Origin of the sequence: Neisseria arctica, assembly GCF_022870905.1 — a bacterium.
Lineage (GTDB): Bacteria > Pseudomonadota > Gammaproteobacteria > Burkholderiales > Neisseriaceae > Neisseria > Neisseria arctica.
Window position 1 is genome coordinate 2,249,187 of record NZ_CP091510.1, and the last position, 115,343, is coordinate 2,364,529.

General features: G+C 48.3%; 112 protein-coding genes, 1 pseudogene and 2 CRISPR repeat arrays (2 of these 115 cut by a window edge). Of the genes and pseudogenes, 53 read left to right on the forward strand and 60 right to left on the reverse strand.

Annotated elements, in window-relative coordinates; genetic code table 11:
- The 4 genes from bioH to LVJ86_RS10440 all read left to right on the forward strand — a co-directional run.
- Positions 1 to 170, forward strand: the 3' portion of a protein-coding gene (bioH, locus tag LVJ86_RS10425) for a pimeloyl-ACP methyl ester esterase BioH (protein WP_047761041.1). Its footprint begins 574 nt before the window's first position; only the last 170 of its 744 coding nucleotides appear in the window; the start codon falls outside the window, past its left edge; its stop codon occupies positions 168 to 170.
- A gap of 213 nt (positions 171 to 383) precedes the next feature.
- Positions 384 to 1,181 (forward strand): methyltransferase domain-containing protein, encoded by a 798-nt coding sequence (locus LVJ86_RS10430; RefSeq protein ID WP_047761042.1) that lies wholly within the window; start codon positions 384 to 386, stop codon positions 1,179 to 1,181.
- A 298-nt stretch (positions 1,182 to 1,479) separates the two neighbouring features.
- Complete coding sequence (gene moaA / locus LVJ86_RS10435) at positions 1,480 to 2,454, forward strand: GTP 3',8-cyclase MoaA (RefSeq protein WP_047761043.1); 975 nt, start codon at positions 1,480 to 1,482, stop codon at positions 2,452 to 2,454.
- A 314-nt stretch (positions 2,455 to 2,768) separates the two neighbouring features.
- Positions 2,769 to 4,436 (forward strand): bifunctional metallophosphatase/5'-nucleotidase, encoded by a 1,668-nt coding sequence (locus tag LVJ86_RS10440; RefSeq protein WP_047761044.1) that lies wholly within the window; start codon positions 2,769 to 2,771, stop codon positions 4,434 to 4,436.
- A gap of 206 nt (positions 4,437 to 4,642) precedes the next feature.
- On the opposite strand, the gene LVJ86_RS10445 is transcribed toward LVJ86_RS10440, so the two are convergent.
- From LVJ86_RS10445 to pyrH, 12 genes are all read right to left on the reverse strand, one after another.
- On the reverse strand, positions 4,643 to 6,043 hold the full coding sequence (locus tag LVJ86_RS10445; protein ID WP_047761045.1) for an L-serine ammonia-lyase: 1,401 nt from the start codon (positions 6,041 to 6,043) through the stop codon (positions 4,643 to 4,645).
- Between the two features lie 154 nt (positions 6,044 to 6,197).
- The gene (gene lpxA / locus LVJ86_RS10450) at positions 6,198 to 6,974 is read right to left on the reverse strand and encodes an acyl-ACP--UDP-N-acetylglucosamine O-acyltransferase (RefSeq protein WP_047761046.1); all 777 of its coding nucleotides are present in this window, start codon (positions 6,972 to 6,974) and stop codon (positions 6,198 to 6,200) included.
- Positions 6,975 to 7,028: 54 nt separating this feature from the next.
- Positions 7,029 to 7,484 carry a 3-hydroxyacyl-ACP dehydratase FabZ gene (gene fabZ, locus LVJ86_RS10455; protein ID WP_047761047.1) on the reverse strand — a complete coding sequence of 152 codons (456 nt, stop codon included), beginning with the start codon at positions 7,482 to 7,484 and terminating at the stop codon, positions 7,029 to 7,031.
- A gap of 13 nt (positions 7,485 to 7,497) precedes the next feature.
- A complete protein-coding gene (lpxD, locus tag LVJ86_RS10460; RefSeq protein ID WP_047761048.1) occupies positions 7,498 to 8,541 on the reverse strand; it encodes a UDP-3-O-(3-hydroxymyristoyl)glucosamine N-acyltransferase in 1,044 nt (347 codons plus the stop codon).
- 98 nt (positions 8,542 to 8,639) lie between these two features.
- Positions 8,640 to 9,152, reverse strand: coding sequence for an OmpH/Skp family outer membrane protein (locus LVJ86_RS10465; RefSeq protein ID WP_053008336.1), 513 nt, complete (start codon positions 9,150 to 9,152; stop codon positions 8,640 to 8,642).
- Positions 9,153 to 9,190: 38 nt separating this feature from the next.
- Positions 9,191 to 11,599: an outer membrane protein assembly factor BamA gene (bamA, locus tag LVJ86_RS10470; protein WP_047761083.1), complete on the reverse strand. Its 2,409-nt coding sequence runs from the start codon at positions 11,597 to 11,599 to the stop codon at positions 9,191 to 9,193.
- Between the two features lie 8 nt (positions 11,600 to 11,607).
- Complete coding sequence (rseP, locus tag LVJ86_RS10475) at positions 11,608 to 12,945, reverse strand: RIP metalloprotease RseP (protein WP_047761050.1); 1,338 nt, start codon at positions 12,943 to 12,945, stop codon at positions 11,608 to 11,610.
- A gap of 9 nt (positions 12,946 to 12,954) precedes the next feature.
- Positions 12,955 to 14,142: a 1-deoxy-D-xylulose-5-phosphate reductoisomerase gene (gene ispC / locus LVJ86_RS10480; protein ID WP_047761051.1), complete on the reverse strand. Its 1,188-nt coding sequence runs from the start codon at positions 14,140 to 14,142 to the stop codon at positions 12,955 to 12,957.
- Between the two features lie 120 nt (positions 14,143 to 14,262).
- On the reverse strand, positions 14,263 to 15,060 hold the full coding sequence (locus LVJ86_RS10485) for a phosphatidate cytidylyltransferase (protein ID WP_047761052.1): 798 nt from the start codon (positions 15,058 to 15,060) through the stop codon (positions 14,263 to 14,265).
- A gap of 6 nt (positions 15,061 to 15,066) precedes the next feature.
- On the reverse strand, positions 15,067 to 15,819 hold the full coding sequence (locus LVJ86_RS10490; RefSeq protein WP_047761053.1) for an undecaprenyl pyrophosphate synthase: 753 nt from the start codon (positions 15,817 to 15,819) through the stop codon (positions 15,067 to 15,069).
- Positions 15,820 to 15,835: 16 nt separating this feature from the next.
- A complete protein-coding gene (gene frr / locus LVJ86_RS10495) occupies positions 15,836 to 16,393 on the reverse strand; it encodes a ribosome recycling factor (protein ID WP_047761054.1) in 558 nt (185 codons plus the stop codon).
- Positions 16,394 to 16,575: 182 nt separating this feature from the next.
- A complete protein-coding gene (gene pyrH / locus LVJ86_RS10500; RefSeq protein ID WP_047761055.1) occupies positions 16,576 to 17,295 on the reverse strand; it encodes a UMP kinase in 720 nt (239 codons plus the stop codon).
- A 66-nt stretch (positions 17,296 to 17,361) separates the two neighbouring features.
- On the opposite strand from pyrH, the gene LVJ86_RS10505 reads away from it, so the two are divergent.
- On the forward strand, positions 17,362 to 17,562 hold the full coding sequence (locus LVJ86_RS10505; RefSeq protein ID WP_152667048.1) for a hypothetical protein: 201 nt from the start codon (positions 17,362 to 17,364) through the stop codon (positions 17,560 to 17,562).
- 136 nt (positions 17,563 to 17,698) lie between these two features.
- Here the strand turns inward: LVJ86_RS10505 and tsf are convergent, their stop codons facing one another.
- The 3 genes from tsf to LVJ86_RS10520 all read right to left on the reverse strand — a co-directional run bounded on the left by tsf (position 17,699) and on the right by LVJ86_RS10520 (position 19,781).
- On the reverse strand, positions 17,699 to 18,553 hold the full coding sequence (gene tsf, locus LVJ86_RS10510; protein WP_047761056.1) for a translation elongation factor Ts: 855 nt from the start codon (positions 18,551 to 18,553) through the stop codon (positions 17,699 to 17,701).
- A 134-nt stretch (positions 18,554 to 18,687) separates the two neighbouring features.
- The gene (rpsB, locus tag LVJ86_RS10515; protein ID WP_047761057.1) at positions 18,688 to 19,425 is read right to left on the reverse strand and encodes a 30S ribosomal protein S2; all 738 of its coding nucleotides are present in this window, start codon (positions 19,423 to 19,425) and stop codon (positions 18,688 to 18,690) included.
- Positions 19,426 to 19,586: 161 nt separating this feature from the next.
- Positions 19,587 to 19,781: a hypothetical protein gene (locus LVJ86_RS10520; protein ID WP_047761058.1), complete on the reverse strand. Its 195-nt coding sequence runs from the start codon at positions 19,779 to 19,781 to the stop codon at positions 19,587 to 19,589.
- 314 nt (positions 19,782 to 20,095) lie between these two features.
- Between LVJ86_RS10520 and LVJ86_RS10525 the strand changes: the two genes are divergently transcribed.
- The 3 genes from LVJ86_RS10525 (at position 20,096) to LVJ86_RS10535 (ending at position 22,618) form a co-directional block, all read left to right on the forward strand.
- Positions 20,096 to 21,430, forward strand: coding sequence for a D-serine ammonia-lyase (locus LVJ86_RS10525; protein ID WP_047761059.1), 1,335 nt, complete (start codon positions 20,096 to 20,098; stop codon positions 21,428 to 21,430).
- A gap of 228 nt (positions 21,431 to 21,658) precedes the next feature.
- Positions 21,659 to 22,273 carry a 5-formyltetrahydrofolate cyclo-ligase gene (locus LVJ86_RS10530; protein WP_047761060.1) on the forward strand — a complete coding sequence of 205 codons (615 nt, stop codon included), beginning with the start codon at positions 21,659 to 21,661 and terminating at the stop codon, positions 22,271 to 22,273.
- 108 nt (positions 22,274 to 22,381) lie between these two features.
- Positions 22,382 to 22,618 (forward strand): TM2 domain-containing protein, encoded by a 237-nt coding sequence (locus LVJ86_RS10535; protein ID WP_047761061.1) that lies wholly within the window; start codon positions 22,382 to 22,384, stop codon positions 22,616 to 22,618.
- A gap of 73 nt (positions 22,619 to 22,691) precedes the next feature.
- Here LVJ86_RS10535 and LVJ86_RS10540 read toward each other — a convergent pair whose 3' ends face one another.
- Complete coding sequence (locus tag LVJ86_RS10540) at positions 22,692 to 23,492, reverse strand: mechanosensitive ion channel family protein (protein WP_047761062.1); 801 nt, start codon at positions 23,490 to 23,492, stop codon at positions 22,692 to 22,694.
- A 62-nt stretch (positions 23,493 to 23,554) separates the two neighbouring features.
- Between LVJ86_RS10540 and LVJ86_RS10545 the strand changes: the two genes are divergently transcribed.
- A complete protein-coding gene (locus LVJ86_RS10545; RefSeq protein WP_047761063.1) occupies positions 23,555 to 24,508 on the forward strand; it encodes a YheT family hydrolase in 954 nt (317 codons plus the stop codon).
- Positions 24,509 to 24,637: 129 nt separating this feature from the next.
- Here the strand turns inward: LVJ86_RS10545 and dinG are convergent, their stop codons facing one another.
- Both dinG and metK read right to left on the reverse strand, forming a co-directional pair.
- The gene (gene dinG / locus LVJ86_RS10550) at positions 24,638 to 26,770 is read right to left on the reverse strand and encodes an ATP-dependent DNA helicase DinG (protein ID WP_047761064.1); all 2,133 of its coding nucleotides are present in this window, start codon (positions 26,768 to 26,770) and stop codon (positions 24,638 to 24,640) included.
- A 345-nt stretch (positions 26,771 to 27,115) separates the two neighbouring features.
- Positions 27,116 to 28,285: a methionine adenosyltransferase gene (gene metK, locus LVJ86_RS10555; protein WP_047761084.1), complete on the reverse strand. Its 1,170-nt coding sequence runs from the start codon at positions 28,283 to 28,285 to the stop codon at positions 27,116 to 27,118.
- A 70-nt stretch (positions 28,286 to 28,355) separates the two neighbouring features.
- Between metK and LVJ86_RS10560 the strand changes: the two genes are divergently transcribed.
- The 3 genes from LVJ86_RS10560 (at position 28,356) to LVJ86_RS10570 (ending at position 31,451) form a co-directional block, all read left to right on the forward strand.
- The gene (locus tag LVJ86_RS10560) at positions 28,356 to 29,240 is read left to right on the forward strand and encodes a lysophospholipid acyltransferase family protein (protein ID WP_047761065.1); all 885 of its coding nucleotides are present in this window, start codon (positions 28,356 to 28,358) and stop codon (positions 29,238 to 29,240) included.
- 279 nt (positions 29,241 to 29,519) lie between these two features.
- A complete protein-coding gene (locus LVJ86_RS10565) occupies positions 29,520 to 30,905 on the forward strand; it encodes a GntP family permease (RefSeq protein WP_047761066.1) in 1,386 nt (461 codons plus the stop codon).
- A gap of 21 nt (positions 30,906 to 30,926) precedes the next feature.
- Positions 30,927 to 31,451, forward strand: coding sequence for a gluconokinase (locus LVJ86_RS10570; protein WP_047761067.1), 525 nt, complete (start codon positions 30,927 to 30,929; stop codon positions 31,449 to 31,451).
- Positions 31,452 to 31,567: 116 nt separating this feature from the next.
- Here LVJ86_RS10570 and rsmI read toward each other — a convergent pair whose 3' ends face one another.
- On the reverse strand, positions 31,568 to 32,440 hold the full coding sequence (gene rsmI, locus LVJ86_RS10575) for a 16S rRNA (cytidine(1402)-2'-O)-methyltransferase (RefSeq protein WP_047761068.1): 873 nt from the start codon (positions 32,438 to 32,440) through the stop codon (positions 31,568 to 31,570).
- 48 nt (positions 32,441 to 32,488) lie between these two features.
- On the opposite strand from rsmI, the gene LVJ86_RS10580 reads away from it, so the two are divergent.
- The 4 genes from LVJ86_RS10580 (at position 32,489) to LVJ86_RS10595 (ending at position 34,768) form a co-directional block, all read left to right on the forward strand.
- On the forward strand, positions 32,489 to 32,836 hold the full coding sequence (locus LVJ86_RS10580; protein ID WP_047761069.1) for a YraN family protein: 348 nt from the start codon (positions 32,489 to 32,491) through the stop codon (positions 32,834 to 32,836).
- 8 nt (positions 32,837 to 32,844) lie between these two features.
- Entirely contained in the window at positions 32,845 to 33,432 is a 588-nt protein-coding gene (locus tag LVJ86_RS10585; protein WP_047761070.1) for a phosphoheptose isomerase, read from the forward strand.
- 119 nt (positions 33,433 to 33,551) lie between these two features.
- Complete coding sequence (locus tag LVJ86_RS10590; RefSeq protein WP_047761071.1) at positions 33,552 to 34,157, forward strand: BON domain-containing protein; 606 nt, start codon at positions 33,552 to 33,554, stop codon at positions 34,155 to 34,157.
- A gap of 56 nt (positions 34,158 to 34,213) precedes the next feature.
- Positions 34,214 to 34,768, forward strand: coding sequence for a hypothetical protein (locus tag LVJ86_RS10595; RefSeq protein ID WP_047761072.1), 555 nt, complete (start codon positions 34,214 to 34,216; stop codon positions 34,766 to 34,768).
- Positions 34,769 to 34,931: 163 nt separating this feature from the next.
- On the opposite strand, the gene LVJ86_RS10600 is transcribed toward LVJ86_RS10595, so the two are convergent.
- Both LVJ86_RS10600 and LVJ86_RS10605 read right to left on the reverse strand, forming a co-directional pair.
- Entirely contained in the window at positions 34,932 to 35,825 is an 894-nt protein-coding gene (locus LVJ86_RS10600; protein WP_047761073.1) for a polyprenyl synthetase family protein, read from the reverse strand.
- Positions 35,812 to 36,036, reverse strand: coding sequence for an exodeoxyribonuclease VII small subunit (locus LVJ86_RS10605; RefSeq protein WP_047761085.1), 225 nt, complete (start codon positions 36,034 to 36,036; stop codon positions 35,812 to 35,814). The genes LVJ86_RS10600 and LVJ86_RS10605 overlap by 14 nt, the downstream gene beginning before the upstream one ends.
- 134 nt (positions 36,037 to 36,170) lie before the next feature.
- Between LVJ86_RS10605 and gltX the strand changes: the two genes are divergently transcribed.
- The 4 genes from gltX to prfB all read left to right on the forward strand — a co-directional run bounded on the left by gltX (position 36,171) and on the right by prfB (position 40,417).
- Positions 36,171 to 37,568, forward strand: a complete 1,398-nt coding sequence (gene gltX, locus LVJ86_RS10610) for a glutamate--tRNA ligase (protein WP_047761074.1) — start codon at positions 36,171 to 36,173, stop codon at positions 37,566 to 37,568.
- A gap of 83 nt (positions 37,569 to 37,651) precedes the next feature.
- Positions 37,652 to 38,065, forward strand: a complete 414-nt coding sequence (locus LVJ86_RS10615; RefSeq protein WP_047761075.1) for a DUF3617 family protein — start codon at positions 37,652 to 37,654, stop codon at positions 38,063 to 38,065.
- Between the two features lie 235 nt (positions 38,066 to 38,300).
- Positions 38,301 to 39,185 carry a patatin-like phospholipase family protein gene (locus LVJ86_RS10620; protein ID WP_152667049.1) on the forward strand — a complete coding sequence of 295 codons (885 nt, stop codon included), beginning with the start codon at positions 38,301 to 38,303 and terminating at the stop codon, positions 39,183 to 39,185.
- Positions 39,186 to 39,313: 128 nt separating this feature from the next.
- A complete protein-coding gene (gene prfB / locus LVJ86_RS10625) occupies positions 39,314 to 40,417 on the forward strand; it encodes a peptide chain release factor 2 (RefSeq protein ID WP_047761076.1) in 1,104 nt (367 codons plus the stop codon).
- A 74-nt stretch (positions 40,418 to 40,491) separates the two neighbouring features.
- On the opposite strand, the gene apbC is transcribed toward prfB, so the two are convergent.
- On the reverse strand, positions 40,492 to 41,571 hold the full coding sequence (gene apbC, locus LVJ86_RS10630; RefSeq protein ID WP_047761077.1) for an iron-sulfur cluster carrier protein ApbC: 1,080 nt from the start codon (positions 41,569 to 41,571) through the stop codon (positions 40,492 to 40,494).
- Positions 41,572 to 41,725: 154 nt separating this feature from the next.
- On the opposite strand from apbC, the pseudogene LVJ86_RS10635 reads away from it, so the two are divergent.
- The 3 genes and pseudogenes from LVJ86_RS10635 to LVJ86_RS10645 all read left to right on the forward strand — a co-directional run bounded on the left by LVJ86_RS10635 (position 41,726) and on the right by LVJ86_RS10645 (position 44,004).
- Positions 41,726 to 42,378, forward strand: a pseudogene (locus LVJ86_RS10635) (IS1595 family transposase).
- 158 nt (positions 42,379 to 42,536) lie between these two features.
- Entirely contained in the window at positions 42,537 to 43,496 is a 960-nt protein-coding gene (locus LVJ86_RS10640) for an L-lactate dehydrogenase (protein WP_047761929.1), read from the forward strand.
- Between the two features lie 25 nt (positions 43,497 to 43,521).
- Positions 43,522 to 44,004 (forward strand): CinA family protein, encoded by a 483-nt coding sequence (locus tag LVJ86_RS10645; RefSeq protein ID WP_047761928.1) that lies wholly within the window; start codon positions 43,522 to 43,524, stop codon positions 44,002 to 44,004.
- Between the two features lie 203 nt (positions 44,005 to 44,207).
- Here LVJ86_RS10645 and rpsJ read toward each other — a convergent pair whose 3' ends face one another.
- The 5 genes from rpsJ to rpsL form a co-directional block, all read right to left on the reverse strand.
- On the reverse strand, positions 44,208 to 44,519 hold the full coding sequence (gene rpsJ, locus LVJ86_RS10650) for a 30S ribosomal protein S10 (protein ID WP_002642322.1): 312 nt from the start codon (positions 44,517 to 44,519) through the stop codon (positions 44,208 to 44,210).
- Positions 44,520 to 44,537: 18 nt separating this feature from the next.
- A complete protein-coding gene (tuf, locus tag LVJ86_RS10655; protein WP_047761939.1) occupies positions 44,538 to 45,722 on the reverse strand; it encodes an elongation factor Tu in 1,185 nt (394 codons plus the stop codon).
- An 80-nt stretch (positions 45,723 to 45,802) separates the two neighbouring features.
- Complete coding sequence (gene fusA, locus LVJ86_RS10660) at positions 45,803 to 47,905, reverse strand: elongation factor G (protein ID WP_047761616.1); 2,103 nt, start codon at positions 47,903 to 47,905, stop codon at positions 45,803 to 45,805.
- A gap of 21 nt (positions 47,906 to 47,926) precedes the next feature.
- Positions 47,927 to 48,397, reverse strand: a complete 471-nt coding sequence (gene rpsG / locus LVJ86_RS10665; RefSeq protein WP_047761615.1) for a 30S ribosomal protein S7 — start codon at positions 48,395 to 48,397, stop codon at positions 47,927 to 47,929.
- Positions 48,398 to 48,537: 140 nt separating this feature from the next.
- Positions 48,538 to 48,909 carry a 30S ribosomal protein S12 gene (gene rpsL / locus LVJ86_RS10670; protein WP_002218431.1) on the reverse strand — a complete coding sequence of 124 codons (372 nt, stop codon included), beginning with the start codon at positions 48,907 to 48,909 and terminating at the stop codon, positions 48,538 to 48,540.
- A 384-nt stretch (positions 48,910 to 49,293) separates the two neighbouring features.
- On the opposite strand from rpsL, the gene minC reads away from it, so the two are divergent.
- Genes minC through LVJ86_RS10690 form a run of 4 tightly spaced genes read left to right on the forward strand, consistent with a single transcriptional unit; the run spans position 49,294 to position 52,072 of the window.
- Positions 49,294 to 50,016, forward strand: coding sequence for a septum site-determining protein MinC (minC, locus tag LVJ86_RS10675; protein WP_047761614.1), 723 nt, complete (start codon positions 49,294 to 49,296; stop codon positions 50,014 to 50,016).
- A gap of 52 nt (positions 50,017 to 50,068) precedes the next feature.
- Positions 50,069 to 50,881 (forward strand): septum site-determining protein MinD, encoded by an 813-nt coding sequence (gene minD / locus LVJ86_RS10680; protein WP_047761613.1) that lies wholly within the window; start codon positions 50,069 to 50,071, stop codon positions 50,879 to 50,881.
- A 3-nt stretch (positions 50,882 to 50,884) separates the two neighbouring features.
- On the forward strand, positions 50,885 to 51,148 hold the full coding sequence (gene minE / locus LVJ86_RS10685) for a cell division topological specificity factor MinE (protein WP_047761612.1): 264 nt from the start codon (positions 50,885 to 50,887) through the stop codon (positions 51,146 to 51,148).
- Between the two features lie 3 nt (positions 51,149 to 51,151).
- Entirely contained in the window at positions 51,152 to 52,072 is a 921-nt protein-coding gene (locus tag LVJ86_RS10690; protein WP_047761611.1) for a hydrogen peroxide-inducible genes activator, read from the forward strand.
- Between the two features lie 343 nt (positions 52,073 to 52,415).
- On the opposite strand, the gene metE is transcribed toward LVJ86_RS10690, so the two are convergent.
- On the reverse strand, positions 52,416 to 54,695 hold the full coding sequence (metE, locus tag LVJ86_RS10695) for a 5-methyltetrahydropteroyltriglutamate--homocysteine S-methyltransferase (RefSeq protein ID WP_047761610.1): 2,280 nt from the start codon (positions 54,693 to 54,695) through the stop codon (positions 52,416 to 52,418).
- A gap of 581 nt (positions 54,696 to 55,276) precedes the next feature.
- Here metE and LVJ86_RS10700 point away from each other — a divergent pair.
- Complete coding sequence (locus LVJ86_RS10700; protein ID WP_047761609.1) at positions 55,277 to 56,206, forward strand: LysR family transcriptional regulator; 930 nt, start codon at positions 55,277 to 55,279, stop codon at positions 56,204 to 56,206.
- Between the two features lie 154 nt (positions 56,207 to 56,360).
- On the opposite strand, the gene ruvC is transcribed toward LVJ86_RS10700, so the two are convergent.
- On the reverse strand, positions 56,361 to 56,903 hold the full coding sequence (ruvC, locus tag LVJ86_RS10705; protein WP_047761608.1) for a crossover junction endodeoxyribonuclease RuvC: 543 nt from the start codon (positions 56,901 to 56,903) through the stop codon (positions 56,361 to 56,363).
- 282 nt (positions 56,904 to 57,185) lie between these two features.
- On the opposite strand from ruvC, the gene LVJ86_RS10710 reads away from it, so the two are divergent.
- The 4 genes from LVJ86_RS10710 to LVJ86_RS10725 all read left to right on the forward strand — a co-directional run bounded on the left by LVJ86_RS10710 (position 57,186) and on the right by LVJ86_RS10725 (position 60,665).
- Positions 57,186 to 57,716 carry a phosphatase PAP2 family protein gene (locus LVJ86_RS10710; RefSeq protein WP_047761606.1) on the forward strand — a complete coding sequence of 177 codons (531 nt, stop codon included), beginning with the start codon at positions 57,186 to 57,188 and terminating at the stop codon, positions 57,714 to 57,716.
- Positions 57,717 to 57,718: 2 nt separating this feature from the next.
- Complete coding sequence (locus LVJ86_RS10715; RefSeq protein ID WP_047761605.1) at positions 57,719 to 58,747, forward strand: MJ1255/VC2487 family glycosyltransferase; 1,029 nt, start codon at positions 57,719 to 57,721, stop codon at positions 58,745 to 58,747.
- A 361-nt stretch (positions 58,748 to 59,108) separates the two neighbouring features.
- Positions 59,109 to 60,446 carry a Na+/H+ antiporter family protein gene (locus LVJ86_RS10720; protein WP_047761604.1) on the forward strand — a complete coding sequence of 446 codons (1,338 nt, stop codon included), beginning with the start codon at positions 59,109 to 59,111 and terminating at the stop codon, positions 60,444 to 60,446.
- Positions 60,447 to 60,665 (forward strand): SlyX family protein, encoded by a 219-nt coding sequence (locus tag LVJ86_RS10725; protein ID WP_047761603.1) that lies wholly within the window; start codon positions 60,447 to 60,449, stop codon positions 60,663 to 60,665.
- 128 nt (positions 60,666 to 60,793) lie between these two features.
- On the opposite strand, the gene LVJ86_RS10730 is transcribed toward LVJ86_RS10725, so the two are convergent.
- Together LVJ86_RS10730 and purD are read right to left on the reverse strand one after the other, a co-directional pair.
- Positions 60,794 to 61,357 carry an L-threonylcarbamoyladenylate synthase gene (locus LVJ86_RS10730; protein ID WP_047761602.1) on the reverse strand — a complete coding sequence of 188 codons (564 nt, stop codon included), beginning with the start codon at positions 61,355 to 61,357 and terminating at the stop codon, positions 60,794 to 60,796.
- 207 nt (positions 61,358 to 61,564) lie between these two features.
- A complete protein-coding gene (gene purD, locus LVJ86_RS10735; protein WP_047761601.1) occupies positions 61,565 to 62,839 on the reverse strand; it encodes a phosphoribosylamine--glycine ligase in 1,275 nt (424 codons plus the stop codon).
- A 245-nt stretch (positions 62,840 to 63,084) separates the two neighbouring features.
- On the opposite strand from purD, the gene lysS reads away from it, so the two are divergent.
- Complete coding sequence (gene lysS, locus LVJ86_RS10740; protein ID WP_047761600.1) at positions 63,085 to 64,596, forward strand: lysine--tRNA ligase; 1,512 nt, start codon at positions 63,085 to 63,087, stop codon at positions 64,594 to 64,596.
- A gap of 110 nt (positions 64,597 to 64,706) precedes the next feature.
- Here lysS and LVJ86_RS10745 read toward each other — a convergent pair whose 3' ends face one another.
- Entirely contained in the window at positions 64,707 to 64,853 is a 147-nt protein-coding gene (locus LVJ86_RS10745; protein WP_161796062.1) for a hypothetical protein, read from the reverse strand.
- Positions 64,828 to 65,874: a 3-deoxy-7-phosphoheptulonate synthase AroG gene (aroG, locus tag LVJ86_RS10750; RefSeq protein ID WP_047761599.1), complete on the reverse strand. Its 1,047-nt coding sequence runs from the start codon at positions 65,872 to 65,874 to the stop codon at positions 64,828 to 64,830. Before aroG ends, LVJ86_RS10745 begins: the two co-directional genes overlap by 26 nt.
- A 295-nt stretch (positions 65,875 to 66,169) precedes the next feature.
- Here aroG and orn point away from each other — a divergent pair, with 295 nt between their 5' ends.
- Both orn and pgi read left to right on the forward strand, forming a co-directional pair.
- A complete protein-coding gene (gene orn / locus LVJ86_RS10755) occupies positions 66,170 to 66,721 on the forward strand; it encodes an oligoribonuclease (RefSeq protein WP_047761598.1) in 552 nt (183 codons plus the stop codon).
- A 165-nt stretch (positions 66,722 to 66,886) separates the two neighbouring features.
- A complete protein-coding gene (pgi, locus tag LVJ86_RS10760) occupies positions 66,887 to 68,524 on the forward strand; it encodes a glucose-6-phosphate isomerase (protein ID WP_047761597.1) in 1,638 nt (545 codons plus the stop codon).
- A gap of 134 nt (positions 68,525 to 68,658) precedes the next feature.
- On the opposite strand, the gene cyaY is transcribed toward pgi, so the two are convergent.
- On the reverse strand, positions 68,659 to 68,982 hold the full coding sequence (gene cyaY / locus LVJ86_RS10765; RefSeq protein WP_047761622.1) for an iron donor protein CyaY: 324 nt from the start codon (positions 68,980 to 68,982) through the stop codon (positions 68,659 to 68,661).
- A gap of 93 nt (positions 68,983 to 69,075) precedes the next feature.
- Between cyaY and lptM the strand changes: the two genes are divergently transcribed.
- Both lptM and lysA read left to right on the forward strand, forming a co-directional pair.
- Positions 69,076 to 69,237, forward strand: coding sequence for an LPS translocon maturation chaperone LptM (gene lptM / locus LVJ86_RS10770; protein ID WP_152667071.1), 162 nt, complete (start codon positions 69,076 to 69,078; stop codon positions 69,235 to 69,237).
- A 6-nt stretch (positions 69,238 to 69,243) separates the two neighbouring features.
- Entirely contained in the window at positions 69,244 to 70,476 is a 1,233-nt protein-coding gene (gene lysA / locus LVJ86_RS10775; protein ID WP_047761596.1) for a diaminopimelate decarboxylase, read from the forward strand.
- Positions 70,477 to 70,582: 106 nt separating this feature from the next.
- Here the strand turns inward: lysA and mnmG are convergent, their stop codons facing one another.
- Positions 70,583 to 72,469: a tRNA uridine-5-carboxymethylaminomethyl(34) synthesis enzyme MnmG gene (gene mnmG / locus LVJ86_RS10780; protein ID WP_047761621.1), complete on the reverse strand. Its 1,887-nt coding sequence runs from the start codon at positions 72,467 to 72,469 to the stop codon at positions 70,583 to 70,585.
- Between the two features lie 230 nt (positions 72,470 to 72,699).
- Positions 72,700 to 73,704, reverse strand: coding sequence for an N-acetylmuramate/N-acetylglucosamine kinase AmgK (gene amgK, locus LVJ86_RS10785; protein WP_047761595.1), 1,005 nt, complete (start codon positions 73,702 to 73,704; stop codon positions 72,700 to 72,702).
- A 61-nt stretch (positions 73,705 to 73,765) separates the two neighbouring features.
- Between amgK and LVJ86_RS10790 the strand changes: the two genes are divergently transcribed.
- The 3 genes from LVJ86_RS10790 (at position 73,766) to LVJ86_RS11095 (ending at position 77,315) form a co-directional block, all read left to right on the forward strand.
- Positions 73,766 to 76,096 (forward strand): LPS-assembly protein LptD, encoded by a 2,331-nt coding sequence (locus tag LVJ86_RS10790; RefSeq protein WP_047761594.1) that lies wholly within the window; start codon positions 73,766 to 73,768, stop codon positions 76,094 to 76,096.
- Positions 76,093 to 77,061, forward strand: a complete 969-nt coding sequence (locus tag LVJ86_RS10795; protein ID WP_047761593.1) for a peptidylprolyl isomerase — start codon at positions 76,093 to 76,095, stop codon at positions 77,059 to 77,061. The genes LVJ86_RS10790 and LVJ86_RS10795 overlap by 4 nt, the downstream gene beginning before the upstream one ends.
- Before the next feature lie 119 nt (positions 77,062 to 77,180).
- Positions 77,181 to 77,315, forward strand: coding sequence for a hypothetical protein (locus tag LVJ86_RS11095; protein WP_414629266.1), 135 nt, complete (start codon positions 77,181 to 77,183; stop codon positions 77,313 to 77,315).
- A 321-nt stretch (positions 77,316 to 77,636) separates the two neighbouring features.
- On the opposite strand, the gene cas2 is transcribed toward LVJ86_RS11095, so the two are convergent.
- From cas2 to LVJ86_RS10875, 16 genes are all read right to left on the reverse strand, one after another.
- On the reverse strand, positions 77,637 to 77,930 hold the full coding sequence (gene cas2, locus LVJ86_RS10800) for a CRISPR-associated endonuclease Cas2 (RefSeq protein WP_047761592.1): 294 nt from the start codon (positions 77,928 to 77,930) through the stop codon (positions 77,637 to 77,639).
- 33 nt (positions 77,931 to 77,963) lie between these two features.
- The gene (gene cas1c / locus LVJ86_RS10805; protein WP_047761591.1) at positions 77,964 to 78,977 is read right to left on the reverse strand and encodes a type I-C CRISPR-associated endonuclease Cas1c; all 1,014 of its coding nucleotides are present in this window, start codon (positions 78,975 to 78,977) and stop codon (positions 77,964 to 77,966) included.
- Between the two features lie 83 nt (positions 78,978 to 79,060).
- The gene (locus LVJ86_RS10810) at positions 79,061 to 80,746 is read right to left on the reverse strand and encodes an AlwI family type II restriction endonuclease (protein ID WP_047761590.1); all 1,686 of its coding nucleotides are present in this window, start codon (positions 80,744 to 80,746) and stop codon (positions 79,061 to 79,063) included.
- Positions 80,730 to 81,596 (reverse strand): DNA adenine methylase, encoded by an 867-nt coding sequence (locus LVJ86_RS10815; protein ID WP_152667070.1) that lies wholly within the window; start codon positions 81,594 to 81,596, stop codon positions 80,730 to 80,732. Before LVJ86_RS10815 ends, LVJ86_RS10810 begins: the two co-directional genes overlap by 17 nt.
- An 86-nt stretch (positions 81,597 to 81,682) precedes the next feature.
- Entirely contained in the window at positions 81,683 to 82,291 is a 609-nt protein-coding gene (cas4, locus tag LVJ86_RS10820) for a CRISPR-associated protein Cas4 (RefSeq protein WP_047761619.1), read from the reverse strand.
- Between the two features lie 56 nt (positions 82,292 to 82,347).
- A complete protein-coding gene (gene cas7c, locus LVJ86_RS10825; protein ID WP_047761589.1) occupies positions 82,348 to 83,211 on the reverse strand; it encodes a type I-C CRISPR-associated protein Cas7/Csd2 in 864 nt (287 codons plus the stop codon).
- Between the two features lie 2 nt (positions 83,212 to 83,213).
- On the reverse strand, positions 83,214 to 85,004 hold the full coding sequence (gene cas8c / locus LVJ86_RS10830) for a type I-C CRISPR-associated protein Cas8c/Csd1 (protein ID WP_047761588.1): 1,791 nt from the start codon (positions 85,002 to 85,004) through the stop codon (positions 83,214 to 83,216).
- Positions 85,001 to 85,678 carry a type I-C CRISPR-associated protein Cas5c gene (gene cas5c / locus LVJ86_RS10835; protein ID WP_047761618.1) on the reverse strand — a complete coding sequence of 226 codons (678 nt, stop codon included), beginning with the start codon at positions 85,676 to 85,678 and terminating at the stop codon, positions 85,001 to 85,003. The genes cas8c and cas5c overlap by 4 nt, the downstream gene beginning before the upstream one ends.
- A 128-nt stretch (positions 85,679 to 85,806) precedes the next feature.
- Positions 85,807 to 87,546: a DUF262 domain-containing protein gene (locus tag LVJ86_RS10840; RefSeq protein ID WP_200900176.1), complete on the reverse strand. Its 1,740-nt coding sequence runs from the start codon at positions 87,544 to 87,546 to the stop codon at positions 85,807 to 85,809.
- Positions 87,547 to 87,716: 170 nt separating this feature from the next.
- Positions 87,717 to 89,996 carry a CRISPR-associated helicase Cas3' gene (gene cas3 / locus LVJ86_RS10845; RefSeq protein ID WP_235284620.1) on the reverse strand — a complete coding sequence of 760 codons (2,280 nt, stop codon included), beginning with the start codon at positions 89,994 to 89,996 and terminating at the stop codon, positions 87,717 to 87,719.
- Positions 89,997 to 90,298: 302 nt separating this feature from the next.
- Positions 90,299 to 91,624 carry a M16 family metallopeptidase gene (locus LVJ86_RS10850; RefSeq protein WP_047761586.1) on the reverse strand — a complete coding sequence of 442 codons (1,326 nt, stop codon included), beginning with the start codon at positions 91,622 to 91,624 and terminating at the stop codon, positions 90,299 to 90,301.
- Positions 91,625 to 91,734: 110 nt separating this feature from the next.
- Positions 91,735 to 93,045 (reverse strand): M16 family metallopeptidase, encoded by a 1,311-nt coding sequence (locus tag LVJ86_RS10855; protein WP_047761617.1) that lies wholly within the window; start codon positions 93,043 to 93,045, stop codon positions 91,735 to 91,737.
- 173 nt (positions 93,046 to 93,218) lie between these two features.
- Positions 93,219 to 93,635, reverse strand: coding sequence for an RNA polymerase-binding protein DksA (gene dksA / locus LVJ86_RS10860; protein ID WP_047761585.1), 417 nt, complete (start codon positions 93,633 to 93,635; stop codon positions 93,219 to 93,221).
- Positions 93,636 to 93,837: 202 nt separating this feature from the next.
- Complete coding sequence (locus tag LVJ86_RS10865) at positions 93,838 to 94,398, reverse strand: YggT family protein (RefSeq protein WP_047761584.1); 561 nt, start codon at positions 94,396 to 94,398, stop codon at positions 93,838 to 93,840.
- A gap of 24 nt (positions 94,399 to 94,422) precedes the next feature.
- The gene (gene proC / locus LVJ86_RS10870) at positions 94,423 to 95,226 is read right to left on the reverse strand and encodes a pyrroline-5-carboxylate reductase (RefSeq protein ID WP_047761583.1); all 804 of its coding nucleotides are present in this window, start codon (positions 95,224 to 95,226) and stop codon (positions 94,423 to 94,425) included.
- 62 nt (positions 95,227 to 95,288) lie between these two features.
- Complete coding sequence (locus tag LVJ86_RS10875) at positions 95,289 to 95,984, reverse strand: YggS family pyridoxal phosphate-dependent enzyme (protein ID WP_047761582.1); 696 nt, start codon at positions 95,982 to 95,984, stop codon at positions 95,289 to 95,291.
- A gap of 135 nt (positions 95,985 to 96,119) precedes the next feature.
- Between LVJ86_RS10875 and LVJ86_RS10880 the strand changes: the two genes are divergently transcribed.
- From LVJ86_RS10880 to LVJ86_RS10890, 3 genes are all read left to right on the forward strand, one after another.
- The gene (locus LVJ86_RS10880; protein ID WP_047761581.1) at positions 96,120 to 97,157 is read left to right on the forward strand and encodes a type IV pilus twitching motility protein PilT; all 1,038 of its coding nucleotides are present in this window, start codon (positions 96,120 to 96,122) and stop codon (positions 97,155 to 97,157) included.
- Positions 97,158 to 97,179: 22 nt separating this feature from the next.
- A complete protein-coding gene (locus tag LVJ86_RS10885) occupies positions 97,180 to 98,409 on the forward strand; it encodes a PilT/PilU family type 4a pilus ATPase (protein ID WP_047761580.1) in 1,230 nt (409 codons plus the stop codon).
- A gap of 367 nt (positions 98,410 to 98,776) precedes the next feature.
- A CRISPR array of direct repeats spans positions 98,777 to 99,074; the repeat unit is 32 nt; unit sequence TCAGCTACCTTCAGGTAGCTGTGTGTTGAAAC.
- 62 nt (positions 99,075 to 99,136) lie between these two features.
- A complete protein-coding gene (locus LVJ86_RS10890; RefSeq protein WP_244702549.1) occupies positions 99,137 to 99,790 on the forward strand; it encodes an IS1595 family transposase in 654 nt (217 codons plus the stop codon).
- Between the two features lie 38 nt (positions 99,791 to 99,828).
- A CRISPR array of direct repeats spans positions 99,829 to 100,597; the repeat unit is 32 nt; unit sequence TCAGCTACCTTCAGGTAGCTGTGTGTTGAAAC.
- 50 nt (positions 100,598 to 100,647) lie between these two features.
- Here LVJ86_RS10890 and LVJ86_RS10895 read toward each other — a convergent pair.
- Together LVJ86_RS10895 and LVJ86_RS10900 are read right to left on the reverse strand one after the other, a co-directional pair.
- Positions 100,648 to 102,024 (reverse strand): MFS transporter, encoded by a 1,377-nt coding sequence (locus LVJ86_RS10895; RefSeq protein ID WP_047761662.1) that lies wholly within the window; start codon positions 102,022 to 102,024, stop codon positions 100,648 to 100,650.
- Positions 102,025 to 102,189: 165 nt separating this feature from the next.
- The gene (locus tag LVJ86_RS10900; protein ID WP_047761663.1) at positions 102,190 to 103,050 is read right to left on the reverse strand and encodes a LysR family transcriptional regulator; all 861 of its coding nucleotides are present in this window, start codon (positions 103,048 to 103,050) and stop codon (positions 102,190 to 102,192) included.
- Positions 103,051 to 103,356: 306 nt separating this feature from the next.
- Between LVJ86_RS10900 and LVJ86_RS10905 the strand changes: the two genes are divergently transcribed.
- Both LVJ86_RS10905 and LVJ86_RS10910 read left to right on the forward strand, forming a co-directional pair.
- Entirely contained in the window at positions 103,357 to 103,977 is a 621-nt protein-coding gene (locus LVJ86_RS10905; protein ID WP_047761665.1) for a LysE family translocator, read from the forward strand.
- Positions 103,978 to 104,037: 60 nt separating this feature from the next.
- Entirely contained in the window at positions 104,038 to 104,364 is a 327-nt protein-coding gene (locus LVJ86_RS10910) for a zinc ribbon domain-containing protein YjdM (protein WP_047761666.1), read from the forward strand.
- 106 nt (positions 104,365 to 104,470) lie between these two features.
- On the opposite strand, the gene LVJ86_RS10915 is transcribed toward LVJ86_RS10910, so the two are convergent.
- A complete protein-coding gene (locus LVJ86_RS10915; RefSeq protein WP_047761667.1) occupies positions 104,471 to 105,421 on the reverse strand; it encodes a D-2-hydroxyacid dehydrogenase in 951 nt (316 codons plus the stop codon).
- 153 nt (positions 105,422 to 105,574) lie between these two features.
- Between LVJ86_RS10915 and LVJ86_RS10920 the strand changes: the two genes are divergently transcribed.
- Together LVJ86_RS10920 and LVJ86_RS10925 are read left to right on the forward strand one after the other, a co-directional pair.
- Complete coding sequence (locus LVJ86_RS10920) at positions 105,575 to 105,808, forward strand: DUF2061 domain-containing protein (protein WP_047761668.1); 234 nt, start codon at positions 105,575 to 105,577, stop codon at positions 105,806 to 105,808.
- A gap of 75 nt (positions 105,809 to 105,883) precedes the next feature.
- A complete protein-coding gene (locus LVJ86_RS10925; RefSeq protein ID WP_047761669.1) occupies positions 105,884 to 106,210 on the forward strand; it encodes an FKBP-type peptidyl-prolyl cis-trans isomerase in 327 nt (108 codons plus the stop codon).
- A gap of 65 nt (positions 106,211 to 106,275) precedes the next feature.
- On the opposite strand, the gene LVJ86_RS10930 is transcribed toward LVJ86_RS10925, so the two are convergent.
- The gene (locus LVJ86_RS10930) at positions 106,276 to 106,527 is read right to left on the reverse strand and encodes a BolA family protein (protein WP_047761670.1); all 252 of its coding nucleotides are present in this window, start codon (positions 106,525 to 106,527) and stop codon (positions 106,276 to 106,278) included.
- 217 nt (positions 106,528 to 106,744) lie between these two features.
- Here LVJ86_RS10930 and ftsE point away from each other — a divergent pair, with 217 nt between their 5' ends.
- From ftsE to LVJ86_RS10945, 3 genes are read left to right on the forward strand one after another with little or no spacing between them, the layout of a single operon-like run.
- On the forward strand, positions 106,745 to 107,398 hold the full coding sequence (gene ftsE, locus LVJ86_RS10935; protein WP_047761671.1) for a cell division ATP-binding protein FtsE: 654 nt from the start codon (positions 106,745 to 106,747) through the stop codon (positions 107,396 to 107,398).
- Entirely contained in the window at positions 107,395 to 108,309 is a 915-nt protein-coding gene (gene ftsX, locus LVJ86_RS10940) for a permease-like cell division protein FtsX (protein ID WP_047761672.1), read from the forward strand. Before ftsE ends, ftsX begins: the two co-directional genes overlap by 4 nt.
- 41 nt (positions 108,310 to 108,350) lie before the next feature.
- Entirely contained in the window at positions 108,351 to 108,968 is a 618-nt protein-coding gene (locus LVJ86_RS10945) for a Type 1 glutamine amidotransferase-like domain-containing protein (protein ID WP_047761673.1), read from the forward strand.
- 176 nt (positions 108,969 to 109,144) lie between these two features.
- On the opposite strand, the gene yccS is transcribed toward LVJ86_RS10945, so the two are convergent.
- Complete coding sequence (gene yccS, locus LVJ86_RS10950; RefSeq protein ID WP_047761674.1) at positions 109,145 to 111,313, reverse strand: YccS family putative transporter; 2,169 nt, start codon at positions 111,311 to 111,313, stop codon at positions 109,145 to 109,147.
- Between the two features lie 467 nt (positions 111,314 to 111,780).
- Here yccS and LVJ86_RS10955 point away from each other — a divergent pair, with 467 nt between their 5' ends.
- Entirely contained in the window at positions 111,781 to 112,065 is a 285-nt protein-coding gene (locus LVJ86_RS10955; protein WP_047761690.1) for a DUF3079 domain-containing protein, read from the forward strand.
- A 131-nt stretch (positions 112,066 to 112,196) separates the two neighbouring features.
- Positions 112,197 to 112,328, forward strand: a complete 132-nt coding sequence (locus LVJ86_RS11065) for a hypothetical protein (RefSeq protein ID WP_268777908.1) — start codon at positions 112,197 to 112,199, stop codon at positions 112,326 to 112,328.
- Positions 112,329 to 112,397: 69 nt separating this feature from the next.
- On the opposite strand, the gene LVJ86_RS10960 is transcribed toward LVJ86_RS11065, so the two are convergent.
- The 3 genes from LVJ86_RS10960 to LVJ86_RS10970 form a co-directional block, all read right to left on the reverse strand.
- The gene (locus LVJ86_RS10960) at positions 112,398 to 112,745 is read right to left on the reverse strand and encodes a winged helix-turn-helix transcriptional regulator (RefSeq protein WP_047761675.1); all 348 of its coding nucleotides are present in this window, start codon (positions 112,743 to 112,745) and stop codon (positions 112,398 to 112,400) included.
- Between the two features lie 268 nt (positions 112,746 to 113,013).
- Positions 113,014 to 113,508, reverse strand: coding sequence for a DUF4442 domain-containing protein (locus LVJ86_RS10965; protein ID WP_053008358.1), 495 nt, complete (start codon positions 113,506 to 113,508; stop codon positions 113,014 to 113,016).
- A 234-nt stretch (positions 113,509 to 113,742) separates the two neighbouring features.
- Positions 113,743 to 114,300, reverse strand: a complete 558-nt coding sequence (locus LVJ86_RS10970; protein WP_047761676.1) for a porin family protein — start codon at positions 114,298 to 114,300, stop codon at positions 113,743 to 113,745.
- A 427-nt stretch (positions 114,301 to 114,727) separates the two neighbouring features.
- Here LVJ86_RS10970 and metG point away from each other — a divergent pair, with 427 nt between their 5' ends.
- A protein-coding gene (gene metG, locus LVJ86_RS10975) for a methionine--tRNA ligase (protein WP_047761677.1) crosses the window boundary here: on the forward strand, positions 114,728 to 115,343 show its beginning. 1,457 nt of this gene lie beyond the right edge of the window; the window shows 616 of its 2,073 coding nt (coding positions 1-616); the start codon lies at positions 114,728 to 114,730; the stop codon falls past the right edge of the window.

The following is a 115,343-nucleotide window of genomic DNA, read 5'->3' on the forward strand; positions in this document are numbered from 1 at the left end:
TAATTTTCGGCGGCAAAGACAGCATTACACCGGTGCGCATGGGCGAATACTTGCATAAGTACTTACCCTACAGTGAGCTGCATATTATTGAAAAAGCCGCACATGCGCCCTTTCTAACCCATGCCGAACAATTTGCAAATTTATTACAAGCATTTTTCGAAAGGCATTAAACATCATGTAACCAGGCAAACTCAAAGCCATATTTTCAGACGGTATCACTTTTAAATATCCTAAATAATCACGGCAACAGGCCGTCTGAAATATTAAAGTACATATCAGCCGATTAAAAACACATTTAGGCCACCGCCAACTATCCAATGTCATGACTATTTAGTTAAGTGCTCCGAATCCATACAAATTAATATATTTACCGCCAAACCATTATGAATACATCCGACCACTGGCAAATCCACCGTCATCTTGCGCAAAACTTCAACGAACGGTTACAAATCATCCGCAGTGAACCGCAAAATATTACGCTTGTGGGTGCGGATGCCGATATCAGCCACAGCCTGTTGGCAGTCCGTTACCCAAAAGCTGTTTTTACGGAGTACGATCCCCGCCCCGACTTTCTAAGTGCGTCGGAAGCCGCCCGCAAGCCCAACTTATGGCAAAAACTAATCGGTAAGAAAATTCCGCAACATCAACAGATATTAACAGAGCCCCTGCCCGAAGCAGCAGCCGATATGTTGTGGGCCAACTTAAGCCTGATTACCGCGACCGAGCCAACAGCTGTGTTTGATAATTGGGCACGCCATCTGAAAACCGACGGACTATTGTTTTTTACCCATTTCGGCATTGATACCTTGCGCGACCTCATCAGCCGCCTCAACGCACGTGGTATCAACTGTAGCACCCCCACTCTGCTCGATATGCACGATCTGGGGGATATGCTGTTTCACCACGGTTTCTATGATCCCGTTATGGACACCGCCCAAATCGAACTCAACTACCGCACAGCCGAAGCATTCTGGCAAGATATGAATACCCTTGGGCTATGGCAAGCATTACAGTTTGACGATGAAACGGCAGCCCGCCATGCCGTAGACCATATGTGGCACAGTGGCGAACTACATAGCATCACACTAGAAACCGTATACGGCCATGCCCTCAAAAAACTACTGCTGCCCGAGGGAGAAAGCCCTGTACAGTTTTTTCCACGCAATGCCACCGACAAATAAGGACAACCGGCTTATTTTGCATGACATAAAAATATAAATTGCTGATTAGCCGTAATATTTCACTCAAATCCGGTGTTGGGTTTGTTATAATCGCAAAATACGCAAGTCATCGGATAGGGTGTTCTTTTGAAGCAGCCGGACTTCACGCCTGCCCCGAACAAACAATCCTCCGAAAGAACTAGCGACTAAATACAATGCAGCATCAACAAAGACTGTAAACAAACATAAAATAAGCGCAAGGAATACCTTTTAAAACAACGCGCTGCTAAAACACAGCACACACCAGAACGAGAAAACCATGTTAACCGACGCATTTGGCCGAACCGTAGACTACCTGCGCATTTCCGTAACAGACCGTTGCGATTTGCGTTGCACCTATTGTCTGCCCAAAGGCTTTAAAGGTTTTTCCATCCCCAAAGAATGGCTCACCATCGAAGAGCTTGGGCGCGTAGCCTCCGCATTTGCCCGATTGGGAACCAAACGCTTCCGGCTCACCGGCGGAGAACCGCTTTTACGCAAAGGCTTAGCCGAATTAGCTGCGGAAATCAACCGCCAACCCGGTGTAGAAGATATTTCACTCACAACAAACGGTACGCAATTAGGCAAACATGCCCACAGCTTGCGGGAAGCAGGTGTACGCCGTCTGAACATCAGCCTTGATTCACTGCGCAACGACTGTGTTAAAGACATTACCGGCACAGATTGTCTGCCCCAAGTTTTGGAAGGCATAGAAACTGCGAAAGCAGCCGGTTTCGAGCGCATTAAAATCAACATGGTTCCACTCAAAGGCGTTAATGACAACGACTTGGACGACATGGTAGCTTTTTGTATCAGAAACGGCTTTATCCTCAACCTGATCGAAGCCATGCCCATGGGAACAACGGGACAAGCGCACGCTAAAGTAAATCTACAGCCGGTACTGGCAGAACTACAACAAAAATTTAACCTGACCCCCTATCAAGGCACAATCGGCGGCGGTCCTGCCCGCTATTGGCAGAGCCGCAACGGTGAATTTACTCTTGGCTTGATTACACCGATGAGCCAACATTTCTGTGCAACCTGCAATCGTGTCCGTCTCTCTGCCACCGGCAATATCCATCTCTGCCTCGGACAGGAAGACAAAGTTGCCCTACGCCCTATGTTACGGGACGGTTGTACCGATGCCGAACTGGAGCAAACTATAAAGAATGCACTCCTACTTAAACCTGAAAAGCACGAATTTGTCGAAAATCCTAAAAAAATCATCCGGGTTATGGCTTTAACAGGCGGCTAGGCCGAAACAGCCGCACGGCAAACAACTTAAAATACCTACGGCAATGACTTTTTACCGTAGGTATTTTTACTAGACGAATACGTTTCCGAAAACTCTTCAACAAAACAGAGTAATAATCGAATAATTTTCAGGCAACAATAAATATGCACACCACCCAAATATTCATTATGAATAAATAATGCATGGCAAATTATCATACCGTTATTTACTAACTGTTTGTTCCATATTTTAAAATATAAGGTTTTTCAACCCCAATATAATTTAACTGCATACAAGGCTTAAAATGCCTCCTTGAATATTATGGAGTATTACCAATGAAAAAAATGCTTTGCACTTTATTTGTGTTATCCGCCGTAAATATGGCGGTAGCAAAAGAGGTGAATATTAAATTCTTAGGAACATCGGATGTTCACGGCCGTATCGTACCGTGGAGCTATGGTGCTGATGTAGAAGACCGCTCAGGTTCATTTTCTCAAATTACAACTTATGTCAATCAGGTTCGCCAAGATCCTAAAAATAAAAATGTAATTTTGGTTGATATTGGTGATGCTATTCAAGATAACCAAGTTGAAGTATTTGCCAAAACACCAGAATATTACAATGATAATCCGGTTCCTAAAATATTGAATGCGATGGGATACGATATTTTCATTCTTGGCAATCATGAATTTAACTTTGGTATGCCGGCATTAGACGCTATTGTAAAAGATATTAAAGCTAAAACATTAGCGGCTAATTTTTACTATAAAGACGGCCGTCGCTATGCGGAACCCACGATGATTATCGAACGCGAAGGAGTTAAGCTCGGTATTATCGGCTTAACCACGCCGATGTCTGCAATTTTTGAAAAAGATACAGGGCATTTGGATAAAATGAAATTTACTTCACCGATTGAAGAAACCAAAACCCAAATCGTAGACTTAAAAGCAAAAGGTGCGGATGCCATTATAGTGCTTGCCCACATGGGAATCGAAAATGAAAATGAGATTCCGGATACAGGTATTGCCGATTTAGTAAATTCAGTAGATGGTATCGATGTCATTATTGCTGGGCATATGCACAAAAATATCCCAAGTGAAACAATTAAAAACACATTAATTACTGAACCTCACCGTTATGGAACCGTAGTTTCCGAAGTCGATTTGAATTTTGATGTAGCTGAAAACGGCAAAGTAAAATTACTCTCTAAAACCTCTAAAACCGTACCTGTAAAAGATTTTGCAAGTGATGCTACAATCGAAGAAATTTATAAACCGTATCATGATGAGCTGCGTAGAATGAATAATGTAGTCATCGGTGAAACAGCAAATGACATGGTTCCGCAAGGTAAAAACCACGGTGTCTCTATTGCATTCTCACAAGATACTGGCATGTCTTCTTTTATTACTGATGCCCAGTTACATTACAGTAAAGCCGATGTTGTTTCTTTCGCTTTTGATTATGAAACCGTGCGTTTGGATAAAGGTCCGATTAAGAAAAAAGATATTATTTATAATTACCGATATGCAGGCGGGGATGTAACCGTTTATGAATTAACCGGCAAACAGCTTAAACAATATATGGAATGGTCGGCCGATTATTTCGACACCATTGAAGCAGGTGACAAAAATTACCGCTACAATGAAGTGCGTGGTAAATCCAAATATGTCACCTTTGATATTTTTGGCGGGGTAAATTACAACATTGATCTGCGCAACCAAAGCGGGAATAAGATCACCGGCTTAAAATTAGCCAATGGTAAAAAAATTACCGATGATATGAAATTGAAAGTCGGTATGAATTCTTACCGTTTTGGACAACTCATTAAAAAAGGCGGTATTTTTGAAGGGCAAACTATCCCTGTATTATGGGAATCTAAAGTTGCAATGGGGCCCGAAGCCGGAACAATCCAAAACATGATGATCGACTACCTATCCAATGTGAAAAAAGGCAAAATTGACGGACGCTCCCACCAGCGCTGGAAATTAGTAGGTTTAAATTAATTTAAAAATAAAAAGGCCGGAATTTTAATATTCCGGCCTTTTTATTGAGTTGGGCTATTTTATTCGCAAATAATGAAGCCGTATAAATAAACGGTTTTCTTAAAGATCATTTATAAATCCGGTTCAAACCCAAATATACTGAGGCCATCTGAAATATTTCAGGCGGCCTCAGTATATGACTGAAAAATAAAACCGTAACAGCGCAATCAACATTCCACTACACGTACCGATACCGGTACGGGTTTTTGCTGTAAGGTAACGGCTAAGCCGGCCAACGAGGTTTCTTTATAAGTCGATTTCATATCACGCCCGGTTTGCAGCATGGTTTGAATGACTTCATCTAAAGAGACCTTTTTCCCGGTGCCGTCTTCCAACAATGCCAAAGCACCCAATTTCAAAGCTTTTTCGGCAGCAATTCCATTACGCTCGATACAGGGGATCTGAACCAAACCGCCAACCGGGTCACAAGTGAGGCCGAGATGGTGTTCCATAGCCATTTCTGCGGCATTCTCCACCTGTTTCGGTGTTCCGCCAATTGCTTCCGCATAAGCACCTGCCGCCATCGAACACGCCACGCCGACTTCACCTTGGCAGCCGACATCCGCTCCGGAAATAGATGCATTGGTTTTATACAAAATGCCAATCGCCCCGGCAGTCAGCAGAAAATTTTCTACGCGCTCTTGGCTCGCATGCGGGTTGAATTTACGGTAATAATGCAATACTGCCGGAATAATGCCGGCGGCACCATTGGTCGGTGCCGTTACCACCCGCCCACCAGCGGCATTCTCTTCGTTGACTGCCATCGCATATACCATCGGCCACAATTGCGTATTTACAATCTCAGTCTCACGCAACACTTTGAGCTTGGCCGCCAATTGCGGGGCACGGCGGCGCACATTCAGGCCACCGGGCAAGTTACCGTCAGACCCCAATCCGCGCTTAATACAACCTTCCATCGCATCGGCTACTGCGGCCACACGTGCGCGTACTTCCGCCTCACTACTGCCGCTCAAGGCCATTTCATTGGCGAGCACCACTTCACAAATATTCAATTGTTCTTCACGGCAACGCGCCAATAATTCGGCTGCGCTTTTAAATGGATACGGCACGGCCGTTTCAACAGTCTGTTCTTGCCCGAACCCTTCTTCGGTTACTACGAATCCGCCACCCACCGAATAATAAACCTGACTAATTAAACATTCACCGTTTGCATCATAAGCACTGAAACGTAATCCGTTAGGATGTAACGGTAAGGTTTCATCACCGTGTATCAACAAATCGGTATCTGGGCAAAAAGCCAAGGTACGGCCGCGCAAATGTAACTCATGCCGTTCGCGGATACGTTGCAAACGGGCAGGCATATCGGCCAAAGGAACATTATGCGGCAAGCTTCCTTCCAAGCCGAGCAAAATGGCGTCAAACGTACCGTGACCTAAGCCGGTTAAAGCCAGCGAGCCATAAGTTTCGGCAACAATACGCTGGACTGACTCCAACAGACCGTTTTGTTGCAAACTGTCTGAAAATGCTGCTGCAGCCTTCATCGGGCCGACCGTATGGGAACTGGAAGGGCCTAAGCCGATTTTAAAAATATCAAAAATGCTGATCATGGTGAAAATATCAAATCCTCAAAACGTCATCATACTGCGGTTATACCGATACGCCTAGCTTTAACAAGACAGACCATTTAAACAGATAACCTAGCCGATAAAATATGCCGTCTGAAAACTTTTTCAGACGGCATAATGCTTCGGATTTTGCAGTCTAACGGATAATACCGCGCGTAGATACTTTGAAAAAGTCTTTAAATACTTTCAGTTCTGGGGCTGTATCACTGAGTTTTAAAACTTCCGCCTTAGCCTCTTCCAAGCCTAAGCCCTGACGGTAGAGTACTTTGTAAACATTTTTAATGTTCGATATTTGCTCTGCACTGAAGCCGCGGCGGCGCAAGCCTTCGGTATTCAAACCGGCCGGTTCCGCCCGGTAGCCTGCCGCCATAACATAAGGCGGTACGTCTTTATGTACGCCAGCGGCAAAAGCAGTCATGGCATGGTCACCGATAATGCAGAATTGATGTACTAAGGAATAACCGCCGAGCAATACCCAATCGCCTACGGTTACATGGCCTGCCAATGAAGCATTGTTAGCAAAAATAGTATGGCTGCCGACTACGCAATCATGTGCCAAATGTACATAGGCCATTATCCAGTTATTATCACCAATACGGGTTTCACCTATACCCGTTACCGTACCGAGATTGAAGGTCGTAAATTCACGGATGGTATTGCCGTTCCCGATAATCAGGCGTGTAGGCTCACCACGATATTTTTTATCCTGCGGAACAGCACCCAGTGAAGCAAACTGAAAAATTTTATTATTCTCGCCTATTGTGGTATGCCCCTCAATCACAGCATGAGGGCCGATTTCAGTACCCGCCCCGATTTTCACATTTGGCCCGATAACGGTATAAGCACCAACCTTTACGCTGCTGTCCAACTCTGCCTTAGAATCAATAAGGGCGGTAGGATGAATCAAAGTCATGCACCTCTCCTATGGTTTTTAAGGCCGTCTGAAAAGCTTTCAGACGGCCTATAATTACATTTCTACTTCACGCTTAGCACACATAATTTCGGCTTCAACAGCCACTTGGCCTTCTACTTTGGCCGTTGCCTTGAATTTGCCGATACCACGCTTGCTGGTAATTAGTTCAACCTCGAATACCAACTGGTCTCCCGGAATCACCTGGCGCTTGAAGCGAGCATTGTCAATCCCCGCAAAGAAGTAAATTTCATTCGGATTACGTCCGCCTTCGCTGAGAATTGCCAAAGCCCCACAAGCTTGTGCCAATGCTTCAATAATCAACACACCCGGCATCACAGGAAAATCAGGAAAATGACCTTGGAAATGTGGCTCATTCATGCTGACATTTTTTAAGGCTGTCAAGCTTTTCATGCTTTCGAAAGCCGTAATACGGTCAAGCAGTAAAAACGGATAACGGTGTGGAATTAATTTTTGAATGTCTTTCACTTCAATAGGTAGTTGGATATCCATGGGTTTGTTTTCCTTATTCATTATCTGATTGCAAAGCGGCAAGGCTTTGTTCCAGTTGTTTGATGCGCTTTGACATATCGCTCAAATGGCGGACATGAACAGCATTGCGGGCCCACTCTTTATGAGTTTGCAAGGGATAACAAGTAGCGTAGTGACCCGGCTCTTTAATCGAATGAGTAACGGCCGTACCGCCGCCGATAGTGGTTTTATCGGCAATTTCAATATGACCGACAAACATGGCGGCACCACCGATGATGCAATACGATCCGATTTTTGTACTACCGGAAATACCGGCACATGCAGCAATAACGGTATGCTCGCCGATTTGACAGTTGTGCCCGATTTGAACCTGATTATCGATTTTCGTACCTTTACCGACAACCGTATCGGCCATAGCACCTCTATCAATCATACTGTTAGCACCGATTTCCACATCATCGCCTAACACTACGGCACCAGTTTGCGGGATTTTAAACCATGAGTCTCCCGCAAAAGCCAAGCCAAAACCATCGGCACCGATAACGCTTCCGCCATGAATCTCCACACGGTTTCCCAATGTACAGCCATGATAAATCACAACATTCGGATGCAGTACCACCTCATCACCCAAGCGGCAGTCATGCTCCACGACTGCTCCGGCCAAAATACGGCAACCCTCACCTAATACAGTATGACCACCGATATAAACATGGGCGCCGATTTCACAGCTGGCCGGCACTGTCGCCGTCGGCTCGATAACCGCTGTCGGATGCACGCCAGCCACAGCTTTTTCCACCGGTGAAAACAGTCGTGCTACTTTGGCAAAGTATAAATAAGGGTCGTCTGCAACAATCAGATTACGCCCCGCAAACTCTTCCGCAACTTTCGGGGATACGATTACCGCCCCTGCATGACTCGCGGCTACCTCTGATTTATATTTCGGGTTAGCCAAAAAGCTTATATGGTCGGCGGTTGCAGATGCCAACGGTTGTACTGCAGCAATAGCCACATTGTCGCCGTGCCAAGTGCCGCCCAGTGCTGCGGTTATTTCGGATAAAGTATAAATTTGCTGATTCATAAATGCAGGTTGCTTCAAAACAGTAAATATCTACATACCTAAGGAAATAATCATATGTTTTTAATATGATTTTCCTTCACATATTTTTATAGTATGTCTTATTGAGCATTAAGTGCTTTAATCACGCTGTCGGTAATATCAAACTTACTGTTTACATATACCGCATCCTGCAAAATCAGGTCATAACCTTCTTTTTTAGCCAGATCGACAATCACCCGGTTGGCACTTTGCTGCAAAGCGGCAAATTCCTCATTTCGGCGCAAGTTATATTCTTCGGCCAACTTGCCTTGCTGCATGCGGAACTGTTGAACCAGCTCTCCTAACTGGCGAACGACTTTTTCACGCTCCGCACCTTGCATCTTACCTTCTTGTAATTGTTTCTCCAAAGCTTCACCTTGCTTTTGCAACTTCTGGAGTGACATTTGTTTGTCTTTGAATTCTTTTTCCAAAGTCGTCTGAATGCGCTGCGCCTGACGTGATTCTTGATATACCCGCTCGGTATTGATAAAACCGAGTTTTTGAAGGCTCTCCGCTGCTAAAGCAGGAGCTGTCAATACACAGCCCATAACAGCTGCCATACTCCAACGGACGAAACAACTATTTGCTTTCATCATACCCATTCTCTTTCTGTAATAGTTTTTACCCGGTTTTAGAATGTAGTGCCGAGCTGGAATTGGAACCGTTGGATCTCGTCGCTATCTTTTTTATTCAGCGGATAAGCATAACTAAACTTCATCGGGCCTAAAGGCGACAACCACGTTACAGCAACACCTGCAGAATAGCGCAGCTCTTCTTTGAAAGTAGAACGGTGTGCTTCTTTGCCGTATACGCTTTGCGATACATTATTGACTTTATAATCGCTATTAGTCGTAGAACTGCCGGTACCCCCGTATGTTTTACCGTCCCAAACACTGCCCGCATCGGCAAATGCGCTTAAACGGACAGTACGGGAATCTTTAACGCCCGGCATCGGGAACAGCAATTCAGCAGAAACGTTAGCCTTTTTATTACCACCGTAACTGATTTTATCACCGTCATCATCATAAACTTTCGGACCGAGCGAACCACTTTCATATCCGCGTACAGAACCCAAACCACCACCGTAATAGTTTTCAAAGAACGGTAATTCTTTGGTTTTACCATAACCGTTGGCATAACCGACTTCTCCCCCCAACATCAGGGTGAAATCTTTATTAAGCGGGAAGAACCAGGTTTGGTTATGCGTGAGGCTATAGTATTGTAGGTCTCCACCTGGCAATCCACCGTTCAGATTCACGCCGGTAATGTAGCCGCGGGTCGGCCATAATGCATTATCTGTTTTATTGCGTCCCCAACCTACACCGCCTTTAAGAATCCAGCCTTTGAATTTACCGATACCTTCGGTACCTTCACCATACTGTTTAATAAAGTCTTTATAACGCTTCGGTGCCCCGGTATAAGTGTTTACCGTCAGGTTTTCTGCACCTAAATTAAAGTTAACACGGTCATACTCCGTAACCGGCACACCCATTCTGATACCGGCACCGAAAGTGGTAGTTTTATATTGCTGGGAGCTTGAGGAGGCTTTACGCGGGTCATAAACACGCCCGTAAAGATCATAACCCAAGCTCACGCCATCGGGTGTGAAATAAGGATCGGTAAATGATAATGAAGCGTTTTGGGTAGTTTTACTGCGCGAAGCCCGAGCAGATACAGATTTACCCGTACCGAATAAGTTATCCTGAGCCACACCCAGCGACATTACCAAACCTGTATCCTGAACCCAACCGGCACTTAAATCGAGGGAACCGGTAGAACGTTCATTAACCGACATGTTCAAATCTACTTGATCCGGCGTGCCGGCTACGGGGCGGGCATCAAATTGGACGTTATCAAAATAGCCCAGCAATTCAACTCGCTCTTTCGAACGTTGCAACTTAGAGGTATCGTAAGGTGCCGACTCCATTTGGCGCAACTCACGACGTACTACTTCATCTCGGGTTTTATTGTTACCGGTAATGTTGATTTCATTTACGTAAATCTTACGCCCCGGTTCTACATGCAACACAAAATCTACCACTCGGGTTTCGGGATTCGGCACCGGCTGTACATTTACTTCACTAAAAGCATATCCCGCACTACCCATAGCCGTCTGAATTGCCTGTAAGCTGTTGACCATGCGCTCACGTTCGTACCAACGGCCTTCTTTCATAGTCAGCAGTTTATACAACTCTTCTTTCGGCACATCTCGAGTGTCGCCCTCAATCTGTACCTTACCCCAACGATAACGCTCACCCTCATGTACCGTCACATTGATGGTCTGCTTGGTTTTATCATCATTGGTTTGCACATCGGCATTAAGTATGCGGAAATCGAAATAACCGTTATTATGATAAAATTCGGTTACACGCTCCAAATCTTGTGAAAATTTCTGCTCATTGAACTGATTGCTCTTGGTTAACCATGTCCACAAACCACCTTCACTAAGTGACATTTGATTACGCAGTTTGCGATCTGAATAACGCTCGTTACCCTCAAAGCTGATATCAGTAATTTTGGTACTAGCTCCCTCATTGATTTTAACGTCAACCGCAACACGGTTACGCGCCAAACGGTTTACTTCAGTCGTAATCTCAACAGACTGTTTGCCACGACTGATATATTCCTGTTTTAAGCTGGCTACCGCCTGATTCAAAGTTGCTTGGCTAAAAGGTTGTGATTGGGCCAAACCCATAGCGGCAAAATTTTGTTGAATGGCGTTGCTAGGCAACATTTTCGCACCACTAATATTAAGCGTACTGATAGTCGGACGCTCTACCACGGTCAACAATACCTGATCACCCATCGTCTCGACACGCACATCATCGAAAAAACCAGTCGCGTAGAGGGTTTTGATAATTTCCTCACTCTTGGCATTGGTGAAGGTATCGCCGACTTTTACCGGCAGATAGTTGAATACCGTGCTCGGCTCGGTCCGCTGCAAACCTTCGACGCGGATATCCTGAATAGTAAAATCGGCCAATGCCAGCGGCGAAAGGCTCAGCATCATCAAGGTTGCGGTAAGGTGTTTCAGTTTCATCATAAGTTTTATCCAAGCAAACGGGTAATGTCGTTAAAGAAAGCCACCAGCATCAGCATCAGCATTGCTGCCATGCCCAAGCGCAAACCCAACATTTGAATGCGCTCGCTCAAGGGCTTACCTCTTATCCACTCGGCGGTATAATACACCAAGTGACCGCCGTCCAAAACCGGAATCGGCAATAAATTCAATACACCTAAGCTAACGCTTACCAGTGCTAAAAATTCCAAATAACTTTGCAAACCCATAGCTGCCGTACGTCCGGCAACATCGGCAATCGTCAGCGGCCCGGAAATGTGACTGGTTGAAGCTTGGCCTGTCAGCAATTTACCGAAAAATTTTACTGTCATTACCGAGTAATTCCACATCTTTTCAGTACCCATTGCAAAGGCTTCTCCAATGCTGGGCATATATTGATGGCGGATTTTTTCATCCCACGCTTTATCCCGCTCTGCAGCTACGCCTACTTTACCCGACAACATTCCGTTAGCGGACATCTCCGAATCAGGGCGCAATTGGGTTTTGGCGACAGCACCATCACGACCGTATGTAATCTCTAGGTTTTTACCCGGGCTGTTCCGAAACAATACCACCCAGTCTCTCCAGTCGGATAACTCGCGACCATCAGCAGCAAGTAAAACGTCGCCTTTTTTCAAGCCTGCGCGCTCAGCAGGGCTGTTAGGCGCAACCAAACCGATTTTATTGGTTAACTTAAACGGTACGAAGCCGATATTGCCTTCCTGCTTTGCCACATTTTTAGCAGCCTGCGTACCTGCAACATCAATCGTGCGTGTGGCGTTAGTAGCATTTTCTGTTTGCACATCTACGGCAACCTGGCCTGCTTCCAAATTCAAGACTATTTCTGCTTGAGCATCCGTCCAATCTTTCACTTTGGTACCGTTTACCGACAGAATTTTGTCGCCAGGCTGAAAGCCTGCTTTTGCAGCAATACTTGCCGGCTCGACCATACCTACATACGGGCGTATTTCTGTAACGCCGAATGAGAAGCTCAAACCGTAAAACAATACTGCCAACAGTAAATTAGTAAGCGGGCCGGCTGCTACAATCGCGATACGCTTTGCCGGGTGCTGTTTGTCGAAAGCGTAGGGCAAGTCGGCTTCTGGCACCGGGCCTTCCCGGGTGTCGACCATTTTGACATAACCACCCAACGGAATCGGTGCCAGGCACCATTCGGTATCTCCCCGCTTTTTCTTATAAAACGGCTTGCCGAATCCGACACTAAACCGCAATACTTTCACGCCAAACAGGCGTGCAACGGCATAGTGGCCAAATTCATGCAGGCTCACCAAAATCAAAATAGCAACAATAAAAGCTAAAATAGTCAAAACTAATCCTTAACCCTGCAAACCGGAAATATATTGTTGCGCGTGGGAACGGGTTTCCGTATCCTGCGCCAACAAACCGTCCAAATCATTTAGGCCGTCTGAAAATTCCTGCTGTAAACAATGTTCCACTACTTGTGCAATATCAGTAAAGCGGATCTTACTCTGCAAAAAAGCGGCTACTGCCTCTTCATTAGCGGCATTCAACACGCACGGCGCACCACCGCCCGCATACATTGCATCATAGGCCAATTTCAAACAAGGAAATCGGACAAAGTCGGGCTTGCTAAAAGTCAAACCGCCTAAACTACCGAAATCCAAAGCATCCACACCCGACTCGATACGCTCAGGCAATCCCAAACAATAGGCTATCGGCGTTCGCATATCAGGAGTTCCCATTTGTGCCAGTACCGAACCATCCAAATAGCGTACCATACTGTGAATCACACTTTGCGGGTGAATTACGACTTCGAGTCTGTCGGGCGGGCATTGGAATAACCAATGCGCCTCAATCAGCTCTAAGCCCTTATTCATCATAGTGGCTGAATCTACCGAAATCTTCTGTCCCATGCTCCAGTTAGGATGCTTCACTGCTTGAGCCGGCGTAATACTTACAAAATCAGCCAAATCGGTATTTAAAAAAGGGCCGCCCGAAGCAGTCAGGATGATTGACCGTATCCCGTGTTCATCCAATCCGCCCCGATAATTCGTCGGCAATACTTGGTAAATAGCATTATGCTCGCTATCGACCGGCAAAACCCAGGCGCCACTATCTTTGGCCGTCTGCATAAACAGGGCACCGGACACAACCAAGGTTTCTTTATTAGCCAGATAAATAGTCTTGCCTGCACGGGCGGCAGCCAATGCCGACGGTAGTCCTGCCGCTCCAACAATCGCAGCCATCACCGCAGTGACCTCTTCTGCTTCTGCAACATCAATTAAAGCCTGTCGACCATACAATACCTCAGTTTCACAGTGCACCTCAATCAATCGTTGCGAGAGCTGTGAAGCATGTTCGGCATCCGCCACCACGGCGTATTGAGGGCGAAAGGCCAAACATTGTTCGGCTAATTTCTGTACCTGTTTGTGGCCGGCCAAAGCAAAAATACGAAATTTGTCGGGATGTCGTGCCACTACATCAAGCGTACTCTCACCGATGCTGCCGGTACTTCCCAAAACGGTTAAGACTTGTCGGGTCATGATTTGGTTCTTATTTAAAAACCGCACTAAAATATTGATGCGATCTTGATATTTATACAACCGCCTAAAAAGGCAAATTCAGACGGCCTGCCGAATATGCAATGCCGTCTGAAATATTAGTTATGCGAATAATACTGTCATTGCAGCATAAACGCTCAATACTGCAATTAAGCTGTCGACACGATCAAATACGCCGCCGTGTCCGGGCAGCAGGTTACTACTGTCTTTAATACCGGCAGAACGTTTCAACCAACTTTCCAACAAGTCGCCCCCTACGCTGACTACCGTCAGTATCAAACCAATACAAATTGTGCCTATCCAAGAAGTATCGAAAGCCAACCAACCTGCATTCATTACCAATGTCAAATAAACGGCCACACATAACGCGCCACCGATTGCCCCTTCCCAACTTTTTCCCGGGCTGATAGCAGGCGCAAGCTTGCGCTTACCGAATGCTTTACCACAAAAATATGCGGCGATATCCGCAATCCATACCAAACCCATCACAGCCAGTAGCGAAGTTGCGGCTTCTGTACTCGGCCGCAAGGTAACCAATGCAAACCAGAAGGGGACCATCAATATCCAGCCTACGCTGTAAGCTTTCCAATTTGCCTGTAGCTTCCATTTTTTAATCAGCCATAACGGCATGGCAACCAACCAGAACAACAATACAGCCAACCAGACTATTGGTGGCAGAACCCAATTACCGGCATAAGCAACCACACCGAATAGTGCGGTAAAACCCAAATAACGATGGTTTTGCTCGCCGCTAAAGCCGCTCATACGGGTATATTCCCACAAAGCCAGCAACGCAATCAGCCCTGAAAATAACGCCCAAAACACATCGGAAGCATAAAACAGCATACCCAGCATAAGGGGCAGCAATATTAGAGCAGTAATCACACGTTGTTTTAACATAACAATCTATTCTCCCCTTTGTTGCTCGGGCGGCAGTTGCTCTGATGTCCGGCCGAAGCGACGCTCTCGGGTTTGGTAGGAAGCAATCGCCATATCTATGGCGGCATCGTCAAAGTCAGGCCATAAAGTGTCGGTAAAATATAGCTCGGTATAGGCCAACTGCCATAAAAGAAAATTACTGATGCGCGTTTCTCCGCCGGTTCGGATAAATAAGTCCGGTTCAGGCGCGCCGCCCAACATCAAATGGCGCGCCAAACCTTCTTCGGTAATCTCCCCGGCTCCTTCTGCAATTAATTTATTAGCCGCCTGAAGGATATCCCATCGGCCGCCATAATCCGCGGCAATAGCCAAGGTTAACCCTGTATTGTTGGCAGTCAGTGCTTCTGCCTGATCGATACCGCGGATAATCTCGACATTAAACCGGCTACGATCCCCAATCACACGAAGCCGCATATTGTTTTCATGCAAACGCACCACTTGTTTTTGCAAAGCCTGTAAAAACAGCCCCATCAGAAAAGAAACCTCTTCTTCCGGGCGCCGCCAATTTTCGGTAGAAAACGCAAAAACAGTTAAATGCCGTACACCTAAAGCAGCACAACGCTTTACCATATTCTCAAGCGCATTTAATCCCTTTTTATGCCCCATTACACGCGGCAGCAGACGTTTTTTTGCCCAGCGGCCATTACCATCCATAATCACGGCGATATGGCGCGGAATTTGTGTGTGCTCGAGTATGGTTTGCGTACTACTACTGCTCATCAGGCTACTCCGATATTTAAATAGCCATCAGATCTTCTTCTTTAACGGCAAGAAGTTTATCAACCTCGGCGATATATTTATCGGTCAATTTTTGGATCTGCTCTTCGGCGCGGCGTGCATCATCTTCCGATACTTCTTTATCTTTCAGCATACGTTTGAAATCATTATTCGCATCACGGCGCACATTGCGGATGGCCACGCGTCCTTCCTCTGCTTCTCCACGCACTACTTTAATCAGGTCTTTACGGCGCTCTTCGGTCAGCATAGGCATCGGCACACGGATCAAATCGCCCACAGAAGCAGGATTTAAGCCTAAGTTTGAATCACGGATAGCCTTTTCAATGGGAGCGGCCATATTGCTTTCAAAAGGTTTGACTCCGATAGTGCGTGCATCGATCAAAGTTACATTGGCTACTTGGCTGACAGGCACAGGGCTTCCGTAATACTCCACTTCTACTTGATCAAGCAAGCCGGTATGGGCGCGACCGGTGCGAACCTTAGCCAAGTTTTCTTTCAATACTTCGAATGAACGCTGCATTTTGCTTTCAGCAGTTTTTTGAATTTCATTAATCATATTTTCATTCTCTTAAACAGATGATAAACAATAATAGGGCAGAGGCCGTCTGAAATCTATTGTAAAGTTTTCAAGCGGCCTGAATATTTGATAAGAGCGCATAGTACCGCGCCTGAAGCTTTACGACAAGCAAAGCACATTACTCAAGGGCAACAGGCCCGTTATCAGGCCTGGCCAACAGATTAATAATGTACCAAAGTGCCTTCATCTTCGCCTTGAATCACACGCTTGAGCGCACCTTCTTTAGCAATAGCAAACACGACAATATTGAGCTTTTGCTCACGGCATAAGGCAAAAGCCGTCGCATCCATAACGCGCAGATTTTTGCTGATAGCCTCATCAAATGTGATGGTTTGGTAACGCGTTGCACTTGGGTCTTTTTTCGGATCAGCCGTATAAACCCCATCAACATTTGTCGCTTTCAACATGATATCGCAGTTCATTTCGGCACCGCGCAAAGAAGCTGCCGTATCGGTAGTAAAGAAAGGATTACCAGTACCCGCGGCAAAGATAACCACTTTCCCTTCTTCCAAGTATTGGATGGCTTTCGGACGGGCATAAGTTTCAGCTATTTGCTGCATAGAAAGTGCAGACTGCACACGGGCTTTTACACCTAGTGATTCGAAGGCATCCTTCAAAGCCAAGGCATTCATCACCGTAGCCATCATGCCCATATAATCGGCTGTTGCCCTATCCATACCTTGTGCTTGAGTCGCCACACCACGGAAAATATTACCGCCGCCAATTACCACGCCGACCTGTACTCCCATATCGATTATTTCTTTTACCTGTCCGACAATCTGCATGATGGTTTCGCGGTTGATGCCGAAAGCATCTTGACCTTGCAATGCTTCACCTGAAAGTTTCAATAAAACGCGTTTGTATTTGGTTTGCTGAGTCATTCGAATACCTTGCTTTCTTTAAGAATAGGGCTTTATTGGCAGGCCGTCTGAAACCACGGTATTTTGTTGAAAAATACAGCAATGGTTACAGCCTTAGAAATTTCTACTAATGTAAGGAAGCAGCCTTACATCTGCGAAGAGTTGGTGAAAATGGATTTCTATACAAACAGCAGCTTGCTGAAAGCAACCGCTTACTTTTTAACAATGCTTTATCGTCGTGCATTGTACTCTGATTTTACGTTAAAAATTGCAAAAGCCACTCGTTGATTTGACAATCGGACAATCTGGTAGAGATTATACAACCAGCATCAAAACATAATAGCCGGCAACCCTAACATATATTTTTTGCCAAAAAAAAGCACCCCGATTCGACTGAATCCGAGTGCTTTTTTTCACAGCAGCCTTACACTTTGGCAGCAGCAGCTACTTCAGCAGCGTAATCCACTTCTTTTTTCTCAATACCGTCACCTACTTTGTAACGCACAAAACGCACAACTTCAGCGCCGTTCTCTTTCAAGAATTGAGCTACGGTTTGATCAGGATTCATCACGAAAGCTTGGCCGTTCAGAGTCACTTCAGCCAAGAATTTCTTGATGCGGCCTTCTACCATTTTTTCTGCGATATCGGCAGGTTTTCCTGATTCGATAGCTTGTTGGGTGTAAATACGACGCTCTTTTTCAACGGTTTCCGCATCCACTTCGCTTTCAGATACACATTGCGGCTTAGCAGCAACAATGTGCATGCCCACTTTACGGGCTACATCTTCGGCACCTTTGTATTCAACCAATACACCTTCGGTAGCCAATGCACCATGGATGTAAGCAGTCAGGTTATTATCGGTTTCGATAATTTCAAAGCGGCGTACAGACATATTTTCACCCAATTTGGCAATAATTGCTTTACGCTCTTCTTCTACCAAGGCACTCAGCTCTTCCAAAGTAGCCGGTTTTTTCTCAGCAGCAGTTTTTGCTACTGAATTAGCAAATGCCACAAAGCCTGCATCTTTGGCAACGAAGTCGGTTTCGCAGTTTACTTCAACCAATACGCCGACATTACCTTCTATAGCATAAGCCAATACGCCTTCGGCAGCAGTACGACCAGCCAATTTACCGGCTTTCGCACCAGATTTAATACGCAGGATTTCTTCGGCTTTTTCCATATTGCCTTCGGCTTCAACCAAGGCTTTTTTGCATTCCATCATGCCCAAACCGGTAGCGGCACGCAAATCGGCAACCATTTTTGCGGTAATTGCAGACATTTTCTTACTCCTAAATTTTTAGCGGAATGCGGCGGCCAATACCGCCGCATCAAAAACTGACTCAGGCCGCCTGCCTTTAAAAAGCATTCAGGCCGCCTGAAAAAAGGGGCGTTGCCCCTTTCGCATATACTGCTTTATTCGGCAGTCTGCTCGGCAGCAGCTTGAGCAGCTGCAACGGTTTCCTGTACGGCTTGGTTTTTGCCTTCCAATACTGCATCGGCAATACCGCGGCAATACAGACGGATAGCTTTGGCAGAGTCATCGTTACCCGGGATAACGTGTTTCACACCGTCAGGGCTGTTGTTGGTATCAACAACGGCAATCACTGGAATACCCAATTTTTCGGCTTCTACCAAAGTACCTTTTTGGTAACCGGTATCGATTACGAAAATCGCATCCGGCAAACCTTTCATATCTTTGATACCGCCCAAAGAGCGCTCCAGTTTTTCAACTTCGCGCTGCATGTCGAGAATTTCTTTCTTATTAAAGCCGCTTTCGGCAGCTTTTTCCAAGATGGCTGATTTCTCTTCCAAGCGTTTGATAGATTGTTTAACGGTTTTGTAGTTGGTCAACATACCGCCCAACCAACGGTGATCTACGAAAGGCATACCGGCACGGGTAGCTTCTTCGCGGATGATGTCACGCGCCTGGCGTTTGGTACCTACGAACAATACGGTACCTTTATTGGCTACCAAACGGCGTACCACGTCTTGTGCTTCTTGGAACAACGGCAAGGTTTTTTCCAAGTTTACGATATGGATTTTATTGCGGGCACCGAAAATGTATTGTTCCATTTTCGGATTCCAGTAACGGGTTTGGTGGCCGAAGTGAACGCCTGCTTCCAGCATTTGGCGCATAGTAACTTGAGACATAATATTCCTTAAAGGGTTAAAGCATACACTTGTGCGCACAGAACTTATTGATTAATAAGCACCCTTTGGCGCAAAGTGCGAGCGTTTCAAAAATAAAAAAAACCGCTTCCGAAATGAAGCTGCGAAATTATATAAGAAACAAGGCCGTATGAAAAGTTTTATTATGCCTTTTCATTTTTTTGCTGTTGCAGCTTTTCCAATCGGTTGCGCCGCCGGGTTTTTACTACCCAAAACACAAACAAGCTAGGCAGTACCGACCAAAATATCAAATAAATCAGTACGCGTGCGATACTGGGTTGGGCGGCGGCAAACATGATGGTAACAAACAAATAGCCGATAGCTACAATGTGCCACATAGTTTCCTCCTTAAGTTTCCGTACCGGAAAGCCGGCTTACGTTTACCCGGTGAAAAATAAAGCATTCTACACTGAATCCACCTGCCTTTACCGGCTTGCCAGGTGGCTGGCTACTTTACACAATAACTAAATTGTGCCAGTTCAACCAAGGGAAATTGATAATCCATATTGCACCGACGGCCTGTTTTCGGTTAGCCTGCTTCAAGCCTCAAATAAATTAATCTTGCGCCATAACTCTAGAAGTTGTTTGCCCGACTGATTTTAATGTGTGAACAACACTATCTATTTAACTTTCAAACAGGCCGTCTGAAAATATGTATCTGCATCTTAATGCCCAAGATCCTTTAATCAAGCAGCTTGCCTCCGCACAAGAAACCGAATGGTTTCCTGAGCTGCCTCCGTATGATGAGGCCATCAGCGATGTGCCGTTTAACAAAACCGACGTAGATGACGCCGCCCGGCGCCTGCAACGCTTCGCCGCCTATATTCAGACGGCCTTTCCCGAAACCGCAATGGCCGGGGGGATAATTGAAAGTCCGCTCTACTTATTACCCGAATTACAACAAATATTAACCGATCGGCACGGCCTTACCGATACCGGACGCCTTTGGCTGAAAGCCGACCACCAACTGCCTGTTTCCGGCTCGATTAAAGCTCGGGGCGGCATTTACGAAGTACTGCATCATGCCGAAAAATTAGCCGTTACCAATGGGCTGATAACGCATCAATCCAATTATGCGATGCTTGCGGCAGCACCTGCCAAAGCCCTGTTCTCACAACACGAAATCGCTGTCGGTTCCACAGGCAATCTGGGGCTTTCCATCGGAATTATGGCGGCAAAGCTCGGCTTTAAAGCCAGCGTGCATATGTCTGCCGATGCCCGCCAATGGAAAAAAGACAAACTGCGCACGGCAGGCGTTACCGTAGTCGAATACACCGGAGATTATGGCGAAGCCGTTGCCGCCGGCCGCGCACAGGCAGCTGCCAATCCTTACTGCCATTTTGTAGATGACGAGCATTCTGCCCAATTATTTTTAGGCTATGCCGTTGCGGGTGAGAGACTCAAACAGCAGTTTGCAACACACGGTATAGAGGTCGATAGCAACCATCCCCTATTTGTTTATCTGCCATGCGGTGTCGGCGGCGGACCGGGCGGCGTGGCTTTCGGCTTAAAGCTGGCGTTCGGTGAGAACGTACACTGTTTCTTTGCCGAGCCCACTCGTTCGCCCTGCATGATGCTGGGTGTATACAGTGGTCTGCACGACCAAATTTCCGTTGCCGATATCGGCCTTGATAACCGAACAGCCGCCGATGGTTTGGCCGTAGGCCGCCCTTCGGGATTAGTGGGACGTGCCATGCAGCGGCTCATCAGCGGCTACTATACGGTAGATGATGACGAGCTATTCCGCTTGCTCGCCCTACTGGCCGACAGCGACGGCATATTTGTAGAGCCTTCTGCCGCCGCGGGCATTGCCGGCTACGGGCGCATTCTGGCGGAAAACTCGGCATACCGCATCAGGCAACGCTTCAACCGCAGCCAGTTAGCCAATGCTACCCATTTGATTTGGAGCACCGGCGGCAGCATGGTTCCTGACGATGAAATGCAAAACTATATCCAGCAAGGACGGAACCTCCTAGCACAAACTTAACAATTCGCCAGGCTAAGCTTACTAAGCCGCCGATTGCTTTTAATCAAGAAATGCCGTCTGAAAAACTTACCAAACGCTACCCGCACATATTTTTCTTTTTCAGACGGCCCTTATACCTAATTTGGCCTTAACGGCATATTTGGGTGTTACAGGCCAATTGCACGATTACCATAGGATATTTGCCACACGGTTTATCCGCTTACCCGTTAACCTATCCTCACGACCATCATGCTGAAAAACGAAAAATCCGCCCTACGCCGGCAATTCCGTCTCGCCCGCAAAGGCTTGAGCTCAAGCGAGCGCACCCGTGCCACGCGCAAAGCCAACCGCAATCTTTACCGATATATCAAACGCCATGCCCGCATCGGCATCTATTGGCCGGTAGGCAGTGAATTAAGTCTGCATGACTTTGCCCGCAAAGCAAGACAACGCGGTGCACAAGTTTATCTGCCCTATATTGAAGCCGACGCTTTACGGCTTTGGTTTACCCCATACCCCGAAACCGATGCCAAAGCCGAACGCAAACGCCGCTGCCGCCGACCGGATATTCCGCAATTTATAGGCCGGAAAATACGCATCCACCGCCTAAACCTGTTGCTGCTGCCCCTGGTAGGTGTTGACCGTTTCGGCTACCGGCTCGGACAAGGCGGCGGCTATTACGATGCATCGTTGGCTGCCGCACGCCACCGTCTGCAACCAAAAAAAATCGGCGTCGGATTTGCCTGCCAATATTATGAAGGCCGCTTTCCGCATGAACCGCACGATATGCCGCTGGATGCTTTTGTATTCGAAACCGGCCAGCAACGGTTTACCGCCTTTTCGACAAACCCGGACGACCGATAGCAGCCCGTTTGTTTTTTGCTTTTCTTTACCGATATTTAAACTTTAATTTTCGCCGCTACTGCCCCATTTATCGAGCATAACGTTTTTAATTAAGAAGGAAACAATCCTATGCAACCGGTTTCTTACGCCGCATCTTATCCGCATACCTGCAATAAAGCCCTTTATGTTGCCATGGCTTTACTGTTTGGCTCGTTCGGGGTACATAAATTTTGCGCCGGACGCGTATGGATGGGTATTTTATACTTCTTGTTCAGCTGGACATTTATCCCCGGAGTCATCGGCATTATCGAAGGCATTTTGGCAGCCTTCAAACCTACGGACTCAATGGGCGCGATCGTTGTGTAACGTTTGGTAGCGGAAAACACTCAGGCCGTCTGAAACATAATTTCAGACGGCCCGCAATATACCAATACGGAAGTTACTGCGGAAACGGCATACTGATATTCGCTGCACGAAGATTTTCGACTACCCGTTCGTTCAGATCGCATTGGAAATCCCACCAATCGGCCTCTTCCGTCCATGCCCATAAGGTGATTTCAATCGATCCGGATCCCAAATTGGTTATCTGTACCGTAGCCGGATTGACCGTTTCAATATTTTTCGGATGCTCGGTAGCCGCACGTAACACAGCCGCCTTGGCCGCTTGCAAATCCGCACCATAACCCACGCCTACCACCACCTGCGCCCGCCTTTGCGGCAATGATGATTTATTAACAATACTACTGCTCATCAATACGCCGTTGGGAATAATCACCTCTTCGTTGGCATCGGTCCGCAAAGAAGTTTGCACGATTTTAATTTCCAAAACATATCCTTCTTTATCGCCCGCACGAATAAAATCACCCACTTTAAACGGTCGGAACAAAATGATCAGTACGCCTGCGGCAAAATTGGAAAGCTGGTCTTTCAAAGCCAAACCGACCGCCAAACCCGCACCGCCGATCAATGCCGCAACCGAATTAGTCGGCACACCTACCTTACTGAGCGCAGTCATCAACACAAAAACCAACAACAAGATATTGAGTACATTTATGATAAAACCTGCCAAAGTTTTATCCACCTTCGACCGGGCAAATGCTTTTTGTACCAAAGCGATAATCCTGCCGACAATCCATTTTCCAACCAGCAAAATCACCAAGGCTTCCAACAGATCCCCGCCGAACAACATCGTTTTATCAGCCCACCTTTCCCAGTGCAGCCAATTATTTGTCGAGCCCATAAAACGCTTCCAATCAAATCATTTATAATAAAACAAATTATACCATAGGGACTTATCTCAACATGGCAACCCCGGTTCCACACAACCTACCCATTCTGCACACACCCCGCTGGCTGGTGGGCGGTAATTTGCAAACACTCTATGCCAAAGCACTTCAACCGCCCCCACCCCTCTACCGCCGCGAAATGCTGCCCGACAGCACAGGGCAAACGCTGGTCGCCTATGATTTTATCGACAGTGCGGATAAAGACGCACCATTGGTGGTTTTATTTCACGGTTTGGAAGGCAGCAGCCGTAGCCATTATGCGGTAGCGTTGATGGAAGCAGTAGCCCGTCGCGGTTGGAACGGAGTAGTCGCCCACTTCCGCGGTTGCGGCGGCGTTCCCAACACTGCTCCGGTTTACTACCACTCGGGCGATAGCCGCGAAATCGGGTTTATGCTGCAAACATTAGCTGCACGTTACCGCACTATCTATGCAGCGGGCGTTTCACTCGGCGGTAATGCTCTGGCAAAATATCTCGGCGAAGCCGGAGGCTGCGCCATTCCAAAAGCCGCCGCGGCTATTTCGGCTCCACTCGATTTGACTGCCGCCGGAACGCGCTTCGACCGCGGCACGACACGCCTGCTCTACACCCGCTACTTTCTCAACACCCTTCTGCCCAAAGCACGCGCTTTCAATTTCAATACCGAATACTTAAACCGCTGCCGCACCTTGCGTGATTTCGACAATGCCTTCACCGCTCCGCTACACGGCTTTGCCGATGCCGCAGATTATTACCGGCGGGCATCCAGCAAACCACTGCTACACGATGTCGGCATTCCCTTATTGTTGCTTAACGCGGTAAACGACCCTTTCCTCCCTCCCGAAGCTTTGCCGTCTGAAAAAGAGGTTTCTAAATATGTAACCCTCTACCAACCCGCACAAGGCGGCCATGTCGGCTTTGTCAGCGGTAGCGGGCGCGGCCATCTCAATTGGCTGCCGCAAACACTACTGGCTTACTTTAAACAAATGTGAGTGCATTGAATTATTTAATACTCTCCAAACATTCCTAACACAGAAAACAAATGCCGTCTGAAAGATTTTTCAGACGGCATTTGTTTTCCAGATATTACGCTAACATCAATATCACTAGGGATAAGATAGTCAGCCGATACGCTTAAACGGCGGCAAACACGCCAACAACTGCTTACCGTAACGCTGTGTGCGCACACGGTTATCCAATATGGTCACTCTTCCGTAATCGCTTTCTGTGCGAATCAAACGGCCTACCGCCTGCACCAGCTTGATACTCGCTTCAGGTACGGTAATTTCAATAAACGGATTGCCTCCGCGCTGCTCAATCCAACGGCTTTGGGTTTTCTCGATGGGATTATCGGGCATGGAAAACGGCAACTTGGCAATCACCACCTGCACACAAGCCTCACCGGGCAAATCAAGCCCCTCTGCAAAACTGTCTAACCCGAAAATAATGCTGGGCCGCCCGGCCTCAATCGCTTCGTAATGCTTTTGTAGTAAAACGGCTTTGGAAAGCTCACCCTGTACCAACAACAGCGGCAGATAATCGGCAGGCAAACGCAAAGCGACATCTTGCATTTGCCGGCGCGAACTGAACAACACCAGCGTACCAATGGGCTCTTCGAGAGAAATCAGCTTCGGCAGCCATTCGACAATTTCATCGGTATGGGCGGCCGGATCTTTCGGGCTGGCGGACAGCGGCGGGATATACAGTTCGCCTTGGGCATCGAAATCAAACGGGCTGGGCAGTGCCAAGGTGGTCGTTTCAGGCAGCCACTGCAATCCGGTTTGACGCATAATCAGGTTGAAATTACCCAATGATTGCAAGGTGGCTGAAGTCAACACCGCTCCGGCTGCACGACGCCACAAGCAGTTGGCCAAATGACTGGCACTGCTGATAGGGCTGGCATTGAAGATATAATCATTTTTCTCGCCCGTCGAACGGCTCACCCATTTGGCCAACGGTTCTTCGCCTTCGGCAGGCACGGTTGCCATCAAATCCCATACTGCACTGATTTGTTCGGCACGCGCCACAAACATACCGAACTCGCCGCTTAAACGGTCTATCAGCGCGCCGTCTTGCTCTTTATCGCGGCGGGAAGCGGCAAGAGCATCATTCAACCCGTAAAGATGTTTGAGCAAACTGCGTGCGGCCACGGCTGTATTGGAAACCAACAACTCTAACGATTCGGGAATCTTACCGTCCTGCCACAACCAAATGGATTCGTTGTTTTCAGACGGCATCAAATCAGGCTCGTCTCCCAAGTGGTATTGCCATTCGTGCAAACTTTCCAACAAAGCGGCAGCCGCTTCGTCGGCCAAATTCGCCATTTCCGCTTTATCCGTCACCATGGCTATTTTGCCGGTGAGGGCCGGTAATTTTTCCAAAGTCCACGCGGCGGTGTTCCACGAATGTTCGGCGGCAAACTGGCTGAGGGCTTTTTTAGGCAGATGGTGCGCCTCATCGATACAGTAAAAACTGTTTTCCGGCGCGGGCAGAATCACGCCGCCGCCCATACCGATATCGGAAAGCAGCAAGTCGTGGTTAGCTACGACTACATCTACGGTTTCCAATACTTCGCGCGCCAGGTAAAACGGGCATTCCGCACGGTTAGGGCAAGCAGCTTTCAAACAGCCGTGACGGTCGTTAGTGACTTTAAACCAAACAGTGTCATCTATTTTTTCAGGCCAACTGTCACGGTCGCCGTTGAAACTGCGGGCGGCAAAACGGTCGGCCATATCACGCAACAATGCCAATTCTTCGGGCTTGGGTTTGCTATCCCACAAAACGGCCGGTGCTTCTTCAAAGCCAAGCAGGTTCTGCTGGGCATTGCTTTGGGTGAGCTGGTAAAGCTTGTAAGGGCAAAGATAACGCCCACGGCCTTTGGCCAACGCAAAACTCATTTCCAAGCCGGAATGCTCCACCAGAAACGGCAAATCACGGTCTACCAGCTGCTCTTGCAATGCAACAGTAGCGCTGGACACGATCAGCCGCTTACCCCGTGTTTGCGCCATAATGCCGCCGGCCAAAAGATAAGCCAAACTTTTTCCGACGCCTGTCGGCCCCTCGATCACGGCGATACTCTCGCCCTCCCGCTTGGGCGCTTCTTCACCTTCGGCACGGCTTTTGCTGCGTGAAAAAGCATTGGCAATAGCGGCGATCATCTGCCGCTGTGAGGCACGCGGACGGAAATTGGGCAGATTTTTGCCGATATTTTGATAGTGGTCGCGGATAGCGTTTTTTTCGAGATCGGTGAGCATTCGGATAAACAGACTGGCCGTCTGAACTAGATGGCAAATAAACGGCTATTTTAACATTGTTCCCTAAGGCCGTCTGAAAACTTGCAGAGCCAAACAGTAGGAAACTTTGAAGGAAATTTTCAAAATCCAATCGGATAAGAAACGCATGATACGGGCGGCGCATCTCTGCCGGCACCGGCCTGTTAATCTGCTATCTACACGGAAAGTTTTTTGTAAACGCATCTGTTCAAGCTTTCAGACGGCCTTAGTATGTTTATTACCAATCAGCCATCAGGATATTTACACAATAGAAAAAGCGGCGGTACATTCAATCATGTACCGCCGCGCATCTCTCAGAATAATGTATTACAAGCCCGCCGCTGCTTTTAATGCGGCAGCTTTATCGGTACGCTCCCAAGTGAATTCCGGCTCTTCACGGCCAAAGTGGCCGTAAGCAGCGGTTTTGCTATAAATCGGGCGTTGCAAGTCGAGCATTTGGATGATGCCCTTCGGCCGCAAATCAAAGTGTTCGCGGACCAGATTAATCAGCTTCTCTTCCGAAATTTTGCCGGTGCCGAAAGTATCGATGGCGATAGAGGTCGGTTGAGCGATACCGATCGCGTAAGAAATCTGAATCTGGCATTGGTCGGCCAAACCTGCGGCTACAATGTTTTTCGCTACGTAACGGCATGCATAAGCGGCAGAACGGTCTACCTTGGTAGGATCTTTACCCGAGAATGCGCCGCCGCCGTGCGGTGCGGCTCCACCATAGGTATCCACAATAATTTTACGGCCTGTCAGACCACAATCGCCTTGCGGTCCGCCAATCACGAAACGGCCTGTCGGGTTAATCAGATACTTAGTGTCTTCGGTCAGCATTTCCGCCGGCAATACCGGCTTGATGATATACTCTTTTACGGCTTCGATCAGCTCGTCGCGCTCGATATGCGGCTCGTGCTGGGTAGATAACACCACCGTATCGATACGTTTTACTTTGCCTGTTTCTGCATCGTATACGCAAGTCAGCTGTGCTTTGGCATCCGGACGTAACCATGGCAAACGGCCGTCTTTGCGGACTTCGCTTTGGCGTTGCATCAAACGGTGGGCATAGTAGATGGCAAACGGCATCAGTGCGGGGGTTTCGTCACAAGCATAGCCGAACATCAGGCCTTGGTCGCCCGCGCCCATATCCAAATCCACACCTTCGCCTTCATTTACGCCTTGGGCGATATCGGGAGATTGCTCGTCGTAGCACACCATAACGGCGCAACCCTCTGCATCAAAACCCATTTCGGAGCTGTTGTAACCGATACGCTTGATGGTTTCGCGCGCCACTTGGATATAGTTGACATGGGCAGTGGTGCTGACTTCGCCCGCCAGCACGCACAAACCAGTATTAACCAACGTTTCCGCCGCCACACGTGCGGTCGGATCCTGGCTCAGAATGGCATCCAAAATGGCATCGGAAATTTGGTCGGCCACTTTATCGGGATGGCCTTCGGAAACCGATTCGGAAGTAAATAAAAATTCGCTCATGTATTTTCTCGCGGTTGGTAGGCGGGCTTTGCTAAAATAAGCCTGATGCTTATCCGAATAATATACCGCCATGCAAAAAATCATATCCTTGCTGTTCCGCTTCATCGCCGCCATTCCGCTGCCTCTGCTGCACCATATGGGCAACCTTATCGGCACTTTGGCCTATCACACCCAGCCGAAACTGCGCGCACGGATCCGCGAGAACATTCAATCGGCTGGAATTATAACAGACAACACAAATACCGACACGCTGATTAAAGCGGTTTGTCGGGAAACCATGAAAGGCGGTTTGGAACTGCCGATCGCTTGGACTCGCCCGAGCGAAGAAATTGCGGGATTGTTTAAAGAAGTGTACGGCTGGGAACATATTCAGACGGCCTTGAATGCGGGCAAAGGGCTGCTTTTAATTACGCCTCATTTGGGCAGCTATGATTTGGCCGGACGCTATATCAGCCAACACCTGCCGTTCCCTTTAACCGCCATGTACCGCCCGCCCAAAATCGAGTGGCTTGGCGAAATCATGAATGCAGGCCGGGTGCGTGACAACGGCCGTACCGCACCGGCCAATATGCAGGGGGTAAAGCAGATCGTAAAAGCTTTGCGCTCGGCAGAGGCTACCATCGTTCTACCCGACCAAGTACCCGGCGGCGGCGACGGTATTTGGGCCCGCTTTTTCAACCGCGAAGCCTACACCATGACGCTGGCGGCCAAATTAGCCAATGTGAGCAATGTGGCCACTTTGTTTTTTTGCGGCGAGCGCCTTCCCAACGGAGACGGCTTTGCCTTACATATCGAACCTTTGCAAGGCGCACTCAGCGGTCAAACAGAAAACGATGTACAACTGATTAACGATAATGTCGAAGCGTGGATACACCGATTTCCGGAGCAATATCTCTTTTCTTACAACCGCTTCAAACAACCCGCCGGCGCACCGCCAAGGCCGTCTAAAGGCTGAGAAAACCTAAATATTTCTTACAAAAAAATACATCACTATGAAATAAAATGCGTTAAAAATTACATTTAACGCATTTTATTTTTTATATCTATCAAATTGTTAAAAATAAATTCAATTTTGACACAAGTCAGAATCATTATTTGCACAACTGATAAAGTGCAGTTACATTCCGCTACATTCCGAAATCTGTCGGAAACTAAAATCAATCATATACAGAACTTCGGATATTTTCCTTAAAGAAAGAGATTTCCGTTATCAAACATCATACAGGAGTAACTTATGGACAACTGGACCCAAACTTTGGGCACCGGCCCTTTATTAGGGATTGCCGCTGCCGCCATCGCACTGATTTTAGTGCTGATCATAAAATTCCGCGTGCATGCGCTGCTGACGATGGTTTTAGTCAGCCTGATAACCGCCATCGCAACAGGCCTCCCCATGGGCAGTATCGTTAACGACGTTTTGATTAAAAGCTTCGGCGGCACACTGGGCAATGTGGCGATATTGGTCGGGTTAGGCGCGATGCTCGGCCGCCTGGTCGAAACATCAGGCGGCGCACAATCGTTGGCAGATGCTTTGGTGCGTATGTTTGGTGAAAAGCGCGCTCCCTTTGCTCTGGGTATCGCCTCTTTGATTTTCGGTTTTCCGATTTTCTTCGACGCCGGTTTGGTAGTCATGCTGCCTATCGTTTTCGCAACCGCACGCCGTATGAAAGCACCCGTATTGGCTTACGGATTATCGTCTATCGGTGCTTTTTCGGTAATGCACGTTTTCCTGCCGCCGCATCCGGGCCCGATTGCCGCTGGTGAATTTTACGGTGCAGGTGTCGGCCAAGTATTGTTACTCGGTTTGCCGTTGGCTGTAATTACTTGGTACGTGAGCGGTTATCTGCTCGGCCAATTCTTAAGCAAACGCATCCATGTACCCGTACCGGATTTACTCAGCGGCGGCGCACAAGATAACGACCAACCGAAACAACCCGCCAAAGCGGGTACTGTCATCGGCATTATGCTGATTCCGATGCTGCTGATTTTTATGAATACCGGCTTGGCCACCTTAATCAGTGAAAAAGTAGTCAGCGCAGACGAAACTTGGGTACAAACCCTGCGTATGATCGGTTCGACCCCAATCGCATTGTTGATTTCGGTATTGGTTGCCATGTATGTATTGGGGCGCAAACGCGGCGAGCAGGCTTCTGCTTTGGAAAAAACCATTGACGGCGCGCTGGCTCCTGTTTGCTCGGTAATTCTGATTACCGGTGCGGGCGGCATGTTCGGCGGCGTATTGCGTGCATCAGGTATCGGCAAAGCCTTGGCCGACAGCATGGCCGACATGGGTATTCCCGTATTGCTCGGCTGCTTTTTGGTTGCCTTGGTATTACGTGTCGCACAAGGTTCGGCTACCGTCGCTTTAACAACTGCCGCGGCTCTGATGGCTCCGGCCGTTGCCGCTGCCGGTTACAGCGATTGGCAATTGGCCTGCGTGGTATTGGCAACTGCTGCCGGCTCGGTATTCGCCAGCCATGTGAATGACTCCGGTTTCTGGCTGGTAGGCCGGCTGCTGAATATGGATGTGCCCACTACCCTGAAAACCTGGACGGTAAACCAAGCCCTGATTGCCATTGTAGGCTTCGCCCTTTCCGCACTCGCATTCAGTATCTTATAACTTATTCGAAGGACAGCCGCCATGAACGGACAAACCGTACATTTTGTGGTGATGGGCGTGTGCGGCTGCGGTAAAACCACCGCGGCCCAAGCCCTGCAAAAATATTTCAACTGTGCGTATGCGGAAGGCGACGATTTCCATACCCAGGCCAACCGCGACAAAATGGGCAACGGCATTCCGCTCACTGATGAAGACCGTTACCCTTGGTTAGGCAATCTGCGCGACTGGATGAGCGGCCAAAGCCGCGAAGGAGCAAGCCACAGTGTCGTAACCTGTTCGGCACTCAAGCGTAAATACCGCGACATCCTACGCGAAGCCGAAGGCAGAGTGGTATTTATCCATCTTGCCCCGCCCCACCAAATCAACCTAGAACGTATGTTGGCTCGAAAAGGCCATTATATGAAGGCGGATATGCTGCAATCGCAATTGGATATTTTAGAGGAACTGGGTGCCGATGAAGAAGGGATACGCACTGGTAATCCGGGCGGTCCCGAAGAAGTAGCCGCCGAAATTATCGGTTGGGTATCCAAGCATTTCAGCCTTTAAAGCTCTGTAAAACCTTCTGCTTTCAACCATAAGATAAAAATAGATAATGCCGTCTGAAACCACGTTCAGACGGCATTTTTATCAAACAACCTATCAACTATTATCAGGCCGCCGTATCAATGATTTTTCCAAGTCAACGCCAAATCGTACAGCGCCTTTTTACTTTCTCCCGTAATTTTGGCAGCCAAATCGGCAGCCTGCTTGGTCGGTAGCTCCGCAGCCAATACCTTCATCACCTGTTGTGCCGCTTCGGGCAAATCACTATGTTTCACCACCTGTGCGGGATGCAGAATCAACACCATCTCACCACGGCTTTGATTGCTATCGGCTTTCAACATATCCCGCACTTCCGCTACCGAACCGCTTAAAAAAGTTTCGAATGTTTTGGATATTTCCCGCGCCAGCAAAAGCCCTCGCTCGGGAAAAAGTGCGGCCATTTCAGCTAAAGCCGCTTCAATCCTGTGGGGCGTTTCAAACATCACGATTGGATAATCCGCTTCAGCCCAAGAAGCCAATAGTTTTTGACGCTCTCCCGCCTTGGGCGGCAGAAAACCATTGAAATAAAAATCCGGCTCGCTCACCCCCGCCACACTCAATGCCGCCATCACCGCACTGGCTCCGGCAACAGGCACCACTTTATAACCGGCATTTCGCACCCGCGCAGCCAGCTTGGCACCCGGATCACACACGGCGGGCGTACCCGCATCGCTCACTTGGGCGACCACCTTACCCGAAGCCAACTCGGCAATGATTCTATCGGCCATCTGCTGCTCGTTGTGTTCGCGCACACTCAGCAATTTAGCCTGAATCTGGTATGCGCTCAAAAGTTGGGCGGTCACTCGCGTATCCTCGGCGCAAACCAAATCCGCCCGCCCCAATACAGCCAACGCACGCAAGGTAATTTCGGCCAAATTGCCGATAGGTGTAGCCACCACGTATAATGTTCCCGACATAATACTGTCGCAGGCTTTTTGATAGTGTTTTTGCATAAGAATAAACAGGCCGTCTGAAAGGCCTTAATTATAACGGGGATTGTTATGCGCTTAAACCACAAACAAGGCCGGGCGGGAGAAGACGCCGCACTGGCATTTTTACAAGCCCAAGGCTGCAAACTACTGGCGCGCAACTGGCATTGCCCTTTTGGCGAAATCGACTTGATAGTCAAAAGCGGTAACACAATTTTGTTTGTTGAAGTAAAATACCGCCAGAAGCCGACTTACGGCGGGGCTGCCCACAGCATCACGCCGTCCAAGCTGGCCAAACTGCACCGCAGTGCGGAACATTATCTGCAAACACAGCATCTGAGCAATACGCCCTGCCGCCTGGATGCGGTCTTAATCGAAGGCAGCAACCCGCCTTTATGGGTAAAAAACCTTACAGGATAATCAGTTAAATGAATCTGACCGAACGCGTAGCCGCACATTTCGCACAAAGTATCGAAACCAAACAGCAAGCCGCCGAAGTATTGAGCGAACCGACGGCGCTCGCCGCCGAAATGATGCTCCAATGCCTGATGGAAGACGGCAAAATCCTCGCTTGCGGCAACGGCGGTTCGGCAGGCGACGCGCAACACTTTGCCGCCGAGATGACGGGCCGTTTCGAGCAAGAGCGCATGGAGCTGGCCGCCATCGCCCTCACTACCGATACCTCCGCCCTCACCGCCATCGGCAACGATTACGGTTTCGACCAAGTATTCAGCAAGCAAGTGCGCGCTTTAGGTCGTGCGGGCGATGTGCTGTTAGCTATTTCCACCTCGGGTAACTCGGGCAACGTGATTAAAGCCATCGAAGCGGCACACGAGCGCGATATAAAAGTTGTCGCACTCACCGGACGGGACGGCGGTAAAATCGCCGCGATGCTTAAAGACAATGATATCCTGCTCAACGTGCCTCACCAACGTACGGCCCGGATTCAAGAAGTGCATATCCTGCTCATCCATGCTTTATGCGACTGTATCGACAGTATGCTACTGGAAGCATAAAAGCCGCTTTAACGGCTTTACGGTTGATCGCATAGCCGTAAAACATTAAAACAACTATATCAACCTCGGCCGAAAAGGCTTCAAACCGCCGATTGATTTCTACCAGAAAGGAAGTTTGCATGAATTTTCTACCGCATACCCGTAATCTGATTCTAGCCGCACTGCTAGCCACAGGCCTTAGCGGCTGTGTAGGAGCGGCACTCGGCGGCGCAGCACTCGGCGGCGCGGCAGCTATCGACCGTCGCAGTACCGGTGCACAGGCAGACGACGGCGTTATGGAAGTCCGCATCAGAAATACCGCACAAACCTATCTGCGGCAAAATAACCAAACCACGGGCTACGATCCCAAACTGGCCGTCGTGAGCTATAACCGCCATATCCTATTGCTCGGACAAGTAGCGACCGAAGGCGAAAAACAGTTTGTCGAACAAGTCGCCCGCTCCGAACAAGCCGCCCAAGCAGTGTACAACTATATAGAAATCGCCCCTCAGGCGCGTACCTTCAACGATGTAGCCGCCGACACTTGGAATACCTCTAAAGTCCGCACCACCTTACTCGGTATTCAAGGTGTTATCCCCAGTCGCGTTAAAATTGTTACCTATGGCAACGTAACTTACGTAATGGGTATTCTCACTCCTGCCGAACAAGCTGCCGTTACCGAGAAAGTCAGCACTACCGCAGGCGTACAAAAAGTCGTTACCCTTTATGAAACATTCAACCAATAAATAATATCAAGGCCGTCTGAAACCTTCAGACGGCCTGCACATCATAGAGATCAATAATGTCCGACCAAAAACAAACAGCTGCCAAACAGAGCTTCCGCCTTACTCCCAAACACCTGCTGCTTGCCGCGTTCATATTGGTAAGCCTTTTGGTTCTCGCCTTGGTTATCGGCGTCGCCCGTACCATGCAAACCCCTGATCAGCCCAGCACACAAAACCCAACTGCAAACAGCAATACCGTAGAAATTTTATCCCCCCGCGGAGCGCAAGATTCTGTACCGGGAACAGTCGCACCTGCCTCTACAAATCAAAACACAGCCCCTGTCGAGCAGGCAACTAATGACAGTACCGAATCTGCTACCGAAACCTCCCAACCGCAACCAACTGCGGTAGCGCCCCAACCCCGAAACAGCGGAACAAAGCAACACCCCAAACATCGTGAACAAACCGCCGCTACCCCCGCAGAAATACCCGTTTTACCCAAAAACGTAACACCCGAACCTTTGCCTAAGGTGGAACCTAAGCCCCAACCGCAAAATCAGGCAGTCGAAAAACCGGCTCCCCGCCCCCAAACTCCGGCAAAACCTAAGGATGTTATGGACAACTTGTTTTAAAGTCCTTGCAGGTGGGGAGTAACCCTCCGCACGGCATTTAAAAACATACCACACCAAATTTGTTTACCTTTCATCATTGAAAACAAAATGCCGTCTGAAAATTAAATTTTCAGACGGCATTTTCTCGCCACAAACCGTTTGGGCTGATACAAAAATAAAGCGTTTAATGCTTACGCGCCGTAACAAATTCGGCCAACCCGCGCAAACGGGCAGCTGCCTCGCCAAACGGCTGCAATAATGCAACTGCCTCGGCAACCAAAGTTTCCGCATACGCGCGCGCCTCGACCAGTCCCATCAGCTTCACATAAGTCGGCTTATCGGCATCCGCATCTTTACCTGCCGTTTTACCCAATGTAACGGTATCGGCCTCACAATCGAGCACATCGTCTATTACTTGAAATGCCAAACCGAGTTTTTGCGCGTACTCGTCCAAACGCGCCAAGGCGGCATCATCTAAATCCGGGCAGGAAAGCGCACCCAGTGCCACCGCGGCACGAATCAGCGCACCGGTTTTCAAACCGTGCATTTGTTCTAATTGGGTTTGGTTCATCTCTTTGCCAACATTGGCCAAGTCAATCGCTTGGCCGCCCGCCATACCTAAGCTGCCCGAAGCTTTCGCCAACACGGCAACCATTTGCAGCTGGCGGGCAGGTGCCAAGCCGCTTGGGCGGCTCAATACCTCAAATGCCTGGGTTTGCAACGCATCACCCACCAAAAGTGCGGTTGCTTCATCATATTGCACGTGGCAGGTCGGCTTGCCACGGCGGAGGCTGTCATTATCCATCGCCGGCATATCGTCATGCACCAACGAGTACACATGAATCATCTCGACGGCAGCCAGTGCATGCGCCAATGCCGTTTCATCAGCCTCGCCCAGTTCGGCAGCCGCCAACACCAGCAAGGGTCTCAATCGTTTGCCGCCACCCAATGTCACATAACGCATCGCCTCATGCAGCCGGGCAGGTGTCTGGCTCTCGTCGGGCAGCAAACGCGACAACACCAGCTCCGTCTGCGCTTGGGCTTTCTGCTGCCAGCTTTTCAAATCATTCGCTTGCATCTAAGCTCAACTCCTTTAGCTCGCCCGCATCCAAAACTTGTAATTTTTGCTCGACTTCAGCCAACTTCTGCTGGCAATACTGCACCAGTTCTTTACCTTCCTGATAGGCCGCCAACGCTTCTTCCAGCGGCATTTCACTGCTTTGCATGGCCTGGGTCAGGCTTTCCAAACGTTTGAGTGCTTCTTCGAATGATTTGGGTGCTTTTTTCATATGTTCGGACAGTCGTTCTGATAAAGTGTCCATTGTAGCATTTTTCAGTTGCGCCAGGCCGTCTGAAAAGGTTTTCAGACGGCCTTGAAGCGCATAAAATAAAAGCCTTTAGAAACCGAACCGGAATTCCAAACATGACCGTTAAAACCCGTTTTGCCCCCAGCCCCACCGGCTACCTGCATATCGGCGGCGTACGTACCGCCTTATTTTCATGGGCATTTGCCCGCAAACACAAAGGCGAATTTCTGCTGCGTATCGAAGATACCGATCTCGAACGCTCTACCGCCGAATCGGTAAATGTGATTTTAGACGGCATGAACTGGGTAGGCCTGCACTATGACAATACCGACCATGTGGTTTATCAAACACAAAATTTCGACCGTTACAAAGCCGTAATTACCCAACTGCTCGAACAAGGCCATGCCTATCACTGCTATTGCAGCAAAGAAGAGCTGGAGGCAATGCGTGAAAAAGCCGAAAAAGAAGGCACCGCCACTTACGACCGCCGCTGGCGCCCCGAAGACGGTAAAGTATTGCCGCCGATACCCGAAGGCCGTGAACCGGTAGTACGCTTCAAAACCCCGATTAAGGGTACTACCACATGGCACGACTTGGTTAAAGGCGAGATTTCGATTCCCAACGAAGCATTGGACGACTTAATCATCGCCCGTGCCGACGGCACGCCCACTTATAACTTCTGCGTAGTAGTCGATGATTACGACATGGGCATTACCCACGTTATCCGTGGTGATGACCACGTCAACAACACACCCAAACAAATCAACATTCTCAAAGCTTTGGGCACCACTCCGCCGCAATACGCCCACCTGCCGATGATTCTGAACGAACAAGGCAAGAAAATCTCCAAGCGCAGCGGCGATACCGTTGCCATCACCGATTTCAACCAAATGGGAATCTTGCCCGAAGCCATGCTCAACTATCTGGCCCGTCTCGGCTGGGCGCACGGTGATGATGAATTTTTCACTATGCAACAATTTATCGAATGGTTCGAACTGAAAGACGTTTCCCCCTCGGCCAGCCGCATGGATTTGAAAAAGCTCTACTGGATTAACGGCGAACACATCAAAACCACGCCGAACACCCGTTTGGCAGAACTCGTCGCCCCTCGCCTGGCAGTACGCGGTATCCACGAAACCGCAAAACCTGCTTTGGAAGATGTATTGGCTTTGGTAAAAGACCGCGCCCAAGACCTCAATACGCTGGCGGACGAATGTACTTATTTCTACCGCAAAGACACTCCGGCCGAGGCAGATATTGCCAAACACTGGGATGAAGAAGCACCTGCACGGATGTTGCGCTTTGCCGAAAAGCTCGAAGGCCTGAACGAGTGGACGCCCGAAGCCATTCACGACTTGTTCAAACCTTTCTGCGAGGCCGAAAACATTAAGATGGGCAAACTCGGCATGCCGCTGCGGCTGGCCGTATGCGGTACGGCCAAAACCCCAAGCGTAGATGCCGTGTTGGCTCTAATCGGTAAAGAAGAAGTATTGCATCGCATTAGAAACAACTGATTCTAAATGTCCCAGGCCGTCTGAATGCCCTCCCCGGTCTTTTCAGACGGCCTTAATTTTTCATCCGGCAAGAAAGCCCATTCATGAAATTAACAACACCCCTCTTATTTGTACTACTGCCCGCCGCCATTACCGCACATGCTTTTGAAATACAACCCGGCAACTGGCAGTTTCCCCACCAAATCAGCTGGCCAAGCAGTAACGAATATGTTAAGGACACCGAAAATATGTGCATCGGCGAAACGGAAAGCCGCAACTATATCCGTACTGAAATTCAAACTCTGGAATCGGACGGCTGTACCGTATCGCAAGTCAAACAAAGTGATACGGAAGCCTCGTTTCGCGCCGTATGCGGCGATGATCTCTTCGATTTCAGCTACCGCAAACATAATTCCGACCATTTGGGTGTTACCCAAGAGATCCGCCATCAAAACGGTAAAGCCTATACCATACGCGGTGATATGTACCGTCAGGGCGATACTTGCGCCGACAATTGACCCTGCCATCTGAAATCTGACATTTTTTCTTTACATCATGTTTTCAGACGGCGCAGGTGATTGTTATCCGAACAGACGCTATAATTTTGTTCTCCTAAAAAGAAATTCTAAACCTGCAAAACTGCCATGCCACAGCTTTTCCCGTCTCCGTACCAAGATACCATTTGGGAAAACTTGTAAACCACATGCCAGTATCCGAACCATCCGAACAACCTGCGAACCACCGGAAAGTACCATGATGATATTTCGCACCGCCCTCCTCGCACTCACGGCCCTTACTCTAACTGCCTGCGGAACAACCCGTACTGCTCCGGACAAACCCACTACCGCCGCAAAACCCCGCGCAGTCGTCGGTCTTGCTTTGGGCGGAGGCGCATCCAAAGGCTTTGCCCATATCGGCGTGATTAAAGTATTGCAACAAAACAATATTCCCGTAGACATTGTTACCGGCACCAGTGCGGGGGCGGTTGTCGGCAGCCTGTACGCCTCGGGCATGAGCGCCGACCGTCTCGAATTAGAGGCCGAAATTTTGGAAAAAGCCGATGTCGTCGATCTGACCTTATCCACTACCGGTTTTATCCGCGGGCAAAAACTGCAAGACTACATCAACCGTAAAGTCGGTAACCGCCCGATGCAAAACCTTCCGAAAAAATTTGCCGCCGTCGCCACCGATTTGGAAACGGGCCGTATGGTTTCCTTCAACACCGGCAATACCGGCCAAGCCGTACGCGCCTCGGTGAGTATTCCGAATGTGTTCCAACCCACGGTTATCGGCAGCCGCCGCTATGTTGACGGCGGGCTTACCGCTCCCGTACCCGTAACAGCCGCCCGCAACATGGGCGCCAACGTTGTGATTGCCGTCGATATTTCCGCCAAACCCGCCAAACTTTCCGGCTCGGGCTTTTTCGCCTATCTCGACCAAAGCCTCAACATTATGAGCACTTCCGCACTTAACCAAGAATTGGGCAAAGCTACCGTCGTTATCAAACCAAAAGTACAGCAGTTGGGGGCTATCGGCGGTTTCGACCAAAAAACGCAAGCCATCAAACTGGGAGAAGATGCCGCGCGAGCCGCCCTACCGCAAATCCGCGCCGCCTTGGCACGATACCAGCCTCGTTAAGCAGCGCAAACCGATAAAAATACTCTCATGATTTTCATGCCGTCTGAAAACCTTCAGACGGCATTTTCATAGTAAAAACCGTGCAAATCCAGTACAATAGCCAGCTAAATTTTTAAGTGAATGCAATTATGGAAGCCGAAGTAATCAACCAGCTCAACAACACGCTTGCCGATCTCGAGCGCCGTAGTGCCGATATCCGCGAATATATGGATTATCAAGGTAAAAAAGACCGCCTAGAAGAAGTAATCGGCCTATCCGAAGATCCCGAACTGTGGAATGATCCGAAAAAAGCCCAAGAAATCGGTAAAGAGCGCAAAATCCTGGAAGGCATCGTACTCACGCTGGATGCCATCGGCAGCGGTATCGAAGACAACCGCGAATTAGTAGAAATGGTAGTAGAAGAAGGCGATGACGAAGGCTTTGCCGCCATTGTTGAAGACGTAGCCGGACTCGAAGCCAAAATGGCCGAACTTGAATTCAAGCGTATGTTCAACCAACCAGCCGACCCCAACAATTGCTTTATCGACATTACCGCCGGCGCGGGCGGTACCGAAGCCGAAGACTGGGCAGGCATGCTGCTGCGCATGTACATGCGCTATGCCGAACGCAAGGGCTTCAAAGTAGAAGTACTGGAACAAGACGACGGTGAAATCGCCGGTATCAACCGTGCCACCATCCGCTTGGAAGGCGAATATGCTTACGGCCTGCTGCGTACCGAAACCGGCGTACACCGTTTGGTTCGCTACTCTCCTTTCGATTCCAACAACAAACGCCACACTTCTTTTTCATCGGTATTCGTTTACCCTGAAGTAGACGATAGTATCGAAATCGAAATCAACCCTGCCGACTTACGCATCGACACCTACCGCGCATCAGGAGCCGGCGGTCAGCACATTAACAAAACCGATTCCGCTGTGCGCATCACCCACGAACCGACCGGTATTGTCGTACAGTGCCAAAACGACCGTTCTCAACACGCCAACAAAGCGGCAGCGATGGAAATGCTGCGCTCCAAACTGTTTGAGCTGGAAATGCGCAAACGCAATGAGGAAAAACAAGCACTGGAAGACGGTAAAAGCGATGTGGGTTGGGGTAGCCAAATCCGTTCGTATGTTTTGGATTCTTCACGCATCAAAGACTTGCGTACCGGTTATGAAGTCGGCAACACCAAAGCCGTACTCGACGGCGATTTGGACGGCTTTATCGAAGCCAGCCTAAAGCAAGGTGTTTGATAAACCCCGGCATACAATATGAAAAATGCCGTCTGAAAATTTTTCAGACGGCATTTTTTACAGTGAAGGCAAGCTTATTCCACCACAATTTTAGGGAAACGGCTGCTGAAGTCACGGCCTTTATCCGCCACAGCCAAAGCAATCTGCCAAGCAGCACGAGTATAAAGCTCTGCAATCGCGGGCTGCTGCTCAAACAAAGCCTGCACCGTACCTTGATCCATTGCCTCGCGTACGGGCAGGCTCAGCGGTAACTGACCCAACAGCGGTACATTTAATTTAACCGCCAAATCCTTACCGCCATCGCTACCGAAAATGGTTTCGGCGTGACCACAATGGCTGCAAATATGCACCGACATATTTTCCAGCACTCCGAAAATCGGAATATTCACTTTTTGGAACATATCCACCGCTTTTTTCGCATCAATCAAAGCAATATCCTGCGGTGTTGTTACCACTACCGAACCGGTTACCGGAATTTTTTGCGATAAAGTCAGCTGTACATCACCGGTACCCGGCGGCAAATCGATGAAGAGATAGTCCACATCGTCCCATTCGCTTTGAAACAACAACTGCTGTAATGCCTGGGAAAGCATAGGACCACGCCAAACGACTGCCTGATCGGTATCTACCAAGAAACCGATAGACATCACCTGTACACCGCCTGCCGACAATACGGGCACCAACTTGCCGTTATTCTGATCGGGCTTGCCGTCTGCCACACCAAACATGGTCGGCTGGCTGGGACCGTACAAATCCGCATCCAATACACCTACGCGTGCACCCATTTTCGCCATAGCGGTAGCCAAATTGGCCGTAGTCGTCGATTTGCCTACACCGCCTTTGCCCGAAGCAACGGCAATAATATTTTTTACACCTTTAATCGTCGCAACACCAGGTTGAACCTTATGAGTGTCAATAGCGGTAGAAATACCCAAATGCAACGGCACATCACCTGCAAGCGGCAAAATAGCAGCCTCGATACGGCTGCCCAATTCTTCGGCAATATGCTCTACGGGATAACCGAAGCGCAATTGGATATACAGGCCGTCTGAATGTTCGGCAATGCTCTCAACCGCTTTTTCACTGCCGAGCGTACGGTTACTGTCTGGAATCGAGACTGCCGCTAAAGCGGCTTCGATAGCGGGAATATTCATTTTCTTTTCTCTTAATGATGTGTTATCGGGATTTTAACAGATTGCCGCCATCTCTTCATGGCAGCTTTAACCTAATTTAAATCTTAATATCTATGGCAAAGGTATATAATTTAAAGGGGCTGTATTAGATTGGCAGTTATGTTACCCTTTAAAAATGAAGATAACACACTGTAAACTATCTAAAAAGTACAAAAAAAGTTGCTTGAATTTTTTGTACTTGAGGTAACCGCCCGTTCTGCTGCCAATTTATTGGATATTAACCCCAATTCAGCAGCTCTGTTTTACCGTAAAATTCGCCAAGTCATTGCCTATCATTTAGAGCTTCAAGCTGATGAAATCTTTGATGGTTCAATCGAGCTTGATGAGAGTTATTTTGGTGGACAACGAAAAGGCAAACGCGGTCGCGGAGCGGCTGGGAAAGTAGCGGTATTTGGTATTTTGAAACGTCAAGGCAAGGTTTATACTGTTGTCGTTAAAAATACCAAACAAGATACTTTACTACCTGTTATTAAACGAAAAATAATGCCTGATAGCATTGTTTATACGGACTATTACAAAAGCTATGATGTGCTAGATGTGAGTGAATTTACGCATCACAGAATCAATCATTCAGAGCTTTTTGTCGACCGTCAAAACCATATCAACGGTATTGAAAACTTCTGGAATCAGGCAAAGCGCGTTCTACGAAAGTACAATGGAATTGACCGAAAATCTTTCCCTTTATTCTTGAAAGAATGCGAATTTCGTTTTAACTTTGGTACACCAAAAGAGCAACTTAAAATCTTGCGAATTTGGTGTGATATTTAAGGCTAATCTAATACAGCCCCAATTTAAAAGTTACATAAAAGATAAAAAATAAGGCATAGGCCACACAAAACAACGACAAGGATTTACGCATCTGTAACAATAGGCCGTCTGAAACAGTCGGCGGTAATATTAAAAACAAACTCAATAGGAGGTAAGCCATGACCCGTAAAGTCGGCAATAAAGTTGTGATTATCGGAACCGGAGCCGTCGGCATCAGCTATGCTTTCGCAATGCTCAACCAAGGGCACTGTGATGAAATGGTACTGATTGATCTAAATGAAAACCGTGTTCGTGCCGAAGTACGGGATTTAAAGCACGGCATCCTCTATGCGGCTACGCCCGTAAAAATTATCGCCGGTACCTACGATGATTGTGAAGATGCCGATATTGTGTGCATTTGTGCCGGCGCGCCGCAACGCCCGGGTGAAACCCGTCTTGACTTAATCGATAATAATCTGAAAGTATTTCACGGCATCGTCGGCAAAGTAATGGCTTCTGGTTTCGACGGTATTTTTCTAATCGCCACCAATCCCGTTGACGTACTTTCTTATGCCACATGGAAATTTTCCGGTCTACCCAAGGAGCGGGTTATCGGTTCTGGCACTATTCTCGATACAGCCCGTTTGTGCAATTGTTTGGGACAGGCCTTTGATGTCGCCCCCGTCAGCGTAGATGCCCACATGATAGGGGAACATGGCGACAGCGTCATTGCAGCTTGGAGTTCGGCCAGCATTGCGGGAATGCCTTTGCAAAAATTACTTGAAAACCGACCCGACGGCCAAGAATTAATGCAGCGTATTCACCGTGATGTCCGTAATGCCGCTTATGACATTATCGAAGCCAAAGGTGCCACCTGCTACGGTATAGCTATGGGCCTAAGCCGTATCTCTCGTGCCATTTTACACAATCAAAACGTAGTGCTGACCGTTTCAACACTGCTACAAGGCGAAATGGGGCAAGAGGGTGTTTATATCGGCGTGCCCGCCGTTATCAATCGTCTAGGCTCGGTACGTGTCATTGACAAACCTCTGGACGCAAAGGAATCCGAGCAATTCAACCGATCGGCTACCCTACTAAAAAGCTACCAGGAAAAAGTAGATCATTTTCAGGCCATCTGAAAAACTATTTATTAAGGAAAAAAATATGAGCCGTTCTACCTTATACCGCCTTACAGAAAATTTAGTCTCTAACGGCTATACGGTAACCTGCGCCGAATCGTGTACAGGCGGCCTACTTGCTGCCGAACTCACCCGCTTACCGGGCAGCTCTGCTTGGTTTGATATGGGTTTCACCACTTACAGTAATGAGGCCAAACAACAATTGGTAGGTGTTCATGCTGATACATTAAATATGTTTGGTGCAGTCAGTGAAGAAACCGTACGTGAAATGGCTCTCGGCTCATTACTGGCTGCAAAAGCAGACTTCTCCCTGAGTATCTCCGGCATTGCAGGCCCCGATGGCGGCAGCGAAGCCAAGCCTATCGGTACGGTATGGTTTGGGTTAGCCACCAAACAAAGGATTTTTGCTACCAAACAACATTTCAACGGTGATCGTGATGAGATTCGCCAACAAGCAGTAGATTTTGCCCTCGGTTGGTTATTGGAAATGGTTGAAAAAACCGTTTAAAATTAATCACCAAACAATCAAAATATAATTGTATGAGTGAATAGGTATTTTTTAATAACATGCCATCTGAAAATAAAAACCTGCATACTGTCATATCAAACCTGCCAACTATGGTCTTCCGACAAAACTCTAAAATAACATTTACATACCAATAAAAAACCGGGTATTTCAACCCGGTTTACTTGTTTCATCTGACTTGATGATTATTGAACTTTAATTTCTACATCTACACCTGCAGGCAGGTCAAGCTTCATCAAAGCATCAGTGGTTTTATCAGTCCAATCCACGATATCCATCAAACGCAAATGGGTACGGATTTCCAACTGCTCACGTGAAGTTTTGTTTACGTGCGGTGAACGCAGAATGTTGAAACGTTCGATTTTAGTCGGCAGCGGAATCGGACCTTTTACTACGGCACCGGTACGCTTAGCGGTTTCAACGATTTCTTGTGCAGAACGGTCAATCAAGCTGTAATCATAAGCTTTCAAACGGATGCGGATTTTTTGGTTAGCCATTTATCTGTATCCTTTTGATTAAGCGATTACGGTAGAAACAACACCTGCACCTACAGTACGGCCACCTTCGCGAATCGCAAAGCGCAAGCCTTCTTCCATCGCGATCGGAGCAATCAGCTCTACGGTAATAGCCACGTTTTCACCCGGCATTACCATTTCCACACCTTCTTCCAAAGTTACCGCACCGGTAACGTCAGTAGTACGGAAGTAGAATTGCGGACGGTAGTTAGCGAAGAACGGAGTATGACGACCACCTTCTTCTTTGCTCAACACGTACACTTCGGCTTTAAACTTAGTGTGCGGAGTGATGGTGCCGGGCTTAGCCAATACTTGGCCACGCTCAACCTCTTCACGTTTGGTACCGCGCAACAATACGCCTACGTTATCACCGGCTTGGCCTTCGTCCAGCAGTTTGCGGAACATTTCCACACCGGTACAAGTGGTTTTTTGGGTTTCTTTCAAACCAACGATTTCAATCTCGTCGCCTACATGAATGATACCGCGCTCTACACGACCGGTTACTACTGTACCGCGGCCTGAAATAGAGAATACGTCTTCGATCGGCAACAGGAACGGTTTGTCCACAGCACGCTCAGGAGTCGGGATGTAGCTGTCCAAAGCAGCTGCCAGTTCAAAGATTTTTTCTTTGTAAGCAGCATCACCTTCCAAAGCTTTCAATGCAGAACCTTGAACGATCGGGCAGTCATCACCGGGGAAGTCGTAGCTTGACAACAGGTCGCGGATTTCCATCTCAACCAATTCCAACAACTCGGCATCGTCTACCATGTCGCATTTGTTCATGAACACGAGGATGTAGGGAACGCCTACTTGGCGAGCCAACAAAATGTGCTCGCGGGTTTGCGGCATAGGACCATCGGCAGCAGATACTACCAAGATAGCGCCGTCCATTTGAGCGGCACCGGTAATCATGTTTTTCACATAGTCGGCGTGACCCGGGCAGTCTACGTGTGCGTAGTGGCGGGTTTCGGTTTCATATTCTACGTGAGAAGTGTTAATGGTAATACCACGGGCTTTCTCTTCCGGGGCATTGTCAATTTGGTCGTAACCTTTGGCTTGACCGCCGAATTTTTCAGCCAAAATGGTGGTCAGGGCAGCAGTCAGAGTGGTTTTACCATGGTCAACGTGACCGATGGTGCCAACGTTTACGTGCGGTTTGCTCCGCTCGAATTTTTCTTTAGCCATGAGCTAATTTCCTTATATAAAGAACGATTAAAGATCAATTGATAGCCGCCTGAAACATTTCAGACGGCCTGTTTGCAACCTTAACCTTTACGGGCTTCGGTTACTTGTGCTGCGATATGTGCAGGAGCTTCAGCATATTGCTTGAATTCCATTGAGTAAGTCGCACGACCTTGGGTAGCAGAGCGCAAGTCGGTAGAGTAACCGAACATCTCGGCCAGAGGTACTTCGGCACGAATTTTCTTACCGCCGATACCATCGTCATCCATACCTTGTACGATGCCGCGGCGACGGTTCAGGTCACCCATTACGTCACCCATGTACTCTTCGGGGGTTTCTACCTCCACGGCCATCATAGGTTCCAGCAATACCGGAGCGGCTTTCTTCATACCTTCTTTGAAAGCCATAGATGCGGCCAATTCAAAGGCGATTTGAGAAGAGTCGACATCGTGGTAAGAACCGAAAATCAAACGTACACGTACATCTACTACCGGATAGCCGGCAACAATACCGTTTGATAGAGTGTCGCGGATACCTTTGTCACAAGACGGGATAAATTCACGCGGAATTACGCCACCTTTAATTTCATCGATAAACTCGTAGCCTTCGCCACCGGGTTCCATCGGTTCCATTTTGATGACAACGTGACCGTACTGACCTTTACCACCTGATTGTTTAACGTGTTTCGCTTCAGATTCAACTTCTTTGCGAATAGTCTCACGATAAGCAACTTGTGGTGCGCCAACATTGGCTTCTACACCAAATTCACGCTTCATACGGTCAACAATAATTTCCAAGTGCAACTCACCCATACCGGAAATAATGGTTTGACCTGACTCTTCATCGGTGCGAACACGGAATGAAGGGTCTTCTTTTGCCAAACGGTTCAAGGCAATACCCATTTTTTCTTGGTCTGCCTTGGTTTTCGGTTCAACGGCAACGTGAATTACCGGCTCCGGGAATTCCATACGTTCCAAAATAATCGGTGCATCTTCGGCACATAGGGTTTCACCGGTAGTAACGTCTTTCAAACCGATAGCGGCCGCAATGTCACCTGCACGTACTTCCTCGATTTCATCACGGTCATTAGCAGTCATTTGTACCAAGCGGCCGATGCGCTCGCGGGTACCTTTTACTGAGTTCACTACGTTATCGCCTGATTTCAGTACGCCTGAGTAAACACGGATAAAAGTTAGCTGGCCAACGTATTTGTCATTCATCAATTTGAATGCCAAAGCCGAGAATTTGGCATCGTCAGAAGCTTCGCGAGTATCTTTTTCGCCTTTCGGTGTTTCACCGGCAACCGGCGGGATATCTGTCGGGGCAGGCAAGAACTCTACAACAGCGTCCAACATACGTTGTACACCTTTGTTCTTAAATGCTGAACCGCACAATACAGGCTGAATTTCGCCGGCCAAAGTGCGTTGACGCAAAGCGGCAACGATTTCTTCTTCGGTCAACTCTTCACCGCCGAGGTATTTATCCATCAACTCTTCGCTAGCTTCGGCAGCTGCCTCTACCATGTTATTGCGCCACTCTTCAGCGGTCGCAACCAAATCAGCCGGAATATCGCCATATTCGAATTTGATGCCTTGCGAGGCCTCATCCCAAATAATGGCTTTCATTTTCAACAAATCAACCACACCTTCGAATGCGTCTTCGGCACCAATCGGCACAACGATAGGCACAGGGTTGGCACGCAAACGGGTTTTCATTTGCTCTACGGCACGGAAGAAGTTGGCACCTTGACGGTCCATCTTGTTCACGAATGCTAAGCGCGGAACATTGTATTTGTTAGCCTGACGCCATACGGTTTCAGATTGGGGCTGAACGCCGCCAACTGCACAGTAAACCATTACGGCACCATCCAAAACGCGCATAGAACGCTCTACCTCTACGGTAAAGTCAACGTGTCCCGGGGTATCGATAATATTGAAACGGTGTTCTTTAAATTGACCGCCCATACCTTTCCAGAAGGTAGATACCGCTGCAGAAGTAATGGTAATACCGCGCTCTTGTTCTTGCTCCATCCAGTCGGTAGTGGCAGCACCGTCGTGCACCTCGCCCAACTTGTGAGTCATACCGGTATAGAACAGAATACGTTCGGTAGTTGTGGTTTTACCCGCATCGATATGGGCTGAAATACCGATATTGCGATACAGGCTAATGGGGGTTTTACGCGCCATGATAGTCGCCTTTTTAAATAATTAGAAACGGAAGTGCGAGAAGGCTTTATTAGCCTCAGCCATACGGTGTACTTCTTCACGTTTTTTCATTGCGCCGCCACGGCCTTCGGCAGCATCAATCAATTCGCCGGCCAGGCGCAAATCCATAGATTTCTCACCGCGTTTGCGTGCCGCATCTCGCACCCAACGCATTGCCAACGCCAAACGGCGTGAAGGGCGAACCTCAACAGGAACTTGGTAGTTGGCACCACCTACACGGCGGCTTTTCACTTCCACAACCGGTTTTGCATTGGCAATTGCAGTATTGAATACTTCGATGGCTGCTTGGCCTGTTTTTTTCTCAATCTGTTCCAGAGCACCGTAAACAATACGCTCTGCAACCGATTTTTTACCATCAATCATCAATACGTTCATGAATTTTGACAGCTCAACGCTACCGAATTTCGGATCCGGCAAAACATCGCGCTTGGGGACTTCTCTACGTCTTGGCATTTTAATTCCTTAATATCTATTCAGTTGGGGCAATCCCATGAATGCCTATCACAAGCATTCACTTACTCGACAGCCTTTAATTTATGTTTCAGGCCGCCTATGTGCCTTTAATTCTGTGTGCTAAATAACCGTATGCCGGATTATTTAGGACGTTTCGCACCGTATTTAGAACGGGCTTGCTTACGGTCTTTAACACCTGCAGTATCCAAAGAACCGCGAACAGTGTGGTAGCGAACACCCGGCAAATCTTTTACACGACCGCCGCGGATCAATACAACGCTGTGCTCTTGCAGATTGTGGCCTTCACCACCAATGTATGAAATAACTTCAAAGCCATTGGTCAAGCGCACTTTACATACTTTACGCAACGCTGAGTTCGGTTTTTTCGGAGTAGTGGTGTATACACGGGTGCACACGCCGCGTTTTTGCGGACATGCTTCCAGTGCAGGCACTTTGTTTACGTACACAGGCTTTTGACGGCCTTTGCGTACCAATTGGTTAATAGTAGGCATATTTTCTCGTTCCTATTGAGTGATATACATTGCCGGCACCATGCCGACAAGAGCGGAATTATAAATTCTTTCCAATGACCAAGTCAAGCCAAGAAAAACAAAAGCATTTACTACTCAAGATTTTAGAGCCTGATTGTTGCCTCAAGTGTGGGGGAGGTTTTCATTTATCAACCTGATTTACGGAACCATCTATCCTAATTAAACTACTAAATCACACTCCCTAAGGCCAACCCAACCCGATATTCCTCACGGCTTGCGCCTTTAGTAAACCTATATAGGTGTAAGCCTTAATTAATTTATTTTCAGACGGCCTTTAGCGATTGAATAGATTTGATTAAGGCGGTAAACTTAGCCTATTAAATTTTTTTATGGTAGCAATATTGTATGACTCCTGCTTTTGATGTGAAGTCGGCACGACTTGATGCGTTAGCCATCCGGCTTTACACGTCCAACATTACCGAGCTGGAAACTTTATTACAGCAACGTGCTGATCAGTACCGGAATTTTAAAGGTATGCCTTTTATCTTGGATCTGTATGACTTCGACGAGCCTTCTGCCTTTGATACGGCAACGATCTGCACTTTATTTGCAAAACACGGTCTGAACATTATCGGCTTGCGCCATCATAATACAGCATGGGAAGACACCGCCTCTGCCAATGGTTTGGCTTTTGTCCCAGCAGCAGCTTCAGACGGCATTCCCGTGTCCCCTCCAACGACTGTCGAACCGGTATCAATTTCCGAGCCGGTTAAAGCGCAAGTCATCAGCCAACCGACCGTATTCGTAAATACCCCTATCCGCACAGGGCAGCAGGTTTATGCGGAAAATGCTGATTTAATCGTTACCGGAATGGTTAGCGAAGGTGCGGAAATCATTGCAGACGGCAACATCCATGTATACGGCCCAATGCGCGGGCGTGCTTTAGCCGGCGCCAACGGCAACCGCAGTGCCCATATTTTTATACACTCGATGCAAGCCGAGCTGGTATCTGTAGCCGGTATTTATCGAAATTTCGAACAAGACCTCCCACCTCATCTGCATAAGAAGCCGGTTCAGGTTTCTTTGAAAGAAGACCGTTTAATTATCGGAGCCATTGACGCCGAATAGCATCAAATTATCCGACTGTTATTCAATTTTTTAAGTTAAAGAAGGAATCATCGTGGCAAAAATTATTGTAGTAACCTCTGGTAAGGGCGGTGTTGGTAAAACTACTACCAGCGCCAGCATTGCAACCGGCTTAGCCTTACGCGGCCATAAAACCGCCGTTATCGATTTCGACGTGGGTTTACGCAATCTGGACTTGATTATGGGCTGCGAACGCCGTGTGGTTTATGACCTTATCAACGTTATCCAAGACGAAGCCACCCTAAACCAAGCACTGATTAAAGACAAACATTGCGACAACCTTTTTATCCTGCCCGCATCTCAAACCCGCGACAAAGATGCCCTGACTCAGGAAGGCGTAGAAAAAGTACTGAAAACCCTTACCGAAGAAATGGGTTTTGATTTTGTTATCTGTGACTCTCCTGCCGGTATTGAGCAAGGTGCATTAATGGCGCTTTATTTTGCCGACGAAGCCATCGTAACCACTAATCCCGAAGTTTCCAGCGTACGCGACTCCGACCGTATCTTGGGTATTTTGCAAAGCAAAAGCCGCAAGGCGGAAAACGGCGAAACCGTGAAAGAGCACCTGTTGATTACCCGCTACTCACCCGAGCGCGTAGAGAAAGGTGAAATGCTGTCCGTGCAAGATATCTGCGATATTCTGCGCATCCCCCTGATCGGTGTTATTCCCGAATCACAAAACGTATTGCAAGCATCCAATGCCGGCTCACCGGTTATCCACCAAAATGATGCTGTCGCCGCCGAAGCTTATAAAGATGTAGTGGCACGCCTTTTGGGTGAAAACCGAGAAATGCGCTTCCTCGAAGCCGAGAAAAAAAGTTTCTTCAAAAAATTATTCGGAGGCTAAACCATGTCATTGATTGACCTCTTGTTTGGCAAGAAGCAAAAAACCGCCGAAGTTGCACGCGACCGCCTGCAAATCATCATTGCGCAAGAGCGTGTGAAATCACAGGCTCCCGACTATCTGCCTACCTTGCAGAAAGAGCTATTGGAAGTATTGTCAAAATATGTTCATGTTTCCCTCGACGACATCCGTATTTCCCAAGAAAAACAAGATGGCGTAGATGTATTGGAACTGAATATCACCCTGCCCGAACCTGCTAAAAAGGCTTAAACTATGACTCTGACCGAATTGCGTTATATTGTGGCCGTGGCGCAAGAGCGCCACTTCGGTCGGGCGGCTCAGCGCTGCTTTGTCAGTCAGCCCACCCTTTCTATTGCCATCAAAAAACTGGAAGAGGAACTGGCAGTATCATTGTTTGACCGCAGCAGCAATGAAGTTATTACCACCGAAGCCGGTGAGCGTATTGTGGCTCAAGCACGCCGTGTTTTAGATGAAGCAGACCGCATCAAACATTTGGCTACCGAAGAACAGAACGAATTGGAAGGCTCTTTCAAACTCGGTCTGATTTTCACCGTAGCCCCTTACTTGCTGCCCAAACTGATTCTTTCATTGCGCAGCGAAGCACCGAAAATGCCGCTGATGCTTGAAGAGAACTATACCCAATCCCTCACCGATATGCTCAAACGTGGTGATTTGGATGCGATTGTAGTCGCAGAACCTTACCATGAACCGGGCGTGATTACCGTTCCTCTGTATGACGAACCCTTTTTTGTTATTGTGCCTAAAGGCCATCATTTCGAAGAACTGGATGCCGTATCGCCGCAAAGCCTCACTGAAGAGCAAGTATTGCTCCTCACCGAAGGCAACTGCATGCGCAACCAGATACTCGACAGTTGTTCAGAGTTGGCATCCAAGCAGAAAATTCTAGGCCTAACCAATACCTTGCAAGGCAGCTCGATCAATACTATCCGCCATATGGTAGCCAGCGGCTTGGCTATCAGCGTACTGCCTGCCACCGCCTTAACGGAAAACGACCACATGCTGTTTAGTATCATTCCGTTCGAAGGTACGGCACCGCACCGCCGTGTATTGTTGGCATACCGTCGCAATTTTGTAAGGCCAAAAGCTTTGACAGCCATTCGTAACGCTATCTTCTCTTCACACCTAAACGGTGTCAGCTTTATCAAAGAATAAACTGATTCCATCGAAAGGCCGGCATAAATTATCCGGCCTTTGCTTTTTATTTAAGCATAAATAATCTCTTTTTGTTTAGCCGGCACGACTGATTAAATTCGGATCAAAATAATTTAAGCCGGCTTTCGACTGTCATCGGTTCCTACTTGATAACTGGTGGTTGGCATAACTCCAACATATCTCATTCAATCAAACACCAGCTCTCAATCATCTCTAACAACCCATTCGCAATTATGTGCAATATAAAAAGCCTTCTAATGACAACTTACCACAACTGTAAAAATAAAAAGGCCGTCTGAAATTTCAGACGGCCTTTTGTTTCTCTATTTCCCAGACTCGGCGTTTATTTTGTAGCCAATTCGGCACGCAGTTTTTTGGTTACTTCCATCATCACTTCCAATTGCTCGACGGTTTCTTTCCAGCCACGAGTTTTCAAACCGCAGTCAGGGTTCACCCACAAGCGTTCAACCGGTACGACCTCCATTGCTTTGCGCAACAAATGCTCGATTTCAGCGGCGGTCGGTACGCGCGGGCTGTGTATGTCGTATACGCCCGGGCCGATATCGTTCGGATATTTGAAATCACCGAAAGCAGTCAGCAGTTCCATATCGGAACGTGAAGTTTCAATCGTGATTACATCGGCATCCATAGAGGCAATAGCCGGCAGGATATCGTTGAACTCAGAGTAACACATATGGGTATGGATTTGGGTGCTGTCTTCCGCGCCGGTAGAAGAAAGGCGGAAGGATTCGCACGCCCAAGCCAAATATTCGTCCCATTGCGCTTTTTTCAGCGGCATGGCTTCGCGGATTGCAGGTTCGTCGATTTGGATAACTTTAATACCGGCTTTTTCCAAATCCAACACCTCGTCGTTCAAAGCCAGGGCGATTTGTTTGGCTACTACGCTCAAAGGCACATCGTCGCGCACGAAAGACCATTTGAACATAGTTACCGGGCCGGTCAACATACCTTTCATCGGGCGTTTGGTCAGGCTTTGAGCATAAGAAGACCAGTAAACAGTCATCGGTTCGGGGCGTGATACATCACCGAAAATAATCGGAGGTTTAACGCAGCGTGAACCGTAGCTTTGCACCCAGCCGAATTGGCTGAAGCAATAGCCGGCCAACTGTTCGCCAAAGTATTCCACCATATCGTTACGCTCGGCTTCGCCATGTACCGGCACGTCCAACTCCAATTTCTCTTGCACTTCGACACAGTAGGCGATTTCTTTTTTCATCGCTGCATCATAATCAGCGGCGGAGAGCTCGCCTTTTTTGAAGGCGGCACGCGCTTGGCGGATTTCGGTGGTTTGCGGGAACGAACCAATGGTAGTGGTAGGCAGAGCCGGCAGATTCATCCAAGCCTGCTGGGCTTTGATGCGCTCGGCGAAGGGAGATTTACGCTGATCGGCACCTTGAGGCAGCTCGGCTACACGTTTTTGCACAGCTTCATTGTGGATTTTTTTATTGGTAGCACGGTCGGCGGCAGCGGCATCCGAAGCGGCAATCTCATCTTTTACGCTCTCTTTGCCGTGGGCCAGCGCTTGCTTGATAACACCTAACTCAACCAGTTTTTGAGCGGCAAATGCCATCCAAGATTTGATTTCGGCATCCAATTTTTCTTCTACGGCCAAGTCTTGCGGGCTGTGCAACAGCGAGCAGCTCGGGGCAATCCACAAATTATTACCCAGTTTTTCTTGTACCGGCTTCAGGATATCAATAACTTTACTCAGATTGGCGCGCCATACGTTGCGGCCATCCACCAAGCCGACAGACAATACTTTATGCTCAGGCCATGCGTTGGCAAAAACGTCCAATTGCTCAGGGGCGCGTACGGCATCGATATGTACGCCGTGTACGGGCAATGCTTTCAACAAATCAAGATGCTCGGCGACCGAAGCGAAATATGTGCCGATAATGATGCGTACACCGGTATTTGCCAGCTCTTTGTAAACTTCGGGGAATGCATCCGTATAAGGCTTGGGCGCATCTACAGCCAAAATCGGCTCATCGATTTGAATCCAATCCACGCCTTCTGCGGCCAACTCGCGCAACAATTGTGCATAGGCAGGCAACAGCTTCGGCAGCAAGGTTGCAACGCGGCAACCGAATTCTTCTTTTTTCTTACCCAACCACAATAAAGTAAGCGGACCAACCAAAGTAGGCTTAATATCGTGGCCTTGTTCCTTAGCTTCTTTGATTTGGGCAATCAAACGACCCGCATTAACCGAAAATTCAGTATCGGCATGCCATTCAGGGACAATGTAATGGTAATTGGTATCGAACCATTTTGTCATTTCCATGGCAAACTGGGTAGCATTACCGCGTGCCAGTTGGAAATATTGGGGCAGAGTCAGATTGGCCGCATCAAAACCGAAACGCTTCGGAATCGCACCCAATGTGCACAGCAAATCCAACACATGGTCGTAAAAAGAAAAATCGCCCACCGGTAGCAAATCCGCACCGGCAGCTTTTTGGGTCGCCCAATTAAGGCGGCGGATTTCGGCAGCTACGCTTTGCAGTTCGGCTTCTGTTTTGTCGCCTTTCCAAAAAGCTTCAACGGCAAATTTCAATTCGCGCTTGGCACCGATGCGCGGATAACCTGAAAGGTGGAACGTGTTCATATTTTGGTTTCTCCAGTGTTTGAACGGTATAAAAATTTGGATACTGTATATTGAATGTTTTTTCAAAGTAGTGCAAACGACTAATTTGAATGTTTAGCATGAATGATTTTAATGTTGGTGCCATTTAATTATGAAAATGCCGTCTGAAAATTTTCAGACGGCATTTTTGCATATGATTAACCTTTATTTATACAATAAGGAAAATTTTTAATTATTCGCGCAATCAACCATATAATTAGTATTACATGGCCAAAATTTATCTTAAATACACCGATATCAAACCGACTATTCCCTTATTTAATACATCTAAGCCGTTATTTTCCCAATATGCGCGCTTAGGCTTCAGAATATCACATACATTGAATACAACAGCATATATTAAAATATTATGCCACATATCACCTTTCTAATTAAAATATACATACCGATTATTTTTCAAAATCATAATATGTGCCAATCCTCCACAAACAATTCAAAATTGACGGCAACTCTCTTTCTTATGACATAGTATTTGAGTGGATGCATAAGGCCAATAAGTTCTTTATAATGAGCAAAATTCATATACTTTTTGAAAAATAATCATGGATTCGATTATCGAACTTCGCCATCTGAAAACCCTGCTCGCATTAGAAGAAACCGGCAGCGTATCGTTGGCGGCCAAACGGGTATTCCTCACCCAATCGGCACTTTCCCACCAAATCCGCGCATTGGAAAGCTATTATGAAACGCCGTTATTTGAGCGAAAATCCAATCCTTTGCGCTTTACACCCGCGGGCGAACGCTTATTGCAATTGGCCCGTGACTTATTGCCGCAAGTAGCAGCGGCCGAGCGCGATATGGCGCAAATTATTGAAGGAGAGGCCGGAGAGCTGCGCTTAGCCGTAGAATGCCATACCTGTTTTGATTGGCTGATGCCGGCTATGGGTATATTCCGCCCGCTTTGGCCGCAAGTAGAGCTAGATATCGTATCCGGCTTCCAAGCCGACCCTGTCGGCCTGCTGTTACAACACCGTGCCGATTTAGCTATTGTTTCCGAAGCTCTGCCGCAAGCGGGTATCGCTTATCAGCCGCTGTTTGCCTATGAAATGGTCGGCATTTGCGCCAAAGACCACCCATTGGCTGAAAAAGAAATCTGGCAAGCCGAGGATTTTACCGAAGAAACGCTGATTACCTACCCTGTACCTGACGATATGCTCGATTTATTGCGTAAAATATTGCTGCCGGCAGGCATTAACCCAAGCCGGCGCCATAGCGAGCTGACTATTGCCATTATACAATTGGTTGCCAGCCGCCGCGGCATAGCTGCCCTACCGTATTGGACAGTTATGCCTTATTTGGAAAAGGGCTATGTCATTTCCCGAAAAATCACGAATAAAGGCTTGAAAAGCGAACTTTATGCGGCCATGCGTGCAGAAGATACGGGGAAAAGCTATCTGGAAAACTTCTGCCAAATCGTCCGTGAACGGGGATTTGCAGATCTGCCCGGTCTGAGTGTCTTGGAAATGGGTTAACAGCTTGTCATACAATAAAACTAATAAAACACCGTTGGTATTTCCAACGGTGTTTTATTTTTTCCTAACCGATAATTGTCATGCCAAACTGGACTCTCTACTGCCCCAATCAATGCTTAATAGAAAACTTATGCCACAGCAAAATTATGATCTTTTAAGGCTGAAACCGCCCGCGCTTCACATTTAAGCCACCCTGTTGCAATTGTGCAGCCAAACTGTGGTTACGCAAGGCATGGGTAAGGGCAACGGCCAAACCATCGGCGGCATCTGATTGCGGTGTGCCTGACAATGCCAACATCTGCACTACCATATGCTGTACCTGCTCTTTCGCCGCCTTACCTTTACCGACAACGGCCTGCTTTACTTGCAAAGCCGTGTATTCGAATACCGGCAAATCATGCATCACCAGAGCCGCCAAAGCTGCTCCGCGTGCTTGGCCGAGCATCAGGGTAGCCGCGGGATTAACGTTTACAAACACCTGTTCAACTGCCGCTTGAACCGGGCGGTAAAGGCGTACTACTTCGTTCAAATGCCGCGTAATAACGGCAATCCGTTCGGGCAAAGGAGCGGCAGGCGGCGTTTTAATGCAGCCGGATGCGACATATTGATGCTCGCGGCCGTATACATCAATTACACCGAATCCGGTTACACGGCTGCCGGGGTCAATACCTAAAATACGGATGGGCTTAACACTCATACTTTTCAGACGGCCTTTTGATCATTTCGAAACTCATCAACTTTTACCAAGCGTACGGTTGCTTGTTTACATTTTTTATTAAAAACGGCGCAACCCAATTTTGCGCCGCCGGTAAAATTTTAATCCGACATTATAACGCCAATGCTTTCCAGATTTTCCAGAGGCCGTCTGAAACATTTTTCGGCAAAGCACAAAGTTGGCTTTAATAGAACTGTCATCACTGTTGCCGATAATAAAAGTAAAACCAATTTACTGTTTTGGCCATCTTTTGCGGGAGCCATCATGAAACTAAATCTGCCCGACACCCTTACCGTCACCGATATCCGCCTTTTATTTTGGTTCAACCGTCATAGTCGCAAGCGTACTATCGGCATACTCAGCCGAGAAATTTCCCGCTTGGGCGACGGCCCGTTATATGCCTGTATCGGCGTAATGTTATGGATTTTCGGCGGTGCTAAAGGTACTGCTTTTTTTTATACCGGCTTGGCGGCCTATGCCATCGAATTGCCGCTGTATCTAGTTTTAAAAAATAGCATCCGACGCAACCGCCCCTGCCACGGCGTAAGAGATATCCACGCTCTTATCGAACCTTCCGACAAATTCAGCTTTCCTTCCGGGCATACCGCCGCCGCTTTCGTATTCGCCACCCTAACCGGCATATTTTTTCCCGCGTGGGCGGTTGCGGCATATTTTTCGGCGTTACTCATCGGCCTTTCCCGAGTGATGTTGGGCGTACATTATCCATCAGATATTGCCGCCGGAGCAGTTTTGGGCATATTGTGCGTACAGACAGTTTTATTTTTCACTGGATAATTATGCGGATTCTTTATGGTGTACAAGCTACCGGCAACGGCCACATTACCCGCGCCCGAACCATGCTGCCAGCCTTGCAGACGGCAGGCATCACGGTTGACTTTCTCTTTAGCGGGCGCGATGCAGGGAAATATTTCGATATGGAATGTTTCGGCAAATACCGTACCCGCCGCGGCTTCACTTTTCATCTGGAACAAGGCCGTATTGCTTGGCCGCGTACTTTAACCGACTTAAAGCTTCGGGAATTTTGGCACGATGTTAACCGGCTGAATCTGAAACATTATGATTTGGTGGTCACCGATTTTGAACCTGTGAGCGCGTGGGCGGCCACAAAACAAGGAGTTCCTTCGGTAGGGCTTGCCCATCAATATGCCCTACGCTACCCCCTGCCCGGCACTTCCAACCACTTTTTGCTGCGGCACGGCATTACCGCATTCGCACCCGCTCAAAAATACCTCGGTATCCATTGGCTTCAGTTCGGTTGCCCAATTTTACCGCCACTGATTCAAACCGATATTCATACACCGGCGACAGACGATAACTTTATTTTGGTATACCTGCCATTCGACAACCTTAATCTGATTTGTAATTGGCTCGCTCCTTACAACCATTATCGTTTCCGTATTTATGCACCTGTTTCCAACCCCTCTAAACAAAACCGCATCGAAATCCTGCCTCTTTCGCGCCCGGCTTTTCAGCACGATTTAGCCAATTGCAGCGGCGTAATCAGCAACACCGGTTTCGGCTTATGCAGCGAAGCCATGACCTTGGGTAAGAAAATCCTTACCCGCCCGTTACCGGGGCAGATAGAACAACAATCCAACGCAATCATTCTTCAGCAAATGCAGCGGGCTACCATAATGCACGATTTTGATGCCGACATTCTCGCGCTCTGGCTAGATTCACCCGCTCCCCCACGCATGGCCTTTCCCAAAACAGCTAGCCATATTGCCTCTTGGTTAGCAGATGGTGCAGTTGAATCCGTTCAAACATTGGCCGATATGATTTGGCAAAAAACCGAAACCGACTGAAATCAGGCGATTTAAATGCACATTCTTTAAATAACCCGATTTACACACCATTGATATACCTTAACCGTCCAAAGAATCTTTTGAGTCCGCCCATACTTAACAGGAAAGAGTCTCAGCATCTATCTTGCCCAAACAGCATCGCCTCAATATACATTGCTCAACACTTAAAACGAAGCCCCGTATCAAAGGCAGTCTAAAGCTTATTTCCATAGAAATAAAAAAACAGCTTCGCACAATTCGGTGACAAATGAAACTAGCTTGTAAAATCATGTTAGGTTATCATAGCTTTTTTGTTAACAATCAAACGGAAAACCAGCCGCGCCGATGCTTTTCATGCGGCTTGCGGCGGTAGGAGTAAAAAATGAATGCAGTGGTAATTGCGGTCGCAGTGATGCTGGTATTGTCGCTGGCCCGCGTACATGTCGTACTCAGTCTGATACTGGGGGCACTGGCAGGTGGCCTGATTAGCGGGCTCGGCCTGGCAAAAACTATGGAAGTCTTCCAAACCGGTTTGGCCAACGGTGCGCAAATCGCACTTTCTTATGCCATGCTGGGTGCCTTTGCCGTGGCAATCGCCCATTCGGGCCTGCCCCAGGCTTTAGCCAACAGTGTTATCAAGCGCTTGGACAATAACCAGATACAAGATAAAGTACCCGGCAGCGTCAATTGGATCAAATGGGGTCTGCTGATTGCCTTACTGGCGATGAGCGTGATGAGCCAAAACCTGATTCCCATTCATATCGCTTTTATTCCTTTGCTGGTTCCGCCGTTATTATTGTTGTTTAACCGCTTCCAAATCGACCGCAGGCTGCTTTCCTGCTTGATTACTTTCGGCTTGGTAACTACTTACATGTGGCTGCCCTATGGTTTCGGTGAAATTTTCTTGAAGCAAATCCTAGTCGGCAATATTAATAAAGCCGGCCTTGATGTCAGTGGTGTCAATATCTTTAGTGCCATGACAATTCCGGCTTTAGGCATGGTGGCGGGTTTGCTGATCGCAGTTTTCTTCAGCTACCGCAAGCCGCGCATATACCGCAATATTGATGTTAACAACCAAAGTGGTATGAAAATGCCCGCTATTTCACCTTATCGAAGCCTGGTTGCCTTAATGGCGGTTGTGGTTTCGTTTGTGGTTCAGCTTTGGGCAGACTCATTGCTGCTCGGCGCAATGGTCGGTTTTGCCGTATTTATGGCTTTGGGTGTCGTGCGCTGGCGTGAAGCGGATGACGTTTTTAACAATGGTGTGAAAATGATGGCCATGATCGGCTTTATCATGATCGCTGCCCAAGGCTTTGCCGAGGTTATGAAAGCAACCGGAGACGTAGAACCTCTGGTAACTACTTCCGCCGAAATTTTCGGTAACAGTAAAGGTATGGCGGCATTTGTGATGCTGTTGGTCGGCTTGTTGGTGACTATGGGTATCGGCAGCTCTTTTTCTACTTTGCCGATTATCGCAGCGATTTACGTACCGCTCTGTATCAGCATGGGCTTTTCTCCCGCTGCTACCTTGGCCATTATCGGTACGGCCGGCGCATTAGGTGATGCCGGTTCGCCCGCATCCGATTCTACCTTAGGCCCGACAGCAGGTTTGAATGCCGACGGCCAGCACGACCATATGCGCGATACGGTGATTCCGACTTTCTTACATTACAACCTGCCCCTGATGGTATCGGGTTGGATTGCCGCCATGGTGCTGTAAATGGAAGAACTGGAAGCCAGAATTACCGAGCTTGAAATTCAAACCGCCCTTCAAGAAGACTTGCTGGGCAGTTTGAACGATACCGTAGCCAAGCTCCATCAAACACTTGATTTGCAGCAGGCCCAACTGCGCTTGCTCTATCAACGTTTGCAACAAGACAAAGGGCAGGACAGTGACGGAAATTTTAATCCGCAAGCCGAAATACCGCCGCATTATTAATCTGCGGCAGTAGCGAAAAGCCGTTATGATTTTTTCGAAACAATGATAATGCCGTCTGAAAAATTTCAGACGGCATTTTTATAACCTTGAATTCCTGCCGCAAATTATTGCAAATACGCGCTTGGACATCAACGCAAACGCCGACCGGTTTCACCGTCGATAATTTGACTGGGCTGCCGATAACGGCCGACTTGCCCGCCGATAATCCATACGTCACGCCCGAATTGCCGCCACACTTCGCGTCGGCTTTTGCAGGCACGTTTGCCGGCACGGTTGCACGAGGTAGATACCAAAGCAGTTTGTAATCGGCTGCATAGCGAACGCGAGCCCGCATGGTCGGGTACGCGCACGGCGAGTTTGGTTCGCCCTTTGCCTCGCAACAACGGCGGTAAGTGACGGCGAACGGGTAATAAAAAGGTTTTGGCGGCAGGCCAGTTTTCCGCCAGCATATTTTCGGTAGCAGCCGGAAGCGGTTGCAGCAACGGGCGAAGTTGGTCCTTATAGGCACCGATGACAATCATGCCTTTATGCTGCGGCCTTTTTTTCAGCCGTATCAAACGGCGCAAGGCAGGCTGGTGGGCCGGCAGGCAGCCGATGCCATAACAAGATTCGGTAGGATAGGCAACCAAGCCGCCGCGCTGCAAATGATGCCGCAAACTTTTGGGTACTTGAATGCGCGTAGGTATATTCATGAAGGATCCGATCTGGGCAATATGCCGCCGTCCGGCAAAATTTTTGCTTAATTAAAGTATTTTTCAGACCGCCCGAATACTTTCAGACGGCCTTTCCCATATAGCCGCCAGTATGCTGATTTAACTGGCCCTGATAGGATTTGATGCCGTCTGAAAACTGGTTTTCAGACGGCATCAAATGATTTGCATGGATATCAAACAAACTGTTTAGCCACGGTTAACGGCCTTATCGGCGATATCGGTACGGTACTGCATGCCTTCGAAACGGATATGCGACAAAGCTTGATAGGCCTTGCTTTTGGCAGCGGCAACATCGTCTCCCAAACCGACGACACACAATACACGTCCGCCGTTGGTATATATCTTACCCTCGGCGTCCGCCGCAGTTCCCGCATGAAATACCTTCCCCGCTTGCGCTGCCTCTTCCAAACCGGTAATCACATCACCACGGCGCGGGGTTTCAGGATAATTTGCAGCAGCAAGCACCACGCCTACGGCCGTTTGCGGATTCCATTTCGCTGATACAGTATCCAAACGGCCATCAATAGCGGCGGATACCAATTCTGCCAAATCGCTGTCGAGACGGCCCATAATCGGCTGGGTTTCGGGGTCGCCGAAGCGGCAGTTAAATTCGATGGTATAGGGTGCACCCGAAGTATCAATCATCAAACCGGCATACAAAAATCCGGTAAAAGGATGCCCTTCGGCCTTCATACCGGCTACCGTAGGCAGAATGATTTCATTCATCACGCGTTCGTAAACGGCGGGGGTTACTACAGGGGCGGGGCTGTATGCGCCCATGCCGCCCGTGTTCGGACCGCAGTCGTTATCGAGCAAGCGTTTGTGGTCTTGACTGGTCGCCATCGGCAAAACATTCTCACCGTCCACCATCACGATGAAGCTGGCTTCTTCGCCTTGCAAAAAGTCTTCAATCACCACGCGTGCGCCCGCGTCACCCATTTTATTGCCCAACAGCATATCATCTACCGCGGCGTGGGCTTCTTCCAATGTAGCAGCCACAATCACTCCTTTACCTGCCGCCAAACCGTCTGCCTTAATCACAATCGGTGCGCCTTTTTTATCCAGATAGGCATGCGCGGCAGCGGCGTCACTGAAGGTTTGATAAGCAGCGGTGGGAATATCGTATTTCGCCATAAACGCCTTGGCGAAATCTTTCGAGCTCTCCAACTGGGCGGCATAACGCGTAGGGCCGAAAATGCGTTTGCCCGCCGCACGGAAATCATCCACGATGCCCGCAGCCAGAGGCGCTTCGGGGCCGACTACAGTAAAGGCGATATTTTCCTGATTACAAAAATCGATCAACTCGTCGTGGCCTGATAAGGCAACGTTTTCCAACTTTGGTTCACTAGCCGTACCGGCATTGCCGGGCGCAACATAAACGGTTTCCACTTCCGGTGATTGGGCCAGTTTCCAGGCCAGCGCATGTTCGCGGCCGCCGCTGCCGATAACGAGTAATTTCATCAGGGTATCCTTGAAAATAAAGAGGGTTAAGGCTTGGAATTATAGCGGATTCTACGGCACTTCGTCAGCTTGGTAATTATGACATACTAGTATTTTGCCGGGCAGGTAATGCGGCTGAGCGCACACAGGGCCTGTGTTTCTTGAAATACATAGAAAAAAACTGCGAATACGCGTAAAATACGCACCAAAATATCGAATCAAATCAGGCTGCAGCATTTCGCGGCCTGAACTTTTTGGAAGAGATCATGAGCGAACACAACAACCATCAAACCGAACCGCAACTCGATGAAAATCAAATTATCGCGTTGCGCCGTGAAAAATTGAATGAAATCCGCCGCCAAGGCATTGCTTTCCCCAACCAGTTCAAACGTGATGCGTTTGCCGGCGACCTGCACAACCAATACGGCGCGCTGGAAAAAGCCGAGCTTGACCCTCAGGAAATTCCGGTCAAAGTAGCCGGCCGTATGATGCTCAAACGTGCCATGGGCAAGGCCAGCTTTGCCACCTTGCAAGACGTGAGCGGTCAAATCCAGCTGTATATCAACAACCAAGGTGTGGGCGAGGAAGTACACGAAGCCTTTAAACATTGGGATATGGGTGATATTCTCGGCGCAGAAGGCACGTTGTTCAAAACCAACCACGGCGAACTGACCGTACGCGTAAACAAACTGCAATTGCTATCAAAATCACTGCGCCCGCTGCCGGACAAACACAAAGGTTTGGCCGATCAGGAGATGAAGTACCGCCAGCGTTATGTCGATTTGATTACCAATCAGGATGCGCGCGATACCTTTATCAAGCGCAGCCAGATCATCCAAGCCGTGCGTAACTATATGGTCAACGAGCGTTACCTCGAAGTGGAAACGCCTATGATGCACCCGATTCCGGGCGGTGCGACTGCCAAACCTTTCGTCACCCATCACAACACGCTGGATATGCCGCTGTATTTGCGCATCGCACCCGAGCTGTATTTGAAACGGTTGGTAGTCGGCGGTTTGGAACGTGTGTTCGAAATCAACCGCAGCTTCCGCAACGAAGGCATGAGTACGCGCCACAACCCCGAATTCACCATGATGGAATTCTACGAAGCGTTCTGTACCTATGAGCGCATGATGGAGATGACCGAAGGCGTAATCCGAAATGCCGCAAAAACCGTATGCGGCACAGCCAAAATTACCTACAACGGTAAAGAAGTGGATTTGGAAAGCCCGTTCGAGCGCCTGACGATTTTAGAAGCCATCAAAAAATACAACCCGCACTATACCGACGAGCAATTGTTTGACGAAGCATGGTTGAAACAGGAAATTGTCAAACACGGCGAAAGCCTGCCGTCCTCTCCCGGCATCGGCAGCCTGCAATTGGCTTTGTTTGAAGGTTGCGCCGAAAGCAAATTGTGGAATCCCACCTTTATCGTCGACTACCCGGTAGAAGTATCGCCGCTGGCACGCGCATCCGATACGAAACCCGGCCTGACCGACCGCTTTGAGCTGTTTGTCGTAGGACGCGAGTTGGCAAACGGCTATTCGGAGTTGAACGACCCCGAAGACCAAGCCGCGCGTTTCAAAGCGCAAGTGGCGCAAAAAGATGCGGGCGACGACGAAGCCATGCACTACGATGCCGACTATATCCGCGCAATGGAATACGGCTTACCCCCCACCGGCGGTTCGGGTATCGGTCTTGACCGTTTGGTCATGCTGCTGACCGATGCGCAGAGTATCCGTGATGTGATTTTATTCCCGCAAATGCGCCCGGAATAATCTGTTTTCGGATACTAAAATAACAAAAAGGCCGTCTGAAATATTTCAGACGGCCTTTCGATTAGCAAGCATCAAATACTATGGTTCATTACACGGAAAAGATACCGCCGTTATCCGATCAACTGCAACAGCTTACCATTCTTCACATCAAATGATGTCCCGAAGATATGATTGATGCGTTTAAACAAGCCGTCTGAACTTTTCAGACGGCTTTTGAAAAGCAGCGGCACATTAGCCGACACGGTGGCGGTTGGCATCTGCCAGCAGCGCCAACAAAGCTTCGGTGCTCTCCCAACCGATACAAGCATCCGTAATACTCTGTCCATAAGTTTCAGGCTTATCTTGCCGCCCTTCTACCAAATGGCTTTCGACCATCACGCCCATGATATTGTCTTCACCGTTACGCAACTGCCCGGCTACATCTTCGGCCACTTCCATTTGACGTTTGTAGTCTTTACGGCTGTTGGCATGGCTGAAATCCACCATCAGTTTGGGCGTCACACCTGCCTTGGACAGCTGCTCGGCAGAAGCCTTAACGTGCTCGCTACTGTAATTCGGTTCTTTACCACCTCGCAGAATAACATGGCAGTCGGGATTACCGGCCGTATGAACAATAGCGGAATGGCCGGATTTGGTTACCGACAGAAAATGATGTGAATGGGATGCGGCGCCGATGGCGTCAATGGCAATTTTCAAATTACCGTCGGTGCCGTTTTTAAAGCCGACAGGACAAGACAGGCCGCTGGCTAATTCACGGTGTACCTGGCTTTCGGTTGTACGCGCGCCGATAGCACCCCACGAAATCAAGTCGGCATAATATTGCGGCGTAATCATATCGAGAAACTCGGTAGAAGCCGGCATACCCATATTGTTAAGTGTCAGCAGCAGCTGGCGTGCTTGGCGCAGGCCGAAATTGATGTCGAAACTGCCATCTAGATGAGGGTCGTTGATCAACCCTTTCCAACCTACGGTGGTACGCGGTTTTTCAAAGTACACACGCATCACAATCAGTAATTCTTTTTCATATTTTTTGCGCAAGGGCAACAGCCTACCGGCATATTCAAGCGCAGCTTTGGGATCATGGATGGAACAAGGGCCGATAATCACCAAAAGACGGTTGTCCCCACCGTGTACCAAACGGGCGATTTCCTGACGGGTGCGGTATACCAGTTCAGAAGCCTCATTGCTGATCGGCAATTCATACAGATGGGCGATCGGCGGCAACAATTCTTTTACTTCTTTGATTTTTATATCATCGGTTTTATGCGGAATGCTCATAGGATTTTTCTTTAAAATCGTATCAAATGAGGTTCAGCTTAACCCCTTTTATGGCTATTGACAAGCTCGTTTTGATTGATCGAGAAATTTAATTGCGTATATTTCATATTATTTTTTAAAATTGGATTTTTATTTCATTTTTTTTAAATTTAAAAAATTAAATTTTATTTATTTTGTATGGATATTTTATTAAAAGCATAATCGGAAAAGCATTTTTACTTTGCTCCGGCATTAATGCTGTATGGAATGTCATGTCACACTATATAATATGACTTTTACGACTCAGGCTATTTTCATGACTCAAAATGCAAACAACCTTTGCTGGCTCGATATGGAAATGACGGGCTTAGATCCTGATCGCGACAAAATCATCGAAGTGGCAATGATTATTACCGATCAGGATTTAAATGTTTTGGCACAATCGGAAGTGTATGCTATCCACCAAAGCGATGACGTTTTAAACGCTATGGACGAATGGAATACCGCTACCCACGGCCGCACCGGCCTAACCGAACGTGTCCGCCGGTCCGCTTACACTGAAGCCCAAGTAGAACAAGAATTACTGGACTTCATGGCCCGGCGGATTCCTGAGAAAGCCAGCCCGATGTGCGGCAATACCATTCATCAAGACCGCCGTTTTATGGTGCGCCATATGCCGCGCTTGGAGGCTTATTTCCATTACCGCAATCTAGACGTTTCCACCCTTAAAGAGCTCGCCCGCCGCTGGCATCCGGCGCTGGCCAAAAACGTAGTGAAGCGCGGGGCACATCAAGCTTTGGACGATATTCTCGAGAGTATCGAAGAAATGCGTTACTACCGCGAACATTTCCTCCGCCTGCCCGACTAAGTATTTAAGCAAGGCCGTCTGAAAAATTTCAGACGGCCTATCAAGTAAGTTCACAAAAAAATTAAACCCATATGACATAAATCTAAAATAGTTTGGCCGGCCCAATCTTCATAACAACTTTAAATTTAAAGCCGGACAATTATTCAAGGATTTCGGAGCGACTGAATGGATATTACCGCCACTTCGGCATGGCAATTACTGCAGGAAAAATGGCAACAGACAGCCGCCATGCATATGCGCCAGCAATTTGAAAGCGAACCGCAACGTTTTGCCGACATGCACATCGCACTGCCGGGCATGATGCTGGATTTCAGCAAGAACCGGATAGACGGCGAAACAATTGATTTATTGTGCCGCTTAGCCGCAGAAGCCGGCCTGCCCGAAAAAACCCGAACCATGCGTAGCGGCGAAAAAATTAATGTTAGCGAAAACCGTGCCGTATTACATACCGCTTTGCGGCTGCCCACCGACGCCGCACCGGTGTATGTGGACGGAGAAAACGTCGTCCCCCTGCTGCATCGCGAGCTAGAGCGGGCATTGGCATTCGCCGACAGCTTACTGGATGGCCGCTTTACCGGCGCGACCGGCAAGCGCATTACAGATTTTGTCCACATCGGCATCGGCGGCTCCGATTTAGGGCCGCAAGTTGCGGTTCAGGCACTGCACCCCTACTGCCGCAATATCCGGGTACATTTTGTTTCCAATTCGGATGATGCCAACATTGCCCAAGTTTTAGGCCGTCTGAATGCGGAAACCACTGTTTTTTGTATCGCCAGCAAATCATTCGGCACACCCGAAACCCTATTGAACGCTCATGCCGCACGCGACTGGTTCCGTACCCAAGGACACTCCGAAGCAGATGTCGCCCGCCATTTCGTCGCCATTTCGAGCGAAGTGGCCGCCGCACACCAATTCGGCATTGAGGCAGACAAAGTGTTTGCCATGTTCGACTGGGTAGGCGGGCGTTATTCGGTATGGTCGGCCATCGGCTTGCCTTTGATGGTCGCTATCGGTAGCGAAGCATTCCGCAGTTTCTTAAGCGGAGGACATGCTATGGACGAACACTTCTTCAACACCCCTTACCGCCGTAATATGCCTGTAATAATGGCTATGCTGGGTGTTTGGTACAACAATTTTTATCATGCCGGCGGACATACCGTTGTCCCTTATAGCCATAATTTGCGCCGCTTTCCCGCCTACCTGCAACAACTGGATATGGAAAGCAACGGCAAAAGCCGCAAAATTAACGGCGAACCCGTAGACTGCGATACCGGCCCGCTGATTTTCGGCGAAGAAGGCGTCAACTGCCAACATGCCTATTTCCAACTATTGCACCAAGGCACGCGCTTGGTACCGGCCGACTTTATCGTTCCGATGAGCAGCCCTTACCGTATCGGCAGACAGCACCGTTTTACCGTTGCCAATGCCTTTGCCCAAGCCGAAGCCCTGATGCGCGGTAAAACCTTAGACGAAGCCCTGCTTGAATTGGCCTCATTACCGGCTGCCGAACGCGAAATGTTGGCACCGCAAAAAGTGTTTCCCGGCAACCGCCCGAGCAACATGATTCTGGTTGACGATTTGAACCCTTACACCCTCGGTATGCTGATTGCCCTTTACGAACATAAGGTCTTTGTGCAGGGCGTTATATGGGGCATCAACTCATTTGACCAATGGGGCGTGGAGTACGGCAAAGTCTTAGCCAAAGCGATTGAGCCGGAATTGTCAGGCGAGCCGTGCGGCAAACATGACAGTTCTACTAACGGTCTGATCGATTATTACCGCCGCTGTCATCAGAGCGACTGATTTTGCCGTACCATCAATATTTGTTCTGACACTAAAAACCAAAACCGCTGTTTCCGATTAAGTGAAACAGCGGTTTTGGTTTTCAAAATTAAAGCGTTTCGAGGCCGTCTGAAAACAACGGCAAACGGCAGCAGCTACATAGCGGCAATTTCTACCGCCTCGCCGCAAGCCGTACTCAAAACCTGATTCAATACGGCAAAAAATTCGCTACCGTCTCGCATAGCCAGCCATTGGCCGTTTTGGTTTGAAAAATGATAGCCGCCGCTTTTGGCTGCAATCCATAACTCTTGGTTGGGCGTGTGGCGGTTGATAATGATTTGGGTACCGTCTTCGGCTTCTATCGTCAGCACATTACCCGACAATTGGCAGTCGAACGCCCAGCCGCCGGCATCGATTTCGTCTTCAATGTGGTTAAACAACGCATCGGAATGCTGTAAAAATTCACTTTCGGTCATCATGGCTTTGTGTATCGCTGCATTTTTGTTTAAGATACTCAATCTTGCCATATTACGCGCGCCCGGGCAAACCCCGGCCGTCTGAAAGAAAAGATGATGAAAACCCTTACCCCAATCTTGGCTGCCGCGCTGCTGTTGAGCGGCTGTGGCTACAAAGGTGATTTGTATCTGCCTAAAGAAGACGATAAAGCACGTTTTGGCGTCGTACAAACCGGCCTTCAGTTTCAAGCTAAAGAGCCCACCACCCAACCGGAATAAACCATAATGTCTGAAGTACTTTCCTGCGAACAACGCTCTCTTGCCGAATTGGCCGACACCTTCGGCACCCCACTCTATGTTTACAGCCAAGCAGCCTTGGATACCGCTTATCAAAGCTACGCCAGCGCATTTTCAAAATTAAAACCACTGGTGTGCTATGCGGTAAAGGCTAACGGCAATCTGAGTATTCTGAAACATTTGGCAGCAATGGGCAGCGGTTTTGATATTGTTTCCGGTGGTGAACTAGCAAGAGTGCTGGCTGCCGGCGGTAGTGCCGGGAAAACTATTTTTTCAGGGGTAGGCAAAAGCGAAGCCGAAATCGAGTTTGCCCTGAACGAAGGTATTTTATGCTTTAACGTGGAATCGCTGCCCGAACTTGACCGCATCAATACGGTGGCGTCCCGCTTGGGTAAAACCGCTCCGATCTCCCTGCGTATCAACCCCGATGTAGATGCAAAAACCCATCCCTATATTTCTACCGGCCTGAAAGCGAACAAATTCGGCATTGCCTATGCCGACGCCCTGGCAGCCTACCGCCATGCCGCTTCGTTAAGCCACCTGAAAATTGTCGGAATCGACTGCCACATCGGTTCCCAGCTGACGGATTTAAGCCCTTTGGTAGAAGCCTGCGAGCGCATTATGCTGCTGGTAGATAAATTGGCGGCAGAAGGCATCGAGCTGGAACATATCGATTTGGGCGGCGGTGTCGGTATTACCTATCTTGATGAAAAAACACCCGACCTGAACGCATATGCCGATGCAGTTGCCAAATTATGGGCAGGCAGGCCGCAAAAGCTGGTATTGGAACCCGGCCGCAGCTTGGTCGGAAATGCCGGTACGCTGCTTACCCGCGTAGAATTTATCAAGCACGGCGAAGAGAAAAATTTCATTATTGTCGATGCGGCAATGAACGATTTGATGCGTCCCGCACTCTACAATGCCTATCACCATATCGAAGTCGTTGCATCAGATAATACCGCCCCGATCGTTGCCGATGTGGTCGGCCCCATTTGCGAAACGGGCGACTTTATTGCGAAAGAGCGCACGCTTGCCTGCAATCCCGGTGATGTTTTGGCCATTCGTAGTGCAGGTGCTTATGCCTCAAGCATGGCCAGCAACTACAACTCGCGCAACCGTGCCGCCGAAGTACTGGTAAACGGCCAAGAAGCTGTTTTGGTGCGTCGCCGCGAAACATACGAACAACAGCTTGAAAACGAGCTTGCCTGTTTAAACCGTTAAAACCTACCTATATCGTCTTCAGGTTAAATGTAAAGGCCGTCTGAAAATAATATTCAGACGGCCTTATTTTGAATACGGCAATGATAATATTTATCTGCCGATTTTTTTATTTGGCATCTTTAAAACCGCGCTTCAAATGCACCATCAACAAAGCGATGGCCGCCGGCGTAATACCGGAAATACGCCCCGCCTGCCCGATGGTTTCAGGACGGTGAAGGTTGAGTTTTTGCTGTACTTCGGCGGAAAGTCCCTGCACTTTACCATAATCGATATCGGCCGGCAGCTTGAGGGTTTCAAGGTCTTTTCTGCTATCGATTTCTTCATTTTGACGATCAATATAACCTTGATATTTCACTTGGATTTCCACCTGCTCGGCAACCTCTGCCGGCAACTCTTGCTCGGGAGCGGCCCCTTGCAAAGTCATCAATTCGGTATAGCTGATGTTCGGACGACGCAATAAATCGTGCAAATTAGCCTCGCGCGACAGCTTTTGGCCGAACACACGCTGCTGCTCGCTTTCGGGCAGTTTGGCCGGTGTATACCAACTGGTTTTCAAACGCTGGATTTCACGCTCGATTTGCTCTCGTTTTTGTTCGAAAGCCTGCCATTGGGTGGGAGTAACCAGACCGATTTTATAACCGTCTTCGGTTAGGCGCATATCGGCATTGTCTTCGCGCAACTGCAAACGATACTCTGCACGGCTGGTAAACATACGGTAAGGTTCGTTTACACCTTTGGTAATCAGATCGTCCACCAATACGCCAAGGTAAGCTTGTTCGCGGCGCAAAATCAGCGGCTCCTGCCCGCGCACAAACTGCACGGCATTGGCTCCGGCCAGCAACCCCTGTGCGGCAGCTTCTTCGTAACCCGTAGTACCGTTGATTTGTCCGGCGAAGAAAAGTCCCTCAATGGTTTTGGTTTCCAAGCTGGCCTTAAGGTTGCGCGGATCGAAATAGTCGTACTCGATGGCATAACCGGGGCGTAGGATATGGGCGTTTTCCAAGCCTTTCATGGAGCGCACCAGCGCAAGCTGGATATCGAAAGGCAAACTGGTCGAAATACCGTTGGGATAATATTCGTGGGTGCTCAATCCCTCCGGCTCAAGGAAAATCTGGTGGCTTTCCTTATCTGCGAACCGGTTGATTTTATCTTCGATAGAAGGGCAATAACGCGGGCCGACCCCTTCGATTTTGCCGGTGAACATAGGGCTGCGGTCGAAGCCGGAACGGATGATATCGTGTGTCTGCGCGTTGGTGTGGGTAATCCAGCAGGATACTTGCTGCGGGTGCATGGCGGCATTGCCGCGAACGGAAAAAACAGGTACGGGCGTATCGCCGGGCTGCTCGGTCAGTTGGGAAAAATCAATGGTACGCCCGTCGATACGCGGCGGCGTACCGGTTTTCAAACGGCTTTGCGGCAGCTTCAATTCTTTCAGACGGCCCGACAAACCTACCGCGGCAGGGTCACCCGCACGCCCTCCGGCATAGTTTTCCAAACCGATGTGGATTTTCCCGGCTAAGAAAGTACCCGCGGTCAACACAACGGCGCGGGCTTTGAATTCGACACCCATAGCGGTAACAACACCGCTGATACGGTCGCCTTCGAGGGTAATATCGTCTACCTGCTGTTGGAACAATTCGAGATTTTCTTGATTTTCAAGCATGTGGCGGATAGCCGCCTTGTAAAGTATACGGTCGGCCTGCGCACGGGTGGCGCGCACGGCAGCTCCTTTACTGGCATTGAGACGGCGAAACTGAATACCGCTCATATCGGTAGCCAACGCCATCGCTCCGCCCAAAGCATCCAATTCGCGTACCAAATGTCCTTTACCGATACCGCCGATAGACGGATTGCACGACATTTGACCCAGAGTTTCGATATTGTGTGTGAGCAGCAGCGTTTGCGCACCCATACGGGCGGCGGCAAGTGCCGCTTCGGTACCGGCGTGCCCGCCGCCGACTACGATTACATCGTATTGTTTGGGGTAAATCATCATTTTTATATCATTAACCTGCATGTGTTGAGGATAGCGGTAAAAATACCTTTCAGCACCGCGCTCCGAAAAATAGCCTGAATTGTACGCTGATTCGTATATCGATACAACGTGCCTTCCGTATCAGAAGCTATTGAGTTATTTAAATAAAGTTTCAAGGCCGTCTGAAAATTCAGACGGCCTTGAAATCAAAAAAAGGGCTCGGAATCAGATTAAACCTTCATTTAATACTAAAACGTATACCCCGTTTCCAATTCGTCATCCCCCACCAACTCAACCAACAACGCATACAGCGGTGCCAAATCATTGTAACGGCGCGAAGTGCGGCGCAGGTAGTTAAGGAAACGCGGAATTTCAGGACGGTATTTTTCTTTGCCGTCACGGTAATACAAACGGGCAAAAATACCGGCTACTTTCAGATGGCGTTGCACGCCCATCCATTCGAACCAACGGTAAAACTCGTCAAAATCAGCAGGAACCGGCAAGCCGGCAGCACGGGCTTTTTCCCAATATCGGATAACCAAATCCAGCACAAACTCTTCTTCCCACTCAATGAAGGCATCCCGTAAAAGAGACACGAGGTCGTAAGTAATCGGGCCGTAAAGCGCATCTTGGAAATCAAGCACACCGGGGCGTCCGTTGGTCAGCATCAGATTACGGACGATATAGTCGCGGTGTACGTAAACCTGAGGTTGGGCCAACAAAGGCGGCAATAAGGTATTCTCCACCTGCTGCCATAATTGGCGTTGTTTGAAATTCAACGGCTTACCCAGCTCTTTGGCAACAAACCATTCGGGAAAGAGATTGATTTCACGCAACATGACTTCCCGATCATATTCAGGCAACACACCCGGCCGGCTGGCTTTTTGCAAAACCACCAATTCTTCGATCGCTTCCAACAACAAAGCCTTGTGGGCGATTTCCCGGCTGTCGTGTTGCATAGCGGCAAGAAAAGTCGTATTGCCCAAATCATTGAGCGCCATAAAGCCTTGCTCTTCATCCACCGCCAGAACTTGCGGCACATTTACCATGTCGAACAATTTTTGTACTTTTAAATAAGGGGCAACGCTCATTTTATCGGGCGGAGCATCCATACAGATAATGCTGCGGCCGTCTGAAAAAACAGCGCGGAAATAGCGGCGGAAGTCGGCATCGGCGGCGGCAAAGCTTAATTCGAACGGTTGCGCCGGGAAAATGCTTTCCAGCCATTTTTTTAATTCGGTTTGTCGTTGCATGATGGTTTTCAGGTTAAAATAAATGCTATTTTAACTGGCAAAACCGATTTAAGGTGATACTTTGGCTCGTTTATTTTCATTAAAACCTTTGGTACTGGCTTTAGGCGTGGCCTTTTCTGCAACTGCGTACGGCCAAAATACAGAGGAACTGTCACTGGGCAACACTTGCTTGAGCTGTACGCCCGAAAAAGCCGCCTCAACAGCTGCCGCCGCTGCGGAACCTGCGGTCAAAACCAGTGGTGCAGAGCCCCTGGCGGCCGACTATACCCGTATCACCGCCGATGAAGTACAAGGTCAAACGCAGGTATCCGTTCGGGCGCAAGGCGATGTGATTATCGAGCGCAACAACCAAATCTTAAATGCCCCGTGGGTAGAGTACGACCAGCAACGTGAAATCATTCGGGCCGGCGATACTTTTACACTGCAACAAAACGGCTCGGTAGTGAGTGGCCGGCAAATCGAATACAACTTGGCAGAAGGCACAGGCAAAGCTGATCATGCCCGCCTGTCAAGCGAACACGAAGGCCGACGCCTGCAAAGTGTTAGTGAGAGTGCCGAATTATTAGGCAACGGTCGTTACAAATTAACCAATACCAAATTCAACACCTGCGAACCCGGCGATGCAAGCTGGTATATCCGCGCCAACAGCATTGAAGCCGATACCGCATCGGGTATCGGGGTTGCCAAACACGCTTCTTTGGTTTTCGGCGGCGTTCCCGTACTTTATACGCCTTGGGCGGATTTCCCGCTCAATGGCAACCGCAAAAGCGGCCTACTCGTACCTACCTTAAAAATCGGTTCGGACGGCGTAGAGCTGGAAACACCCTATTACCTCAACCTCGCGCCGAATTATGATGCGACGGTTACCCCCGGCATCATATCCAACCGCGGCGTGCAGCTGGGCGGCCAGTTCCGCTACCTGCAACCTACTTACTCAGGCGTGGCAGAAGGCAAATGGATGCCCGCCGACAAACGGAGCGAATACAACAACCGCTACCATGTCCGCTGGAACCACCAACAGCAGTTTGGCAGCGCACTTTCAGGCGGCATCAGCTACAATCAAGTTTCCGATGACGACTATTACCGTGATTTTTACGGCCGTGCCGATATCGCCAATAACGTCAATCTCAACCGCCAAGCTTGGTTAAACCTCAACACTAAAGTTTTGGGGGGCAACCTCAGCAGCTACGCCACCGTACAAAAATACCAAACATTAGCCAATGCCAACGGCTATAAAGACGAACCGTATGCCATCATGCCGCGCCTTTCCACCCGCTGGCAACGCAATTTCGATCATGCCCAAGCTAATATTTTCGGACAATTTACCCGCTTCGACCACGACAGCAAGCAAGCGGGCAGCCGTATTGTTGCCTATCCGGGCGTAAAATGGGATTTCCACAACCAATGGGGCTACATTCGCCCCAAAGTCGGGCTGCACGCCACCTACTACAATTTGGACAGCTTCGAAAACAAAACCGGACGTACCACCAGCCGTGTTTTACCAATCATGAATGTTGATGCCGGCATGACGTTTGAACGCAAGGCCAACCTCTTTGGCAACAACTACCTTCAAACACTCGAACCGCGCGTGTTCTACAACTACATTCCGACCAAAGCCCAAAACGACCTGCCTAATTTCGACAGCTCGGAAAACAGCTTCAATTACGAACAACTTTTCCGTGAAAACCTCTATTCCGGCAACGACCGTATCAACGCCGCCAATAGCATTTCCACGGCCGTACAAACCCGGATTTTAAATCCCCAAAACGGAGCAGAGCTTTTCAGAGCGGGTGTCGGTCAAAAATTCTACATTACCAATGACAACGTATTGCTCGACGGCAGTATCAGCAACTACCGGCGCAACCGCTCAGACTGGGTAGCCTTCGCCCACGGCAACCTAACCGACAGCATACGTCTGGATACCGATATCCACTATAACCAAAACCAAGACAAAGTCGACAACTTTGCTGCAGGCATCCGCTACAATCCCGAACCAGGCAAAGTATTAAGCGCCCGCTACAAATACGGCCGCAACGAAAAAATCTATCTGCAAGACGACGGCCAATATTTCTACGACAAACTGCAACAAGTCGACTTAGCCGCACAATGGCCGCTACGTTCAAACCTATATGCCGTTGCCCGCTTCAATTACGCCTTAAAAGTCAACAAGCCTTTGGAACAACTGATCGGCTTGGAGTACAAAAGTAATTGCGGCTGCTGGAGTGCCAGTGTCGTAGCACAACACTATGTAACCGGCCTCAACAGCAGCAAAAATGCCGTATTCTTCAACCTTCAATTAAAAGATTTAAGCAATATCGGCAATAATCCCTTCGAACAACTGCGTCTGGCGATTCCCGGATACAGCAAAACCAACGAGGTAAACACAAAATGAAATTCAAATCCCTGATTATCGCCGCCGCACTCGGCCTATCCCTCGGCACCGTTCATGCAGCCGATATCAAAATGGTTGACGGCATCGCCGCCGTAGTCGACAACAGCGTCATCACCTACCGAGACCTCAACCAAGCCCTAGCCACCGCCCGCACAGCCATGCCCAAAGGCAACAGCATCACCGAAGAAGAGCTCCGCCGCCAAGTATTAGGGCAGCTAATTAACCAATCCTTAATCGTACAAGCAGGTAAACGCCGCAATATCAACGCAACAGAAACTGAAATCGACGAAGCGCTGGCCCAAACCGCCCAAGCACGCAAAACCACCGTCGACCAACTCTATACCCAGGCCGCACGCGACGGCCTCAGCCGTAGCGCCCTGCGCCGCAACGTGGCAGACAGCCTGATTACCCAAAAAGTGCAGCAGCAAGCCATTATGCAGAACGCACGGGTAAGCGAAGCCGAAATCGATGCCTTTCTCAACCATGCCCGCGAACAAAACATCACGCTACCCGAAGGCGAACCGGTACGCCAATACCACGCCCGCCATATTCTGATTAAAGCTGACGGCACTAATCAGGCCGCCAATGCCGCCGCCGAAGCAGAGATCCGCAAAATTGCCGCACAAGCCCGCAGCGGCAGCGACTTTTCCGCACTGGCACGCGCCCACTCGCAAGACGGCAGTGCGCCTAACGGCGGCGATTTAGGCTGGTTTACCGACGGCGTGATGGTTCCCGAGTTTGAGCACGCCGTACAACGCCTGCGCCGCGGCCAAGTAAGCCAACCGGTACGCAGCCAATTCGGCTGGCACGTTATCAAACTGGAAGATGTGCGTGACGCAGGTACTCCCGAAGAACGCCGCCGCAATGCCGTACGCCAATACCTTTCCGACCAAAAAGCCCAACGTGCAACAACTGATCTGCTACAACAACTTCATTCGAGTGCATTTATCGACATCCGTAATTGATATAGCTAAAAGCAATAGTAATTGCCATATACTGATTTAAATAACAAAAAAGGCCGTCTGAAAATATTTTCAGACGGCCTGAATGTTTACAGTTCTGAGCAAGGTACACAGCCCTGAGAATGAGTACAGAACAGGGGCATACACCCAAGAAGTTTCAACACACAGCCACCCGAAGGTGGCTGATTGCAGGCTTGGGCGACGTAGTTGCCCTGAAAGCGGTTTCAACACACAGCCACCCGAAGGTGGCTGATTAGCACTTGTGCTAATAACGATAGTTTATCCCGATGTTTCAACACACAGCCACCCGAAGGTGGCTGACTAAGGCGGGCGATAATCACGAAGACGACACACATGTTTCAACACACAGCCACCCGAAGGTGGCTGAAGCCTGTCTGGAAAAGCTGAACTACTAAGGCTCAACAAATCTTACTTCGCTAATCATCATCCATAAAGGCCTAGGCGGTGATCCGCCCGAAGAAATTCTAACACAAAATGAAAATAATCTTTTGATTGTTAAAGAACTCTTTAAAATCGCTAACCTAACGGCTTTTTTATGAGAACTAATAGTTAGCGATTTAAATAATCAAAGTATCTTGGAAAATATCCACTGCAGCCTTTGCACCATGATGTTCGACTTTTCGACGCCATTTACTGCCCAAATGATAAAACCGCAAACTGTCGGTATCGGGGTTATAAGTAGAGAGAAGCTTGGCTTTCAATTTCACCCATTGGTCGGGTGTAATATCGCATTCAAATACCGAATATTGCACCCGCACACCATAATCCAAACAATGTTTGGCAATTCGCCGCAAGCGGGCGGCGCCATCCGCGTCAGCGAGCGATACATCATAAGTAATCAGCATTAACACAACACGTTGTCTCCCCCTACATTATATGAACGTTCACCGCATTAAAAACGGCGGATATTGAGCCAAATCACCGCGCAAATGCCGCGCTAGCAACATGGACTGAATATGCGGTAGTAAGCCGATTGCCACTTCTTCCTGCAAAAACGGATGCACAATCTTTTCTTGCTTTTTCGCCTGCAAAGTTTGAAACAGCAGCTTGCGGGCTTCGGGTTTGATATTCACCGCACCACCGGCTTCGGTCACAAAATCCTGCGGCTTAATCTGTCCGCGGTTAATCAGGCTTAAAACCAATCTATCTGCCCACCATGCGCGAAACTCCTCCAAAATATCCTGCGCCAAACTGTCTCGACCCGGGCGATCGGCGTGCAGAAAGCCCACTTGCGGATCCAACCCCACACCTTGCAGCGCGCCGCTGATATCCTTGCCCAAAATACTGTACACAAACGACAGTAGCGCATTCACCCCGTCACGCGGTGGGCGACGGTTGCGTCCATCGAAGGCAAAACCACTCTTCTCCTTAAGCAAATGCCCGAACACGCCGAAATAACGCGCCGCCGCATCGCCCTCTATCCCGCGGATTAGTTCCAAACTTTCCGCCCGTTTCAACTGCTGCAAACTAAAATTCAGCGCCGACACTGCTGCTTGCACCTCAGTCTGTTCACCATGATTGCGCAAGCGCCGCTGCAACACCCGTTTACTGGCTTGGATTTTCACCGCAATAATGTGCCGTGCAATCGGCACCGGATTGCACTCCGACAGCCGATATTGCGCCCTCCGCAGCAACACATTACCACTCTGCCGCCCCTGCAACCGCCCCAAAAAACGTCCGTTTTCGGTAAAAAACGCCATATTGACATTATTTTCACCGCAAAACCCCATCAAAAACGGGGACACCAGCACATTACCGAAACAGAAAATATGCCCGATGGAATGCACCGGCAACTGCGCCACCTTTTTGCGCTCCTGCTCCACCACCAGCGTTTCCCGCTCCTTATGCAGATAACTACCCTGCGTGGTGATATACAGCGTGTTTTGCAGCTTACGCATGGTTGAAATTCTCCTTTGAACCAACCGCACTTTGGATGCTGCCTGAAAAATGTGATTTGGCTTTCAAATAGTATTTATATATTCTAAATCCATTGTAAAATACTGGCTTGAAGATGCTTAAACCAAATATCCTCATCTTCTGCTTCTTGATTGTATAACCATTGTTGATTCAACCAATTCTCTAAAATAGAAACTCTTGAAAAATTTTTCATAATTCCAACCTGAATAAATTTGATGAAATCATTTAAATTCATTGGAATAATTTTAGTTTTACCACCGTATCGCTTCGTGTTCATTCTATTTAAATTGAAAAAGAATGCTTTTGTAGAATCTGATATTTTGGGTGCAATAAAAAAACAATATGCTTTATTATGCTGTAATTTTTTAACTAAATCACCATAATGTCTAGCAACGGATGAACCTTCCATATTAAACTGTGTCTCGCCACGAGACATCGTTACTTCAACAATGCATGAAAAATCTCCATAATTAATTTCAATATCCGGTTTGTTTCCCGGGGCCGTATTAAGCGGCATACCATCTAAGTCAAAAATAAAATTCCCATGAATTTCTTTAGTATGATTTAAAGCTGCAAAAGCACGCCAAACATTCCACTCTAGAAATAAAGGTGCATCCGGAACTTCTTTGGCAGTAATTTTATCGAACATCTGATAAATATCGATTAAATCATCCGATTCATGTTTCTTTAATTTAATAATATTATCTTTTACAAGATGATTTTTTTGTTCAATTTGTAATAAAGATAACATTTCCTTTAATTCGTTTGTATCTTTGTCTTCCAAATTTGTCTGCTTAACCGATAAGTTTTTTATCTTATTGATCAATTGCTCTTTATTATCTGAAAGCAAATACAATGAATCAGGATCAAATAAATAATTTTGGAATAATTCCACGCTATCAAAATGAATTGAATTTCTATCAACATTTTCCAAAATAAATTTCACATCATTTATCTTAGATGGAGAAATTTTAATCCTCATTGTCTTAGAATCAATTGTGACCAATTCGGTAGCTCGAATATATCTAAAAAAAGCATCTGCATAATCTCGCATATTACTTTCTTTTGTCTTTATGAACTTTTCAAAAGTAGAATCACTACTTTCTCGTGTATAGAATTGATTATTGATAATCTCATGATGAAAAACTTCTTTTATTTCCATAGAAAATGTTTCCGAAACAAAAGATCGCCAACTTGTCTCTTTAGTTTTCCTACGCTCTCTGAAAGAAATAATTTTATTTTTAACAATATCAAATTTATTAAAGCTTGTTAGTTGCAAGAAAAATAAGGCTATTTCCAACTTAGAGATAGAACCTAGTTCATCAATAAGACGCAATAACTCTAAATAAGGTTTAACATTAAATTCAATAATATTAGATTGAGTATGATAAGGTGATGGCAATTGGAATTTTAATAACTGTTTAGTGAAAACTTCATCCAACCTTTTTTTCGATATAAGCTGCTCACCAGCTTTAGTCAAATGAATACTTGGCTCTAACTGAATGAAACCTAATGCTTTAGGTGCACGAGTAATCCTATCTCTAGCAGCTAAAGCAGGATCAGACGGTTTCTTCTCCCCTTCATAAAAATCAGATGAAAACAAAGCATCGAAGAATTCGATCTGCGTTTGAGTATTCCATTTTTTTCCGCTAAATTTTTTGCTTAATAAGATTAATTCTGGGATAATTTTTTCCAATGTCCTCGGTGAGGTAAAACCAAAAAGATGTTTACTTTTAGATAGCGAAGCCATTCCAATTTCTCACTAAAATATGTTTAGATTCTGATTTAAATCGATTTCTTATATTTACAGCATAAGATTTTTCGTATTCGTGAATGATATGCGAGGCATATAACTTCTCTGTTAATGATGTCTTACCAATAACCATTAATGCAGGAGTATGCAAATTTTTAAAATCTTCTGCCAATTTCCGATGCATTTTTTCCGAAAATCCATCATTCATTTCTATATTTCCATAATCATTAAAAACACAGTCATATGGTGGATCTAAAAATATAAAATCATTAGAATTAGCCTTATTGAAAATTTCATAATAATCTAAATTATAAATTTCTGTATTTTTTAATAGCTCGATATGATTGTCCGTGATTAATCGGGTATTAAAATTTTTATACCTTCCATAAGGCACATTGAATTTCCCTTGCGCATTGTAGCGTATCATTCCCGAATAAGATGTTTTATTAATAAAATAATAAATAGTTGCTGGATTATATTCCAATAATAAATCTCCATTGAACATTTCTCTTATTCTATAATAGAGAGCTTCATTGTCATCATTTACTCTTAATTCAGGTGTTATTTTCTTTAAACTATCAAACTTAGCTCTATTATTCTCATAAACATGCTGTAGTTCCTCTAATTCTTTTCGTACTTGCCGAGGATATAACTGAAGATTTTTATAAAAAGAAATTAGATTTTCATTAATATCATTAATGATAGAACCTTCTTTTTCCAGTTCAAAGAACATTGCTCCACCTCCCAAAAAAGGCTCAATATATCTACCTGTAAAATTAGGAATAAATGGCAAAATTTCGGATAATTCTTTTGATTTTCCACCACGGTATTTTAAAATTGGCTTCATATAAACTATAATCTGTTCGCAAAGGATAAACTGTAATTAATTATAGCCTTTTTGATTTTGAAAAAAAACATCAAAGGAAAACTCCCTCACTCCCCAAACAATCCAGCCACATACTCCACTGACCTATCCCGCTCCAACAACTTCGGCTGGCAAACATCCACCAACGAACAGGCTTTGCAGTGTTTGCCGTACACCGGCGGAGGGGTTTGCCCGCTTACCAAGAGTTCACGCACTTGGGCGATAACGGCCAGCGTTTGCGCTCTAAGGCCGTCTGAAAACACCACCGGCACACGATGGCGGGTTTGCATATACCACAGCGCGCCCTCGGCGACGGTTTGCCCAGTCATATCTTCCAAACACAGCGCTTGGGCGCAAAGCTGGATTTCGTCCATGGGTTCAGGTTTGGGCTTGCCGCGTTTGTATTCGACAGGTTTCAGGCAACCTGTATGTAGGTCGTGCTCGACCATATCGATAATGCCGCTAATACCTAAGTTTTCTGCTGCTACATGCACGCTGCGTTCAAAACGAACGCCTTTGCGGGTTTCCGGTTCACCACTATCTACCCGCTCATGCAAAGCCTGACCTTGGGCAGTGAGATAGTTTTCTGCCCACACCTGCTCGTTGTGAATTAACGCGCATTGTCGCGGGCAGAAAGCGTAGTGTTGCAGGGCGGAGAGGGAAACGGTGGGGAACATCCATTCCCCTGCACCTGTAAGCGGTCGGTTTACTACAAAATTTTGCAAATCGGGCATTACAGCCATTCTTCCACGCTCACGCCGCTCAGTCCGTCTGAATCGATGCGGATTTGATAGTCGGCAAAACCCGATGCCGGCGTGCCGCTTTCACCGTTGACGCGCTCAACTTTGACGGCATCAAACAGTTTGTGTGCGGGCAAGCTGCCCAGTGCGGTATCGTGTTTGAATACAATGAGTTTACGCGCCGCCATTTCGCCGCGGGCGGCGGAGCGGTCGTGCTCGAACATCAGTTGCAGGGCTTGCCAGAGTTTGGTTAAATCATCATCGGAAAAGCCGGTTTTGGCGGCAAGATTGGCAGAGATAAAGCCGTGAACACGGTAAAGAGCATAGGGAACAATGTATTTACGCCCCATGGTGCGCTCTTTTTCAAGGTCTTTTTCGTTGGTTACCGCCATACGGGTGATGGACACTTCCAGCGGAATAATTGGGTCAATTGATTGGGCAAACGCCAGTTGCACGGGGCCGCGTACTTGGCCGCTGTTGACTTCAGTGGTCATCACGGCGCCGAAGGTGCGGATATCGAAGAAATTTTTGCACATCCATGCGGTGATGTCGCGGGCTTTGGCTTCGTCTTTGGGTAATTTTTTGGCTTCGGATTCGATACCCAAGGCTTCATAGGCGCGTTTGTTTTGCAGATTCAACACGCCTTTGTCTTTCACATAGATTTCATATCCCGGCTGGTTTTCATTAGCGAGTTCGACAAAATTGCGGATTTTGCGCTTCAGGCACACGTCGGTAACCAAGCCCTTGCTGGATTCGGGATCTAAGCGCGGCATATTGCCGGCGTCGGGGTCGCCGTTGGGGTTGCCGTTGGTTACATCAAAAAAGTAAACGAATTCATAGCGGTTTTGGATGAACATGTTTATTCTCCTTCATGTGTTTGGGTAACTGCGGGGTCTTTTTTGGCGAAGTAGCTTTGCTTTTGCTGGTAATAGCCGATGGCAAAACGACCTTGTTCGTCGATACTCAAATGGCGCGGGAAAGTTTCAGGCAACATGGCGATAATCTCGCCCAAATCTTTGTCGAGATTGACCGCCATACCGGCTTTGTCTTTACGTAGGCGCGATAAGTGGTGTTTGGCGCCCGACAACAGACGCGGAAAAACGGAAAACGGCACGGCGGATGCGGAGCCGTAATAGCGGTCGGCAATGCCCGCATTCAATTCACCCAACGCCTGATACTGGATCCGCTCAAGCACGGCAAACAGCCGCCCGAGCAAATAAGCCTGATTTCGGCTTTCGGTGTTCAAACTCATGGGAACCTCCTCGTGAATAAAACCTTTTCTGAAACGCCGTTGCAACACGGCTTTAATCATGGCAACACGCAAACCGTTGGCATCACCGTCGGCGCGGATACGGGCAATCAACTGCGCCAGCAGACTCATCGGATACAGCGTGCCGCCGATTACAGCACGCATCATCTCGCCTGCCAAAACGGGGGAAATATTTTCGCTTTTGCCCAACACGGCCGTCTGAAGCAGCAAACGCCACACCGACGGGGCGGTTTTCCATGGTTGCGGTTCCATCGCCAAATCCTGCCAATGCCGCGCTAGGTTCACTGCCAATTGCCCGAACGTGGTATCCAACCAAAAGCGGATGGAAATACGCGCCGCATTCGGCGCCAACCCCAAAATATAAAAGCGGGTATCGGGCGACAGATCGGGCGCGATTTCCTGCGAAGGGCGGCCTTTGGCGATTTGCTCTAAAATATCGAATACTTTTTGGCTTTGCTGCTCGTCATCGGGCGGGGTCATGATGTCGGCAAAGAAATCTTCGGCCGCGGCGGCGGTTTCGCTGTCGGCGGCTTCTGCCCAAAACACCGTGCTGGCATCGCCGATGGTGAGGCAATGGCCGTTTTCGCGGCGCAGCAGATAGTTCAGTGCGGTGGTATAGGCAAAGGCGGATACTTCCGACACTGGCGCATTCGCCCCCTGCTCTTTGCCAAACGAAGCAAAGGATTCTTTATTGAACGAAATAATCGAACCGCCCGAACTCTGCCCGCCGAACACGCCCTTAATCGCCGGATGCAGCCGCGCAATCGGCGCTTCTTCGCCGCTGATCAGGCATAAACCCTGCTCGGCTTCGTCGCTTTTCAGACGGCCCGCCCATAGCGTTTGCGCCGCTTCACGCTTGTGAATCAAGGCGGAAGGTTTATCCAAAGCAAACACCACATTGGCATCCAAAGTTGCAGACAGACATGGATAATCGACAAATTGCGCGGGCTGCCAGTGTTGCAAAAAGCGGCGGACTGCCTGCAAACCTTCATCTTGTTCGTGTTGCAACACATCCAAATGATATTGCCGGAAGGCTTCAAAGGTTTTTTCAGACGGCACCACAGGTTCGGCTTTCGCCTGCACCTTGTCTTTATTGGCTTCCACACCCAAGGCATAAGCCGTTTTGTCCCATAGGAAAAATGGTTTAGGCGTTGTTCCGGGGCGCTTGAAAGATTGCGGTACGCTCATCAGTTTCGGCTGCTGTTTTTTATCCGCCGTGAAATTCGGCACCGCATCTTGTAGACGGCCTTCTTTATCCAACACCAAAATCCAGCCGATTTTTTCCTCGCTAAAGCCGTAAGGCGGTACTTTTGGATTGCCAACATCATCGTTTTGCGTTGCCAAGCGGCGGTAATAACGCGCCAGTGAGGCCAAAATCATGCTTTCACCTCCTCGGCGTAAAACGGCGGCACTTCGATTACCCCGTTTTTCATTTCCGCGCGGAAAAATTTCGGCAGATTGCCGTGGTCAAAATCAATATCGTGCAGCATCCAACCCAAATCGCGGTTGGCATCACTTTCAGACAGGCTGGTTTCGGGGAAAACACCGTCATTGTCCACCCAAGCAAAATGTGCCGGAAACTCACGCACGCCCATGCACGGCTGCTGAAAACACTGCCCTTTTGATGCCCGCCGCTTAAACATTTCAATATGCTTGGTGATCGTATCGTCCGCGCCTGCTTTGGCCGTGAGTACCGCATGGGCTTCAATCACATAGCCCACATCTTTCAACACCGTTGCCGCACGCTGCTGGCGGTCGTCGTCAATCAACGTGTACAACCCCTCCACGCTCTTGCGCCGCATCGCCCCACTGACCTTACTCTCCGAAATCTTGCCGCCCAACTCATTGCGACGCACCGATTCAAAACGGATCGGCTTTAACACATAAATGCGGTCAATCACCCAGCGGATCGCCGGCTTCCAATGCACCGCCGCCAAAATCCCCCTCGCGGCAGAAGGTGTGATGACATCATAAGACACCCGTTCCACCTTCATTTCCGGACGGGTAAAGCAGGCGTAATCGCCCCAAATGTGTAGGCGGATTTTGTTTGGCATAGATTCTCCGTTTTTTAATTTTTCTGCTGATTTTTGGTTTTCAGACGGCATACAAGCGGTCAGATTTTCCTGAAAATTTGTAAAATTGTCGGGGAATTGACTACACTTTTGTATATTACAAGATATTTTTAAGCCCAAATCATTTTGGCAATTTTAAATAACAGTACATGGCGTTCTTCCAATGCTTTTGCATCAAACTCATTAATTGCCTTTAATTCGTCTAATTTATATTCTTTCTTAAAATGCCCAACATCAAGATTGGATTTGTAAAAATCTTCTCTTAATGTCTCATTCCAAAGCAACGTACCAGAATAAGTTTTTAATTTTTGTTGATAGATTTCATTACTACTGGAAATATTGTCTTTTCCTTTTAATAGCAAAACTCCACCTAATCTATTCCGTTCCACAAGGAACGTATCTTCATCTTCAAAATATCTTTGACTTTCTTCATTTCTGGATAGTATATGTTCGATATGAAAACCATTCTTCGCCCCTGTTTTTGTAACTAGATCTTCATAAGTATGTCTCATTTCGACACCAAATTGTTCTGCAAGAAAGCCTTCTACTCGAGCGAAGAAATAACGTTTAAAACGAGTATTTAAATTATCTCCTGTTGACTTAAACAAAGAGTAGTTCATTGGTTCATCCGATGTTGTTTTGTCTTTTAATACATCTTTTAATTCTTTATCAAATGCAGAACGGATAATTTCATCGTTATCCGCATTGCGAATACTGACTGCAATTCGATGCAATGCTTCTTGGAAGTTGTTACTTTCGTAAACACTCTGAAGCTGCATTAAAGAAAATAATCTGTCAGTTTCTAATGCAATCTTCTTAATTTTTTTATCTTCTTTCTCATCATTAATCTTGCAAACCGATAGACCTAACAAAAGTACACCGTCAATATCATTTAAACGGTTAAACGCAAATCCACCTACATCGTCTTTTTTGAGGTGAGTTGATAATTTCACATATAAATCAGAATAATAAGTAAAATCTTTCTCCAAAAAACACATAACACCTTGCGGATTATGGTCTAGTTTCAAATTCTGCTGGAACTCTGTTGAAAACATTAATCGATGATAATCACCATCATAACGTTTGGCATCGCTACGGCTTTGACTAAAACGAGCTTTTAAATAAAAGCGGAAGAAACGATCAGTTTCATCATTAGATAATTGATTAATTGCACGCGTTTTATCCTCCCAAAGCTGATTATATTGGTTTTTATCCAATATAATTTTATCAATCTGACCAAGCAGTTTACCTTTTAGAATTTCGTAAGGTTTTAAACGAACGCCACGATCATTAATAACCTCAAATACCATAGGGACATCTGTCTGCTCTACGGACAAATTAATTAATACTAAACGACGTAAAAAGTAAAATATAAACGTTTCTAATTGGTTTTCTCCTTTTATATTCTGTTCTAACCAATATTTAATAACCTTATAATTTTTCACCATATTTTCAGCAGTTAAGCCACTATTCACTGGAGCTTCATCAATCTGTTCTTGAAACAGTGCCTCTAATGTTGCTAAATGAGCCTCGTGCCTCATCCAAAAAGTTTTTTTATAACCTGATTGGCCAAATATTTTACTTTTTACCCAATCAGATAGATCACTTCTATTAGCAATAGCCTTATGGTATAAGTTCAATAAAATTAAAGTTAAAGTTGTTAATCGTTGCTGCCCATCTACAACATAAACCTTTCCGTCTATGGTATTAGTTACATAAGTATTTAAGTAATACCATGGATATTTACTATCAATAACCTGTTCATCAGGAGGTAAGCTACTATTTTGCTGATATACCTCGTTAAATTTGTAAAAAATATCATCTAACAACCGTTTTACAGGTTCTTGCATCCATTTATATTCACGTTGGTAAAAGTCAATGTAATATTGAGTATTACTAAAACTTTATCTATATTTTGTTTATCTGGAGAAATGTCCATAATTTTTTCCTTTAAGTTTGGTTTAAGCTAAACGAATAATTCTAATATTTACTCTATTTATAAAGTTTTTGAATAACTAATTCAATTCATAATACTACCCATCCCCCCCACATCCTCCCAACTAAACCCCGCCACTTCATCATACAAATCCAACCCGATCAGGCTGTAGAACTGTTTACCAAAAGTATGTTCATTGATGACTTCTACCCGCCCCGCTTTCAGCAAATCATCTAATGCACTTTCGGGGATTTGCACGGTATACGGCTGGAGCTTGCGTAACAAACCGCCGATTTGGTCGGCATAGCGCAGACTGTCGATCAGGCGTTCGGCCTCATCGTCGAACGGGATAATCAGCGGCTGCATATAGGTTTCGATCATGCGGAACTTTGCCGCGATGGTTTGGAAGGGGAAATCAAGACAGCTTCCTGCGTTGTGATGCATGGCGAGGATTCGGTGCCGGTCTAGCTCGGCGCTTTTGAGTTGGTAAACTTCGCTAAAGTAATCAGTGATAGCTTCCACCGACAGTAAATCATCGGCATGCTGCCGCACTACGGCACGCATCACGCCGGAGAGCAGTCCGAGTTCGGCGGGGGCTTTCCATTGTGCCTCGGGCTGGAATATCCAGACAAAGCTCTCTTCAGCCAGTCTTTTGCCTTCGCGGTTGCAGCGTCCGGCGGCTTGGGCGACAGAATCCAGCCCGGCTTCGGCGCGCATCACCAGTGGGAAATCAACGTCAACGCCCGCTTCGATCAAGGATGTGGCAACCACGCGGCAGGGCTCACCCTTTTTCAGACGGCCTCTAATGATTTCCAACATTTGGGTGCGGTGTTTCGCGCACATCAGGGTGGTCAGGTGGAACACGCCGTCAAGCGGTTTGGCGCTGTCATACAGGCTGCGGGCATGGCGGCGGTTATTGACAATGATGAGCATTTGCCGGTGTTGCCTGAGCTTTTCCAACAGGTCGGCATCGGTTTGTGTGCCGATATGTTGCACGGTGGTTCGGCGCAACTGTTCGAAGAGTGCGGGCGGATTCGGGGCAATTTCGCGCACGTTTTCAAATCCACGGTAAAAGCCGTGTTTGGCCTGCATGGCAGGCTGGGTAGCGGTGCACATCACTACGCTGCAACGGTAATTTCGCGCCAGCTCTTTGATGGCCTGCATTACGGGCAGCAACAGGTTGAGCGGCAACATTTGCGCTTCGTCAAGAATAATCACGCTGCCGGCGATATTGTGCAGCTTGCGACAGCGTGATGGCCGGTCGGCAAACAGTGATTCGAAAAACTGCACGGCTGTAGTTACCACCACAGGCATATCCCAGTTTTCGGAGGCTTGGCGCAATTTGTCTTTGCTATGCTGGTCTTTGAGCTTGCCATCGTCGAAGGTACTGTGGTGTTCCAATACGGCGGCTTCGCCCAAATCGCCGAAGGCTTTACGGAACTCGGCGGCATTTTGCTCGATGATGCTGGTAAAGGGGATGACGTAAATTACGCGCCGCATGCCGTGGCGCTTGGCGTGTTCTAACGCAAACGCCATCGAGGTGAAGGTTTTGCCACCGCCAGTAGGCACGGTAAGGGTAAACAGACCGGGCGCCTCGCCAGCTTGGGCGACGGCATGGTCAAGAATATCGCAGCGCATGCGGTTAAGCGCGGTGCGGCGTTGTTCGGCTTCGGCTGCCGGAACCTGATCGTCAGGCCGTCTGAAAGATTCAATAAAGGTGTTGAAACACTGCTGCAAGGTGTTTAAATCGGGATAGCCGCTGCGTTGTATAGCTTTGTTTTCAACGGAAGCATAAAAAGCTTCGGTATCGAGAAAATCGGCATCCACCAAGCAGGAATACAGCATGCGGGTGAAGAAGGCATAGGAAAACCATTTGTGATGGGCATCGGCCTTCAAGGGTGGGGCAGAAAGCTTTTGGGGCAGTATGATTTCCTGCTGCCAAACAGGATCAAGTTGATGCAATGCTTTCCCGTCAAACGGCAGTGCTAAGCGCTGTTTTAAAGTACGGCGGTTATCGCCTTCGCCATCACCATTAGCCAACCCGGCATGGTGCCCAGCAACGCAGAACGCCATCAGCTTGCCTGCTTGGTCACCAAACCGTTCTACCGCAATTTTGGCTCCCGCAGTAGCGTGATCCACCCTCTTTCCACCGTGTAAACGATCATTAAATTCAGGCGTATATTTTCCTACATCATGTAGCTGTCCTGTATATCGGGCAATCTCTTGCGCACCGAAAAAGGCAGCAAATGCAGCCGCCATGTCACCAACATTCATTGCATGACTTTGCAACGTTTGCCAAGTGGCATAATCACCGGGTAAGCCGGAATGGGCGTAGTAAGTGCGCGCAGGCAGATTTGTCATCATCGTCCCCTTATGACGTAAACCATTAGATGATTGGTGTTTGCGCGCGTGTTGAAGTCTCTGAATCGGGCGGGCGTTTTTTATGAATTTATTAGTAAGTGAGTGATATGTTTACAGCGGGCCCGGCGCCGTGCATGTCTGCTTTATTGAGAGGCCGTCTGAAAGATTCTTTTCAGGATTTGCGATAAGCGGATAAACCGCTTTTGTTATGCGTGTTTTTCAGACGGCCTTTTATTTTGAAAAGTCCGTATTAATCTATCATAATCAAATTAGGGTTTCACCTCTAATTATATGTATTTGGACTATTATTTTTCTGCTCCCACTACCACCACATTAAAATCTTCCGGCTTCACTCTGCGTTGCCATACCGAGCGGATATCTGCGGCGGTAAGGGAGGCGACTTCTTTGGGGTAGTTGTCGAGCCAATTTTCAGGCAGATCGTACACACCGATCACGCTGAGATAGCCCAACAATTTGGCATTGGTATCGAAGCGCAAAGGAAAACCGCCGATTAAGTTATCTTTTGCCTGCTGCAATTCCTCTTCGGTTGGGCCTTGTTTGATAAATTCAGCCACGACTTTACGGGCAGCGGCCAATGCTTCGTTTGTACTGGCTTTTTTGGTAGAAAAGCCGATTGTGAGCGGGCCGGCTTGGGCGGCAGGAGAAAGGCTGCTGGATGCACCGTAGGTGTAGCCGTGTTGGTCGCGCAATACTTTCATCAAACGGCTGTCGAATCCGCCGCCGCCGAGAATATAGTTGCCGACTATCAGGGCGTAGTAATCAGGATCGTCGCGGGTAATCAGCGGCAGGCTTAAGGCGATTTGCGCCTGTTCGCCGGCAAACGGGATATTTTGCTGCCATGCCTGATGCGGGGGAACAGCCGGCACGGCGGTGGTTGCGGCGGCTTTATCAGGTAAGCCGTTTAAAACTTTTTTTACCAATATTTCGGCTTGATGGCGGTTAAGGTCACCGACAACTGCAACGACGGCATTATTTTTGCCGTAACGGCTGCGGTGGAAGTTGCGGATATCACCCAGGCCGACTTTGGCAATACCGGCTTCATTGGTTTTGGCGCTCGCACCGTAGGGATGGTCGGGATAATTCAGCAGGGTAACGGCTCTACCGGCAATAAATCCGGCATCGGTTTCGTTTTGTTTTAGGGCGGTAATGCTTTGCCGCTGGCGCCGCTTGAACACTTCGGGAGCGAAACGGGGCTGGGTAAGTGCCTGATTAACCAATTGCACGGCAGGTTGCAGGTTTTGGCGGTTGCTCAGGCTGCGCAAGCGTATATATGCGCTTTCACCGCCTGTGCCGCTGGCTACCTCCACGGCCAATTCATTGATGCGGGCGTTGAAAGCCTCCTCATCCAATTTGTGTGTACCGTCTGTCAGCAGGGCGGCGGTAAATTCGGCCACTTCGCTGCCGTCTTTACCACTAACCGCCGAACCTGCGCCTTTAAAGTCGATTTGGATATCGACAATCGGATTTTCATGGCGGCTAACCAGTAAAACTTGCGTGCCTTCGGGAGTGTGCCAGCGTTGTATGTCGACGGCTTGCGCGGTCGGCAAAAATAAAGCGGATAAGGTGAATCCGAGGATTCGGCGGAAAGTAGCGGGGATGTGGTTTCTCATAATCGGTCAGCCCGTAGTGTGAATGAGGTAGAAAAGAAAGCCTATCGGCGGCCTAATCGGGGTATTTGACGGCAATATGCCGTCTGAAATTTTTCAGACGGCATCAAAGTTTATTCGGATACTTGGGGATTCACGACAACGACGCTGCGCCGTTCCGGAACCAATAACTTGGCTGCCGCTTGGATATCGGCGCTATCCACTGCTTGCAAACGGCGGCGCAATTCGGCTTCGTCGCGATGGCTGAAACCGCGCGTCTCCAGCTTACCGATAACCGATGCTTGGCTGCTCATCGAATCTTTGGCATAAATTTCGGATGCCGCCGCTAAATTACGAACCCTCTTCAGCTCATCCGCTTTAATACCGTTTGCGGCAATATCGGCGATCTCGGCCTCAATCAGGGCTTGCAGGGCGCGGGTATCGGTGCCCTCGGCCGGCATGGCGATAATATTGAATAAAGGCATTTCGCGGCTGAGCATATCGTAATTGGCACCGATATCCAATGCTGCCTGTTTGCCGCGTACCAGATTTTTATCCAAACGGCTGGCACTGTTACCGGAAAGAATATTGGAAAGCATATCAAGGGCATAGGGCATTTTGTCGCCGAGTTTTTCCAAGCCCGGCACGCGGTAGCTGAGCGCCAATAGAGGTTGGCGGGTGAGCGCCGTGGTTTCGGCTTCTGCGGGCGTACGTTTGGCGGTTTCCTGCAAATTATTGCGCCCAGCCAGCTCTCGGGCCGGAATGTGGCCGAACAGATTCTCGGCTGTTTGCAAAACCGATGCGGCATCCACGTCGCCCACCACCACAAGTACGGCATTATTGGGGGCATACCATTGGCGGTACCATCGGCGCAAATCTTCGCCCTTGAGCCGGAAAAGGTCGTCCATATAACCGATAACGGGGGCGCGGTTGGCTGGTGTTTGGAAACTGCTTTGGTATATCTGCTCCCACATTTTGCCGCCGGGGGTATCTTCCGTTCGCTGGCGGCGTTCTTCGCGGATAACGCTCATTTCATTGTCGAACTCGCTGTCGCTGAAATTGAGGTTGACCATGCGGTCGGCCTCCATCTCCAACACTTCGGGCAAACGTTTGGCGGCAACGGTTTGGAAATAAACGGTTTCATTACGGTTGGTATAGGCATTGAGGCTGCCGCCCATAGCGGAGATACGGCGGGAAAATTCACCCGAAGGAACAGCCGGCGTGCCTTTAAACATCATGTGTTCCAAAGCATGGCTAAGGCCGGTTTTACCGGGCTGCTCGTCTACGCTGCCGACCTTATACCAAAGCTGGGTAACGGCAACGGGAGCGCGGCGGTCTTCTTTCACGATTACCTTCATACCGTTGGCAAGGGTTTGCGAAAGCGTTTGCGCCCACGAGGGCAGTGTGGTTGACAACAGTAAAATCAAAGCGGCAGATCGGTACATGAATTTTTCCAAAATCAAAAGCGTATCGAAGAAAATACTATCCCAACAGGCACGGGCGGGATTGACCATTCAAGATAATAAACGTCTTTAGTACCATATACCACGAAATAACCATGCCGTCTGAAAAAAAAAACGGCAGACATTACTGTCTGCCGTTTTTTGATGCCTGATATTTAATCGGCGAATTGTTTCTTCATTTGCTCGCGGCGCTCTTGCGCTTCCACCGACAAAGTTGCGGTAGGACGTGCCAACAGGCGTTTCAAACCGATAGGTTCGCCCGTATCTTGGCAGAAGCCGTAATCGCCTTCATCGATCTTGCGGATAGAAGATTGTACTTTGGCCAGCAGCTTGCGCTCACGGTCGCGGGTACGGAGCTCCAGTGCGTATTCCTCTTCCTGGGTGGCGCGGTCGGCCGGATCGGGAGCAGATTCATGCTCTTGCAAATGGCCGGTAGTAGCATTGGCATTTTCAATCAGTTCGTCTTGCAGCTTGACCAGCAAATCCCTGAAAAAAGCCAAATGATCGGCATTCATGTAATCTTCTTCGGGGCCATCCCAATTGAGGATGTCTTGTTCTGTCAGCTTTGCCATGGCGTTTCTTTCTCAACTATAAAGTTTTCAATAACTTCCGTTTAATAATTAAACGAAGCGGCTTATTATTGTTTTTTCAATACTTTTAACTACCAAAAAGCATCATAACATGATTTTCGCCGCAATCTACAATAGTATGCCGGCGTCGGCCGATTTTGTGGTATGAAATAGACAAACTGCCTGCCGGCAGTTTTTTATATAATCACTGGTGCAATAACCACAAATTCAGACGGGTAGTTAAGCTGGGCAACACTTCGACCAGCCAAAACCACAACACCAATGCCAACAAGCTGCCGGAAAAATCCCAACGGCCGATTCTTAAAAAGACAAACGGGCGCAGCAAAGGTTCGAATATCCGGTGTAAAACGGGCAGCAAAGGCGAAAACGGTTGTCTAAAGCCGAGCAGCATTCGCAACAGCAAACCCAACAACAAAACGTATACGGCCGCCTTCACCAAATGCAGCACGGCAAAAAAGAGGTTGGCGGCCAACAAGCGCATACCGAAGCCCTGCGGCTGAACCGAAAAAGTAATCACGGTAAAAGCCAGATAATAAAGCAGCAGGGCAGCCAAAATACACGCGCCGTCCCATTTGCCCAACGGCGGGGCGGCACCACGCAATGGCCGCACCAGCCAATCGGTGGTTTTACAACAAAATTGCGCCAGCGGATGGGCAAAAGGCAACTTGGCCCATTGCAACAAACAACGTGCCAAACAAATGATGGCGGCAACATCTGCCAATACCAGTAATTTATTTATCCACATGGTTTCAGACGGCCTTTATTTACACTAAAGATTATTTTGCTCAAATTGGGCGGCGATTTCCCGAGAGCGCGCAACACAAGCTGCCACGCCCGCCTGTATCGCTTCGGCTACGCCGTGTTTGCCGAATGTTTCGAGCGCGGCAAAAGTCGTGCCGCCTTTGGAAGTAACGTTTTGCCGCAATACCGAAAATTCTTCTCCGCTTGCTTCGGCCAAGGCCACGGCTCCTTTGAACGTAGCCAAACTGAGCATACGCGCCTGTTCGTTATCAAAACCCTGCTCCAGCGCGGCCTGCTGCAAAGCTTCCAGCAAATAAAAAACATAAGCGGGACCGCTGCCGCTGATGCCGGTAATGCTGTGCATCTGTTCTTCGCTATCGAGCCAAAGCACTTCGCCGGTGGCCGCCATAATCGTTTCGGCGGTACGCTTGTCGGTATGGCTCACACCGTCTGCCGCAAACATGCCCGATACACCCAGGCCGATACTGCCAGGAGTGTTGGGCATAATGCGGATCAGGCGTTTGGCACCACCAAGATAGCTGCTCAAAGTATTCAGACTCAAGCCTGCCGCTACCGAAAGTACCAATGCGCCGTTGGTTTGCAACCCCGCACAGGCCGCCTGCATATCCTGCGGTTTGACCGCTAATACCAAAACATCTTCGGCTTGCAACGGCGGTAAAACAGCGGATACGCCAACTCCGTAACGCTCTTGCAAGCGCAAGCGTTTTTCCTCACCCCTGTTGGCAACATGAATAGGGGTATCACTGTGTTTTACCAATCCCGAAATAATGGCCTCGGCCATATTACCGCCGCCCAAAAAGTAAATCGTCATAATGTTTGCTCCCGCTTGATGATTTGAGATGGCAAAAGGCCGTCTGAAACTATTTAGCTCTTTCAGACGGCATAGTCGCGCTTGCCGAAAATCGCACTGCCGATACGCACATGCGTTGCGCCGCACTCAACCGCCAACGCCATATCTGCCGACATCCCCATCGACAATACGTCTGCCGCAATGCCCGCGGCCTGCAAATCGGCCAGCAGTTGCCGCATGGTTTCGAACTGGCGGCGCAAGGCATCTTCTCCGGCATCGGCTTCTGCCACGCACATCAAACCGCGCACCTGCAACTTGGGCAATTTAGCCACTTCGCAAGCCAAGGCAACGGCCTCGTCAGGAGGTACGCCGTGCTTGTTGGCTTCGGCGGCAATGTTCACTTCGATACACACTTGCAACGGCGGCATGGTATCGGGGCGTTGGCTGCTTAAGCGTTGGGCGGTTTTCAGGCGGTCAATGGTATGAACCCAGTGCGCCGATTCGGCAACAAGGCGGGTTTTATTCGACTGAACCTGCCCGATAATATGCCAAACGATTTCTCTGCAATCGGCCAACTCTTTTGCTTTGGCCGACCACTCCTGAATATAGTTTTCACCGAAATCACGCTGTCCCTCGGCATACAACGCGCGGATATCGGCGGCTGGAAACGTTTTGCCCACCGCCACCAAATGCACGCTCCGCGGCTCTCTTGCCGCCGCCTGCACGGCATCCGCAATTTTTGCACATACCTCGTGATAATTCTGTTGTAAATTATTCATGCTTTACCCGACGATGCAGGCCGTCTGAAAAATAATTAACATAAATAACGGTATCAACATGGTTTCAGACGGCATGCTGGTTTAAAATACACGCCATTCAGATAAAAATTGTAACGCAAAATACAAAGGCACATTATGCAAATTACAGACTTACTCGCTTTCGGCGTAAAAAACAAAGCTTCCGACTTACACCTCAGCGCGGGGCTGCCGCCGATGATCCGCGTACATGGCGACATACGCCGCATCAACCTGCCGGAAATGACCAGCGACGAAGTCGGCCAAATGATTACCTCGGTGATGAACGACCATCAACGCAAACTTTACCAACAAGATTTTGAAACCGACTTTTCATTCGAACTACCCAACGTATCCCGTTTCCGTGTTAACGCATTCATGACCAAACGCGGCCCGGCCGCCGTATTCCGTACCGTACCGAGCGCCGTACCTACATTAGAAGAGCTAAAAGCCCCGCGTATTTTCCAAAATATCGCCGAACAACCTCGCGGCTTGGTATTGGTAACAGGCCCCACCGGTTCGGGTAAATCCACCACGCTGGCGGCCATGATCAACTATATCAACGATACCCAGCCCAGCCACATCCTCACCATCGAAGACCCGATCGAGTTTGTACACCAAAGCAAAAAAGCCCTGATCAACCAACGCGAACTTCACGAACACACCCACAGCTTCGCCAACGCCCTGCGTTCCGCCCTGCGTGAAGACCCCGACGTTATCCTGATCGGTGAGATGCGTGATCCCGAAACCATCAGCTTGGCCTTGACCGCCGCCGAAACCGGCCACTTGGTATTCGGCACCCTGCACACCACCGGCGCGGCCAAAACAGTCGACCGTATCGTCGACGTTTTCCCTGCCGGCGAAAAAGACATGGTTCGCTCGATGCTTTCCGAGAGCTTGCGCGCCGTTATATCGCAAACCCTGCTTAAAACACGCAACGGCGACAGCCGCGTAGCCGCCCACGAGATTCTGATCTCCACCCCGGCCGTACGCAACCTGATTCGCGAAAACAAAATCGCCCAAATCGGTTCGGTATTGCAAACCGGCCAGGCTCACGGCATGCAAACGCTCGACCAAGCATTGCAGGCTCTGGTACGCCAAGGCATCATCAGCCCCGAAACCGCCCGCAGCAAAGCGCAAAACTCAGAGATGCTCTAACAATTCAATAAGGACAAAAAAAATGAGCAATGCACAACAATTAAACGACTTACTAAGCGAAATGGTGGCTGCCTATTCGGAAAAACAGCGTCCGCCGCATATCCCCACCCCGGCAGAAATCGGCGTACAACTTCACCCCCTGTTGGCGCGCATGTGCCAAGAAGCAGAAGCACAAGGCGCATCCGATATTTTCATCAGCTCAGGTTTCCCGCCCTCTTTAAAAGTAGACGGCGTACTCACCCCCATGCCGCACAAAGCGCTTACCTCCGAAGAAACCGCCCTGATTGCCGAATCCACCATGAACGACGACCAGCTCGAAACGTTCAACCGCGAATCAGACCTCAACTATTCCGTACAATCCAGCAGCAACACCCGCTACCGTGTGAACGCCTACCGCGAACAAGGGCGCGTCGGCCTGGTATTGCGCCGCATCAACCAAGAAATTCCCGAAATGAGCGTATTGGGGCTGCCCGAAGTGTTGCAAACCCTCGCCCTCAAACCACGGGGCCTGCTGATTTTGGCCGGCCCCACCGGCTCGGGTAAATCCACCACCATGGCTTCGATGCTAAACTACCGTAACCACAAACTGCCCGGCCATATCGTTACCATTGAAGATCCCATCGAATACCTCTACAAACCGCGCCGCTGCATCATCACCCAACGCGAAATCGGTATTGATACCCCCGATTGGAAAACCGCCGTACAAAACGCCATGCGCCAAGCTCCCGACGTAGTCTGTATCGGTGAGGTACGCAGCGAAAGCAGTATGGAATACGCCCTGCAACTGGCACAAACCGGCCACCTGTGCATCTGCACCCTGCACGCCAGCACCGCCTACCAAGCCATCGAGCGCGTAATCAACTTCTATCAGGAAGACCGCCGCCAACAAGTATTGATGGATTTGGCGCTCAACCTGGTCGGCATCATCGGCCAACGCCTTGCCGTGAAAAAAGGCCGTACAGGGCGCACCGCCGTAATCGACCTGCTGATCAACAGCCCCTCCGTACAAGATTTGATTTTCAAAGGCGAGCTGTTGGAAATCAAAGATGTGATGACCAACTCGATAGACGAAGGCATGCAAACCTTCGACCAACACTTGTTCAATCTCTATACTTCAGGCCAAATCGAATACGACGAAGCATTGCGCCAAGCCGATTCCGCCAACGACTTGCGCCTGCGTATCCAATTACACGAAGAGGGCGGCCAGCCCGAGCGGCTGTTTGACCGTATCAGCGACTTGAACCTGATGTAAGCAAGGTTGCGCCGCAATATGTGCGGTATCCGTTATGATTAAATGCCGTCTGAAAAATTTTTCAGACGGCATTTGAAATAAACGGCTCAAACAAACGAAAAAACGCAAACTCTGCACCGGTTTTATAGTTAGTCGTTCTACAACCAACCTTTTGAATCCCTACAATACGGTAAACCCATATCGCCAACCCCAAGTACACATCCCAACCACAGCAGATCAGCGATAAATAAAACTTCCGCATAATCAATATACTGCACACGATAGCGTGATAAAATCCGCATAAGGGCAGTCTGCCCGGCCTCCGAACACAGACATTAGCGAATTTACCCGCTCCAAACCTTTGGTTATATGCTTTGCGAAAGAGGCTTCAGCTACCTTCAGGTAGCTGTGTGTTGAAACCGATTAACACTTCAGTAATGCAAGGTGATCTGTATCAGCTACCTTCAGGTAGCTGTGTGTTGAAACCTCGGACCTCCGCGTGAAGATACAAGAGTAATGCTCAGCTACCTTCAGGTAGCTGTGTGTTGAAACGGTTACGCCCGGCTGATTCAGACAGCTGCTGATGTCAGCTACCTTCAGGTAGCTGTGTGTTGAAACATCACAGTATTTGGCTACTTGATATAACGCCCATTTCAGCTACCTTCAGGTAGCTGTGTGTTGAAACTGCATATGGTTTGTAAAAAAGTTTGGGGCTGTATTAGATTGGCAGTTATGTTACCCTTTAAAAATGAAGATAACATACTGTAAACTATCTAAAAAAGTACAAAAAAAGTTGCTTGAATTTTTTGTACTTGAGGTAACCGCCCGTTCTGCTGCCAATTTATTGGATATTAACCCCAATTCAGCAGCTCTGTTTTACCGTAAAATTCGCCAAGTCATTGCCTATCATTTAGAGCTTCAAGCTGATGAAATCTTTGATGGTTCAATCGAGCTTGATGAGAGTTATTTTGGTGGACAACGAAAAGGCAAACGCGGTCGCGGAGCGGCTGGGAAAGTAGCGGTATTTGGTATTTTGAAACGTCAAGGCAAGGTTTATACTGTTGTCGTTAAAAATACCAAACAAGATACTTTACTACCTGTTATTAAACGAAAAATAATGCCTGATAGCATTGTTTATACGGACTATTACAAAAGCTATGATGTGCTAGATGTGAGTGAATTTACGCATCACAGAATCAATCATTCAGAGCTTTTTGTCGACCGTCAAAACCATATCAACGGTATTGAAAACTTCTGGAATCAGGCAAAGCGCGTTCTACGAAAGTACAATGGAATTGACCGAAAATCTTTCCCTTTATTCTTGAAAGAATGCGAATTTCGTTTTAACTTTGGTACACCAAAAGAGCAACTTAAAATCTTGCGAATTTGGTGTGATATTTAAGGCTAATCTAATACAGCCCCAAAAGTTTTGTTGCAACGTCAGCTACCTTCAGGTAGCTGTGTGTTGAAACAAATATGGTGCAGCCGTTGTCGTAACTACCGCCCTTCAGCTACCTTCAGGTAGCTGTGTGTTGAAACATAACCGCTAAATAATCGCAATCGGGAAAAGTCGGCTCAGCTACCTTCAGGTAGCTGTGTGTTGAAACTTGCGAGTGAACAGTTACCACGAGATACAGGCGGCTCAGCTACCTTCAGGTAGCTGTGTGTTGAAACAAATAATAATTGCCTGTTGATTCGCAACAGGCATTCAGCTACCTTCAGGTAGCTGTGTGTTGAAACGGTTAAGCTTGAGCGGGGTGGTGTGGCAACGGACTCAGCTACCTTCAGGTAGCTGTGTGTTGAAACCTAAAGGGGCAGATGGAGCAGCCGGTGCTGCTGGATCAGCTACCTTCAGGTAGCTGTGTGTTGAAACAACATAGCCAAAATCTGCTCAGCGGTCTTTTCAGTCAGCTACCTTCAGGTAGCTGTGTGTTGAAACGGCAAACAGACGGAAGACGTAGGCAACAGGTGCTTCAGCTACCTTCAGGTAGCTGTGTGTTGAAACCAAAGCCGGTTAAAGATATGGGAGAGTAACATGGAATCAGCTACCTTCAGGTAGCTGTGTGTTGAAACTTTTTTGCCGTTAATCAGGCTGCCGAAAAACTCGTATCAGCTACCTTCAGGTAGCTGTGTGTTGAAACCAATTTTCAATGTAGGGGTGTTACCCGGGTCGCCTTTCAGCTACCTTCAGGTAGCTGTGTGTTGAAATTTTGGCCGTCTGAAAATATTTTTCAGACGGCCTTATTTTACTGCGTAAAATTAATGTGGGTTGCTGCTATCCTTATCCGCAATAGTGCTTTGCTGCTCTTTTTCCGCATAACTTTCCCGGTTTAGAGAGTCGGCATATTCCTGCGCAGCGGCATCATCAAACGGGCGCATCACGCCGGTATCGTTACGCGGGTCCAAATCCGCCACTACCGGTCCGGCGGCGGCAGGCATGTTCACATACATACTGCGTTGGTCTTCCGGCACTGCTTTTTGACGCCATGCGAATACTGCCAACAGCCCCGCACAAATCACAAAATAACCGTAAAAGCCATAGCGTTCGGCTTGGTCCATCACCACACCCAACACCAGCGGGGCGGTAAGCGAACCCATACCGTAGCTAAACAGCAGGCTGCGGCTGACTTCAACCGTATTCATGCCCTTAGGCAATTGGTCGTTGGCACGGGCAACCGACAGCGCGTAGAGGGTAAACAGCCCGATGCCGAAAAATGCCGCCACCATATATTGCACCCACATATCGTTAATACCTGCCAGCATAAGTGCCAATCCCAAAAGTGCGCCCACTGCGGCCACTGACGAACAGGTTAAAATCGCGGCGCGACGGCCGAAACGGTCGGAAAGTTTGGCTACCGGCAGTTGGACGGCGAAGCCCATCACCATCGACACCATCAGGTAAAACGAAATCTGCCGTACATCAAAGCCCTGTTTCAACAAAAATACCGAAGCCATGGTGAAAAAACCGTTCATCAGCAAACCGCCGACAAAGCTGCCCACCAATGCCAACGGGGCGACGGCAAACAAACGCGGCAGGCTGATGCGCTGGCGGGGAGGCAACCGCGGGGCTTTCAAGCGGGTAAGCGCAACCGGTAGCATCGCCGCCATTACCATAATCGCCGCCATCGTAAAAATATCGTTGCTCGATAATTTCAGGCTCAATAAGGCGATACCTGCGGTAAAGGCGACGTAATAAACGACATTATAAAAAGCCAGCACTTTTGCCCTCGCCCCCGCACTACTGCGCTCAACAAACCAGCTTTCCACAATCATCAGCAGGCTGTAATAACAGAAGCCGAGAATCACCCTTAGCACGCCCCAAGCCCACAGATTGGCGGTCATCATATGTCCTAATGCCGCAATCGCAAACACCGCACCGAACACGCTAAAGGCACGGATATGCCCCACGCCCGAAATCACCCGGTGTGCGGCTACCGCGCTTAAAGCCGCACCCACGAAAAATGCCGCATTCAATGCACCGATGGCGGTATTGTTCGCCCCCATTTGTGCCAATTCGACACCGGCAGAGTTCAGAAACAGGCCGAAGCCCGCAAATAAGAAAAATACCGAGAAAAAGAGAGAGTAAAATTTATTCGGCTTATCCGTCATCCGTATCGTCCCGTCATTTGTCTGCATAAAACGTGCGACAGGCAACGACCGCAGCCCCCGCCCGCACTCCCATAACGAAGCCTGACAGAACATACCGCCGCTGTAAAGGTCGGCAACAGTCTGAAACAGGCGGAAATATCTATCTCGAATACCGGCAAACGCCCTATGTGATGCGCTACGCCGTCTGAAACATTATGCTCCAACTACCGCTGAGTGCATCTGTTCTTTCAGCCACGATAAAAACTTTTGGCGGCGGCAGTCGGCCTCAAACGGTATATCCGAAAGCAGATAATAGGCCGAACCGTCGTCTTGAAAACCATGCGGCGCAGCCAATATCCCGCGCCGTATTTCCTCGTCCACCATCAATTCCGAAGCCACCGCCACGCCCAATCCAGCCACAGCGGCTTGGATAGACAAATAAAAATGTTCGAAAAACATATCGCCTTCGTACGGCAACTCTGCGCCGGCATGCTGTTTCTCCCAACGGCTCCACGCATCGGGGCGTGTATGGGTATGCAGTTTTTTCAGATATAAAGGCTCGGGAATATGCACCGGCCCTGTTTTTTCAGCACACAAATACTCGGCAAATACCGTTTCCGGCCATGCGAAATCGTTACGCCTGATGGCTACATCTACCGCCTGCCGCTGAAAATCTACCTGACCGCCCGCCGCCAATATCACCACGTGAAAACCGTATTCTTTCGGAAAATGCGTTATCCGCGGAATCAGCCATTTCATCGCCAGCGTCGGCTCGCAGGAAACCACCAAATCACGCTCTTGGCTGTGTTTGAGCTTTGCCAGCGTATTGTCCAGCTCCGCAAACATATACTGACAGGATTCATACAGTTTTAAGCCTGCCGGAGAAAGCCGCAATGCGCGTCCTTGCTTAAAAAACAAAGCCTCCCCGATATGCTCTTCCAATATCTTCAGCTGTTTGCTGACCGCACCGTGCGTCACACACAACTGCTCTGCCGCCGCGGCCAAACCGCCGTATTTGCCGACGCAAAAAAAGAACTTCAACGCATTTAGAGGGAAACGCCTGATACTTTCCATAAACTCACATTTTTCAAAAAAATAATTCGATTTTTTTCAACCTGTTTTTACCGCACAATTCATCCAAAGCCTGACGGGAAGTCATTATAAGCATATAAATCAACATAATAAATTCATTATTTTGATATTTATGCCGTCTGAAAATACCGTACTTCCAAACAGCTTTACCGAAAACAGATAATTTTTTCGGACGTTTTTTCATATTTAGCCCGCCCGCCGTATAGAAACCGGTAACCAGTTGGCAACCGATTTACGCCGCATATATCACAGCAGATTTAACAACTGTTTAAGAAAGGAAATACGATTATGCAAGAACTATTGGCCGTGGCCGCCATCACTATTCTCGCCGTTATCAGCCCGGGCGGCGATTTTGCCATGGTAACGCGCAACAGCTATCTGTATGGCCGCCGTGCAGGCATCTTGACTTCATTCGGCATTGCCTCTGCCGTATGGATTCATGTCGGCTATACATTATTGGGAGTAAGCATTCTGCTGTTGAAATTCCCCATGCTGTTTCACGCCGTTAAATTTTTTGGGGCAGTCTATTTGGTTTACATCGGCTTTACTACTTGCCGATACCGGCTCGTTTCAAGCGGGCTGAACACGACAAGCGATACGCTGTCCGATTCTGCCGCTTTTAAAAGCGGTTTCATTACCAATGCCTTCAATCCCAAAACCACGCTGTTCGTGTTAAGCACATTTACCCAAATCGTGCGCCCCGATACGCCGATAGCGGTTCAGGCCGGATACGGTTTGTTTGTGTCGGCAGCACATCTGGTTTGGTTTGTATTTGTGACATTCGTTCTTTCCAGCCCGAACATACGCCATGCCTTGCTGCAACGCCAAAAATATGTCAACCGCGTTATCGGCTGCATATTAATCCTGCTGGGTCTCTTATTGCTGTTTTCATCCGCAGGCCAGGTATAAACCATCGGCAGCAGCGATTGGTTTATAATTGCGTTTTTATTATCAAGACAAGGAAACATTATGAGCCTGCCGGCCTGCCCGCAATGCCATTCAGAATTCACCTACCACGACGGCATACAACTGGTTTGCCCCGAATGCGCCCACGAATGGACGGAGGGTGAAACCGTTGAAGAAACCGTGGTTGTCAAAGATGCCAACGGCACACCTCTGGCCGACGGCGATACGGTAGTATTAATCAAAGATTTGAAAGTCAAAGGCTCTTCGCAAGTGATTAAACAAGGTACCAAAGTAAAAGGCATCCGTTTGCAAGAAGGCGATCATGATATCGCCTGCAAAATCGATGGCAGTGCGATGAATTTGAAATCGGAATTTGTGAAAAAAGCCTAAGCCCGATACTTAAACCGTATCCCCTTGGAAAAATGAAAGATGCCGTCTGAAAACTTTTCAGACGGCATCTTTCATTACGGCTATTTCCGTTACCCAGCCTGACTACTTATACCACAACATTCTGCGGCTCACCGCGCATAAAGCCGTTGATATTTTCAACCAGAATATCAAACAAGCGGTTCACGGCTTCATCGCTTGCCCAAGCCATATGCGGAGTAACAATCAAATTGGGTAGGCGCGCTTTCAATAGCGGGTTGCCTTGGCGCGGCGGTTCTTCGGTCAGCACGTCAAAACCCGCCCCGCCTAATTGGCCGTATTTCAAAGCGGCCACCAAAGCGTTTTCATCCACCAAACCGCCGCGCCCGCAATTGATGATAATGGCACCGGGTTTCATTTGTTGCAGCTCGGCTTCGCCTATCATATTGGCGGTATTTTCAGTGAGCGGGCAATGCAGCGAAATGACATCGGCACTGCGGATGGCGGTGTCGAAAGATACATAACCTTCGCGCACTGCGGCGGCGTGTTTGTGTTCGCCGAACACCACATTCATATTGAAAGCACGCGCATAACCCGCCAGCGTATTACCAATATTGCCGCGCCCGAAAATGGCCAGGGTTTTGCCGTTCAAATCGCGCATAGGTGCGCCGAAATGACAGAAAAACGGTGATTTTTCCCACAAGCCTGCCGCTACATCTCTCTGGTAAGCGGGTAGATTACGCATCAACGCAATCATCAGCATAAAAGCATGTTCGGCCACCGATTCGTTGCCGTAAGCGCGGATATTGCATACAGTAACACCGGCCGCCTTGGCGGCTTGGATATCAACATTGTTGTAGCCGGTAGCTGAAACGGCAATCAGTTTCAACTGGGGGTTGGCGGTGATATGTTCGGCACCGATAAAAACTTTATTGCTTACTACTATATCCGCCCCCTCGATACGTTCTGCCGTTTGCTCGGGCAGGGTATTGCCATACTCTTCAAGGATGTGGTCGAAATGAAAATCAAAAGGACGCTGCACCAGCGTATCGCGGTCGAGTACCACTACTTTTATAGCCATTTTTTAATCCTATCTGTTTTTTAATTTCAATAAATTTTCACTAAATGCAAATTTAAATAATCAACTATTTTTTATATTTGATAATAGTTATTATTTAACCATGCAAACACAAGGCGGTTTCAGACGGCCTCTTCCATCAGCAAAGGAACCATTATGTTGAAAACCATTACTTTTGCCGTTTTACACTTCGGAGTCGCATTCGGCGTGGCTTATCTGCTGACCGGCAGCATCGGTATTTCGAGCGCGGTTGCCTTAATCGAGCCCATCGCCAATACCGTGGTATTTTATTTCCACGAAAAAGCATGGAATCGCTACGAGCGCAAACAAGGCATTAAAGGCCGCCGTGCCAAAAACAAATTTCCGTTACACCAATGCGTGGGCAACTGAAACAGCCTTGGTTTTAAAACCGCCGAGGCTGTGTTAATCTTGCCGCATTTCCCATCCGATTGCAAAGGAATAAGCATGAGTCTGATTATCGAAGACATCGAAACCGGCCACGGCAAGGAAGCCGTGAAAGGCAAAGAAATCACCGTACACTACACCGGCTGGCTGGAAGACGGCACCAAATTTGACTCCAGTCTCGACCGCCGCCAACCGCTTACCATCGTTCTGGGCGTCGGTCAGGTTATTCAAGGCTGGGACGAAGGCTTCGGCGGCATGAAAGAAGGCGGCAAACGCAAGCTCACCATTCCGCCTGAAATGGGCTACGGCGCACACGGCGCCGGCGGCGTGATTCCGCCCAATGCTACTTTGATTTTCGAAGTAGAGCTGCTCAAAGTATACGAATAAAACGTATCAGCCAAAAAAGGCCGTCTGAAAATGTTTCAGACGGCCTTTTTGCAAGCCTATAAAAATTACTGCCCTTGTTTGGCCGCCCATTCCGCAGGCGTAGCGGCAGTGGTGATGGAAAGCGCGTGCAGCTCATTGCTGGCCAGTTTTTCCTTCAGCCCGTCTTTAATCAAACGGTGGCGCGCCAAGCGGGCCTTGCCCTCAAATGCGCTAGAAACGATATGGGCAAAAAAATGATGGCCGTCGCCTTCCACTTCGATATGTTCGCACGGCACAACCGCGGCAATCATGGCTTTCACTTCTTCAGGCGTAAGCATAAGTATTCCTTTATCAATAATTTTCAGACGGCATCGGCCGCACAAGCCCAGCCATTATAAAGACAAAGGTTTCAGACGGCCAACTGAATCTTACGGCGATATTCTGTATAATCGGATTCATTCTTTCAGGCAAACCTTCACACTGCCGCCGCATACCATATCAAGTATAAGCGACGGTAGGAAAAGTTGGCCCAAGCCCATTTATCCGAGCAAAACCATGATCCGTTTCGAACAAGTTTCCAAAACCTATCCCGGCGGTTTTCAAGCATTGAAAAACGTCAGCTTCAACATCGACAAAGGCGAGATGATTTTCGTCGCCGGACACTCGGGAGCCGGCAAATCCACCATTTTGAAACTGATTGCCGGCATTACCAAACCCAGCAGCGGCAAAGTGTGGATGAATAATCAAGACATCGGCAGCCTCAACGACAACCAAATCGGCTTTTTGCGCCAGCACATCGGCATCGTGTTCCAAGACCACAAAATCCTGTTTGACCGCAACGTGCTGCAAAATGTACTGCTGCCGCTGCGCATTATCGGCTACGACCCGAAACAGGCCGAGAAGCGCGCCCGCGTCGCCATTGAGAAAGTCGGCTTGGGCGGACGCGAAAACGCCGACCCGATTACCCTTTCCGGCGGCGAACAGCAACGCCTGTGTATCGCCCGCGCAGTCGTACACCAGCCCAGCCTACTGATTGCGGACGAACCCTCCGCCAACCTCGACCGTGCCTACGCACTCGACATTATGGAGCTCTTCAAAACCTTTCACGAAGTCGGCACTACCGTTATCGTAGCCGCCCACGACGAAACCCTGATGGCTGATTACGGCCACCGTATCTTACGTTTACAGGAAGGCAGGTTTGCCTCATGAACCATTATCTGTCGCTCCACCTCGAATCAGCCCGCAACGCCCTGCATCACTTTATCCGCCAACCGCTGGCCACGCTGCTGATTCTCTTGATGCTGGCCATCGCCATGACCCTACCGCTGGCGCTCTACCTAGGCGTACAAAGCAGCCAAGCCGTATTGGGCAAACTCAACGAAGCCCCGCAAATCACCCTTTACATGGAAATGGGCGCCGACGAAGTCGACAGCTCAGCCGTTAAAAACCTGCTCAACGAAGACAAGCGTATCCAAAAAAGCGAATTCGTAAGCAAACAAAAAGGCCTCGAAGAATTGCAGCAAAGCATGGGCGGGCAGGATCTGGTTTCCATGCTCGACGAAAACCCGCTGCCCGATGTTTTCATCGTTACTCCCGACACCGGCAGCACACCCGAAGAAATGCAGGCACTGCAACAAGATTTGGGCAAACTGCCTATGGTGGAGAGTGCCAAGCTCGATACCGAATGGATGCAAACGCTGTACCAAATCAACAATTTCGTTCACAAAATCTTTTGGTTCTTAGCCGTTACCCTTAGCGTAGCCTTCGTATTGGTAGCGCATAACACCATCCGCCTGCAAATTTTAAGCCGCAAAGAGGAAATCGAAATCACCAAACTCTTGGGCGCGCCCGCATCATTTATCCGCCGCCCCTTCCTCTATCAGGCCGCCTGGCAGAGCGTGCTTTCCGCCGCCATCAGCCTCGGCCTGTGCGCTTGGCTGATGCGCGCCAGCCAGCCCTTGGTCAACCAAATATTCAAGCCTTATGGCTTAAATATCGAATGGCGTTTCTTCTATACCTGGGAAATCCTGCTGGTATTGGCCGTCGTAACCGCCTTAGGCATTGCCGGTGCATGGTTGGCAACGCAGCAGCATCTGCTCAGCTTTAAAGCCAAACGGTAAAGCCGCTAACTAAATATCTAGAAGATAAGGATAAAATGCCTATGAAAAAGATTTGTTTGGCTTCATATTTTGCAGGAACCGCTCATTTACTTGAACCATTCTTCAAAAAGCATATTAAAAATTCACCTGTTCTATTCATTCCCACTGCTTCAAATATTGAAGATTACAAAAACTATGTGTACGAAGCAGAACAAAAATGGCAAGAGATGGGTTATCAAATTGAAATTTTAGATATTGCCAATACGGATAAAGAAACCGCAGTTAATAAGCTTGAGCAAACTGATCTAGTATATATATCGGGTGGAAATACATTTTATTTATTACAAGAATTACAAAACAAAAATCTAATTGATATATTAAAGCGCCGTATTGAAGAGGGGATGGTTTACATTGGTGAATCGGCGGGAGCAATCTTGGCTGCCAAAAGCATCACTTATTCGGAATTAATGGATAATCGTGAACACGCTTCCCACTTACAATCAGACAACGGCTTGGATATTGTAGATTTTTATATTGTCCCACATTATCAAAATTATCCATTTGTCCAAACCAGCGAACAAATTATCCAACACTATGCCCACTTAAATTTATTACCGCTGAGCAATCAAGAAACAGTAATAATAGAAGGCAATGAAGTCAGAAAATTAACAAGCATATAAATTATCCTTGGATGAATGGTTGCATAAATCTTCCCAATATTCTGCTATCTCAAAATGAAAACCTCTAATTGTGCTTATTTCTATACAAAATTAGAGGTTTTCAGCTTATTTTCATACATCTGTTTATACTGGCTCGCTTTCACCCATAATTATTGCCGTCTGAAATTCATACCCTCTCAAACCTCTACAACAGCATTATCGGCTTCAGCCTGCCGTTCACGGTATAAAGCGGCAAAGCACGGGGGCAGTTGGCGGGTAATCATCACCAATTGCTGCCACAGTACAATCTGCTGGCGGTCTCCGGCGGCGGAATCCGGCTGCAAGGCCTGCAATTCGGTTTCCAACTCATGATAGGCCGTCTGAAAGCTGTCTTCGTCCAACTCTCGGATATGGTCGAGTAAATCCGCTATGCGGTAGGCAGTGCGGTAAAAATCGCGGATAAAGCCATCGCCGCTTTGGTTCTGCATCTGATTGCGGTAAGCACCCAGCGCGGAGATATAGCCGACCAGCGTGTAGTTCAGCCGCAATAATTCGAAGCCGTCTTGCACTTTGCTACCGTATTTTTTCGGTTCGCTGCTCATATCGGAAAGGGTACTGCTGAGGGCGGCGGCGCGTTCGTGGGTTTGACGGCGTACGCTGCGGTAGGAAACATCGTCGATACCGCCGTTTTGCAATTGGTCGAGAATCACTCGGAGATAGGCTCCGTTGTAGGCAATCGCACGGCCTGCAGTACGCTCTAATGTGAGATAACGCCAATCGGGCCACAGGTGGGAAACGGCCACCCATGCAATCACAGCACCTATCACGGTATCTATCAAACGGAACGGCAAAACTGCATAAACGTCGAATCCGGCCAACGAAAAACTGGTGAGCGCCTGTATGGTGATGAAAAATGTGGAAAAGCTGTATTTATTGGTACGGAAAAAGAAAAACAGGGTGGTGGAAACAACGATTATCCACAGTTTGGTTTCCATAGAGGGCGTGAAATACGGAACGATGGATCCGACTAATACGCCCAGTAGGGTTCCGACAATCCGCTGGTTAACGCGGCTTTTGGTGGCAGAATAGTTGGGCTGGCAGACAAACAGCGCGGTCAACAGTATCCAATAGCCCAAGTTGAAATCGAAGGCTTCTATAATGGCGCAAATCAGCAAAACCACCAACGACAGGCGGACGGCGTGGCGAAAAACGGCGGATTCGAAGTTTAACTGCCCGCGCAAAGTGACCAATGCGTTTTTCAAACCGCCTTTTTCAAGGGCGGCAATACGGGTGGCATCGCTGTCGGCATCGGCATCCGCGCCTTCTTCGCTTTCTAAATGGGAAAGCTGATAATCAATACTGTATAAATTATCAAGCAGACGACGCAAAGTATGCACATCTGCGCCTTCGTGGGTATCGGCATACAGTTTCAGCGACTGTTTGCAACCGGTAATGGCGCGGGCAAGACGTTCGCTGTATTCGTAATGGGTGCCGCTACGCAGGCTTTCGGCTACATCCCGACAAGCGCGCGCCTGAAGTTCGAGCAGACGTTGGATACGGAAAATCAGGTCGGTATTTTTCAACTTTTCCGCCAATTCGCGGTAATCGACGTGTGCCGAACTGATACGTTCGTGAATATCTTGGGCGGTGAAATAGTAGCGCAACATACGGCTGGTACGCGGATGGCGGTGCTGCCCGCGCATCCGGTAAAACAAAGAGCTCCGGCATTGGTTGAATGCACCGATAACACCGGTGTTTTTCATCGCCAGACCGATCTGGTGTTTATCAAGTTGGTCGCTTTCGTCGGGATCGAAAAAGGCGGCTTTGGCATCGAAATAGCCCCCCAATGCAGCATAGGCGGCGGCTACGTTTTCCTGCACTGGGCGGTGCGGAAACAACATGTGCATCAGCAGGGTAAGGCTGCTGTACAGCACTGTGCCAAACAATATCATCAGCGGATTAACATACCACAGGGAATCGGGGGAATAAGTGAGCGTGGTATAAATCGCCACCGCCAGCGTACCAAATGCAATGGTCCGGTAGCGCAGGCCGACTGCGCCCAACAAAGTAAAGCCGAAAGTGAGTACGGTCATAGCCAACGTATAGCGGTAATGGTGCGCCATAGTCAGCTGGGCCGTGAGCGAGGAAATGGAAAAAGCGATAACGGTAAACAGAATATTTTTCAGACGGCCTGTCAGGCGGTTGTCCAAATCCACCAAACCGCCCGCAATAATGCCGAGGATTAAGGGCGGCGCCAGCTTGGGCAGGTTGAAATACCAAACAAGCACCGCGGCAATCGCTACACTGAAGAAAATCGGCATAGTCGCCATGATTCTGGGATTGACGGCAGGTGTTCGGAGTTTCATATTGGCTGCAAAACTGGATAATTTGTAAACAAAGTAAATAAATTGTAGCAGGAATCAGCACTTGCCTGTGCTTTTACAAGCTGGGTTCGGGCTTGATTGGAATGTTTGTTGCAATGGATAAACAAAACCGTGTAAACGGCCTCTTCCATGAAACAATGCCTGCTGAAATTTTCAGACGGCATAACGATGTATTTTATCTGCTGTTGCCTAAGTCCGAGGAAAGCCGCTTTTGCAGATAACGGATAAAATACTTACAGCCCATCATCATAGCTACCGGTAAAGTTGGCATATAAAATGCCGTAGAATTTTGACTATTGAAATAAAAGTTATTTTTCAAACCATATTCATCCGTATATTAATTTTTCCCATTTGGCCAAAATCGGCAGTATCCGACTTAAGGCGTATTGTTAAACTATTCATAATTGGCGTAGAGTATGATTTGGCGTGATTCTGCCGCTTCTACCGCTATGGCTAAAAAGTTTCCTATCCATCCGAAAAATCCCGAACGTATCTGCTGGGGATGCGATAAATATTGCGCTGCTACCGATCTGCAATGCGGCAACGGCTGCGAGCGTATCCAACATCCGATTGAATTAGACGGTAGCGATTGGTACCGGCACGGAGATTGGAGTAATCTTCTGAGCCCTAAGCAATATGAGGAACTCGGCTTAAATACGGTTCCTGCACCGGTAAGCATACCGAAGAAAATCAAACCGCATATTAAACTGCCCCGTAGAAAAACCGACGGTTGAATCCGCCTCTTTACGCCCCAAGATAAGGTGTCCTGTAACTGCAATTACGACATAACGGCCAAACACAGCTTCGCTATGGCAAACCGTACGTACGACTGCTACAACCTCAATGACCAAATGAAAGATTTCACATGAACGAACAAGAATTTGAGCTGGACGATCTAGATTCCCTATTGGAAGATTTTGACGATGTTACCGTAGAGGGCGGTGTAGATGCCGCAGAAGAGGATGATAACTGTGCTGGGGGTGCCTGCAAGATTTAATAAACTGTGGAAATCATGCCGGCAAACGAAAGGGGGTTGCATCTCCTTTGTGCCGTTTGCCGCCATATTTCAGACGGCATCTTTTTGCATGGCTTTTATCCTGACACATTCTTCGGCATAAGTTTGCCCCCATTCATACATAGCTTGAACCACCGGCACAAGCGTCCGGCCAAACTCGGTTAGAGAATATTCTACTTTCGGCGGCACTACCGGATAAACCTTACGCCGGATAATCCCCGATTCTTCCAATTCGCGCAGCTGCAAAGTCAGCATCCTCTGACTGGCCTCAGGCACTAGCCGCCGCAATTCATTAAAACGCTGTGTATCCTGCATCAGATGATAAACAATCGCAGGTTTCCATTTACCGCCGATAACTTCAAGCGTCGTATTCACTGGCGAGCATGCATTTATTGCCATAACTTTATCCTGATCCGCCACAAAATCTCATCATAACGCAGACAAACTGATTTTCGCCATGACCTTGTCTTACAATTTGCTACGGGTATGTTCTCCAAATTATCCATTCGATATCGGAAATCCACAAAACAATAAAGGCCGTCTGAAACTTTTTTCAGACGGCCCATAAATGAGATGCAAATACCGTTAATTTAAATTCATCGAATGAAAAAACAAAATTTAAATCAATGAATTAATTATAAAATAAAGCCGACTTCACCACAACTTCTCAATCATGCTTCTTGGGTACCCACGCCCATACCATTTCCACCAATACCGGCGGTTCCCCGCTCTCGTCACCCACCTCGCAAGGAACAACAAAATTACCGCGCTCCTCTGTCTGCAAACGTGCCGCCATTTCATCGCTAATGCGCGCTACTGCATGCATGTTACCGACCGATCGCTTAACATACTGAATATTCATTGATTTTAATAAAATCAGTTTGTCGTCAGGCACATTCATCTGCACTGCAAAACCCGTCGCCGTTTCTGCCAGCAAAGCCATCGCACAAGCATGCACGCCTTTGATGTGGTTTTGTACCGCACGGCGGTTCCGTATGCTTACCCTCACCGATTCCCGGCTCAATTGTTCGAAACGCAGACCTGCGGTTGATAAAAACGGTACAAAACGCCCCATCAGGCGCGTTTGCACCATTTCACGCCATGAAACAGGTAGTTTATCCAGCCTCCTCAAACTGCAGTACATCTTGTTTTCTATGCGCATACCTCTACTCCTTGGCAACCTTGCAACAATAGGGTACGGGAATAATCAATCCAACGATACCTACCGATAGGTTAGGCCTAAGTTTAAATTCGAAAAAGTTATCTTACCCTTATCTACTATCGAGCAAAAACTCCCAAAAATCGCCTACCTGATTTCAGCCATAAAAAAACCGGCTCATTCAGAGCCGGCAAATATCAGAGAAGGTTACAGCATTGAGGGAATAAAAATTGTTTTTTAGAATCGGTAGCCGACAGTAGCCATATAGCTGTTGTTGGTTGCTTTGGCGTCGCCGTCTTTATAGCGAACCTGCTCCCATTCGGCACCCACTTCCACATTCGGCGCCACTGCATATTTTGCACCTAAGCCGTAGCCCAAACCATTGATGCCGCCCTTGAAGTTCTTATCAGAAGAACTATCGAAGCGGCCGTAATGATAGCCTAGCTTACCATATACCAGCGCATCCGAAGCTACCCGATAACCTTGTACATAAGAAGCAGACAAATCATATTTTTGTTTCGCGGTAGCATCACCATCACTCGCAATCGTGCGGCTCAAAGGCTTATAAGCCACTTCGCCACCACCGATCCAATTGCTACCATAATCAACTAAATAATTACCGCGCAGCGATATATCGGCTTTACTTTTCTCGTTCCAATCGCCATTTTTTAAATCAGTTTTGCTTACGCCCGCACCCAATTCGACAGCCGGGCCGGTAAAAGTCGTAGCAAGCGGCGCAGCAACAGCCGCTACCGAAGTACCCAAAGCAACAACTGCCAATAAAGCTTTCTTCATTATGAAACTCCTTCAGAAAAATATTAAAGCGGTAAAGCAACGGCGGTAGTAATGCCGCCGATTTCGTAAATTAAGTATTACGGCAAGCCGCCATATACACAAGGGGAGAAAAACTGAATTACCTAATTTGGCAAGCCCTTAACCTTTGTAACTTCATTACTTTTTGAAATTATATAAATCCGTAATAATTTCCGGGCACAACCTTAACTTTTCCCAATAAAACAAGATATTGATATTTAAAATAAATTTTAAAATTAGAAATTGTTACCGAATTTTGAACCAAGAAATTGCCCACGAACCGGCATAATCGGGAACGGTATCCGTCAAATAGCACTTAACACAACAGTTACCCGAAAACCAAGCGCAGGCCGTCTGAAAAAGTTATAATTCACACCATTAAATACCATAATTTTCAGAACAGACCGACATGACACAACGCAAAATACTCGTTACCTCCGCGCTGCCCTATGCCAACGGCAGCATTCATTTAGGCCACATGGTCGAACACATCCAAACCGATATTTGGGTACGCTTTCAGAAACTGCGCGGCCACGAATGCTATTACTGCTGCGCCGACGACACCCACGGCACTCCCGTCATGCTGGCCGCCCAAAAACAAGGCATCGCTCCAGAAGAAATGATTGCCCGCGTACGCGAAGAACACTTGGCAGACTTTAGCGGCTTCGGTATCGGCTACGATAATTATTACAGCACCCACTCGCCCGAAAACAAAACCTATTCCGAAAAAATCTACCATGCCCTCAAGGCCAACGGCAAAATCGAAAGCCGTACTATCGAGCAGCTTTTCGACCCCGAAAAAAATATGTTCCTGCCCGACCGCTTTGTTAAAGGCGAATGCCCCAAATGCCACGCCAAAGACCAATACGGCGACAACTGCGAAGCCTGCGGCACCACCTATTCGCCCACCGAGCTGATCAACCCTTATTCGGCCATCTCAGGTGCCACGCCGGTATTGAAAGAAAGCGAACATTTCTTTTTCAAACTGGGCGAATGCGCCGATTTCCTGCAACAATGGACTTCAG

Bases quoted from the DNA above. Each gene is read 5' to 3' on its own strand.
- moaA (WP_047761043.1), top strand. From the start codon at position 1,480: ATGTTAACCGACGCATTTGGCCGAACCGTAGACTACCTGCGCATTTCC.
- ftsX (WP_047761672.1), top strand. From the start codon at position 107,395: ATGAACCATTATCTGTCGCTCCACCTCGAATCAGCCCGCAACGCCCTG.
- lysS (WP_047761600.1), top strand. From the start codon at position 63,085: ATGAGCGAACACAACAACCATCAAACCGAACCGCAACTCGATGAAAAT.
- LVJ86_RS10445 (WP_047761045.1), bottom strand. From the start codon at position 6,043: ATGATCAGCATTTTTGATATTTTTAAAATCGGCTTAGGCCCTTCCAGT.
- metE (WP_047761610.1), bottom strand. From the start codon at position 54,695: ATGAACACGTTCCACCTTTCAGGTTATCCGCGCATCGGTGCCAAGCGC.
- LVJ86_RS10810 (WP_047761590.1), bottom strand. From the start codon at position 80,746: ATGGCTTCGCTATCTAAAAGTAAACATCTTTTTGGTTTTACCTCACCG.
- minC (WP_047761614.1), top strand. From the start codon at position 49,294: ATGACTCCTGCTTTTGATGTGAAGTCGGCACGACTTGATGCGTTAGCC.
- LVJ86_RS10745 (WP_161796062.1), bottom strand. From the start codon at position 64,853: ATGCCAACCGCCACCGTGTCGGCTAATGTGCCGCTGCTTTTCAAAAGC.
- LVJ86_RS10605 (WP_047761085.1), bottom strand. From the start codon at position 36,036: ATGAAAAAAGCACCCAAATCATTCGAAGAAGCACTCAAACGTTTGGAA.
- LVJ86_RS10490 (WP_047761053.1), bottom strand. From the start codon at position 15,819: ATGAGCAGTAGTAGTACGCAAACCATACTCGAGCACACACAAATTCCG.
- apbC (WP_047761077.1), bottom strand. From the start codon at position 41,571: ATGAATATTCCCGCTATCGAAGCCGCTTTAGCGGCAGTCTCGATTCCA.
- LVJ86_RS10595 (WP_047761072.1), top strand. From the start codon at position 34,214: ATGTCCGACCAAAAACAAACAGCTGCCAAACAGAGCTTCCGCCTTACT.
- tsf (WP_047761056.1), bottom strand. From the start codon at position 18,553: ATGTCTGCAATTACCGCAAAAATGGTTGCCGATTTGCGTGCCGCTACC.
- LVJ86_RS10430 (WP_047761042.1), top strand. From the start codon at position 384: ATGAATACATCCGACCACTGGCAAATCCACCGTCATCTTGCGCAAAAC.
- dinG (WP_047761064.1), bottom strand. From the start codon at position 26,770: ATGCTCACCGATCTCGAAAAAAACGCTATCCGCGACCACTATCAAAAT.
- LVJ86_RS10925 (WP_047761669.1), top strand. From the start codon at position 105,884: ATGAGTCTGATTATCGAAGACATCGAAACCGGCCACGGCAAGGAAGCC.
- gltX (WP_047761074.1), top strand. From the start codon at position 36,171: ATGACCGTTAAAACCCGTTTTGCCCCCAGCCCCACCGGCTACCTGCAT.
- LVJ86_RS10520 (WP_047761058.1), bottom strand. From the start codon at position 19,781: ATGTGGCACATTGTAGCTATCGGCTATTTGTTTGTTACCATCATGTTT.
- LVJ86_RS10955 (WP_047761690.1), top strand. From the start codon at position 111,781: ATGGCTAAAAAGTTTCCTATCCATCCGAAAAATCCCGAACGTATCTGC.
- LVJ86_RS10855 (WP_047761617.1), bottom strand. From the start codon at position 93,045: ATGTACCGATCTGCCGCTTTGATTTTACTGTTGTCAACCACACTGCCC.
- cas5c (WP_047761618.1), bottom strand. From the start codon at position 85,678: ATGCCAAACAAAATCCGCCTACACATTTGGGGCGATTACGCCTGCTTT.
- minE (WP_047761612.1), top strand. From the start codon at position 50,885: ATGTCATTGATTGACCTCTTGTTTGGCAAGAAGCAAAAAACCGCCGAA.
- LVJ86_RS11095 (WP_414629266.1), top strand. From the start codon at position 77,181: ATGAGTACAGAACAGGGGCATACACCCAAGAAGTTTCAACACACAGCC.
- LVJ86_RS10900 (WP_047761663.1), bottom strand. From the start codon at position 103,050: ATGGAAAGTATCAGGCGTTTCCCTCTAAATGCGTTGAAGTTCTTTTTT.
- LVJ86_RS10880 (WP_047761581.1), top strand. From the start codon at position 96,120: ATGCAAATTACAGACTTACTCGCTTTCGGCGTAAAAAACAAAGCTTCC.
- pyrH (WP_047761055.1), bottom strand. From the start codon at position 17,295: ATGACTCAGCAAACCAAATACAAACGCGTTTTATTGAAACTTTCAGGT.
- ispC (WP_047761051.1), bottom strand. From the start codon at position 14,142: ATGACCCGACAAGTCTTAACCGTTTTGGGAAGTACCGGCAGCATCGGT.
- LVJ86_RS10565 (WP_047761066.1), top strand. From the start codon at position 29,520: ATGGACAACTGGACCCAAACTTTGGGCACCGGCCCTTTATTAGGGATT.
- orn (WP_047761598.1), top strand. From the start codon at position 66,170: ATGACTCAAAATGCAAACAACCTTTGCTGGCTCGATATGGAAATGACG.
- LVJ86_RS10885 (WP_047761580.1), top strand. From the start codon at position 97,180: ATGAGCAATGCACAACAATTAAACGACTTACTAAGCGAAATGGTGGCT.
- LVJ86_RS10865 (WP_047761584.1), bottom strand. From the start codon at position 94,398: ATGTGGATAAATAAATTACTGGTATTGGCAGATGTTGCCGCCATCATT.
- LVJ86_RS10840 (WP_200900176.1), bottom strand. From the start codon at position 87,546: ATGCAAGAACCTGTAAAACGGTTGTTAGATGATATTTTTTACAAATTT.
- cyaY (WP_047761622.1), bottom strand. From the start codon at position 68,982: ATGATGACCGAAAGTGAATTTTTACAGCATTCCGATGCGTTGTTTAAC.
- LVJ86_RS10730 (WP_047761602.1), bottom strand. From the start codon at position 61,357: ATGAATATACCTACGCGCATTCAAGTACCCAAAAGTTTGCGGCATCAT.
- LVJ86_RS10930 (WP_047761670.1), bottom strand. From the start codon at position 106,527: ATGCTTACGCCTGAAGAAGTGAAAGCCATGATTGCCGCGGTTGTGCCG.
- lpxD (WP_047761048.1), bottom strand. From the start codon at position 8,541: ATGAATCAGCAAATTTATACTTTATCCGAAATAACCGCAGCACTGGGC.
- amgK (WP_047761595.1), bottom strand. From the start codon at position 73,704: ATGCAACGACAAACCGAATTAAAAAAATGGCTGGAAAGCATTTTCCCG.
- metK (WP_047761084.1), bottom strand. From the start codon at position 28,285: ATGAGCGAATTTTTATTTACTTCCGAATCGGTTTCCGAAGGCCATCCC.
- dksA (WP_047761585.1), bottom strand. From the start codon at position 93,635: ATGGCAAAGCTGACAGAACAAGACATCCTCAATTGGGATGGCCCCGAA.
- aroG (WP_047761599.1), bottom strand. From the start codon at position 65,874: ATGAGCATTCCGCATAAAACCGATGATATAAAAATCAAAGAAGTAAAA.
- LVJ86_RS10640 (WP_047761929.1), top strand. From the start codon at position 42,537: ATGACCCGTAAAGTCGGCAATAAAGTTGTGATTATCGGAACCGGAGCC.
- cas8c (WP_047761588.1), bottom strand. From the start codon at position 85,004: ATGATTTTGGCCTCACTGGCGCGTTATTACCGCCGCTTGGCAACGCAA.
- tuf (WP_047761939.1), bottom strand. From the start codon at position 45,722: ATGGCTAAAGAAAAATTCGAGCGGAGCAAACCGCACGTAAACGTTGGC.
- LVJ86_RS10700 (WP_047761609.1), top strand. From the start codon at position 55,277: ATGGATTCGATTATCGAACTTCGCCATCTGAAAACCCTGCTCGCATTA.
- bamA (WP_047761083.1), bottom strand. From the start codon at position 11,599: ATGAAACTGAAACACCTTACCGCAACCTTGATGATGCTGAGCCTTTCG.
- LVJ86_RS10560 (WP_047761065.1), top strand. From the start codon at position 28,356: ATGCAAAAAATCATATCCTTGCTGTTCCGCTTCATCGCCGCCATTCCG.
- LVJ86_RS10535 (WP_047761061.1), top strand. From the start codon at position 22,382: ATGCAACCGGTTTCTTACGCCGCATCTTATCCGCATACCTGCAATAAA.
- proC (WP_047761583.1), bottom strand. From the start codon at position 95,226: ATGACGATTTACTTTTTGGGCGGCGGTAATATGGCCGAGGCCATTATT.
- LVJ86_RS10960 (WP_047761675.1), bottom strand. From the start codon at position 112,745: ATGGCAATAAATGCATGCTCGCCAGTGAATACGACGCTTGAAGTTATC.
- LVJ86_RS10600 (WP_047761073.1), bottom strand. From the start codon at position 35,825: ATGCAAGCGAATGATTTGAAAAGCTGGCAGCAGAAAGCCCAAGCGCAG.
- LVJ86_RS10895 (WP_047761662.1), bottom strand. From the start codon at position 102,024: ATGCAGACAAATGACGGGACGATACGGATGACGGATAAGCCGAATAAA.
- LVJ86_RS10525 (WP_047761059.1), top strand. From the start codon at position 20,096: ATGTATCTGCATCTTAATGCCCAAGATCCTTTAATCAAGCAGCTTGCC.
- ftsE (WP_047761671.1), top strand. From the start codon at position 106,745: ATGATCCGTTTCGAACAAGTTTCCAAAACCTATCCCGGCGGTTTTCAA.
- prfB (WP_047761076.1), top strand. From the start codon at position 39,314: ATGGAAGCCGAAGTAATCAACCAGCTCAACAACACGCTTGCCGATCTC.
- lptM (WP_152667071.1), top strand. From the start codon at position 69,076: ATGAAAACCCTTACCCCAATCTTGGCTGCCGCGCTGCTGTTGAGCGGC.
- LVJ86_RS10590 (WP_047761071.1), top strand. From the start codon at position 33,552: ATGAATTTTCTACCGCATACCCGTAATCTGATTCTAGCCGCACTGCTA.
- LVJ86_RS10945 (WP_047761673.1), top strand. From the start codon at position 108,351: ATGAAAAAGATTTGTTTGGCTTCATATTTTGCAGGAACCGCTCATTTA.
- cas4 (WP_047761619.1), bottom strand. From the start codon at position 82,291: ATGTTCCCCACCGTTTCCCTCTCCGCCCTGCAACACTACGCTTTCTGC.
- LVJ86_RS10545 (WP_047761063.1), top strand. From the start codon at position 23,555: ATGGCAACCCCGGTTCCACACAACCTACCCATTCTGCACACACCCCGC.
- cas1c (WP_047761591.1), bottom strand. From the start codon at position 78,977: ATGCGTAAGCTGCAAAACACGCTGTATATCACCACGCAGGGTAGTTAT.
- LVJ86_RS10720 (WP_047761604.1), top strand. From the start codon at position 59,109: ATGAATGCAGTGGTAATTGCGGTCGCAGTGATGCTGGTATTGTCGCTG.
- LVJ86_RS10580 (WP_047761069.1), top strand. From the start codon at position 32,489: ATGCGCTTAAACCACAAACAAGGCCGGGCGGGAGAAGACGCCGCACTG.
- frr (WP_047761054.1), bottom strand. From the start codon at position 16,393: ATGATTAATGAAATTCAAAAAACTGCTGAAAGCAAAATGCAGCGTTCA.
- LVJ86_RS10585 (WP_047761070.1), top strand. From the start codon at position 32,845: ATGAATCTGACCGAACGCGTAGCCGCACATTTCGCACAAAGTATCGAA.
- LVJ86_RS10965 (WP_053008358.1), bottom strand. From the start codon at position 113,508: ATGCGCATAGAAAACAAGATGTACTGCAGTTTGAGGAGGCTGGATAAA.
- lysA (WP_047761596.1), top strand. From the start codon at position 69,244: ATGTCTGAAGTACTTTCCTGCGAACAACGCTCTCTTGCCGAATTGGCC.
- LVJ86_RS10890 (WP_244702549.1), top strand. From the start codon at position 99,137: ATGAAGATAACATACTGTAAACTATCTAAAAAAGTACAAAAAAAGTTG.
- rpsJ (WP_002642322.1), bottom strand. From the start codon at position 44,519: ATGGCTAACCAAAAAATCCGCATCCGTTTGAAAGCTTATGATTACAGC.
- fusA (WP_047761616.1), bottom strand. From the start codon at position 47,905: ATGGCGCGTAAAACCCCCATTAGCCTGTATCGCAATATCGGTATTTCA.
- LVJ86_RS10570 (WP_047761067.1), top strand. From the start codon at position 30,927: ATGAACGGACAAACCGTACATTTTGTGGTGATGGGCGTGTGCGGCTGC.
- pgi (WP_047761597.1), top strand. From the start codon at position 66,887: ATGGATATTACCGCCACTTCGGCATGGCAATTACTGCAGGAAAAATGG.
- cas3 (WP_235284620.1), bottom strand. From the start codon at position 89,996: ATGATGACAAATCTGCCTGCGCGCACTTACTACGCCCATTCCGGCTTA.
- ruvC (WP_047761608.1), bottom strand. From the start codon at position 56,903: ATGAGTGTTAAGCCCATCCGTATTTTAGGTATTGACCCCGGCAGCCGT.
- cas7c (WP_047761589.1), bottom strand. From the start codon at position 83,211: ATGTTCATCCAAAACCGCTATGAATTCGTTTACTTTTTTGATGTAACC.
- LVJ86_RS10485 (WP_047761052.1), bottom strand. From the start codon at position 15,060: ATGTTAAAACAACGTGTGATTACTGCTCTAATATTGCTGCCCCTTATG.
- LVJ86_RS10620 (WP_152667049.1), top strand. From the start codon at position 38,301: ATGATGATATTTCGCACCGCCCTCCTCGCACTCACGGCCCTTACTCTA.
- LVJ86_RS10465 (WP_053008336.1), bottom strand. From the start codon at position 9,152: ATGAAAGCAAATAGTTGTTTCGTCCGTTGGAGTATGGCAGCTGTTATG.
- rsmI (WP_047761068.1), bottom strand. From the start codon at position 32,440: ATGCAAAAACACTATCAAAAAGCCTGCGACAGTATTATGTCGGGAACA.
- LVJ86_RS10910 (WP_047761666.1), top strand. From the start codon at position 104,038: ATGAGCCTGCCGGCCTGCCCGCAATGCCATTCAGAATTCACCTACCAC.
- LVJ86_RS10540 (WP_047761062.1), bottom strand. From the start codon at position 23,492: ATGGGCTCGACAAATAATTGGCTGCACTGGGAAAGGTGGGCTGATAAA.
- LVJ86_RS10915 (WP_047761667.1), bottom strand. From the start codon at position 105,421: ATGGCTATAAAAGTAGTGGTACTCGACCGCGATACGCTGGTGCAGCGT.
- LVJ86_RS10815 (WP_152667070.1), bottom strand. From the start codon at position 81,596: ATGAAGCCAATTTTAAAATACCGTGGTGGAAAATCAAAAGAATTATCC.
- LVJ86_RS10710 (WP_047761606.1), top strand. From the start codon at position 57,186: ATGAAACTAAATCTGCCCGACACCCTTACCGTCACCGATATCCGCCTT.
- rpsB (WP_047761057.1), bottom strand. From the start codon at position 19,425: ATGTCTCAAGTTACTATGCGCCAAATGCTGGAAGCAGGCGTTCACTTC.
- LVJ86_RS10875 (WP_047761582.1), bottom strand. From the start codon at position 95,984: ATGAATAATTTACAACAGAATTATCACGAGGTATGTGCAAAAATTGCG.
- LVJ86_RS10795 (WP_047761593.1), top strand. From the start codon at position 76,093: ATGAAATTCAAATCCCTGATTATCGCCGCCGCACTCGGCCTATCCCTC.
- lpxA (WP_047761046.1), bottom strand. From the start codon at position 6,974: ATGACTTTGATTCATCCTACCGCCCTTATTGATTCTAAGGCAGAGTTG.
- rpsG (WP_047761615.1), bottom strand. From the start codon at position 48,397: ATGCCAAGACGTAGAGAAGTCCCCAAGCGCGATGTTTTGCCGGATCCG.
- LVJ86_RS10645 (WP_047761928.1), top strand. From the start codon at position 43,522: ATGAGCCGTTCTACCTTATACCGCCTTACAGAAAATTTAGTCTCTAAC.
- LVJ86_RS10850 (WP_047761586.1), bottom strand. From the start codon at position 91,624: ATGAGAAACCACATCCCCGCTACTTTCCGCCGAATCCTCGGATTCACC.
- LVJ86_RS11065 (WP_268777908.1), top strand. From the start codon at position 112,197: ATGAACGAACAAGAATTTGAGCTGGACGATCTAGATTCCCTATTGGAA.
- LVJ86_RS10970 (WP_047761676.1), bottom strand. From the start codon at position 114,300: ATGAAGAAAGCTTTATTGGCAGTTGTTGCTTTGGGTACTTCGGTAGCG.
- rpsL (WP_002218431.1), bottom strand. From the start codon at position 48,909: ATGCCTACTATTAACCAATTGGTACGCAAAGGCCGTCAAAAGCCTGTG.
- LVJ86_RS10440 (WP_047761044.1), top strand. From the start codon at position 2,769: ATGAAAAAAATGCTTTGCACTTTATTTGTGTTATCCGCCGTAAATATG.
- LVJ86_RS10920 (WP_047761668.1), top strand. From the start codon at position 105,575: ATGTTGAAAACCATTACTTTTGCCGTTTTACACTTCGGAGTCGCATTC.
- LVJ86_RS10530 (WP_047761060.1), top strand. From the start codon at position 21,659: ATGCTGAAAAACGAAAAATCCGCCCTACGCCGGCAATTCCGTCTCGCC.
- mnmG (WP_047761621.1), bottom strand. From the start codon at position 72,469: ATGATTTACCCCAAACAATACGATGTAATCGTAGTCGGCGGCGGGCAC.
- LVJ86_RS10690 (WP_047761611.1), top strand. From the start codon at position 51,152: ATGACTCTGACCGAATTGCGTTATATTGTGGCCGTGGCGCAAGAGCGC.
- LVJ86_RS10905 (WP_047761665.1), top strand. From the start codon at position 103,357: ATGCAAGAACTATTGGCCGTGGCCGCCATCACTATTCTCGCCGTTATC.
- yccS (WP_047761674.1), bottom strand. From the start codon at position 111,313: ATGAAACTCCGAACACCTGCCGTCAATCCCAGAATCATGGCGACTATG.
- purD (WP_047761601.1), bottom strand. From the start codon at position 62,839: ATGAAATTACTCGTTATCGGCAGCGGCGGCCGCGAACATGCGCTGGCC.
- LVJ86_RS10725 (WP_047761603.1), top strand. From the start codon at position 60,447: ATGGAAGAACTGGAAGCCAGAATTACCGAGCTTGAAATTCAAACCGCC.
- LVJ86_RS10715 (WP_047761605.1), top strand. From the start codon at position 57,719: ATGCGGATTCTTTATGGTGTACAAGCTACCGGCAACGGCCACATTACC.
- fabZ (WP_047761047.1), bottom strand. From the start codon at position 7,484: ATGGATATCCAACTACCTATTGAAGTGAAAGACATTCAAAAATTAATT.
- LVJ86_RS10615 (WP_047761075.1), top strand. From the start codon at position 37,652: ATGAAATTAACAACACCCCTCTTATTTGTACTACTGCCCGCCGCCATT.